Source organism: Micromonospora sp. NPDC000663 (assembly GCF_042898105.1).
In the GTDB taxonomy this organism is placed as follows: Bacteria; Actinomycetota; Actinomycetes; order Mycobacteriales; family Micromonosporaceae; genus Micromonospora.
In genome coordinates this window covers 1-111,412 of the sequence record NZ_JBIAYR010000009.1, presented here as the reverse complement: position 1 = coordinate 111,412, position 111,412 = coordinate 1, and the positions used below count along the sequence as shown (strand labels likewise).

The following is a 111,412-nucleotide window of genomic DNA, read 5'->3' as shown; positions in this document are numbered from 1 at the left end:
TGCATTGAGGGCATTTCGTGTATTTCCGACATTGCGCGCCTAGTCTGTCCCTGTCGGGGTGGCGATCCGCCTCCAACTCGCGGGAAGGGGGCCGGCCGTGACCGCCAGCGGCGCGAGGCGCGGGCGGGGGAGGCCGCCGAGACGCAACCTCGTCGCGGTCGTCTCGATCGTCGTGCTCTCCGGCGCCTTCTTCGGCTACGACCAGGGCGTCATCAGCGGGGCGCTGCGCGACATCCGCCAGACCTTCCACGCGGACACCTTCGCCGTCGAGATCGCGGCTAGTTGGGTGACCCCGGGGGCGCTGGTGGGCGCGCTGCTCGGCGGTCACCTCGCGGACCGGATCGGTCGCCGGGGGGCGCTGCGGGTCGCCGCCATGACGTTCGCGGCGGGCACGATCGTCCAGGCGTTCGCGCCGGTGATGGGAGTCATGTTCGGTGCCCGGTTGATCTTGGGCCTCGGTATCGGAGTGGCCTCGGTCGCCGGCCCGATGTACGCGGCGGAGGCCGCGCCGGAACGGATCCGGGGCAGCCTCCTGGCGATCTACCAGTTCTCCACCACGTTCGCGATCTTCATCGGCTATCTCGCCGACGAACTGTTCGAGGCGGGCGACTCGTGGCGTTACCTGCTGGCGGCAGCCGCGCTGCTGGGGGTGGCCCTCGCCCTGGTCACCACCGTGATCCCCGACTCGGCCGTCTGGTATTTCGGGCGGGGGGACAAGCGCCGGGCCGAGGCGTCGCTGCGGGCGACCGTGCCGGAGCAGAAGGTCTGCCACCGGATGGACGCCATCGACAAGAGCCTCTCGGCAGGGAAGGCGGGCTGGCGGGAGGTGCTCTCCCACGAGTGGCGACGTCCGTTGGTGCTCGGGGTGGGTCTGGCCCTGTTCCAGCAGTTGACAGGCATCAACGGGATCATCTACTACGCCGACCCGATCTTCTCGGCCGCCGGCTTTCACACCCCGGGCGAGCAGTTGGCCGCGACCACCTGGGCGATCGGCGGGGTCGACTCGCTGTTCACGCTTGTCGCGGTCGCCTTCCTGGATCGGCTCGGCCGCCGTCCGCTGCTGCTGGTCGGGCTGCTCGGCATGGCGATCTCGCTCGTGGTGGTGAGCGTCAGCTTCGCGAAGATGCCGCTGGGAGTCGGGTCGGCAGGGGCGGCGGGGCACCACCCCAGCGACGCGGGCATCTTCCTGCTGATCGGTGTGGTCATGTTCGTGGCGTTCTACGCGATGTCGATCGGCCCGACCGCGTGGACCGTGATCAACGAGATATTTCCGGGCCGCATCCGGGGCCGCTGCGTGGCGGTGGCCTCCGCGACCCACTGGGGCACCGAGTACCTCGTCACGCAGTTCTTCCTGACCATGCTCAGTGCCCTGGGGCGCTCGGGCGTGTTCGCGTTGTTCGCCGGCACCTGTGTGCTCGGGTTCCTGTTCGTCTGGCGCTACCTGCCGGAGACCAAGGGCAAGACCCTCGAGCAGATCCAGCAGATGTGGCAGTCCGACAGCCGCGCCCGGCATCCGCACCGCGCGGACGGCGAACCCCGGTGAGGGTCGGCTGTCGGTTGCTGCCGTCACTTTGCGGTTTCTGACTCCCCGCGCAGGTGGCGAGCGTACGGTTTGCGAGGTAAGGCCCCGACAACGGCTTATAGCCATATCATCCGCTTTTGCCGGCTTCTGGCCGTGGTCTCACGGAAGCCCCTGGCGGGTGGCTCCCGCTCCACAGTCGCGAAGGACCAGCACAGTGCATCTGACACCGAAGGAATTCGACAAGCTGACGATCCTCTCGATGGCCATGGTCGCCAACGCCCGCAAGGCACGGGGGATCAAGCTGAACCACCCCGAGGCTGTCGCGGTGATCTGTGCCGCCGCCCTTGAGGGCGCCCGGGAGGGCAAGACCGTCGAAGAGGTCATGAACGACTCCCGCAACGTCCTGGGCGTCGACGACGTGATGCCGGGCGTGCCGGACATGCTGCCCATGCTCCAGGTCGAGGCGGTGTTCACCGACGGCTCGCGACTGGTCACCGTGCACTCACCGATCCAGTAGCCCGCGGCTCTCCAGGAAGGCGGAGCAGAAATGACCAAGCAGCATCCCGGCCCCAACTCCAAGCACCTTCGACCCATCGGCGGCTACATCCTCAGCGACCAGCCGCTGGAGTTGAACGAGGGCCGGCCGGTGACGGAGATCGTCGTCCAGAACACCGGTGACCGGCCCATCCAGGTCGGCTCGCACTTCCATTTCTTCGAGACCAACCGGATGCTCGCGTTCGACCGCGATGCGGCCTTCGGCAAGCGGTTGAACATTCCGGCGACGACATCCATCCGCTTCGAGCCGGGCGACAAGAAGACGGTGCAGCTCGTCCCCTTCGGTGGACAGCAGCGGGTGTACGGGTTCAACGGACTGGTGCAGGGATGGACCGGCAGCCAGTCGGCGCCGAGCTACCGGCCGGACCGGACCGAGGCGATCCACAACGCCAAGACCCGCGGCTTCAAGTTCGACCCGGAGCAGCAGGACAACCCCAAGGGCAAGAAGCAGTAGATCGACTATCCCCGAAGGGCTGCCAGCCTCGGGCAGGAGAGATGATTCGATGAGCCAGATTTCGCGGCAAGAGTACGCCGGAATGTACGGCCCCACGACGGGCGACCAGATCCGCTTGGGTGACACCGACCTCTACATCGAGATCGAGAAGGACCTGCGTGTCCTCGGCGACGAGGTGATGTACGGCGGGGGCAAGACCCTGCGGGACGGCATGGGCAGCGCCAGCCAGGCCACCAGCGCGGAGGGGGTGGTGGACCTGGTCATCACCAACGTCACAGTTCTCGATGCGCTGCTGGGTGTGGTCAAGGCGGACGTCGGCATCAAGGACGGAATGATCGTCGGTGTCGGAAAGGCCGGTAACCCGAACATCATGGACGGGGTGACCCCGGGACTGGTGACTGGGCCGGGCACCGACGCGATCTCCGGCGAGCATCTGATCCTGACCGCCGGAGGCATCGACGCCCACGTCCACCTGCTCACCCCCTCGCAGGCGTATGCGGCGCTGAGCAACGGGGTGACCACCCTCTGGGGTGGCGGCACCGGCCCCACCGACAGCAGCAACGGCGTCACCATCACGCCCGGGCCGTGGAACATCCAGAACATGATGCGCGCGTTCGAGAGCGTGCCGATCAACGTGGGCATCCTGGGCAAGGGCAACAGCAGCGGACGGGCCCCTCTGGTGGAGCAGATCATGGCCGGGGTCCCGAGTTTCAAGATCCACGAGGACTGGGGGGCACCGCCCGCGGTGCTCCGGACCTGTCTGGCCATCGCCGACGAGTTCGACGTGCAGGTCAGCGTGCACACCGACACGCTCAACGAGAGCGGCTACATCGAGGACTCGATCGCCGCCTTCGAGGGGCGGACCGTGCACAGCTTCCACACCGAGGGCGCCGGCGGCGGCCACGCGCCGGACATCATCAAGCTCGCCGGCCTGATGAACGTGCTGCCCGCCTCGACCACGCCGACCGTGCCCTACGGCATCAACAGCCAGTCCGAGCTGTACGACATGATCATGGTCTGCCACAACTTCAACCCGAAGGTCCCCTCGGACGTGGCCTTCGTGGAGAGCCGGATCCGTACCGAGACGATCGCGGCCGAGGACGTCCTGCTCGACGAGGGCGTGATCTCGATGATGCAGAGCGACTCCCAGGCCATGGGCCGCATCGGCGAGACCTGGCTTCGCACGATCCAACTCGCCGGTCAGATGAAGACCGTCCGGGGCAAGCTCGCCGAGGACTCCGACAGCAACGACAACTTCCGGGTGCTGCGGTACGTGGCGAAGATGACCATCAACCCGGCCATCACCCAGGGCGTCTCGCACGTCATCGGTTCGATCGCCCCGGGCAAACTCGCCGACCTGGTGCTCTGGGAGCCCGCCTTCTTCGGCGTGAAGCCCAAGATGGTCCTCAAGGGCGGCATGATCGCCTGGTCCATCATGGGCGACCCGAACGCCTCGCTGCCCACACCGCAGCCGGTCTACTACCGGGAGGCGTTCGGCGCATCCGGATCCCAGCTCGCCAGGAACTGCGTGACGTTCGTGTCGAGGGCAGCTCACGAGTGCGGCATCGCCGAGCAGTTGGGCCTGCAACGGCGGGTCATGCCGGTCTACCGGTGCCGCAACCTGACCAAGCGGGACATGGTGCGCAACGACCGGACTCCCCAGCTCGAAGTCGATCCGGAGACCTTCGCCGTGAAGATGGACGGCGTCCACGCGACAGTTCCGGCGGCCCGCAACCTGCCGATGACCCAGCTCTACTTCTTCAGCTGACACGGCCGGGACGGTGGCGTACGTGGCCCGGTCCCGGCACACACGAACCCGAGAGGAGAGGCCCGTGCTCGTCGAGACGGTGCTGGGCAACATGAACGAGCCGGACTGGACGCTCCGACTCAAGCAAGCGCGCATCGACGACCTGGTCCTGGACCAGTGGGACGCCCAGAAGAGCCGCATCCGCAAGATGACCAGCTCCGGGGCGGAGCTGTCCGTCGCGCTCGCGCGGGGCGTACGCCTGCGCGACGGCGACGTTCTGGCGTGGGACGACCTGACGGCCACGGCGGTGGTGGCGCGGGTGCAGCTGGGCGAGGTGATGGTGGTCCACCTCGACCAGTTGCGCGGCGAGTCGGCCGAGCTGCTGATCCGCTCGGCCGTCGAACTCGGTCACGCCATCGGCAACCAACACTGGCCGGCCGTGGTGAAGGGCACCAAGATGTACGTGCCGCTGACCGTGGACCGCAAGGTCATGGACTCGGTGATGCGCACCCACGCGTTCACCGGCATCACCCACGAGTTCGTCCCGGGCACCGAGGTCATCGCGTACCTCGCGCCGCACGAGTCGCGGCGGCTGTTCGGTGGCGCCGACTCGACCCCGCACTCCCACCTCCCCGCCGACCTCAACTGAAGCGGGGCCGGAGGTGCGCACGATGGCCGAGACCCTACGGCTCCTGCAGTTCGGTGACTCGGTCTTCCCGGTCGGCGCCTTCTCCTTCTCCAACGGCCTGGAGATGGCCGTCGAGCACGGCGTCGTCGACGACCGGGCGACCCTTCAGGACTACGTCCGGACGGTCACCCGGCTGGCCGCCACCGGGGACGGTGTCGCCCTGCTCGCCGGGCACCGGGCCGCACGGCTCGGGGACCTCGACCGGATCCGCCGCGCCGACGAGGCGGTCCACCAGCGCAAGATCAACGAAGAGTTGCGGACAATGTCCGCGCGGATGGGGCGCAAGCTCGCCGAGGCGGCCACCCGCATCGTCGGTGAGACGCTGCTCAAGAAGCGACTCGGCGAATCGACGAGCGGCACGCCTGTCACCTATCCGGTGGCGCTCGGGGTGGTCTTCGCCGACCTCGGGGTGCCCGAGGAGGACGCCTTCGCGGCCCACCAGTACGGCGCGGCGTCGACGGTGCTCAGCGCCGCGGTCCGGCTGATGCGGATCGACCATCTCGACGCGCAGTCGATCCTCTTCGCGGTCAACGAGAGGGTCGCCGACGACTACCGCGACATCCGCACGGCGGACCTGGACGACATGCAGACCTTCGGACCGCACCTCGACGTCCTGGCCGCCGCGCACCAGCACATCCACGTGCGGATGTTCATGAGTTGAGCGCGCCCCCATCTCCCTGAACCTCAACCGTCTCCCAGAAGGACAGGTCACATCATGAAGTCGGCAAGTCGTATCGGAGTGGGCGGCCCGGTGGGCAGTGGCAAGACCGCGATCATCGAGGCGGTCGTGCCACGACTCGTGGAGAACGGGCTGCGAATTCTGGTGATCACGAACGACGTGGTCACCACGGAGGACGCGAAGCACGTCCGGCGGGCGCTCACCGGCGTCCTGGTCGAGGAGCGCATCATCGGGGTGGAGACCGGGGCCTGCCCGCACACGGCCGTGCGGGAGGACCCGAGCATGAACCTCGCCGCCGTGGAGGACATGGAGTCCCGGTTCCCGGACAGCGACGTGGTGCTCATCGAGAGCGGCGGCGACAACCTCACCCTGACCTTCAGCCCGGCCCTTGTCGACTTCTTCATCTACGTCATCGACGTGGCCGCCGGCGACAAGATCCCGCGTAAGAACGGGCCGGGCATCTCCAAGTCCGACATCCTCGTGATCAACAAGACGGATCTGGCGCCCTACGTGGACGCCGACCTCGACGTCATGGCCCGCGACGCGGAGCTGATGCGCAACGGCAAGCCCGTCGTCTTCACCAACTGCAAGACCGGCGAGGGCGTCGACGAGCTGGTCTCGCTGGTCCGCCGCAACGCGCTCTTCGACGCCGAAGTGGTCGCATGATCTCACTGGACACTGCCCGGGAGCTGGCGCCGTACCAGGACCAACCGGCCCAGCTACCCGCGGCGTCCAACGGCAAGGTCGGCATCCTTCGCCTCGGGTTCGAGCGGCGGGGGGACCGGACGATCCTGCGCGACCTCTACCGGCAGTCACCGCTGCTGGTGCAACGGGCGCTCTACTGGGACGAGGAGATGCCCGAGCTGCCCTGCGTCATGATCCTCACCACCTCCGGCGGTGTGCTCCAGGGCGACCGCCTGCGGATGGACGTCAGTCTGGCCCCCGGCAGCCGGGCGCACCTGGTCACCCAGTCCGCCACCAAGATCCAGGAGATGGACGCGAACTACGGCTCGCAGGTCCAGACGTTCACCCTTGCCGAGGAGACCTACCTCGAGTACCTCCCGGAGCCGGTGATCCCGTACCGGGCCAGCCGGTTCGTCACCGACACCCGGGTCCGGCTCGCCGAGAGCGCCACCATGCTCTACGCCGAGGTCCTGCAACCCGGCCGCAAGTACTACCGCGACGGCGAACTCTTCGCGTACGACCTCTTCTCCAGCGCCCTGCGGGCGGAGCGTCCCGACGGCCAGGCGCTGTTCGTGGAGAAGTTCGTGGTGTCCCCGAAGGAGTTCGGCGTGGCGCGGGTCGGTGTCATGGACCGCTTCCACATCTTCGGCAACGTCGTGCTGCTCACCAGCCCCGAGTGCGCGGCGAGGGTCTTCGATCGGACGTCGACGCCCCTCTGGGACGAGCAGACCCCCCTGGCCAGCGCCGTCAGTCGACTGCCGAACGATGCCGGGCTCATCTTCAAGATCCTGGGGCAGGAGACCGAACCGGTCCGCGCCGCGGTACGCGCCTTCTGCGTGGCCGCCCGCGAAGAGGCGACCGGCCGGACCTTCCCGCCGGCGTTCAGCTGGCGCTGATTCGGCGAGGAGACGTCCGTGACCGCAGTGGCGAACAGGTGGGACAGGCTGGCTGACGGCAACCCGTTTATCGGGTTCATCGACGCCTGCCTGCGCGGGCCGGCGCAGGTCGTCCTTCAGAACAACCCGCTCACCGGCCTGCTGGTCCTTGTCGCGGTCGCCTGGGGGGCCATCGAGAACGGGCAGCCACGGGTCTTCGGGGGAGGCGTCGTCGGCCTGCTCGTCGGCACCGCCACGGCGCTCGCCCTGCGGGTGGACGAGCCGTCCCTGCGCAAGGGACTGTTCGGCTTCAGCCCGATCCTGACCGGCCTCGCCGTGCCGACGTTCCTCGACCACCGGCCGCTGATGTGGCTCTACCTGGTGCTCGGCGCGATCGGCACGACCGTGGTCACCCTGGCCCTGAACGCCGTCTTCAAGACCTGGGGCCTGACCGCGTTCACCATGCCGTTCGTGCTGACCACCTGGGTGCTGCTGCTGGCCGCGTACCAGTTCGACCGCTTGACGGTGCTTACCAACCTCAAGCCGATGTTTCCCGGCGAGGGGCAGCTGACCGGTGGCCGCTTCGACTGGGACCTGATCCCCACCTTCCTGCGCGGCGTGTCCCAGGTCTTCCTCATCGACAGCTGGGTCACCGGGTTGATCCTCCTGGTCGCGCTACTTGTCAACTCCCGCTGGTCGGCGCTCTTCGCGGTGCTCGGCAGCGTCGTGGCGACCCTGCTGGCGCTCTGGTTCGGCGCCGACGCGGCCTCGCTGGACAAGGGCCTGTTCGGTTTCAACGCGGTGTTGACGGCGATCGCGGTGGGCGCGGTGCTGCACCGCCCCGGCGCGCTGGTGACCCTCTACACCCTCTTCGGCATCGCCCTGACGCTGTTCGTGCAGATGGCCCTCGCCACCGTGCTCACCCCGCTGGCCATCCCCGTCCTGACCGGACCGTTCAACCTCGCCACCTGGCTGCTGCTGCTGCCCAAGCGGCACTTCGCGCCGATACCCAACCACGAACGCGCCAGGGAGACCGTCGTCTCGACGGTGAAGCACTCCGTCTGACCGTACCGAGAAAGAGGTGAGTTCCCATGCTCGCTCAGCAAGCGGTCAACTCCGGCGACACCGCCTGGGTGCTCGTCTGCACAGGCCTGGTGCTGTTCATGACGCCGGGCCTGGCCGCCTTCTACGGCGGGATGGTCCGCACCCGAAACGTGCTCGCCATGCTGCAGCAGAACATGATCGCGTTGGGCGTCGTGAGCCTGACCTGGGTGCTGGTGGGCTACACCATCGCCTTCGGCGACGACGCCGGCAGTGGCCTGCTGGGCAACTTCGAACTCTTCGGACTCAGCAATCTCGGGGTGCCGCCCGCTCCGCACCTGCACGTCGTCGCCGGCCAGGTGACGGTTCCCACCCTGGCGTTCGTGGCGTACCAGATGATGTTCGCGGTGATCACGCCCGCGCTGGTCACCGGCGCCACGGCCGGCCGGCTGAAGTTCCTCGGCTGGGTGGTGTTCCTGGCCGTGTGGTCGATCGTGGTCTACGCGCCGATCGCCCACTGGCTCTGGCACCCGGACGGTTGGCTGGCCCGCTTCGGCACCCAGGACTGGGCCGGCGGCATGGTGGTGCACGCCTCGGCGGGCGCCGCCGTCCTGGCCGTCCTGCTCGTCGTCGGCCGTCGCCGGGGCTGGCCGCACACCGCCGCTCCGCCCAACTCCATCCCGCTGACCATCCTCGGGGCGGGCATCCTCTGGTTCGGGTGGTTCGGCTTCAACGGCGGCGACGGCCTCCAGGCCAACGGCATCGCCGCCCAGGCGGTGATCAACACTCACCTCGCGGCGGCCGCCGGCATGCTCGTCTGGCTGGTCGCCGAGCGGGCGAAGGACGGCCACAGCACCGTCGTGGGCGGCGTCTCCGGCGCCGTCGCGGGCCTCGCGACGGTCACCCCGGCCGCCGGGTACGTCAACACGCTCTCCGCCATCGCCATCGGCGCGATCGCCGGCCTCGTCTGCCACACCGCCCTGCGCCTGAAGTATCTGCTGCGGCTCGACGACGCGCTCGACGTCCTCGCCGTGCACTTCGTCGGCGGCATGCTGGGCTCGCTGCTGGTCGGGTTCTTCGGCAACAGCGGCACCAACCCGCTGGGCAAGGACGGGCTCTTCTTCGGTGGCGGCGGATCGCTGCTGTGGCACCAGATCGTCGGTGTGGTGGTCGTGGTGGCCTTCTCGTTCGTGCTCAGCTGGCTGATCGCCGCCGCCGTGCAGGCGGTCCTCGGGCTCCGCGCCCCCGCCGACACGCAGGACGACCTCGACCACGCCCAGCAGGGCGCCGACGCCTACCACCTGGGCGGCGTCGCGGCCCTCAACGGCACCGGCGCGCCCGAGCGCCGCCGCCGGACCGGCGGCGACCGCCCCGCCCCCCGACCCGCTGGGACCAACCCTCCCGGCCAGCCCGCCTCGCCGGCCCGGCTGGTCACCGCCACGGTGGACCCGGCGCGGCTGCCGACCACCCGGGAGCTGCGCGAGGCCCTGCTCGGCGCGGGCGCCACCTCCATCGTCGTCTTCGACGCCACCGTCTCCACCGCCGAGCCGGCGGCCCGGGCGCTGCCCCGGGGCTACTGGCAGGACCAGGACCTGCTGGACCGCGCCCGGATCGAGGTGGTCGTACGCCAGGGGGCGGTGCCCGCGGTGCTCGACGTGCTGGACGGGTACGGCGCCGACCGCTCGGACAGTTTTGTGCAGGACGTCCAGCCGGCCACGGACGTCAGGTGACCTGCCGCGCGAGGTTCGCGCCTGCCGGCGGCACCCGTGGTCGGGGGCAGGTCATAGGGTGATCCCGTGGCGACCCTTCTGCTTCTGCGACACGGCCGGACCACCGCGAACGCCGACGGCGGGCTGGCCGGCCGTCAGCCCGTCGAGCTGGACGACACGGGCCGGGCCCAGGCGACCGCCGTGGGCGAGCGCCTGCGGGCGGTGCCGCTCGCGGCGGTGGTGACCAGCCCGCTGATCCGCTGCCGGCAGACGTTGGAGCTGGCCCTCCCGCAGGCCACTCCGGTGGTGGAGGAGGGGCTGATCGAGTGCGGCTACGGCACCTGGGAGGGGCAGCCGCTCAAGAAGCTGGCCAAGGAGCCGCTCTGGCCGGTGGTCCAGCAGCACCCGAGCGCGGCGGTGTTCCCCGACGGCGAGGCGATGGCGGCGATGGCGGCACGGGCCGTGGCGGCGGTGCGCTCGTGGGACGCCCGGGTCAGCGCCGAGCACGGGCCCGAGGCGGTCTGGCTGGCGTGCAGCCACGGCGACGTGATCAAGGCGATCGTGGCGGACGCCCTCGGCGTACACCTGGATCTTTTCCAGCGGATCGTGGCCGACCCGGCGTCGGTGACCGCGATCCGGTTCACGCCGCTGCGGCCGTTCCTCGTCCGGCTCAACGACACGGGCGGCGACCTGGCCGCGCTGGTGCCGCCGCCGCGCAAGCGGCGCCGGCGGGCGGCCCGCGGCGCCGACTCGGACGCGGCCGTCGGCGGCGGGGCAGGTGCCTCCCGGTGAGCCGCGTCACGACGCCCCGCCGCAGCTCCCCGGTCGCCGCCACGCCCGGCCGCGACCCCTGGTACGCCGGGCGCGCCGCCGCCGCGGCGATTCGGGTCGGTGGGGTGCGCGGCGCCCTGGCGGGCCGGATAGGGTCGTGGGTATGACCCACCAGGTGCACGCCTTCGAACCGCCGGAGCGGTTCGTCGCCGGGACCGTCGGGCCGCCGGGGGAGCGCACGTTCTTCCTCCAGGCCCGCGGCGGCGGCAGGCTGGTCAGCGTCGCGCTGGAGAAGGTCCAGGTTTCCCTGCTCGCCGAGAAGCTGGAGGAGCTGCTCACCGAGGCGCAGCGTCGCTTCGGGGTGGACCTGCCCGAGCTGGCGCCGGTGATCGGCGACAACGAGCCGCTGGACACTCCGGTCGACGAGGAGTTCCGGGTCGGGACGCTCGGGCTGGCCTTCGACGTCGACACCGCGACAGTGGTGATCGAGGCGATCGCGGCGGGCGAGGTCGAGCCCGAGGTCGAGCTGGGCGACGAGGACGACGACGAGGACGACGAGGACGACGACGAGCCGGACGAGGACCTGGACCGGCTCCGGGTCCGACTCACCCCGCAGGCGACCCGCCAGTTCATCGAGCGGGCGCGACGCGTGGTGAACGCGGGCCGGCCGCCGTGCCCGCTGTGCGGCCAGCCGTTGGATCCCGCCGGGCACCTCTGCCCGCGGCACAACGGTTACCACCGGTGACCTCGTCCGGCCTCCAGCCTCGCCAGGACGGCGACGCCGCGCTGCGGCTGCTGCGGGACGGCGTGCTCGACCTGGAGGGTCGGCTGGTCGACGCGTCGAACACGACGCTGCGCGGCATCCTGACGCTCGACGGCGCCACGGCCCGCTGCGTCTACAAGCCGGTGCGCGGGGAGCGCCCGCTGTGGGACTTTCCCGACGGCACCCTCGCCGGCCGGGAGGTGTCGGCGTACCTGGTCTCCCGGGCCACCGGCTGGGATCTGGTGCCGCCGACCGTGTTGCGCGACGGCCCGTTCGGCCCCGGCTCCTGCCAGCTGTGGATCGACGAGCCGCAGGACGCCGAGCCGCTCGTGGGGTTCCTGCCCGCCGGCGAACTGCCGCCGCGCTGGTTCCCGATCGCCGCGGCACGGGACGACGACGGCGCCGAGTACGCCCTCGCCCACGCCGACGACCCGCGGCTGGCCCGACTCGCCGTCCTCGACGCGGTGATCAACAACGCGGACCGCAAGGGCGGCCACGTGCTCGTCGGCGACGACGACCGGATCTACGGCGTGGACCACGGGGTGTGCTTCCACGTGGAGGACAAGCTACGCACGGTGCTCTGGGGCTGGGCCGGCAGGCAGTTGCCGCCGGACGCCGTGGAGATGCTCGACGGGCTCGCCGGGCAGTTGTCCGGGGCGCTCGGCGCGGAGCTGGCCGATCACCTGACGATCAGCGAGGTCGCCGAGCTGGCCGCCCGCGTGGACAACCTGCGCGCCACCTGTCGCTTCCCGCAGCCGCCGGAGGACTGGCCGGCGATCCCCTGGCCCCCGATGTGACACCGCTGTCATCTTGATCACCCGTGCGGCGACCCGGGGTCGTCGTGGGGCTGGCTAGGCTGAGGCCATGGAGTCTTGGGCGGGACATGAGGTGCCACGGCTGCCGGGCAGGGGCGAGCCGTTGGCGTTGTACGACTCGGCGCGGCAGACGGTCGAGCCGAGTGTGCCGGCCGACGCGGGCAGCATGTACGTCTGCGGCATCACCCCGTACGACGCCACCCACCTCGGCCACGCCGCCACCATGATCACGTTCGATCTGGTGCAGCGGATGTGGCGCGACGCCGGCCGTCCGGTGCGCTACGTGCAGAACGTCACCGACATCGACGACCCGCTGCTGGAGCGCGCCGCCCGCGACGGCGAGGACTGGGTGGTCCTGGCGATGCGGGAGACGGCGTTGTTCCGGGAGGACATGGAGGCGCTGCGAATCATCCCGCCGGAGCATTACGTGGGCGCGGTGGAGTCGATCCCGGACATCGTCGACAAGGTCGAGATGCTGCTCAAGGACGGCGCCGCCTACCGCCTCGACGACGGCACCGGCGACGTCTACTTCGACATCTCCGCCACCGGCCGGTACGGCTACGAGTCCAACCTGACCCGCGAGCAGATGCTGGAGATCTTCCCGGAGCGCGGCGGCGACCCGGACCGGGCCGGCAAGCGCGACCCCCTCGATCCGCTGCTGTGGCGTGGCGCCCGCGAGGGCGAGCCGTCCTGGCCGGGCGGGGAGCTGGGCGAGGGCCGCCCCGGCTGGCACATCGAGTGCGCGGTGATCGCCCTGAACCTGCTCGGCGACCGGATCGACGTGCAGGGCGGCGGCAACGACCTGCTGTTCCCGCACCACGAGGCGTCCGCGGCGCACGCCGAGCGGTTGACCGGTCAGGCGCCGTTCGCCGAGCACTACGTGCACGCCGGGATGATCGGCCTGGACGGCGAGAAGATGTCCAAGTCCCGCGGCAACCTGGTCTTCGTCTCCCGGCTCCGCGCGGACCGGGTCGACCCGATGGCGATCCGCCTGGCGCTGATGTCGGGGCACTACCGCAGCGACCGCACGTGGACCGACGAGCTGCTCACCGCCGCGCGGGAGCGGCTGGACCGCTGGCGGCGGGCCGCCGCCGCGCCCGCCGGGCCGTCCGGGACCGCGCTACTGGCCGAGGTACGCGAACGACTGGCCGACGACCTGGACACACCCGGTGCGCTGGCGGTCGCCGACCGCTGGGCCGAGGCGACCCTGTCCGGCGCCACGGATGATCCCGAAGCACCCGCACTCTTCGCCGCCACGGTCGACGCCCTCTTGGGCATCCGCCTCTGACCCCCGCGCCCCGGCCCCGGCGGTGCTCGCTGCCCGCCGGCCCGACCCGTGGCCGCAGTTCTGCGGCCCGTGGCGCGGGAACTTCCCCGACCGGGTCGGCGTAGCTGTACTGTGCCCTGTCGAGCTGCCCCGGATATGGGGCGGTGGGGGCGGGCGCCCAGGTGCTGATGCGGTCTGCGGTCGAGCCGTCCCGGATCATCTTCGGGTGGCCGCGGACGCGATCGTCCGAGCAGCTCTGCCCCGAACGTGGGGCAGCTCGACAGGGCGCAGCCACCAACCCCGCCCTCCGCCGCCGGTCTGCTGCGCAGCCCGTTGACCGAGGGGTGGGTCAGCCCAGGACCAGGCCGGGGTCGGGTTCCGGGTCCGGGGTCGGTCCGGGGATCTTGTACTCCTCGGTGAGGGTGGTCATGGGGCCGGGCCAGGTGGCCTGGGCGACCTCGATCGGCTTGCGGTGCTCGTCGTACGCGACGTGCAGCAGGTGCAGCACCGGGGTGTCGGGCCGGATCTGGAGGGTTTCGGCCTCCTCCCGGCTGGGTTGGCGGGCGCTTATCGTGTCGGTGGCCGAGACGTACCGCCGGCCGGTGGCCTCCTCGGCCTCCTGGTAGAGGGGCCGGCCGAACGCCTCGGCGCGCTCCAGCGGGGTGCCGGCGGTGTCGCGGGGCAGGAACCAGGACGCGCCCACCTCGACGGGGGAGTCGTCGGTGCGCACGAGGTGCCGGCGGCAGAGCAGGTCGGTGCCGTCGGGCACGCCGAACGCGTCGGCGACCTCGGCGGGTGCGGGGGAGCGGCCGACCGAGACGAGTTGTTGGCGGTACCGGGCGGCCAGGTCGGTGTGGTAGCCGCGGAAGCCGCCGTACCGGCCTCGGGAGAGGCGGTTGAGTCGGCGCCGGGTGCCGCGGACGTACGTACCGGAGCCGGGTTTGGTGATCAGGATGCCCTCGACCCGCAGTTGGTCGACGGCGCGTTGCACGGTCTGCTTGGCGACGCCGAACATCTCGGCGATGGCCGGGATGGAGGGGAGCCGTTCGCCGGGCCCCCAGTCGCCGCGGCGGACCTGGGCCTTGAGCTGCGCGGCGATCTGCCGGTGGGGAAACTCGGCAGCGCCGGGGTTGATCTGCACACCCGCCTCCTTGATCACATCTAGGTTCCTAGGATGCCGTAGAGGGTGTGACGGCGCCACCCGCGACACGCGAAAAACGGGCCCCCGGACCAGAAAGGTCCAGGGGCCCGCAGGCGAATCAGTGTTACCAGGAGCCGGCGGTGGGGCCCGCCGAACCGCCCCGGCGGCGCAGGTACTTCTCGAACTCCTGGGCGATCTCGTCACCTGTCAACGGGGTGATGCCCTCGTCTCCGACCCGTTCCTCCAGCTCGCGCACGTACTCGCCCAGCTCGGCGTCCTGCTCGGCGGCGCTGCGCACGCGCTGCTCCCACTCGGCGGACTCCTCGGCCAGGTCGGCCATCGGCACCGGCAGGTCGACGACCTCCTCGACGCGGTGCAGCAGGGCGAGAGTGGCCTTCGGGCAGGGCGGGTTGTTGGCGTAGTGCGGCACGTGCACCCAGAACGAGACGGCGTCCACCTCGGCGCGGGTGCACGCGTCGTGCAGCACCCCGACGATGCCTGTCGGCCCGTCGTAGCGGGTGGGGGTGAGCTGGTAGCGCTCGGCGGCCTGCGCGTCGGAGGCGCTGCCGCTGATCGGCAACGGCCGGGTGTACGGCACGTCGGCCAGCAACGCGCCGAGCAGCACCACCCGTTCGACCTCGAGGCTGTGGCAGATCTCCAGCACCTGCTCGCAGAACGTGCGCCAGCGCATGCTCGGCTCGATGCCCCGGATCAGCACCACGTCCCGTTCGGTGCCCTCCGGGCTGGCCACCATGAACCGGGTCGTCGGCCACTCCACCCGGCGGGTCTCCCCGTCGGCCATGGTGATTGTGGGTCGGCTGACCTGGAAGTCGTAGAACTCCTCCGGGTCCAGTTCGGTGATCTGCCGGGCCTGCCACACCTGCTCCAGGTGCTCGACGGCCGCCGTGGACGCGTCGGCGGCGTCGTTCCACCCCTCGAACGCGGCGATGGCCACCGGGGACCGCAGCACCGGCAGTCCGTCGAACTCGGTCACGCCGTCACCTCACCCTGCTCGTCGCGGCCGTCCCCGGGACCACGCCCGGTCGTCGGGCCGTGGTGCACAGTGGCGTCCCTGTTGTCCTTCACGTCCGCCAGCCTACGTGCCGAGCGGGTGCCCGGCCCGTCGGCCGCGCCGGTCGGGCCCGCCGGCAACCGGTCATACACCGACGAACCGGACAGCGTGATCCCGCTGACACAATATGGGATCGGGTGCCGAGGGTCGCTGGGTACGACGGGTGCCGCACTAACCTGAACGGGTGCGGAACTCGTTGATGGATGCGCTGGCCGACCGGATCCTCATCGCCGACGGGGCGATGGGCACGATGTTGCACGCTGCGGACCTCACCCTCGACGACTTCGACGGCCTCGAGGGGTGCGTCGAGGTCCTCAACGTCACCCGTCCGGACGTGGTGCGCGGGGTGCACGACGCCTACCTGGCCGCGGGCGCGGACTGCGTGGAGACCAACACCTTCGGCGCCAACCTGGCCAATCTCGGCGAGTACGACATCCCGCACCGCATCCGGGAATTGTCCGAGGCGGGCGCCCGCATCGCCCGAGAGGCCGCCGACGCGGCGAGCACCGCGCAGCGGCCCCGGTTCGTGCTGGGCTCGATCGGGCCGGGCACGAAGCTGCCCACCCTCGGGCACGCCGACTACGCGACCCTGCGCGACGCGTACCAGGAGAACGCCGCCGGTCTGATCGTCGGCGGCGCGGACGCCCTGATCATCGAGACCTCCCAGGATCTGCTCCAGGTCAAGGCGGCCATGGTCGGGTCGAAGCGGGCGATGACCGAGCTGGGCCAGCAGGTGTCGATCATCTGCCATGTGGCGATGGAGACCACCGGCACCATGCTGGTGGGCAGCGAGATCGGCGCGGCCCTCGCGGCCATCGAGCCGCTCGGCGTGGACCTCATCGGGCTGAACTGCTCCACCGGCCCGGCGGAGATGAGCGAGCACCTGCGCTACCTCTCGCAGCACTCCCGCGTCCCGTTGTCGGTGATGCCGAACGCCGGCCTGCCGGTGCTGACGGCCGACGGGGCGTACTTCCCGTTGACTCCCGTGGAGCTGGCCGAGGCCCTGGAGCGCTTCGTCACCGAGTACGGGGTGGGGCTGGTCGGCGGCTGCTGCGGCACCACCCCGGAGCACATCAGGGTGCTGGCCGAGCGGCTGCACGGCGCCGTCGCCCCGGCGCGGGAGCCCCGGCACGAGGCGGGTGTCTCGTCGGTGTACCACCCGGTGCCCTTCGCGCAGGACGCGTCGGTGCTGATGGTGGGCGAGCGCACCAACGCCAACGGTTCCAAGGCGTTCCGGGAGGCGATGCTCGCCGCCGACTGGCGGGCCTGCGTGGAGATCGCCCGCAGCCAGGCCCGCGACGGCTCCCACCTGCTCGACCTGTGCGTGGACTACGTGGGCCGCGACGGCACGCAGGACATGCGGGAGCTGGCCGGTCGGTTCGCCACCGCGTCCACGTTGCCGATCATGCTGGACTCCACCGAGCCGGCCGTCGTCGAGGCCGGCCTGGAGATGCTCGGCGGCCGGTGCGTGGTCAACTCGGTGAACTTCGAGGACGGCGACGGCCCCGAATCCCGCTACGCCCGGGTGATGCCGATCGTCCGGGAGCACGGCGCGGCGGTGGTGGCGCTGCTCATCGACGAGGAGGGGCAGGCCCGGACGCGGGAGTGGAAGGTCCGGGTCGCGGCGCGGCTGATCGACGACCTGACCGGCCGGTGGGGTATGGACCGCTCGGACATCCTCATCGACGCGTTGACGTTCCCGATCGCCACCGGGCAGGAGGAGACCCGCCGCGACGGCATCGAGACGATCGAGGCGATCCGGGAGATCGCCAGCCGCTACCCGGGCGTCAACTTCACGCTCGGCATCTCGAACATCTCGTTCGGGCTCAACCCGGCGGCCCGGCAGGTGCTCAACTCGGTGTTCCTGCACGAGTGCGTGCAGGCCGGTCTGACGTCCGCGATCGTGCACGCCAGCAAGATCCTGCCGATGTCGAAGATCCCCGACGAGCAGCGCGAGGTCGCCCTGGACCTCGTCTACGACAGGCGCCGGGAGGGGTACGACCCGGTGCAGCGGTTCCTGGAGCTGTTCGAGGGCGTCGACGTGACAAGTGCCCGGGCCAGCCGGGCGCAGGAGTTGGCGGCGCTGCCGCTGGACGAGCGGCTCAAGCGGCGGATCATCGACGGTGAGCGTAACGGCCTGGAGGCCGACTTGGACGAGGCGATGGCCGGCGGCCGGACCCCGCTGTCGATCATCAACGACATCCTGCTGGACGGCATGAAGGTCGTCGGGGAGCTGTTCGGCTCCGGCCAGATGCAACTGCCGTTCGTGCTCCAGTCCGCCGAGGTGATGAAGACCGCCGTGGCGTACCTGGAGCCGCACATGGAAGCCACGGAGGACGGCGGTAAGGGCCGCATCGTGCTGGCCACCGTGCGCGGCGACGTGCACGACATCGGCAAGAACCTGGTCGACATCATCCTGTCCAACAACGGCTACGAGGTCGTGAACATCGGCATCAAGCAGCCGATCAGCGCCATCCTGGACGCCGCCGAGCAGCACCGCGCCGACGCGATCGGCATGTCCGGGCTGCTGGTCAAGAGCACTGTCATCATGAAGGAGAACCTCGCCGAGATGGCCACCCGCGGGGTCGCCGACCGGTGGCCGGTCCTGCTGGGCGGGGCGGCCCTGACCCGGGCGTACGTCGAGGACGACCTGCGGTCGATGTTCCCCGGGCAGGTGCACTACGCGCGGGACGCGTTCGAGGGTCTGTCCCTGATGGACAAGGTGATGATCGCCAAGCGCGGTGGCGCGCCGGTGATCGACCCCGAACGGGAGGCGGCCCTCGCGGCTCGCCGGGCCCGCCGGGAGCGGCAGCGGACGATGGTCACCGAGTCGCTGCCGGAGCTGCACGACTCCTCCGTCCGCTCCAATGTGGCCGCCGACGTGGAGGTGCCCACCCCGCCGTTCTTCGGCACCCGGGTGGTCAAGGGTGTGCCGATGGCCGACTACGCGGCGCTGCTCGACGAGCGGGCCACCTTCCGTGGACAGTGGGGGCTCAACGGCGCGCGGGGCGGCAACGGACCCTCCTACGACGAACTGGTCGAGACCGAGGGTCGCCCGCGCCTGCGGTACTGGCTGGACCGGCTGATCGCCGACCAGGTCCTTGAGGCAGCCGTGGTGTACGGCTACTTCCCCGCGTACTCCGAAGGCAACGACCTGGTGGTGCTCGACGAGAACGGGCACGCGGAGCGCGCCCGGTTCTCGTTCCCCCGCCAGCGCCAGGAGCGGCGGCTCTGCCTGGCGGACTTCTTCAAGCCCAAGGGCAGCGACCAGCTCGACGTGGTCGCATTGCAACTGGTCACCGTCGGCCAGCCGGTCAGCGAGTACGCGGCGAAGCTGTTCGCCCGCAACGAGTACCGCGACTACCTGGAGGTGCACGGCCTCTCCGTGCAGCTCACCGAGGCGCTCGCCGAGTACTGGCACCGGCGCATCCGCTCGGAGCTGACCCTGCCCGACGGTCGTCCGCTGGGCCACGACGACCCGACGGACCTGGCCGGCCTGCTGCGCAACGACTACCGGGGATGCCGGTACGCGTTCGGCTACCCGGCCTGCCCGGACCTGGAGGACCGGGCGAAGATCGTGGAGCTGCTCGGGTCGGAGCGGATCGGGGTCGAGCTGTCCGAGGAGTTCCAGCTCATGCCGGAGCAGGCCACCGACGCCATCGTGGTCCACCACCCGGAGGCCAGCTACTTCAACGCCAAGTGACGGGAGCCGAGGCCCGCTGCCGCGCGGACTGTCGGTGTCGGCCGTTACGCTGCCGGCGTGCTGACGACCGATACGGAGAAGGCCGCGCTGTGTGAGTTCCTCGCGTGTCAGCGCGCCAGCGTCCGCGCCATCCTGGCCGACCTGGATGAGAACTCGCTGCGAAAGTCGGTCCTGCCGTCCGGGTGGTCGCCGCTCGGGCTGGTGGAGCACCTCGGGTACGCCGAGCGCCACTGGTTCCAGGAGGTCTTTCGTGGCGTGGCCGAGCCGTTGCCCTGGCCGGACGACAACACCCCGCTGATCACGTCTCGATCGCCGGCGCAGGTCTTCGGTTTCTACAGTGACCAGTGCCGGATCTCGGACGCGATCATCGCCGGGGCTTCGTTGGCGGCGGCCCGGGCGGCCCGGCACCCGGAGGAGCCGCTGGCGTCGCAGACCACCGACCTGCGGCGGATCGTCCTGCACGTCATCGAGGAGACGGCCCGGCACGCCGGTCACCTGGACGTCGTGCGCGAGCTCATCGACGGGCGCACCGGGCTGGGGCCACGCTGATCAACGCCCACATGACGGGCGGATGGGCGATCACCCGTACCTCCGGTCGTCCGGAAGGCCGCTGGATCATGGTCATGCCGCCTCAGGCCGTCAATGGCTTCCGGTCCGTCCCCGACGGCCCCGGGCCCTCACGCGACTGCCCTCGCTGTTGGCGGGCCTGAGCGATGTCCTCACGCCCTCGGGCGGCGTGGCCCCAAGCGGGTCTTCAGCTCGCAGCATCCTGTCGGGGTGCGGTGATCACCGTGGCGCGACCAGGGGCTGTCGGTGGCGGGGTCGACCTCACGGCTCCCGCATCCGGGATCTGAGCACGTCGAACTCGCACCCCGGCGCGTCCGGATCGAAGCCGTGCTCGATCAGCCACCGCGACGCCACCAGGCTGCGCAGTGACCACCAGGCGCGGATCACGTCCCGGTCCGCGTCGGCGCCGTAGCCGGCGAGCAGGTCGTCCAGGCGTTCCTCGTGCCCGAGCGTCAGGGTGGCGAGGTCGAACATCGCGTCACCGGGGGCGGCCTCGGACCAGTCGATGACGCCGGTGACCTCGTCGCCGTCGACGAAGACGTGGGTGATCTGCAGGTCGCCGTGGATGAACACGGGTTTCCATGGCCGGAGCGCGGCCTCGGCGATCTCGCGGTTGCGCCGGACCACCTCGGCGGGCAGGACGGCGTTGGCGAGCAGCCACCCGCACTCGCTGTCGAGTTCCGTCGCCACGTCGTCGAGCCTGCGCCCCGGCCACGGCGGCAACGGCGCATCGTGCAGTCTCCGTATGGCGGCACCCGCCGCGGCCCAGGCCGCCGGCGACGCGGCCGACGGTTCGCCGAGGACGCCGAGTGCCGTGCCGGGTACGGCGGCGATCGCGAGTACGGGCGGCTCGCGCCACAGGACCGCCGGGGTCGGGACCGGCGCCATGGCCATCGCCCGCGCCTCGACGTCGGCGTGCGCCGGGTCGCCGTCGACCTTCAGGAACACGTCACCGACGCGCAGCGTCACGCGCTGGCTGTGGGCGACGACGACTTCCACCTCGTCCATACCGGCCATCGTGGCTGGGATGGCAGTCGATGTCGCCGGAGTTTGCGGACGGCCGGCCGGTGACCGTCGACAATCGGGCGTCGACGGCGATCCTGCGGTGGCCCACCCCCGTTTCGTCGGGGTCCAACTGCCCCCGATCAGTGGTGTCTCCGCGCAATCGTCGTCCCGCAGACTCCGGTGGGTGACCACCTATTCCGGTAAGAAGAAGATCGGGAATGCCGGTGCCGTCGGTATCGCCGCGGCTATCTGCGTCTTACTGTGCTGCGGTGTCGGCACTATTGGGGCGCTCACCGATGACAACGGCGACAAGAAGCCCGTCGCGGCGGCCACAGCGACCGCCCCGGCGGCCGGCGATCGTCTCGTCGAGAGCGCGACCGCCGCCGCCGGCGTCAGCGCCACACCGAGTGCGCTGGCGTCCCCAACTCCAGCGTCCGTGCTGAGCCCGACACCTGCTCCGCAGCGCACCAGCAGCAAGCCGCCGTCCCGGCCGGCCGCCAAGCCGACGATCAGTAAGCCGAAGCCGAAGCCGACCACCGCGAAACCGAAACCGCCGTCTGTTCCGACAGTGCGTCCAGGGGCGTTCTGCTCCAGGCAGGGCGCGCGTGGCGTGACGAAGACCGGTAAGCCGATGGTGTGCACGACCACCGCTACGGACTCCAGAAAACGGTGGCGAGCGGCGTGATCTCCCGAAACGACAAAGCCCGGCCACCTACCATGTGGCCGGGCCGCGTTGTGGGTGAACGGATGTCGAGAACGGGGTGCGGACTCCGTCCCAGGGGTGGATTCGGCCACGGTGGTCGTACCGGACAAGGAGATCCAGCATGGCGATCCAGCGGATGGACAACGTCCTCATCGTCGTCGAGGACCTCGACGCTGTCATCGCGTTCTTCGTCGCGCTCGGCATGGAGGTGGAGGGCCGAGGGCCGGTCGAGGGGCGGTGGGTGGAGCGGGTCATCGGGATCGACGACGTCCGCCAAGAGGTCGCGATGCTGCGGACCCCGGACGGCCACGGCAAGGTCGAGCTGGCCATGTTCCAGACGCCGAGGGCGATCAGCCCCGAGCCGAGGGACGCGCCGGCGAACACGCTGGGCATCCGCCGCGTCATGTTCGCCGTCGACGACATCGAGGACGTCATCGCGCGGCTGCGGGCGCACGGCGCCGAACTCGTCGGCGCCCTGGAGCGGTACGAGGACATCTTCCGGCTCTGCTACGTCCGGGGCCCCGAGGGCATCATCGTCGGACTGGCCGAACAGATTCGCTGAGGGCTGCCCACGTCGACCGTTCACGGGGCCGCGCACAGTCGGCAACCGGACTACCGTGACAGGCATGATGGTGCGGACGCGCTGGACGATGCCCCACCCGCCCGAGGTGCTGTGGCCGGCGTTGTGCGACTCGCGCCTCGAACTTCGACCCCGGTGTCCGGTGTTCTACCTGGGCACCCCTCGGCCGACGACGTGCCGCCTGCCGGACGGCCCCGGCGAGGTGGGCGCCGCCCGGCAGTGCGTCTCGGAACAGGGCGTGGTGCGGCAGCGGATCACGACGTGGGAGCCACCGACCCGGTTGGCGTTCCACATGGAGTCGACGGACCTTGGCTTCCACCGCTTCGTGGACCGGCTCGGGGATCTGTTCGAGCTGGTCCCGGCGGGGAGCGGCACACAGGTCACCAGGACCACGACGGTGACAGTCAGCGGGTTCGGCCGGGCGGCTCTCTATCCGGCCCTGTGGGTCGGGCTGAAATCGGTGCACCGATTCGTGTTCCGTAACTGGCAGAGGATGCGGTTGTAGCCGCCGTCGCGGAGTCAGGAAATCAGTGTGCCGCCGTCGACTGTCACCACGGTGCCGGTGGCGTAGGTCGCCCGCAGCAGGTAGCCGAACGCCTCGGCGACCTCGTCAGGCTCGCCGACCCGGCCGAGTGGCAGCGACTCGCTGAGCTGGGCGTACATCTGCTCCCGGGTCTCCCCGGGCAGCGAGTCCCACAGCGGTGAGCGGATCACGCCGGCGGAGACGGCGTTGACCCGGATCGGGGCGAGTTCGACGGCGAGGGCACGGACCAGCGCGTCGATCGCTCCGGTGATGCTTGCCGCCACCGACCAGCCGGTGCTCGGCCGGTGGTTGGCGGTGCCGGTGGTGAGGGTGATCGAGCCGCCGGGCCGCAGGTACGGCAGTGCCGCGTTGACCGCCGCCAGGGAGCCGAAGTAGCGCAGTTCGAAGGCGGCACGGGCCGCGGCGAGGTCGAGGGCGTCGACGGACATCAGCGCGAGGGGTTCGCCCGCGGTGTAGACGAGGTGGTCGAACGGGCCGAGGCCCTCGAACAGCCGGGCCACGTCGGCCGGGTCGGTGAGGTCGGCGGCGTACCCCTGGGTGCCTGTCGGCAGGGTCGCCAGGGCGCGGTCGACGCTGCGCTGGTTGCGGGAGGCGACGACGACCTGGGCGCCCTCGCGAGCCGCCAGCGAGGCGGTGGCGAGCCCGATTCCCGAGGTCCCGCCGAGCAGGACGACGCGCTTGTCGGTGAGGGTCATGATCGTGTCCTTCCGAGGTGTGGTGGAGACGGCTACCACCGTGCTCCGTCCGCAACCCCCGCGTCCAAGACCTCTTTCACCTCCTGTGATGCCCGTTGAGCATCACCGAGGCCGCCTCCCGCGAGTATCGTGGGACCGACCGGACGGGGGCCGGATGGACGTGGATCTGCGCAAGCTCCGCTACTTCGTGGCGGTGGCCGAGGAGTTGCACTTCGGGCGGGCGGCCACGAGGCTGGGCATCGCCCAGCCGGTTCTGTCGCGCCAGATCCGGGCCCTGGAGCACGAACTGCGCGCCGAACTCTTCCTGCGGGACCGCCGCTCCACCGTGCTGACCGAGGCGGGCCGCCAGCTGCTTGTCGACGCCCGACCCTTGCTCGCCTCGGCCGAGGCGCTGCGTCGGCGGGTGCACCGGGCCGCGCACGGCCGGCCGACGTTCACCATCGCGTTCATGCCCGGCCTCATCGTCACCGCCGAGGCCCGGGCCATCGCCCGGCTGCACCCCGACCTGTCCGTCGCAGTGGTCCGCACGTCCTGGAACGACCAGGTCGAGGTGGTCCGCGAAGGGCGGGCCGACGTCAGCTACGTACGGCTCCCCGTCGACCACCGCGGCCTTCGGCTCCGTCCCCTGTTCACCGAACCCCGCGTCGTGGTCCTGCCCAGGGATCACCGCCTGGCCGGCAAGGAGTCGGTCGACCTCGCCGACCTGGGCGAGGAACGGCTCCTTCAGGACCCGGACGCGGTGCCGGAATGGCGGGACCTGCCGAACCGTCCGACGGACCCGGATCCCCGTCCCCGGCCGGAGCTGAACTCCGTCGAGGAGAAGTTGGAGCACGTCGCGGCGTACGCCGGGATGGCGATCCTGCCCCTGTCGACTGCGGCGTTCTACACCAGGCCCGACGTCGTGCACGTGCCCGTCGCCGACCTCGGGCACAACCAGGTCTGCCTGGCGTGGTCAGAGGACAACCAGTCGCCCCTGGTGGACGAGTTCGTGGCCATCGCCGTCCGGCAGGCCCGGGCCGCGGGGCTCTCGCCGGGCGAGTCCGGGGGTTAGGCTCCGGGCATGTTCCGCGAGGCCGGGTCGGACGACTTCGAGCAGATCATCCGCCTCTACCGCCAACTCAACCCGGACGACCCGGTGCTCGACGACGGATCCGACGCGGCGGCCTTCCAGCAGATCCTGAGCACGCCGGGGCTGCGTCTCTTCGTCCTCGAACTGGACGGGGTCGTGGTCGCCACGACGTATCTCAACGTGATCCCGAACCTCAGCCGGTCGGCCTCGCCGTACGCGGTCATCGAGAACGTCGTCGTGGAGCAGTCGCGCCGGGGCACCGGCCTGGGCAGGCAGATCATGGCCGGCACGCTCCAGGCCGCGTGGGATGCCGGCTGCTACAAGGCGATGCTGATGACGGGTTCGCGCACGCCGTCGACGCACGCCTTCTACCGGGCCTGCGGGTTCTCGCCCGACGCGAAGACCGCGTACCTGGCGCGTCCGTCGTGACGGCACCGCGCGGCTAGGCGGCGGGAAAGGTCTCGCGCAGCGCCGCGTCCAGGGACCGACCGGTCGTCGGCTCGACGAACAGGTCGGCCAGCAGGAGGTCGGCGAGGTGGCTGGGGTTGATGCCGGACTCCTTGCCCCCGAGGCCCTGGAGCGTGCCGCCGAACCGCAGGGCGGCCTTCGCCGCGCCGGACGGCAGGCGAGACACCCGGCGGCGTCGACCGACCGCCTCGGCGATACGGCCGATCATGTCGGCCCAGGCGAGGTTCTCGTCGGCCACCGGAATATCGTCGCCACGGCCCTGTTCCAGGGCGTCCACCGCGATCTCGGCCACGCTGCGCGCCGAGGCGGCGGCGGTCCCGCCGCTGGGGGCGACCAAGGGGGTACGCGAGCGCGCCCACCGGTCCAGCGGGCCCGCCCAGTTCGGGAGCCGGTCACCGGCCCGACCGAAGACGAAGGGCAGTTCGAGGACGGCGACAGGCAGGTCGTCGCCGGCCGCCGCCCGACCCTCGCGCGCCTGCTCGACCCGGCACCTGATGTACGTGTGACGTTCGGTGAGCCGCCACTGCGGACGCAGCCTGTCGAAGTAGGTGTAGTACGAGCCCATCAGCACGCCCCGGGTGAGACCCTCCTCGCGGGCGGCGGTGAGAAGGCGCACCACCGGGTCGACGTTGTCGCGGCGGAACCGCGGATAGATCGGCTTGGGCAGCGGGCGCTGCTCGTCGGTGCGGGTGGCGTACACGACGCCGTCGTGGCCGGCGAGCAACTGTCGCAGGTCCTCGACCGCCGCGGAGTCGACATCCATCAGGTGATCGACACCCGGCCGGGCGGTGCGCGCCACTGTGGTCGCGGCGTGGCCGTGCTCGCGCAGTACGTTCACGACGTGCACGCCGATCAGACCGCTGCCGCCCACCACGAGAACTCGCACGCTGAATCGTCCACTGCTGAGCCGGTTGCTTGCAAGTCACATCGTCGCCGCCTGACGGAGCCGCTGCGGATGCGGCGGCGGCCCGACGCGGCCAGAATGGCGTCCGGAGGTGATCGAGGATGGTCGACCAGGAGAGCGTGCCCAAGCTCTGTTCGGTGGTGCTCGACTGCACCGACGCGAGGGAGTCGGCCGAGTTCTACCGACAGCTGATGGGCTTCGTCTACCGGCCCGGCGACGAGCCGCCGGCGGACGGGCAACCCGACGAGCGCGGTCGGGACTGGCTGGTGCTGAGGTCTCCCGGCGGCGGCCCGCAGATGGCGTTCCAGCAGGTCGACCACCTGCCGGAGGCGACGTGGCCGAAGAACGACGTGCCGCAGCAGCTGCACCTGGACATGACAGTGGGATCCGTCGAGGAGCTGCTGGTCCAGCACGAGCGCGTGCTACGCCTCGGCGGCCGGCTGCGGTACGACCGCATCGAGGACCCCGACGAGCCGCTGCGCGTGTACGCCGACCCGGCCGGTCACCCGTTCTGCATTTTCGTGGGGTAGTCGTCGGCGCCTCCGCAGATGGCATAGGTTCGACTGTGGTGCACACCATCGCCGTGAAACGGGGTCGAGGATGCCTGAGCCGCGCGCCTTCTGGCTGGACGAGCAGTTCGACCGCGAGCACGGCGACGGCGGGCGGGGCCGGTACGAGGCCGAGGTGCTTCGGCGGATCGACGAGTTCGCCGACACGTGGGACGACATCGCGCCCGTCGCGTTCGCGGCGACGGCCTGGCGGGTGGCCAGCGAGCTGTCGCCCGGGTTCGTCCGCTGGCACCGGCGGATCATCTCGGCGTCCTGCGCGCGCAGCCCGTGGGACGGCAGCATGGTCTGCGCGGTGACCGTGGCGTCCCGCTGGCCTGCCGAGTTGACTTGGACCAGGCAGTGGCAGCGCGACCGGGGCTGGCACGACTGGCCCCAGCTGTTCGGGCAGTTCACCACACCCACCGAGCAGGACCACACGCGCCGCCCCCATCTGCGCGCCCTGCTCCAGGTGGAGGCGCCGGTCCCGCTCCACGACCTGCCGCCGGCACCCGCCGGTCCGGACGACGACGTCACCTCCGCGGCACGACGGGCGGTCGTGGTGCTGGCCCGGGAACTCAACGACCTTCTCGCGCCGATGATCGGCCAGCTCGACGCCGGGGTGCCTGCCGACTCCTGAAATCCCGGGCACCCACCGGCCATGCCGGCGCCGGTAGGGTCGGCGACGTGGATCTGCATGACACCGCCGCCCGGCTCGGCGTACCCGTCGAGGACGTCGAGCGGGTGCACCAGATCGCCGGCGACCGGCCGTCGGCGCCGCTTCCCGCCCGGGCCGACGCGCCCGCGATTCTCGACCGGCTCGCCGTGCCACCTGACGACGCCGCCGAGATCATGGCGGGCTGGCCCGACGCCGACTCTCCACTGTGGACGCCTGAGCTGCGCTGGCTGCTCGACCGCTCGATCGCCCTGGTCCGCGCCGATCTCGGGGGTGCGGACTGGCTGCCGCCCGGTCCGGAGCTGCCCCGTGACCGGGGCCCCGCCTGGCGGCACCTCTACGTGTACGCGTACCTGGCCCTGGTCGACGTCGCCCGGGCGTACCACCGCGACCACGACGTCCCCGACGCGGTGTCGTGGCTCAGCCTCGCGGATCTGGGCCGCAACCTCGCCGTCGACAGGCGGATGCGCGGCGAGGGCTGGCCGGTCATGCAGAGCTGGCTGACGCTGCACGTCCGCGGCAGCGTCTACGAGCTGGGCCGGTTGCAGCACCACCGTGGCGGCGCCACCCTCGCCCTGCACGTCCCTGATGCGGGGCCGTTGACCCCCGCCGCGATCGACGCGTCGCTCGACGAGGCCCGCGCGTTCTTCCCCCGCCACTTTCCCGACGAGCGCTACGAGGAGTTCTCCTGCGGCTCGTGGCTGCTCGACCCGCAGTTGCTGGAATATCTGCCGGCGGACTCCAACATCGCCCGGTTCCAGCGGCGGTTCGAGCTGACGCCCTACGACGAGAAGGAGGGGCCGGACGCCGACGTCGAGGTGCTGCGTTTCGTGTTCCGTACCCTGAGCACTCCGCTCGACGAGCTGCCCCGCCGTACCGTGCTGGAACGCGCGGTCGTCGACCACCTGAAGGCCGGCCGCCACTGGCAGTGGCGGCACGGCCGCTTCCCAATCTAGCCGCCCGGCACAGCGACAGCCGACGGTTCGGTGGGTCCGGTCCGGCCGCCGACCAGGGCGGGCCGGACCCACCACCCGCGTCAACCGGTGAGCGTGAACCTCTCCCAGGCTCCGACAGTGGTGCGGTTGGCGATCAGGGATCCCGCACCGGCGTTCTCGGCGGCCACGATCTGGCTGTTGACAGTGGCGCGCAGGCTGACCGTCCCGTCGGAGTTCGTGATGAGCTGGAAGGTCTCCCACGCTCCGACGGTCGTGCGGTTCGCGACGAGCGGTTCCGCGCCGGCGTTCTCGGCGCAGACGTACAGCCCGTTGGCACGCGACCGCAGGGCGATGGTGCCGTTGCCGGCGTCCACCCGGTCGAACTGCTCGGTGGAGGTGACTGTGGCCTTGTTGGCGATCAGCGGGTTCGTGCCGACGGCCGAGACGTACTGGCTGTTCACCTGCGCCCGCAGGGTGATCCCACCGGTCGGCGGGGTGCTGGTGCCCGTGGTGAAGGTGAACGCGTCGACGTCGAACAGGTACCCGGACCCGCCCTTGAACACCAGGTACAGCGTGGTGGCCGCGGCGGGCGGGTTGCTGATGGCGCCGGACACCTCGGTGAAGGTCTCCCAGTTCCCGGTCACCGGCACCGTGACGGTGCCCAGCAGCGTGCCGGTCGGCGAACCGGCCCGCACCTCGACGGTGCCGCCGGCACCTGCCGACGACGCCCGCACGGTGACGCGGTTGGCGTTGGCCAGGTTGTACGGCTGGTACGAGATCCAGTCGTTGTTCTCGATGAAACCGGCGGTGCGGCCACCCTCGGCGCTCGTGTGGTCGGTGGCCTGGACACCCGACTGGGCGCCGAAGTGCTCACCCTGGCGGTGCTTCGGCTGCAACGTCCGGATGCTGTGCGTGGTGAGCCCACCGTTGTCGGTGTACGCGGCGTCGAAGACCCCGTAGATGTTGGCCGCCGAGTCGTGTTCCCCGTCGGTCGGGACGGTAATCGAGCCGCTGCACCCGTTCTTCGAGGTGATCTGGTGGGCGTGACTGTCGTGGCCCAGCGCGTACGTCAGGCTGACCTTGGAACAGTCGATCGTGCCGTCCTGCGGGTCGCTGACGCTGATCTGGTACGGCACGGTGTCACCGAAGCTGAACAGCTGCCCGTCGGCGGGCGCGGTGAGCGTCACCGTCGGGGCCGTGTTGCCCACGGTGATGACCAGGCTCGCCGTGCCGGACAGGCCGGTCGGGTCGGTGACCTTCAACGTGGGGGAGTAGGTGCCGTTCGTGGTGTACGTCTTCGTGGGGTTCGCGGCTGTCGACGTGGTGCCGTCGCCGAAGGTCCACAGGTAGCTCAGCGCCCCACCCTCGGGGTCGGAGCTGCCGGCCGACGAGAAGTTGACGGTCAGCGGGTTGGCGCCCGACATGGGGTTCGCCGAGGCGACAGCGATGGGGCTGCGGTTACCGCCGCCGATGTACTCGATCCGGAACAGCGCCTGGTTGTTCGAGCCGGTGCCGTAGTCGAGCACGTACAGGGCGCCGTCGGGGCCGAAGGCCATGTCCATGACCTGGGTGCCGCTCCACGGGAAGCTGGAGATCTCCCCGCGGGAGCCGTCGGCGTTGATGGCGATGGGCTTGATCCAGCGGCGGCCGTACTCGCCGGCGAAGAACTGGCCGTTCAGCGACGCCGGGAACTTGATGCTGGAGTTGAGCGACGCGTCGTACCGGTAGACCGGCCCGGCCATCGGCGACTCGGAGCCGCTGCCGAACTCCGACGGTGAGCCGGAGTCGCCCGCGTACTTGATCCAGGCCGGCTTCGCCGCGGGCAGCGTGCCGAGCCCGGTGTTGCGGAACGAGTTGTTCGTCGGCCCGCCCGTGCAGTTGTACTTCGACTGCGACGGCCCGGACGGGAACGTGTATTCATTGTATGTTTCCGTGCTCGTGTTGCTTCCTGTGCAGTACGGCCAGCCGAAGTTGCCGGGTGCCGTGATGCGGTTGAACTCCACCTGACCCGACGGACCCCGGCTGGAGTTGGTGCTCCCCGCGTCCGGGCCGTAGTCGCCGACGTAGACGACGCCTGTCGCCTTGTCCACGCTCATCCGGAACGGGTTGCGCATACCCATCGCGTAGATCTCCGGGCGGGTGTTGGCGGTGCCGGGCGCGAACAGGTTGCCCGACGGGATCGTGTACGTGCCCTCCGCCTGCGGCTTGATCCGCAGCACCTTGCCGCGCAGGTCGTTGGTGTTGCCCGCCGAGCGCTGGGCGTCGAACTGTGGATTGCGGTTGGTCCGCTCGTCAAGCGGCGCGTACCCGGAGGACTCGAACGGGTTGGTGTCGTCGCCGGTGGTCAGGTACAGGTTGCCGGCGGCGTCGAAGTCCAGGTCACCGCCCACGTGGCAGCACTGCCCCCGGTCGTTTGCGACCTGGAGCACGATCTTCTCACTGCCCAGGTTGAGCGTGTCGTCGCTGTTGAGGGTGAACCGGGACAGCCGCAGGTGCCCCTTCCACCGGTCCCAGTCGGACTGCGATCCGGTGGTCGGGGCGTCCCCGGACGGGGTGCTCAACGTGGGGGAGTAGTACAGGTAGATCCACCTGTTGGTGGCGAAGTTGGGGTCGACGGCGACGCCCTGCAACCCCTCCTCGTCGTGGGTGTAGACGGACAGGGTGCCGGAGACCCTGGTGTTGCCTGCCACGTCGGTGACCCGCAGGACACCGTTGCGGGCGGTGTGCAGCACCGAGCGGTTGGGCAGGACGGCCAGGGACATGGCCTCGCCCAGCTCCGCCGAGCCGGTGGCGAGCTTGACCTGCTGGTAGTCGGAGGCGGGAATGACCACCGCCTGGGCGGGGGACGGTGCGGCAACGGCCAGGGTCACGCTCGCGGCGGCGGTGAGCGCCGCGACGAGGGCCCGGGACCAGCGCCGGGGGTACGAGAGCATGATCGTCCTTCCTCGACGATCGGGGGCCGGGCGTGCGGGCACGCACCACGGCCGCGAAGGGGTGGCGTGCGGTGGAGCGGTGCCCGGTCAGTTGGTGACGAGGTCGAACTTCTCCCACTGCCCGATGGAGGTCCGGTTGGCGATCAGCGCGGACGCGCCCGCGTTCTCGGCTGCCACGTAGCGGCTGTTCACGGTGGCCCGCAGGCTGACCGTGCCGTCGGAGTTACGGACCAGCTGGAAGGTCTCCCACGCGCCGGCTGTGGCCCGGTTGGCGATCAGCGCGGCGGCGCCGGCGTTCTCGGCGGCGACGTACTGGCCGTTGCCCTTGGCGCGCAGCGCCACGTTGCCGTTGCCGAGGTCGACCAGGTCGAACCGCTCGGTGGTGCCGGCGGTGGCCCGGTTGGCGATCAGCGGGGTGGTGGAGTTGGGCGCGCTGACGAACTGGTTGTTGGCCCGGGCCCGCAGGGTGGAGCCGCTGGTGGTGGGCGGCGGGGTGGTGGTGCGGGGCGAGCAGTCGGCAGTGACGGCGCCCGCCGCGACGCGCAGGCCGCCGAGCAGCATCTGGGTGAACTTCGGATCGGTGTACGACGCCTCGGTGTGCCCGAGGCCCGTGTACCACGCCCGCCCGCCGCCGTACGCCTTGCACCAGGTGATGGGGTGGTCGCCGTTCATGGTGCCGCCGCTGTACGACGACTCGTCGAGGCTGGCCAGGACCCGCGCGCTGGAGCGGGGGTTGGTGCGGTAGTTGTACCACTCGTCGGAGCGGACCCAGGTGGTGCCGAGGTGAGCGGTCGACGGGTTTGTCGTGTCCTCGATCTTCACGGTCGCGGTCTGGATCGCCGGGTGCGAGTCGAACCAGGCGCCGACCAGCGAGCCGTACCACGGCCAGCTGTACTCGGTGTCGGCGGCGGCGTGCACGCCCACGTACCCGCCACCTGCGGCGATGTACGACTCGAAGGCCGTCTGCTGGTTGGCGTCGAGCACGTCGCCAGTCGTCGACAGGAAGACCACCGCCTGGTACTGGGCCAGGTTGGAGGTGGTGAACTGGGCGGCGTCCTCGGTGGCGGTGACGGTGAAGCCGTTGGCCGAGCCGAGTTGCTGGATCGCGGCGATGCCGTTCGGGATGGACGAGTGCCGGAAACCGGCGGTCTTGCTGAACACCAGGACCTTGGTCAGCGGCGCGGCCGAGGCCGGCGCGGGGAGGGCTACCAGGCTGGCCAGCATCACGGCGAGGCCGGTGACGAGTGCCAGCAGTCGGGGACGGGAACGCATGGGGGTGCTCCTTAGCTGAGCGTCGACCCCGGCGGTGCGTACGGGCACGCCGGAGGTCACGGTGGCGGTGGTGCGGAAGCCGGGCCGCCGATGCTCGGCTGAGGTGCTGCGGGAAGGCGACGAGCGCGACCCGCCAGTGTGGACGGACCTGACGCATCGACTTGTATCGCTGACGCAGTAAACCTCCGATGTCTGCGGTGCGTCAAGGCCGCGCCCGTCGGCTTACCACCCACTGGACGGCGTTCCGCGACTCCTCAGCCTGGGAGGCCGGCGCGCCGGGTGCCGCTGCCTGTCCGGTGGCCCCCGGTGGTCGCCGCGGGGGCGGCCGCGAGGAGTGCGGTCCGGACCGTCTCCGCCATCGGGTCGCCCGGGTGATCGATCCAGTACTGCAGGGCGACCCGCAGGATGGCCAGGAAGGTCGCGGCCAGGACCCGGGATCGCAGTGCCACGTCGCCGCCGGTGAGCCGGTGGGCGAGTTCCGCGGCCAGCTCGCGCTCGATCGCGGCGTACGCCGCCACCTGGTGTGGGGCCAGGCCGGGGTGCCCGCGCAGCTTGCGGCGCTGGGTCAGCCAGGAAGCGTCAGAACCGCCGAAAACCTCCTCGGTGAGGCCCTCGGCCGCCCGGCTCAGGACGGTCCATGGCTCCTCGTCGACGGGCTGTTCCCGGATCAGCTGCAACAGCCGGTGCAGGCGCATGGTGTCGCCGTGGAAGAGGGCCTGCTCCTTGCTGGAGAAGTAGTTGGAGAAGGTCCGCCGGGAGACGTTCGCGGCGTCCGCTATCGCCTCGACCGTCACCGCGTCGATTCCCTCGTCGGCGGCGAGGCGCAGGGCCGCCTCGTGCAGGGCGAGGCGGGTGGCCGCCTTCTTGCGCTCCCGCAGGCCGGTCGTCACGTCCATCGCACCGAGGGTACGTGCGGGTGAGCGAGTTCTCAATGAGCAAACTTGCCTAACGGGCAAGATCGGTGAATGCTTGCTTGAGGCAACCAAACTCCTGTGGGAGCAGACGTGGAAAGCGACGCTCGGGAACTCAGCCTCCGCCTGTACGACCTGGTCAGAACGGTTCGACTGTTGAAGCAGCGCCGGGCCGACGAACGCCCGGTCATCCCGCCGGGCATGCTCGGCATGCTCGTGCAGATCGACCAGCTCTCCAGCGACTGCCACGCCCGCGACCTGGCCGAGCGGACCCGGCTGGACGCGTCGACAGTCAGCCGCTCGGTCGCGGCGCTCGTCGCGCAGGGCCTGGTCGAGCGGAGGCCGGACCCGACCGACAAGCGGGCGACCTTCCTGGCGGTCACCCCGACCGGCCGTGCCGCCCTGGCCGACAGCCACCGCTGGTACGGCGACGTGCTCGAACGCGCGCTCGCCGACTGGACTCCCGGCGAGGTGGCGGCGCTGAGCTCCGCCCTCGGCCGGTTCACCGGCGACATCGAGGTCGCCCTCGGAAACAACGACAACGACAACCTGGAGGCCGCGCGATGAGCGCACCCACCATCACGGCCGGCGCTGAGCCGATGACCCATCGGCGGACACTGGAAGCGCTCAGTGGCCTGCTGCTGGTGCTGTTCGTCGCGATGCTGAGCAGCACTGTCGTCTCCACCGCGCTGCCGAAGATCATCGGTTCGCTGAACGGCTCGCAGACCCAGTACACCTGGGTGGTCACCGCGACCCTGCTCACCGCGACGGCGACCACCCCGATCTGGGGCAAGCTGGCCGACCTGTTCAACAAGAAGGCCCTCATCCAGATCGCCATCGTGGTCTTCCTGCTGGGCTCGGTCGTCGCCGGCTTCTCGCAGAGCGCGGGCCAGCTCATCGCCGCCCGCGCGTTCCAGGGCATCGGGGTCGGTGGTCTGCAGGCGCTCGTCCAGGTGGCGATCGCGGCCATGATCCCGCCGCGCGAGCGGGGCCGCTACAACGGCTACCTCGGTGGCGTCATGGCGGTCGCGACGGTCGGCGGCCCGCTGCTCGGCGGCCTCATCGTCGACACGTCCTGGCTCGGTTGGCGCTGGTGCTTCTTCGTCGGCGTGCCGGTGGCCGCCGTCGCCCTGCTCCTGCTCCAGGCCACCCTGCACCTGCCGACAGTACGGCGCGAGAACGTCAAGATCGACTACTTGGGTGCCGGCCTGATCGCCGCCGGCGTCAGCCTGCTGCTGATCTGGATCTCGTTCGTCGGCAGCTCCTTCGCCTGGGTCTCCTGGCAGACCGCGGCGATGGTGGGCGGCACGCTCGTCCTGCTCGCGCTGGCGGTCTGGGTCGAGTCGCGCGCCGCCGAGCCGGTCGTCCCGCTCGGCATCGTGCGCCAGCACACCACCGCGCTTGCCATCCTCGGCAGCCTCGCGGTCGGCATGGCCATGTTCGGCGGCGCCGTCTTCCTCGGCCAGTACTTCCAGATCGGCCGCGGTTACAGCCCGACGGAGGCAGGCCTGCTCACCATCCCGATGATGGCGGGTGTCCTGGGCTCCTCGATCGTCGCCGGCCGGCTGATCACCAAGAGCGGAAAGATCAAACCGTACATCGTGGTCGGCTCGATCCTGCTTGTCGCCGGGTTCGCCCTGCTCGGCACCATCGACCACCAGACGTCGCTCGTCCTGGTCGGCGCCGCCATGTTCACAGTCGGCGTCGGCGTCGGCATGACCATGCAGAACCTCGTCCTCGCCGTGCAGAACACGGTCTCGCTCAAGGACATCGGCGCGGCCAGTTCCAGCGTGGCGTTCTTCCGGTCGCTCGGCGGCACCATCGGCGTCTCCGTGCTGGGCGCCGTCCTCGCCCGCCGGGTCAGCGACCAGATCACCCACGACCTCGCCGCCGCCGGGATCCCCACCTCCGGCAGCTCGCAGGGCAGCAGCAACCTCAACATCACCGCGCTGCCCGGTCCGATCCAGGAGATCGTCCGGGCCGCGTACGGCGACGCCACCGGGCACATCTTCCTCATCTCCGCCGCGATCGGGGTCGTCGGCGTCATCGCCGCGCTCCTGCTCAGGCCGATCACCCTGCGGACCAGCCTCGACCTGCCGGACGCCGCCACGTCGGCGGCAGTCGGCGCCGACGCGATCGACGGCGCCCCCGCCTTCGACCAGGTGCGCGCCGACAGCACGCCTGACGGGACCCCCCGACGCTGACGTCGGGCCGTCCGACCCGGGGCCGCCGCCGTCCGAGGACGGCGGCGGCCCCGGCCTGTCCAGCCAGCGCCGACACGAGCGAACGTCACCGAATCGAGGGGCCTGTGGATACCGCGGAGCTGCCAGCGGCGCGTCCGGCGGCACCCGCCCGGCGAGCCGCCGCACTGCACCGGGCCATGCGTGAGCTGGGGCTCGTCGTCGCACTGTTCCTCATCTACAAGGCGGCGCGGGTGGCGGGCGCCGACCGAGGGCCGACCGCTGTGGGAAACGGGGAGTGGATCTGGCGGACCGAGCGCCTGTTCCACCTGCCCGACGAGGCTGCCTTCCAGCGTCCTCTGCTCTCCCACGAGCTGCTGGTGCACCTGGCCAACGGCTACTACGCGTACGTGCACTTCCCCGCCACGGCCATCTGTCTGATCTGGCTGTACGTCCGACACCCCGTGCGTTATCTCTGGACGCGCCGCATGCTCGCCGGGCTCACCGCTGCGGCACTGGCGCTGCACTTCCTGGTCCCGCTGGCACCGCCGCGACTGACCGCCCTGACCGGCATGGTGGACACCGGCAGCCGTTACGGGCCCGCCGTCTACGGCCCGCCCGACACGGACGCGTTGAGCAACCAGTACGCCGCCATGCCCTCCCTGCACGTCGGCTGGGCTCTCGCCGTAGCCGTCGCGCTCATCGCGGTGACCGGCGGGCGCCTGCGGTGGCTGTGGCTGGCGCACCCGCTCGTCACCCTGCTTGTCGTCGTGACCACTGGCAACCACTACTGGCTCGACGGCATCGTCGCGGCCGTGTTGCTCGCCGTCGTCTGCCTCGTCCTGCCCAGGCCCGCACCGCCGACCGGCCCACCCCACCCGCCGACCCGGTGCCCGGCCGGATGGCCCCGCCAGCGCGTACGGGCTCCGCAGGCGCCGTCCGGTCACCCACCCGGGCGAGCCGACGCCTGTGACCTCGTGAGAACGCCGTCACCTGCCGTTCGGTCCCGACGTGTCAGGGGCCGTCAGCGACCGAGGACGAGGTAGGCGAGACCGACGACCCCGCGGTACCCGCCGACGTACTGGCGCAGCCGGTCGTCGAGTTCCGCGCGGACCTGCGCCGCCCGGGGATCCTCCGGGTACGTCAGCAGCCACTCCTGCCGTCCCGCGAGCCAGGTGGACTCGAAGTCGTCCCACTCGCGCTGGTCGGCGGTGCTCAGGTGCAGCACCCGCCAGCCGCGTTCCCGGGCGGCCTCGACGAGGCCGGGCAGCTCCGTGATCCCGGTTCCGAAGATCTGCTCGACCTGCGGGGTCGGCGGGTGTTCCCAGTAGGCGTCGCCGAACAGCAGCCGGCCTCCCGGTCGGACCACGTCGGCGAGCGCTTCCAGTGCGGCGCCGGTGCCACCGAAGGCGTGCGCCGACCCGACGCACAGGACCCGGTCGGCGGGCTCCTGCCAGGCCGCCGCCTCACCCATCACGAAGGCGACGTGCCGGTTCAGGGACCGGCCGGTGGCCAGCCGCCGTCCCCTGGCGAGCGCGGCGTCGTCGGTGTCGACACCGACGCCCCGGGTGGCGAGCGGACCCGACACGCCACCGGCGGCGACCGCCCGCAGCAGCAGCTCACCCCACCCGCAGCCCAGATCGAGCACCCGCGCGCCGGGTCGTACGTCGAGTCGGCGCAGCAGGAGCGCGGCGTGCTCCTCGGACAGGGGCGTGTTCCAGCGCATCCGCGCGTAGCGGCTGGCGGCGAGGTGGTCGGTTGCCTGCATCCGTTGAGGGTGTCAAGTCATGATCCGCGGCGCACGTCGGGTCCGGCGTCCCGCCGTACGGCAGGACCGGTGGGGCCGGCGCTGCACGGAGGCGGTTTCACCGACCGTGAGCTGCGCTCGTGGGAGGGCGACGAGTTGCTGCGGCAGGGCCTGGGCATCACCAGCCTCGTCAACCGGGCCACCGAGCGGCAGGCGACCGCCGCCTAGACCACTGGCGACAACTGCTCCAGCGGGCCACCGAGGGAACCACCGAAAGATCGGGGTCGTCCTCGACGGCCGCCAGGCTTTCGCCAGTGACGTTGCCGTGGCGGCCGTCGAGTCGGAGGGGCTGTCACCAGTAGTAGATGAATCCGTAACTCGTGCCGTGCTGGCCGCCAGTCACCCTGCAGGGATAGGTGCCGTAGCCCATGACCCAAGCCAGGTCCAACCTGGCCGCCGTGCAGGCATCCAGGGTTGGGTACCCGCCCTTGTAGCCCGCGCCCGCCGACGCGGACGTTGCCGTCCCGCCGACAAGGACGCCGGTAAGCATCGTCGTTGCCAGAACCGCGCTCGCGATTTTCCGCCGCACCGTGCCGTCCCTTTTGTGGTTGTATGGAACAGAGAAGTCCGTGGCATCCTAACCTGAGGTCGGCTCCTCTCGCGTCCGGCGGGTTCCACTGTGGCCGGTGCCCTGGCCGCCTGCTGGTGGCGCTTGCGAAACCAGCCGTGGCCCGGCAGCTGATCGCCGCCGCGACGAACATCCCAGGCAGTACTAGCCGGCGGCGGCGGCCAGCTCCTGGTAGTAGGGCTGCATCGCCGGGTGGTACTCGTCGAACTCGGGCCGGGACGAGCCGTCCCGCGAGGCGACAAGCATGTCCAGGTAGTACTCCCAGCCGGCGCCCACCTCGCCGATGCCCTCCACGGTGTCGAGGTGCTGCACGAAGCGCAGCTCGGTGGTGCCGTCGGCCTCGGTCAGTGACAGCTCCAGCAGCCAGGTGCCGAAGTCGTCGGTCGTCGACACGGCCAGGCGGCGACCCGGCTCGCACGCGTCGATGCGTATGTCGCACCAGGGCTGCTGCTCCTCGTACGCCATCTGGACCCGGATGGTCCGACCGGGTGCGGCGTCGCCCTCCCACGGGCCGAACCAGCGGGCCGTGCGCTCCGGCTCGGTGAGGCTGGCCCACACGTCGGCGGCCGGCGCGCGGAACGTACGGGTCAGGACGAGATCGTGGCCGGTGGCGGTGCGGAACAGGCGTCCGGCGGGTGTGCGGGTCATGCCGTGTGCTCCCTTCGGTGCTCCGCCGGGCCGCTACTGCGACGTTCTCGGCGGGTTCGATAGACCTCGGTCTCCAACGCGTCGAGGTGCCGCTCCCACCTGTCGGTGGCGACGAGCCCGGTGAGCCAGTCGACAAGCGGCGCGAGTGGGCCCGGGTCGAGCCGGTAGATCCTCTGCCTACCGACCAGCTCGTCGTGCACCAGGCCGCTCTCGCGCAGCACCCGCAGGTGCCTGCTGATGGCGGGCCGGCTGATCGTGAACCGCTGGGCGATGTCGCCGGCCGCCAGTGGTTCGTCGCGCAACAGGGTGAGGATGCGCCGTCGTACCGGGTCCGCGATCGCGGTGGCCACCTCGTCCACCCCGAAAGCGTAACCTATGGGTTACGGGTTGGCCTGTCGTCGCTCTTCGTGCTGCGTCGTTGTGGGCACATGATCACGAGACCTGGCACTCTTGACTGCATGCCAGCCCTGCTTCGATCCCGCCTGACCGACTGGACCGTCGCCGTACCCGTGCTCGCGGTACTGATGCTGCTCGTCACCTGGGGACGAGAACTTCCCGGTCCTGTCGTCGTGGTGGTCGCCGCACTGCTGGGTGGGGCGGTGCTCGCCGCCGTGCACCACGCCGAGGTCGTCGCCCACCGGGTGGGGGAGCCCTACGGCTCCCTGGTGCTCGCCGTCGCGGTCACCGTGATCGAGGTCGCCCTCATCGTCACGCTGATGATCAGCGGACCGGAGAAGACCCAGTCACTCGCCCGGGACACCGTCTTCGCCGCCGTCATGATCACTTGTAACGGGATACTCGGTCTGTCCCTGCTGCTCGGGGCGTTGCGCCGGCGGGTCGCGGTGTTCAACCCCGAGGGCACCGGCGGCGCCCTCGCGACAGTGATCACCCTGGCCACGCTGAGTCTGGTCATCCCGACCTTCACCACCGCCCGGCCCGGCCCGGAGTTCAGCCCGGCCCAGCTCACCTTCGCCGCCGTCGCCTCGCTGGCCCTGTACGGACTGTTCGTGCTCGTGCAGACCGGGCGGCACCGTGACTACTTCCTGCCTGTCGACAGTCGGGGCGAGGTCATCGAGACCGAGGAGCACGCCAAGCCGCCCACCACCCGCGCCGCGCTGGCCAGCCTGGGCCTGCTGCTGGTGGCGCTTGTCGCGGTGGTGGGCGACGCCAAGACCATCTCGCCGACCATCGAGGCCGGCGTGGCGGCGGCGAACCTGCCGCACGCGTTCGTCGGTGTGATCATCGCCCTGCTCGTGCTGCTGCCCGAGACCCTCGCCGCCGCGCGCGCCGCCCGCCGCGACCGGGTGCAGATAAGCCTGAACCTCGCGCTCGGCTCGGCGATGGCAAGCATCGGCCTGACCATCCCGGTGATAGCGATCGCCTCGATCTGGTTGGAGGGCCCGCTCCTGCTCGGCCTCGGCGGCACCCAGCTCGCGCTGCTCGCGCTCACCGCGGTGACGGCCGTGCTGACCGTCGTGCCCGGCCGGGCCAACGTGTTGCAGGGCGGCGTGCACCTGGTGCTGCTGGCCGCGTTCGTCTTCCTGGCCGCCAGCCCCTGACCGCCGGCTCAGCGGTCGGCCGGCGGGCCGTCGGCCAGCCGGTCCGCGCGGGCGTTCAGGTAGCGCTGCTGCGCCAGGTTCGTCGACCGCGACGCCGCCATCCGGTACGCCTCGCGCGCCGCGACCCGCTCACCCACCAGCTCCCACAGGTGGGCGCGGGCGGCCGGCAGTCGCGGGTCCTCGGCGAGTCGGGGATCGTCGGCCAGGTCGGCCAGCAACGCCAACCCGGCGGCCGCGCCCCGGCTCATCGCCACCGCCACCGCGTGGTTCAGCGCCACCACCGGGTTGCCGGACATGCCCAGCAGCACCTCGTACAGGGCGGTGATCTGCGGCCAGTCGGTTGCCGCCGCGCTCGGCGCCTCGTCGTGCACGGCCGCGATGGCCGCCTGGAGCTGGTACGGCCCGACGACCCCACGCGGCAGCGCGCCGCTGATCAGCTCGACCCCCTCGGCGATCTGGTCGGCCCGCCACCGGCCACGGTCCTGCTCGGCCATCGGCACCAACTCGCCGTTGGGCCCGATCCGGGCCGGCGCGCGGGCGTCGGTGAGCAGCATCAACGCGAGCAGCCCGGTGACCTCCGGATCGTCGGGCAGCAGCCGGTGCACCAGGCGGGTCAACCGGATCGCCTCCGCGGTCAGGTCGGCACGCAGCAGGCCGGGACCGGCCGTGCGCGCGTACCCCTCGGTGAAGACCAGGTACAACACGTGCAGCACGGCGGCCAGCCGGTCGGCGCGCTCCGCGTCGGTGGGCGGCGCGAACCGTAGCCCGGTGTCGCGGATCCGCTGCTTGCCCCGACTGATCCGCCGGGTCATCGTCGCCTCCGGCACCAGGAACGCCCGCGCCACCTCGGCGGTGCTCAGCCCGCCCACCGCGCGCAGGGTGAGCGCGATCTGCGAGGCCGGCGACAGCGCCGGATGGCAGCACAGGAACAGCAGGATGAGCGTGTCGTCGGCGTCCGGAGGTGGCCCGTCGGCGGCCGGAGCGCGCCGCTGCTCGGGCAGCACCCACCGCGCCACGGCGTCCTCCCGACGCCGGCGGGCCTGCTCACGCCGCAGCAGGTCGGTCAACCGGCGGGACGCCACGGTGATCAACCAGCCCCGGGGACTGTCCGGTACGCCGTCGCGCGGCCAGCCCTCGGCGGCGGCGATCAGCGCCTCCTGCACCGCGTCCTCGGCGGTGTCGAAGTGCCCGTAGCGGCGGACCAGCGCGCCGAGGACCTGCGGCGCCAGCGTGCGCAGCAGGTCCTCGACGGGCGTCGGCGGCACCTGTCAGCCGCCCAGGTCCTCGACACTGTCCAGCACCGGCCGCACGTCCACGTACGCGCCGGGGGAGTCCGGGTCGACCAGCCCGGCGGCGATCTCGGTGGCCCGGTCGAAGCTGGCGCACTCCACGATCGTGTAGCCGGCGAGGACCTCCTGCGTCTCCGGGTACGGGCCGTCGGTGACCACCGGCGCGCCCTCGCGCACCCGTACCCGACGGGCGTGCACCGGCTCGCTGAGCCCCTGGGCGTCGACAAGCTCTCCTGACTCGGCGAGGGCCTGGTGGAACGTCTCCATGTGCTGGTGCATGGCCGCGATCTGCTCGGCCGACATCGCCGGCCGGTCGGTCGCCCGGCCCGAGAGCACGTCGTAGTCCCGCTGCGATCCATAGAGCAGAATCATGTACTTCATGTGGTCATCCTCCTGTCCGCGAGCCGCCGTCCGGCGCCCGCCACACAGGAGACGTCGAAGCCGCAGTCCCCGTCCCGGACACACCTCGCCCACCGATCGTCGCGGGTCGGGATTGCGGGCGGGGGATAGGTTGCCGGCATGGTGACCGTCTGGGTGGTGGTCGGGGTCGTCGTCGCGGCGGCGGGTGTGGCGTTCGGGACCGTCCTGCGGCGCGGGCGCTCAGGGCTCGGCGACGACCGCGCGGCGGGGCGGGACGCCCGCGCGCGGCAGCAGCGGTACGAGGCGGAGCGGCACGGCGAGCAGGGGAGCACGTGGCAGCGCGGCCGGGAGTCCAGCGGCTGACCCGATGTCACTGGCCGTAGGAGCGGCGCAGACGGTGGTTGATCAGGTAGTTGAGGCGGTGGCGTAGTGCGCCGGCGCTGGCTGACGTCGCAGCCGGCTGCCCAACTCGTGCATCGAACCTCCCCGGCGCACGCCCCACCCGACCGGGCCATTGTGCCCCCCGGCGCCAGTCAGCCGGCCGCGCGTGAACCGGGCGGCAGCCGCCGTGCGTAACTCCGGTGACGGGCGTGACGACCGTACCGTCGGGGTACTGCGCAGCACGAGGACAGATGTCTGGGGAGGCACAGTGACCGCACGGTCAGGACGCGACGCCCGGGGTCCGCTGGCGGGCCTGCTGATCGCCGCGCTGGTCTCGCTCGCCTGCGCGGGCGGAGGGCTGGCCGAGCCGGAGGCTGAACGCCCGGGGGCGAACCCGCCTGCCGCCTCACCCGGCGCCACGCGGGCCGACAGCACCACGAGCGTCGCCGAGTTCAAGCAGGACGTCGCCGACGCGCAGGCCATCGCCGAGCGGTACTGGGCGGCCCAGTTCAAGCAGTCCGGGCAGCGCTTCGAACCCATCCGCCGGATCATCCCGTACCAGCGCTCCGGCGAGGTGTCCTGCGGCGGGCAGGCGCTGCCGCGCAACAACGCCGTCTACTGCTCGCGGGGCGACTTCATCGCGTACGACGTGGCCTGGTCGGTGGCGGCGTTCCGGCAGGTGGGTGACGCCTTCGTGTTCTACCTGCTCGGGCACGAGTACGCCCACGGCATCCAGGTGCGCCTCGGCATCAACTACAGCTTCACCATCCAGCAGGAGTTGCAGGCCGACTGCATGGCAGGGGCGTACCTCGGCGACTCGGTACGCTCGGGCGCCCTGACCCTCGCCGAGGGCGACCTGGACGAGTTCCGGGAGGGGTTGGCGGCGGTCGGCGACGACCCGGACCAGCCGTGGTTCGCCGAGGGCGCGCACGGCACCGCCGAGCAGCGCACCGACATGTTCTTCCGTGGCTACGAGCGCTCGCTGGCGGAGTGCGACCTGGGCTGAACGGGCGTTGCCCGGATCACCCCGGCCGCCGTTGCCGACGCCTACCGCCGGTGCTGCTGGAAGGATCGCCGGTGTCGGCCACGACCCTGGAGGATCCGCTGAGCAGCCATCACCCCGCCGCCGTGCTCTTCGACATGGACGGCACGCTCGTCGACAGCGAGAAGCTGTGGGACGTCGCGTTGCAGGAACTCGCCGAGGAGTACGGCGGCGAGCTCTCCGAGGACGCCCGCCGGTCGATCGTCGGCACCGCCATGGCCGATTCGATGCGCATCCTGCACGACGACCTGGGGCAGCCCGAACGAGACCCGGAGATCAGCGCCGCGTGGATCAACAAGCGGATCCTGGAGCTGTTCCGCACCGGGCTGCCCTGGCGTCCCGGCGCGTTCGCGCTGCTGGAGGCGGTCCGCGCGGCGGGGATCCCCACCGCGCTGGTGACCTCCAGCCCCCGGGCGCTTGTCGAGATCGCCCTGGACACCCTCGGCCGGGACAACTTCGACGCGGTGGTCGCCGGCGACGAGGTGGTCGCGGCCAAACCGCACCCGGAGCCGTACCTGACGGCCGCCCGCCTGCTGGGTGTGCCGATCGAGCGGTGCGTGGCGATCGAGGACTCGGCGACAGGCGTGGCCAGCGCGCTCGCCTCCGGTGCGGCGGTGCTGGCCGTACCGGCGGAGGTGGCACTCGCGAGCACCGTCGGCGTACCCCAGGTGGAGAGCCTGACCGGCGTGGACGTGGCGTTTCTCGCGGCCCTGCTGACCGACCGGGCCGTGGCCTGACGCGACAGGGGCCCCCGCGACGCGGGGGCCCCTGTCGACTGCGGTGTCAGTCGTGGGCGATGGCGCCCAGGACGTTGATCCGGGCCGCCCGCACGGCGGGGAGCACCGCGGCCACCACGCCGATGATCGCCGCGAGGCCGAGGAAGACACCCATCTGCCCCCAGGGCAGGACCAGGTCGGTGATGCCCTCGTCCTTGAGCGCCTCGACCACTGCGGCACCGAGACCGGTGCCGACCGCCACGCCGAGCAGCGCGCCGAACACCGAGATCACCACCGCCTCCACGGTGATCATGCCCATGGTCTGGCCACGGCGCAGGCCGATCGCCCGCAGCAGACCCAACTCGCGGGTCCGCTCCAGCACCGACAGCGCCAGGGTGTTGATGATGCCGAGCACGGCGATCACGATGGCCAGCGCGAGCAGGATCTGGATCATCGTGAGCAGCCCGTCGAGCGAACTCGTCTGCTGCTTGATGAACGCGTCCCGGTCAGCCACCGACACCTCGGGGCTGTCCGCGAGCAGCGACTCCACCTGCGGTTGCACGTCGGCCACCCGGGTGCCCGGGGCCAGCTGGATGAAGCCCTGGATGGGCTGCGGGATGGCGAAGTCCTTCGCCGCAGTCGCCGGCAACGTCACCGGGTTGGTCAGCTGCGACGACTCGTAGATGCCGCTGATCGTGTACGTGCGCTCCTCGCCCCGGGTCAGCTGCACCTTCACCGTCGAGCCCACCGACCAGCCACGGGACGTGGCGGTGTCCGAACTGGCAAGCATCTGGGTCGGACCGAGCCGGTCGATGTCACCGGCGGTGGCCTTCGCGCCGAAGATCTGCCGCAGCGACGCCACGTCGCTGGTCGCCGCCACCCAGGTGCTCTCGCCGTCGATCCTCGCCATGTCGCCGTACTCGCCGTCGACCAGCCGCACACCGGGCAGGGCCTTGGCCCGGTCCAGGACACCCGGGTCGAAGCTCGGCGGGCGCGGGCCACCCTGCTGGCCGGCGATCACCAGCTCGGCCTTGATGGTGTCCTGGGCGAGGGCGCTGATGCTGCCCTTGGCCGAGTCGAGGATCACCGTGACGCCGGTGACCAGCGCGATGCCGACCATCAGCGCGGCGGCAGTGATCGCGGTACGGCGCGGGTTGCGCCCGGAGTTGAGCCGGCCCAGCTTGCCCGGCACCGACCAGGAGAAGATCGCGCCGAGCAGGCTCACCACGGGCCGGCTGATCAGCGGGGTCAGCAGCGCCACCCCGATGAAGGCGAACAGCACCCCGCCCAGGATGGTGGACAGCGTCTGACCGCCCGCGTTGCCGCTGAGCCCGAGGAACAGCAGCACCGCGCCGACACCTGTGACAAGCGAACCGGCGACCGTGACCTTCGTCAGCGGGCGGTCCGGGGTCGCCACGTCCTGCATCGCCGCGATCGGCGGGATCCGGGACGCGCGCAGTGCCGGCAGCAGCGCCGCCACCACCGTGATCACCAGACCGACGGCGAACGAGCCGATGACGGCCGCCGCCGGCACCCCGATCCCGGCGAGGGTGAGCCCACCGGCCAGCTTGCCGAACAGGAACGCCAGCAGCGCGCCCACCCCGATGCCGGCGGCCAGGCCGAGCACCGACGCGATCAGGCCGACCGCGATGGCCTCCAGCACCACCGACCCGATGATCTGCCGGCCGCTGGCCCCGATGGCGCGCATCAGCGCCAGTTCCCGGGTGCGCTGCGCCACGATGATCGAGAAGGTGTTGAGGATCAGGAACGTGCCCACCAGCAGCGCCACCGCGGCGAAGCCGAGCAGGATCTTGTTGAAGAAGGACAGGCCTTCCTTCAGGCTGGCCGCGGCGTCCGCGGCCACCTGCTCGCCCGTCTTCACCTCGAAGTCCGCGCCCAGCGTGCGGGACACGTCGTCGCGCAACGCCTCGTCGGAGACACCGCCGGCGGCCCGCACCGTGATGCTGCTGAACGTGTCCGGCTCGCCAAGCATCAGCCGCTGCGCCACCGGCGTGGTGAAGAAGACCTCGTTGACGCCCCCGATCGAGTCCCGGTCACCGCTGTAGCCGGCGATGCCGACAAGTGTGAAGTCCCGCTTCTTCGACTCGAACGCCGTGAGCACGCCGACCTTCTGGCCCACCTGCACCTTCGCCGTGGTGGCCAACGCCTTGTTGATGACGATCTCGTCCTCGGCCTGCGGCGCGCGCCCCTCGCGCAGTTGCAGCAGGTCACTCTCGCCTGTCCAGTTCTCGCCCAACTGCGGCGGGCCGAACGACGTGACGACCTTGCCGTTGCTGCCGATGACCCGCGCGCCGTCCGCGTTCACGACGCCCGTCGCCGACGCCACTCCCGGCACCTGCTTGACCCGGTCCACCACGGCCGCCGGCAACGGGGCGGCGGTCTGCTCGCCCTCCATCTCGTTGACCTGGACCTTCGGCTTCGCCGCGACGTTCACGTCGATCTCGGAGAACCCGTCGGCGAAGACCGAGTCGAAGGAACGGCCGAGCGTGTCGGTGAGCACGAACGCGCCGGAGACGAACATGACCCCGAGCACCACCGCCAGCCCGGACAGGATCAGCCGGACCTTGCGCGCCAGCAGACTCTTCAGTGTCGCGCGGAACATCAGTTGCCCACCTCGGCGGGAGCGTCCAGCTTCTTCATGGTGTCCAGCACCGTCTCGGCGGTCGGCTCGATCAGCTCCGAGACGATCTCCCCGTCGGCGAGGAAGACCACCCGGTCGGCGTACGCGGCGGCGGTCGGGTCGTGGGTGACCATGACGATGGTCTGGCCGTGCTCGCGGACCGAGTCGCGCAGGAAGTTGAGCACCTCGGCGCCCGAGCGCGAGTCCAGGTTGCCGGTCGGCTCGTCCGCGAAGATCACCTCGGGGCGGGAGACCAGCGCCCGCGCACACGCCACCCGCTGCTGCTGCCCACCCGAGAGCTGGGCCGGCCGGTGGTCGAGCCGGTCCCGCAGACCCACCGTGGTGATCACCGTGTCGTACCAGGCCGGGTCCGGCTTACGCCCGGCGATCGACAGCGGCAGGAGGATGTTCTCCTTCGCGGTGAGCGTCGGCAGCAGGTTGAACTGCTGGAAGATGAACCCGACCTTGTCGCGGCGCAGCTTGGTCAACCCGGAGTCGCCAAGCCCGGTGACAGTCGTCTCGCCGATCTGCACAGTGCCCCTGGTGACCGAATCCAGGCCGGCCAGGCAGTGCATCAGCGTCGACTTGCCAGAACCCGACGGGCCCATGATCGCGGTGAAACGGCCACGTTCGAACTCGGCGCTGACCCCCCGCAGCGCGACGACCTGAGCCTCGCCGCTGCCGTACACCTTCCACACGTCGTTCGCCCGAGCCGCGGCCTGCGCCTGCTGGCCTACCGTCGCGGTCACGTCATCTACCTCTTCCGTCTGTCCGAAAATGCACGCCGCCCCCCGATGGTCCGGCGTGACTGTTCAATCATCGGTGCCGCCCACGCCCGTCCCGTCCGTCCCTGGGGGGACGCGGCGCGGATTTCCCGCTGCGGGTGCACCCCCATGCCGGGTCAGGGTTGCCCCTGACCCGACTGCCGAACGGGCTCGCCGCCGACCCTTCCGCCTCACGTCACAGGAGGGTCAACCGCGCCGGACCGTCTCCGGTCACGGTAGGTGACGGCGGCAACGGTGGCCGTCACCCCAGGGAGGGATCTTCGGGTACGCCGGGTGGGGTATCCCGTCCCGTCGCGGCTACGCCCGAGGGCGGACCAGCCCCGACTCGTACGCCAGCACCACGGCCTGCACCCGGTCGCGCAGCCGCAGCTTGGTCAACAGATGCCCCACGTGGGTCTTGATGGTGGTCTCACTCACCGACAACACCGCGGCGATCTCGGCGTTGGACAACCCCCGCGCCACCTGCACCAGCACCTCGCGTTCCCGGTCGGTGAGCGCGTCGAGCGCCGCCGACGGCGTCTGCGCCGGATCGGGCAGCAGCTCGGCGAAGCGGTCCAGCAGACGCCGCAGGATCCGCGGCGTCACCACCGCGTCCCCGCCCGCCACCGTGCGGATCGCCGCGATCAGCTCCTCGGCCGGCACGTCCTTGGCCAGGAACCCGCTGGCCCCGGCCCGCAACGCGCCCACCACGTACTCGTCCAGGTCGAACGTGGTCAGTACCAGCACCCGCACCGGCAGCCGGGCGTCGACGATTGCCCTGGTCGCGGCCACCCCGTCCATCCGGGGCATCCGGATGTCCATCAGCACGACGTCGGGCAGCAGCCGGCGGGACAGCTCGACCGCCTCCACGCCGTCGCCGGCCTCCGCCACCACGTCCAGGTCACCCTCGGCGCCCAGCACCATCCGGAACCCGGTGCGCAGCAACGGCTGGTCGTCGGCGATCAGGATCCGCACCGGCCGCGCCGGAGCCACCCGCTCGGTCATCCCGTCTCGCCGAGGTCACGGGTGAGCTGGCCCAGTGTGTCGAAGCGCGTGGGCCGGGTTCCCACCAGCGCGGTCAGGTGCCGCTCGAATACCGCAAGCTCGGCGGTGCCGATTTGCTGCTCCCACTGATCGCGTAGCTCGTCGAAGATCGCTTCTCCTTGCCGCAGCACCGTGAAGCCCAGTGCGGTGACCTGAAGCCGCTTGCGGCGGGCGTCGAGAGGGTCCTTGTCGCGGGTCACATATCCGCGTTCCTGCAGCACCGCGATGGTCTTTGCGGCGGACTGCTTGGAGATCGACAAGTGGCGGCCCAGTTCCGAGGCGCTGTCGGCACCGGCGGTGATGGCCCGCATGGCGAACTCGTGAACGGGGCGGACGTCCTCGTAGCCGCGTCGGGCCAACTCGACGATGACGGCGTCCGTGAGCGTGCGGAAGCCCCCGAGAAGCAGTCGCGCGAGTTCCGCACCAGAGCCAGGCATGCAAGAAGGCTACGACAGTGGCAGAAAGACAGCTTGGCTGTCTACTATTGGTCACCTAGGCTGTCTAATTGAGGAGTGGCATGACCGTCACACCAGCTGGCCCCACGGTGCCGGGGATCACCCACCACACCGTCGAGGTCAACGGAACCACCCTGCACTACGTGGCCGCGGGAACCAGCGGATCCCCGATCCTGCTGGTCCACGGCTTCCCCGAGACCTGGTGGACCTTCCGGAAGCTCATCCCGCTGCTCGCGGTCAACCACCGCGTCTTCGCCGTGGATCTGCGTGGCTTCGGTGACTCGGACAACCGACCGGGCGAGTACGACAGCACGACCTCGGCAGAGGACCTGCACCAGCTGATCGCGCACCTCCACGTCGGCCCCGTCCACCTCACCGGGCAGGACATCAGCGGGGCGACGGTCTTCCGCCTGGCGACCACTTACCCGGAGGACGTGCTCAGCTTCACCGCCATCGAGATGGGCCTGCCCGGATTCGGCCTCGAGATGCTGGCCGACATCACCCACGGCGGCGCCTGGCACATCGGCGTCCTCGCCGCGCCCGGCATCCCCGAGCTGCTGCTCGCCGGCCGTGAACGTGAGTTCCTCGGCCAGTACGCCTTCCCGGCGATGACCGCGATCCCCGGAGCGATCACCGACGTCGACATCGACGAGTTCGCGCGCACCTACGCACGCCCGGAGGGCTGGCGCGGTGCGATAGGCCTCTACCAGTCGATGCTGCGGGAGGGCCCTGAGATCACGACCCTCGCACAGACCCGCGGTCTGAACGTGCCCGTGTTGGCGATCGGCGCGGGCGGCGGTGCCTTCACCGCCGCCACCATGTCTCAGGCGACGTCGACCGACGTCAGGTCGGTGACACTGGACGGCGTGGGCCACTACGCCGCAATGGAGGCCCCGGAGGAACTGGCCAAGGCCCTTCTCACCTTCACCGCGAGCGTGGACGCCGGATAACCGGCCCGCGCCCTCGAACCTCAGTCGTCGGCGCCCGGTGCCACCGGACGGGACCGGGCGTCGCGCAGGGGATCGGCACCGGGCCCCGCGACCGGGAACGGCGGCGGAGTGCCCCCGAAGCTGGGGCACAGAGCCTGGTGGCTGCACCAGTCGCAGAGCCGGCTCGGCCGGGGCCGGAAATCCTGCCGAACTGTGGCCTGCTCGATCGCCCGCCACAGCGCCACGACGGTGCGTTCGAAGCGGACCAGCTCGTCGGCGTCCGGCGCGTAGTCGAGCACCTCGGCGTCGCGCAGGTAGAGCAGCCGCAGCACCCGGGGTACCACGCCCCGGGTGCGCCACAGCACCAGCGCGTAGAACTTCAACTGGAACAGCGCCCGCGCCTCGAACGCCTCCCGCGGAGCGCCACCGGTCTTGTAGTCGACAACCCGCAGCGCGCCGTCCGGCGCCACGTCGAGCCGGTCGAGGTAACCCCGGATCAGCAGCTCCTCGTCGACCACCGCCGAGATCAGGCTCTCCCGTTCGGCCGGCTCCAGACGGGTCGGGTCCTCCACCGCGAAGTAACCCTCCAGCAGCCCGGCCGCCGAGCGCAGGAACTCCACCGGGCCAGCGGGCTCCGCGCCGTCGAAGATCGCCGCCAGCTCCGGCTGCTCGGTGACCAGCCGGTCCCACTGGGGGGCCACCAGATCACCGGCCGCCGCCGGCGTACGACCGGCGGCCGGCAGGTCGAACAGGCGCTCCAGGACGGCGTGCACAAGCGTGCCCCGGGCCTGCTCCATGGTGGTGCGCTCGGGCAGCCGGTCGATGCTGCGGAACCGGTAGAGCAGGGGACAGGTCTTGAAATCCGCCGCCCGCGACGGGGACAGCGACGCCCGCACCGTCGGCGGCGTCTGCGCCGGCAGGGGGGACTGGGTGGTGGTGACCGGTTCCGCCGTCATGTGGGCAAAGGTTAGGGCACCGGTGTGACACCCACCGCCGCCCGCCCCTGGCGCGGCCGGTCCGTAGCATCGTGGCGATGGAGCAGACATCCCGGCCGCCGCGCCGACCCGACCGGCGCCCCGGCCTCAACGTGGGCCGGGTGTTCGGAGTGCCGCTGCACCTCAACGGCTCGATGGTCCTGCTCGCGGCGCTGATCGCCGTGCTGTACGCCGAGTTCGCCCGCCGCCAGCTCGACCTGTCCCAGCTCGCCGGCTATCTGATCGGCTTCGGTTTCGTGGTGTCGCTGCTCGGCTCGGTGCTGCTGCACGAGCTGGGTCACGCGCTCACCGCCCGGCGCTACGGCATCGGTGTGCGCGGTATCACGCTGGAACTGCTCGGCGGCTACACCGAGATGGACCGCGACGCCCCGTCGCCCCGGGTCGACCTGCTGGTCTCGTTGGCCGGGCCGGCGGTCTCCGCGGTGCTCGGCGTCATCGCGGTCGCCGCCACCATCGCGCTGCCCGAGCGGACCGTGGCCCACCAGCTCGCCCTCCAGCTCGCCGTGAGCAACGTCATCGTGGCGGTGTTCAACATCCTGCCCGGGCTGCCGCTGGACGGCGGCCGGGCACTGCGCGCCCTGGTCTGGGGGCTGACCCGCGACCGGCACCGGGGCACCGAGGTGGCGGGCTGGGCGGGCCGGGCGGTCGCCGTCGGCACCGCCGCCATGGTCCTGCTGCTCACCCTCGCCGACTACCTCGCCCCGCTGGCGCTGCCGCTGATGCTGCTTGTCGCCCTCACCCTGTGGCGGGGCGCCGGGCAGGCCATCCGCGCCGCCCGGGTCAGCCGCCGATTCCCGCTGATCGACCTGTCCCGGCTGGCCCGACCGGTCTGGCCGGTGCCCACCGGCACCCCGCTGGCCGAGGCGCAACGGCGCCGCGCCGAGGCCGGGCAGCCCGCTGCCGCGCTGCTGGTCACCGACTCCACAGGCCAGCCGGTGGCGCTCGTCGACCCGGCCGCGGCCGAGGCGGTGCCCGTCGAGCGTCGCCCCTGGCTGGCGGTCGACGCCGTGGCCCGCTCGCTTGGCGTCCTGCCCACGTTGCCGGCCGGGCTCGACGGGGAGCGGGTGATGGACGCCGTACAGACCCACCCGGGCGCGCAGTACGTGGTGACGTCAGGCGAAGATGTCGTCGGCATTCTGCACATCGGGGACCTGGCACAGCTCCTCGAACCCAACCGGAAGATGACATCGTGACCGCAACGTCCCCCACCGTCCCGGCCGACGCCGCCAGCCCGGCCCTGACACCTGTGCACCGTGGGCCCTTCCGGCCCGGCGACCGGGTGCAGCTGACCGACCCGAAGGGGCGGATGCACACGGTGACGCTGGAGCCCGGCAAGGAGTTCCACACCCACCGGGGCATCCTGGCGCACGACGCCCTGATCGGGCTGCCCGACGGCAGCGTGGTGACCACCTCCGGCGGCGGTACGGCGTTCCTGGCGTTGCGGCCGCTGCTGTCGGACTACGTGCTCTCCATGCCGCGCGGCGCGCAGGTGATCTACCCGAAGGACTCGGCGCAGATCGTCGCGATGGGCGACATCTTCCCCGGCGCGAAGGTCCTCGAGGCCGGCGCCGGCTCCGGCGCGCTCAGCTGCTCGCTGCTGCGGGCCGTCGGCACCGAGGGGGAGCTGCACTCGTTCGAGCTGCGCGACGACTTCGCGCAGATCGCCAAGCGCAACGTGGAGGCGTTCTTCAACGGGCCGCACCCGTCGTGGCACCTGCACGTCGGTGACGTCGCGCAGTGCCAGGAGACCGGCTTCGACCGGATCATCCTGGACATGCTGACCCCCTGGGAGACCCTCGACATGGTCGAGCGGGCGCTGGTGCCCGGCGGGGTGTTCATCGGCTACGTGGCCACCACGCCGCAGCTCTCCGAGCTGGTCGAGGCGCTGCGGGAGCGCGGCGGCTGGACCGAGCCGCGCGCGTGGGAGTCGCTGGTGCGCGACTGGCACGCCGAGGGCCTCGCCGTCCGCCCGGACCACCGGATGATCGCGCACACCGCGTTCCTGGTCTCCGCGCGCAAGCTCGCCCCCGGCGTCACCGCGCCGCCCCGGCGGCGCAAGCCCAGCAAGGGCACCGAGGCGTACGCGCAGCGCCGGCAGGACCTGCGCGAGGCGGAGGCGGCCCGGCAGGCGGCCGCGCAGGCCGCAGGCGCGCAGCCCGACGCGACGGGGGAGATGGACAGGCCGTGACCATCGAGCTGGGCGCCGGCCTCGCCGCGCGGATCGAGCTGGGCGCCGCCCTTGCCGGGCGGGGGGAGGCGGCGGCATGAGCCGACCGGGCTACGGCGGCGGTGAGCTGCCGGCGGTCTTTCCCGACTGGTCGCCCTACCAGGACCTGGAGTCGGCGGCGCGGGCCTACCTGCGCGACCCGGACGTCGCCCTGGAGGCGCTCGGTGGGGTGCTGCGGGGCGCGTCCGTGCTGGGCTTCACCCTGGAGCGCTTCGTCAACGAGGTCAACGGCGTGTGGCAGGAGGTCGTGGTCTGCGACGGCAGCCGGCTGATCCTCTGGCACGGCGAGGACGTGCCGCCGGGCGAGGGGCCACCGGGGTCGATGACCTCGTCGCTGCGGGTGGTGCCGGCCTCCACCGTCACCGAGGTCGGCTGCCGGCGTCGGCTCAACCGCTCCGACAGCGGCGAGATCCGGGTCGACAGCATCGACGTGTACCTGCTGCTCACCTCGCTCGACGAGGCGCCCCCGAGTGAGGAGATGGCAGGCACGCCGCGGCACGACGCGCTGCGTTTCGGCAAGACCCTCGACGACGGTGGCGCCGGGCAGATCGCCCGGCTGGAGGAGTTCGCCAGGCTTGTCGCCTCGGTGGTCGGCCGCCCGATGCTCTGAGGCGTACCCCCTGGAACCCGGCCGGGCCGTGCGGCCCGGCCGGTGGGGCTCAGTCCTCCTCGGCGTCCGGGCCGGCGACCTCGACGCCGTCGCCGCGCACCACGTGGATGCAGTCGCCCGGGCACTCCTTCGCGGAGTCGATCACTTCGAGTCGCAGGTGCTCGGGCACGTCGACGCGGCTGCCCGGCGCCATCCGCAGCTCACCGTCGACACCCTTGACGTACGCCAGGCCGTCGATGTCGAACTCGAACACCTCCGGCGCGTACTGCACACAGAGCCCGTCTCCCGTGCAGAGATCCTGGTCCACCCAGACCTGCAACTGGTCGGTCGCGACCTCGGCCACCGGTGCACCCCCCATGTTCTCCCGTACCAGCCTCCGACGGTACCCGAACGCCAGTACCCGCCCGTCGGGCCACCCTTGGCGATCAAGGTTCGGTGACGAGGGTGTTGCGTGGGACCGAATCGGCCTCATAGCGGCTAGTGTTAGGGCAGAACGTTCAAGCCCCCCGGGGAGGTGGGACGTGGCAGCACGCAGCGACGACGCGGACTCGCGCGCCGCACGGTGGGAGAAGGAAGCCCACGATCTCTCCACGCAGGTCGCGTTTCTTCAAGAGGAACTCGCCCTGGTGCGGCGTAAGTTGACCGAAAGCCCCCGACACGTCCGGCAGCTCGAAGAGCGGCTGGCGGCCACCCAGGCACAGTTGGCGCGGCTGACCGAAAACAACGACCGGCTGGTGAGCACCCTCAAGGAGGCTCGCACGCAGATCGTGACGCTCAAGGAGGAGATCGACCGCCTCGCACAACCGCCGAGTGGCTACGGCGTCTTCCTGGCAAAGCACGACGACGGCAGCGTGGACGTCTTCACCGGCGGCCGCAAGCTGCGGGTCGCCGTCTCGCCCTCGCTGGACGTGGCCGAACTGCGCCGCGGCCAGGAGGTCCTGCTCAACGACGCGCTCAACATCGTCGACGCGTTCGGCTACGAGCGGGTCGGCGAGGTGGTGATGCTCAAGGAGATCCTGGAGGGGCCGGGTGGCGGTCCGGGTGACCGGGCGCTCGTGGTCTCCCACTCGGACGAGGAGCGCATCGTGCACCTCGCCGAGACGCTCATCGGCTCGACGATCCGCGCCGGCGACTCGCTCATGATCGAGCCCCGTTCGGCGTACGCGTACGAGCGGATCCCGAAGAGCGAGGTCGAGGAGCTGGTTCTGGAGGAGGTGCCCGACGTCGACTACGGCGACATCGGTGGCCTCCAGTCGCAGATCGAGCAGATCCGCGACGCGGTGGAGCTACCGTTCCTGCACGCGGACCTGTTCCGTGAGCACCAGCTCCGTCCGCCCAAGGGCATCCTGCTCTACGGCCCGCCCGGCTGCGGTAAGACGCTGATCGCCAAGGCGGTGGCCAACTCGCTGGCCAAGAAGATCGCCGAGCGACAGGGCAAGGAGAAGCACACCAGCTTCTTCCTCAACATCAAGGGCCCCGAGCTGCTCAACAAGTACGTGGGTGAGACCGAGCGGCACATCCGGTTGATCTTCCAGCGGGCTCGGGAGAAGGCCGGCGAGGGCACCCCGGTGATCGTGTTCTTCGACGAGATGGACTCGATCTTCCGGACCCGTGGCTCAGGTGTCTCCTCCGACGTGGAGAACACGATCGTCCCGCAGCTGCTCAGTGAGATCGACGGCGTGGAGGGGCTGGAGAACGTCATCGTCATCGGCGCCTCCAACCGGGAAGACATGATCGACCCGGCGATCCTGCGACCCGGCCGACTCGATGTGAAGATCAAGATCGAGCGACCGGACGCCGAGGCGGCCAAGGACATCTTCTCCAAGTACATCCTCTCCGGGCTGCCGCTACACCCGGACGACCTGGCCGAACACGGAACCGACCCCCAGGCCACCGTCGCCGCCATGATCGACGCCGTGGTGCTGCGGATGTACTCGGAGACCGAGGAGAACCGGTTCCTCGAGGTCACCTACGCCAACGGGGACAAGGAAGTCCTCTACTTCAAGGACTTCAACTCCGGCGCGATGATCCAGAACATCGTCGACCGGAGCAAGAAGATGGCCATCAAGGAGTTCCTCACCTCGGGCCGCAAGGGACTGCGCCTGCAGCACCTGCTCGACGCCTGCGTCGACGAGTTCCGCGAGAACGAGGATCTGCCCAACACCACGAACCCCGACGACTGGGCCCGGATCTCCGGCAAGAAGGGCGAACGGATCGTCTACATCCGTACGCTCGTCTCCGGCGGCAAGGGCACCGAGGCCGGCCGGTCCATCGAGACCGCCAGCAACACCGGCCAGTACCTCTGACACCAGCATCCGGGGGTGTCCACCAGCTGGTGGACACCCCCGGATGCTGTTTCGGGTGAGCGTCAGGCGAAGATCCAGCGCTTGGACACGAAGTAGTTCACCGCCGACAACGACGCCGTCACGATCAGCTTGGCCAGCAGGTACGGCGTGCCCGCCCAGGTCAGCCCGGAGACCAGCGCCACGTTGGCGGTCAGGTTCGCCAGGACCAGGGCGAAGTACCGCCCGACCTGAGGCGCCATCTGCGCGGACGAGCCGAACGACCAGGCCCGGTTCAGCCCGAAGTTGACCCAGAAGGACGTCAGGAACGACAGGCCGGCCGCGATCGGCAGCACGATCCGTAGAACGCCGTGGTAAATGAAGAGTGAACCGGTGTCAACGGCGACGCTCAGACCCCCGACGACCAGGAACCGCACCGCACTGTGTCGGGACAGGTGGCGGACGGAGTCGGCAACAGGTGACAGCAAAGAGTTCTCCAAGGGGGGACCCGGAGCGGTGAGGACGACGAGGGAGTCTATCGTCTGTCCATCCACCCAGCGGGGCCTGCCCGCGCGAGCCGCGAGGTTGACGTGCCTGATCCCGGAAGAGTGACGCCAACGGCCACCGGCGAGAGCCCGGCAGTGACCACGAGCGGCGCCCGACGACACTGGGCCCTGGCCTTTGTCGCGTTCTTCCTGCTCATCTTCGCCTGGTCGATGGCCGCCCCGTACGACGGCACGCCGGACGAGCGCGAACACATCGTCCGGGCGGCAGGCGTCGCCGCGGGACAGATCGCACCCCCGCCGGCCGCCGCGAAGAAGGGCACCGGCGCCTTCCAGACCGTTCCCGGTGGTCTCGTCCGGGAACAGTGCTGGCAGTTCAAGAAGGATGTGTCGGCCGCGTGCGCCCAGCCGCCGGGCAGTGACCGGACACCGACCCGGGCCGGCACCGGCGCGGGCCGCTACTTCCCCGCCTACTACGCCCTGGTCGGCGCGCCGACGGTGCTGTGGCCGGGCTGGTCCGGCGTCCTGCTCGCCCGCATGATCAGCGCGCTGTGCTGCGCCGCGCTGCTCGCCAGCGCGTTCGTGGTGATCCGCAACCGCTCCCGGCGGGGCCTGATGATGGGCGCCCTGGTCGTGGTCACCACTCCGATGGCCGTGCACATGGCAAGCGCGGTCAACCCCAACGGTCTGGAGATCGCGGCCGGCATCGCCTTCTTCAGCGCGGTGATCCCCCTGATGATCGGCCCACCCGGCCCCCGGCGGCACCTGATCCTGCTGGTCGGGATCAGCGGGTTGCTGCTGGCGGTGCTGCGCCAGACCGGCCCGCTGTGGCTCGCGACCGCCTTTGTGGCGCTCGCCTTCCCGCTGCGCCGCAGCAACCTCGTGGGCCTGCTGCGTGACCGGGCCGCACAGCTCTGGGCGGGCGGCATCGTCCTGTCCACCCTGGCAGTGCTCGCCTGGACGGTCCGCCAGCAGACCTCGGACCTGGGCAACTACTCCGCCAAGTCGCTCACCTACGGGCAGGCGGCGCTGATCGAGGCCGACCGGTGGCGGGGATACCTGGACCAGATCGTCGGGGTCACCTCCTGGCTGGACACCCGCATGCCGGCGCCGCCGTACGTCATCTGGCAGCTCGTCGCGGGGGCGCTGCTGCTGATCGGCGTCGTCTGGGGCAGCACCCTCGACCGGTGGCGCCTGCTCGTGCTGCTCGGCGGTGGCGTGACCGTTCCCTCCCTCATGCAGATCGCCCTGGTCAACGAGAGCGGCTTCGTCACGCAGGGCCGCTACATGCTGCCCATGCTGGTAGGCGTCCTGCTCTACGCCGCGTGGGCCGCCGAGCGGCGCGGCTTCGAGGTGGCCCGGGCCCGCTCGTTCACCCGCCTCGCCGTGCTGGTCCTGCTGCCGATCCACCTGTTCTGCCTGGCCTACACGATGGTCCGCTGGCAGAACGGCCTACCCGCCAACGTCGGGCTGAGCAGCCTCAACCCGCTCGCCGGCGACTGGCACCCGGTGGTCGGCTCGGTGCTTCCGCTGCTGAGCGCCACGGTCGGTCTGGTGCTGTTCGGATGGCTCGTCTGGACCACCCGCACCTCCGACACCGACGAACCGACCTCGCCCGACGGGCGTCCCGCCACCGAATCCATCGAACTGTTCCGGCCCGCCGGCTCTCACCTGCAGAGTGCAGGCGCCCAGGGCGGACTACGCTCGACCTGACGGGGGACCGGGTCGGGCGAGCGAAGCGGGTAGGTCGATGAGCGTAAGACGGATCATGGGCACCGAGGTCGAGTACGGCATCTCGGTGCCCGGTCAGGCCGGAGCCAACCCGATGGTCACCTCGTCGCAGGTGGTCAACGCCTACGGGGCGCGCCCCGAACTCAACAGGGGCGGGCGGGCACGCTGGGACTACGAGGAGGAGTCGCCGCTGCGCGACGCCCGCGGCTTCACCTACTCCGGGGCGGCCTACGACCCGGCGGAGGCGCTCGCCGACGAGGACCTCGGCCTGGCCAACGTGATACTGACCAACGGCGCACGCCTCTACGTGGACCACGCCCACCCCGAATACTCCACCCCCGAGGTCACCACTCCGCTCGACGTGGTGCGCTGGGACAAGGCCGGCGAGCGGGTGATGGCCGAGGCGTCCCGCCGGGCCGCCACCATCCCGGGCACCCAGCCGATCCATCTGTACAAGAACAACACCGACAACAAGGGCGCCAGCTACGGCGCCCACGAGAACTACCTGATGCGCCGGCAGACCCCGTTCGCCGACATCGTGGCGTACCTGACGCCGTTCTTCGTGACCCGGCAGATCGTCTGCGGCGCCGGCCGGGTCGGCATCGGGCAGGACGGCGGGCAGAGCGGCTTCCAGATCTCCCAGCGCGCCGACTTCTTCGAGGTCGAGGTGGGCCTGGAGACCACCCTGAAGCGGCCGATCATCAACACCCGCGACGAGCCGCACGCCGACGCCGACAAGTACCGCCGGCTGCACGTCATCATCGGCGACGCCAACCTCTCCGAGATCTCCACCTACCTCAAGGTGGGCACCACCGCGCTGATCCTCACCATGATCGAGGAAAAGGCGCTCGGCGCCGACCTCGGCATCGCCGACCCGGTCAGCGAGCTGCGGGCGGTCAGCCACGACCCCAGCCTGTCGCATCTGATGCGCATGCGTGACGGTCGCCGGCTCACCGCCCTCGACCTGCAGTGGGCGTACCTGGAGCGGGTCCGGTCCTTTGTCGACGACAGGTACGGAACCGACGCCGACGAGCAGACTGTCGACGTGCTCGACCGCTGGGAGAGCGTGCTCGACCGGCTCGGGCGCGACCCGATGCTCTGCGCCGACGAGCTGGACTGGGTGGCCAAGCTGCGGCTGCTGGAGGGCTACCGGGAGCGGGAGAAGCTCGGCTGGGGCTCGCACAAGCTCCAGCTGGTCGACCTGCAGTACTCCGACGTCCGCCCGGAGAAGGGCCTCTACCACCGGCTGGTCACCCGGGGCGCCATGAAGACGCTGCTCACCGACGACGAGACGCGCCGCGCGATGACCGAGCCGCCGGAGGACACCAGGGCCTACTTCCGGGGCCGCTGCCTGGCCCAGTACGCCTCCGAGGTGGTCGCCGCGAGCTGGGATTCGGTGATCTTCGACGTGGGCCGGGAGTCGTTGGTACGGGTGCCGATGATGGAACCGGAGCGGGGCACCCGCGCGCACGTGGGTGCTCTGTTCGACCGCTGCGCCAGCGCGAAGGACCTTCTGGAAACGCTTACCGGCGGCTGAGAACCGGTACCTCCGCAGGGGATCACGCTGTGGCATGCTAGGCCGTCCCCCGAATCTTCGACCCACACGGTGATGCGATGCTCCCCTCTGCCCGGCAGGTTGGCCGGCGTGCGCTGACGGCTGTTCCCCTGTCGAACGCGTACGCCGGGCGGGCCAACAGTTTCGGCTTCCTGCGGCTCTGCTTCGCCGTAGCTGTCGTCCTCGCGCACACCGCGGTGATCGGGTACGCCCGACCGCTGACCGAGGTGGTCGACGTGGCGGGTCTGGGGGTCGCCGGTTTCTTCGGCATCTCCGGGTTCCTCATCACCCGCAGCGCCAGGCGTGCCAGCCTGCCCCGCTACCTGTGGCACCGCGCCCTGCGGATCTGGCCGGGGCTGTGGGTGTGTCTGCTGTTCATCGGCTTCGTGGTGGCCCCGATCGTCTGGTATGCCGAGCGGGGCAACGTGGACGGCCTGTGGCGTCACCCGGCCGGTGTGGTCAACTTCCTCCAGGCCAACTGGTGGGGTGGCTACCGCCAGCAGGGGATCGTGGACGTCTTCCGGGACACGCCGTACGGCGAGCTGGTGCGTCGGAGTGTCCTGGACGGCTCACTCTGGACGCTCAGCTACGAGATCTTCTGCTATCTGATCGTGGCGTCGCTGGCCGTGGTGGCGGTGCTGCGTCGCGCCCGGTGGCTGGTGCTCGCCGCCGCCGTCCTCGTCTTCGGTTTGCTGCTGTGGAACCAGTACGAGGCTCTGCGCTTCGGCGGGGCGACGTACTTCACCAGCGGCTCGCTCGGCCCGCTGCCGCTGCTCGGCGCGCTCAGCAAGATCTGGTTCCTGCGTTTCGGCTTCATGTTCCTCGTGGGCGCCGTGGCGGACCTGTACAGCGACAAGCTGCCCATCAGCGACGTCCTCGGCGTGCTCGCCATAGTGGTGACCGGCTGGCAGACACTCGAGGGTCACCTGTTCGGCCCGGCCCTGCTCGCCTACGAGTACGCGATCCTCTACCTCGCCGTCCGGCTGCCTCGTCTGCTGCACGTGGTGGGCCAGAAGAACGACTACTCGTACGGCATCTACATCTACTCCTTCGTCGTGCAACAGATGCTGGCCTGGCTGGGTGCGGCGGCCTGGGGCTTCGTCGGGTACTTCGCGGTGGTCATGATCTGCACCGTGGTCCTGGCCTTCCTGTCCTGGCATCTGGTGGAGAAGCAGGCCCTGCGGTTCAAGGACTGGACTCCGCGCCTTCGTCGTCAGGCGCCGCCCGAGGACGCGTCGGTGCGACCGTCGCGCGAGCCGGAGCGCACGCCAGAGCCCGGCCCGGCGCCGGTCACGGCGGACGCGTCGGCTCCCCGGGGCTGAACGCAACAGACGCGAACACTCCTGACGTGAGGGCTTTCTGTCGCCCGAGCGGGGTAGATTTCATGCCAGACGATCGTGGAGGAGACAGCCATGGCCACTCATGACAGCGGCGGCCAGTCGCAGTCCGGCAAGTCCCGTCAGGGCGAGGAGATCGAGGACGTCACCACCGAGGCCAACCCCGAGGTGGCCGAGCGGCACGCCGAGATCACCGAGGACGTCGACGACCTGCTTGACGAGATCGACTCCGTCCTCGAAGAGAACGCGGAAGAGTTCGTGAGGGGTTACGTCCAGAAGGGCGGGGAATAGGGCACATGTCCGATTCTCCGGCCCGGGGTCGGAGGTGGGCTTCCGCAAGCCCTGTCGCAGTGCCGAGGCGAGGAGACCGCCCGGCGGCGGTACGCCGTGGGTGAGAGATGGAGTTCGCCGAGCTCCCTGCCGAACAGGGCGGGCTCTGCGCCATCTGTGGCGAGGCCGACCCGCAACATCTGGACCACGATCATCGCACCGGGTGGGTGCGCGGGATACTCTGCTTCAACTGCAACGGTGGTCTTGGCCAGTTCCGTGACAGTCCCATGAGGCTGGCCAGGGCGATCACGTACCTGAGAGGAACCACGTGGCAGCGGGCTTTGATCCATCCGGGCGTCTACCAGATGTGTTCACCAACGCGGGGACGTCGTCCTTCACCACGTTTCTGAGCCGGGTGGCCCCCGAGATGCTGCCCGGCCGGCGACCCCTGCCCCCGGGCATGGCCGCCGACCTGGCGCCGCACGCGACCACCATCGTGGCCATCTCGGCCGCCGGCGGCGTGGTGATGGCAGGCGACCGACGGGCCACCATGGGCAACCTGATCGCCCAGCGGGACATCGAGAAGGTGCACCCGGCCGACGCGTACTCGCTGGTCGGCATCGCGGGCACGGCGGGCATCGGCATCGAGCTGATGCGACTGTTCCAGGTGGAGTTGGAGCACTACGAGAAGATCGAGGGCGCGATGCTCTCGCTCGACGGCAAGGCCAACCGGTTGGCCTCGATGATCCGCGGCAATCTGGGCGCCGCCATGCAGGGGCTGGCCGTGGTGCCGCTGTTCGCCGGCTTCGACCTGGCTGCGGGTGACGCGGCGACGGCGGGCCGGATCTTCAGCTTCGACGTGACAGGCGGCCCCTACGAGGAGACCGGGTACGACGCCATCGGCTCCGGCTCACTCTTCGCCAAGTCGGCGCTGAAGAAGCGTTTCCGGGCTGGTCTGTCCGTCGAGGACGCGACCCGGCTCGCGGTCGAGGCGCTCTACGACGCCGCCGACGACGACACCGCTACCGGCGGACCGGATCTGACCCGCCGGATCTATCCGGTGGTGATGACCGCGACCGCCGAGGGCACCCGCCGGCTGACCGACACCGAGACGGCCGCGATCGCCGAGGGCGTGGTCGCCGGCCGGATGGAGAATCCGGGCGGTTGAGACCCGCGCCCCACCAGTCAGCAGTCGTCAGCACAGCGCCGTAAGGAGAATCGCCGCCGTGGCAATGCAGTTCTACGCCTCTCCCGAACAGATCATGCGGGACCGTTCCGAGTTGGCCCGCAAGGGCATCGCCCGGGGTCGCAGCGCGGTGGTCCTCAGCTACGCCGGCGGGGTCCTCTTCGTCGCGGAGAACCTCTCCAGCGCCCTGCACAAGGTCAGCGAGATCTACGACCGGATCGGGTTCGCCGCGGTCGGCAGGTACAACGAGTTCGAGAACCTGCGCCGCGCCGGCGTACGGATGGCCGACCTGAACGGCCTCAGTTACGACAGGCGTGACGTCACCGGCCGCGCCCTGGCCAACGCGTTCGCGCAGACGCTCGGCGCGATCTTCACCGAGCAGTCGAAGCCCTTCGAGGTGGAGATCTGCGTGGCGGAGGTCGGCCCGACCGCGGACGCCGACGAGCTGTACCGGCTGACCTACGACGGCTCGGTCAACGACGAGCCGGGCCGCATGGCGATGGGCGGCCAGGCCGAGGCGATCACCGGTGTGCTGAAGTCACAGCACCGCGCGGACATGTCCCTGGCCGAGGCGGTCAAGGTGGCGGTGCAGGCCCTGAGCAGCGTCGGTGGGGAGGGTGGCGCCGCCCGGACGATCGCCGCCAACCAGCTCGAGGTGGCCGTCCTGGACCGCCAGCGGGTGGGGCGTACCTTCCGTCGTATCACCGGCGCCGCGCTGACGGCGCTGCTGGACGGCGAGGTCGAGGCCGGCGGGCAGGCCGCCGGGGCGGGCGGCGGCGCGGAGCCCACCGTGCCGACCACTGAGGCGCACAAGCCGACCACGTCGGCGGGTTCGGCGGACCTGGAGGACCGGCCGGCCGAGGGTGGCGAACGCTAGGAATCGGCTGTCACGCGGCGCCGGGCTCGACGACGAGCCCGGCACCGCGTGCTTCACCGCCGGCGCAGCAGCGGCCTGGTCAGCGCCCAGTAGCCGCCGGCGACCGCGTTGAAGACGCCCAGCCCGGCGGTGGTGGGCACACCTGAGGGCGTGACACGGCCGGTCATCAGCTCCGCGATGACCCCGTCCGGCACCCGACGTTCGGTCTGCAGCTGCCGCCGGCGGGCGCGTACCCAGCCGCGGTTGCGCCACAGCCAGCCCCAACCCCGCGCCTTCTGCCGGGACCATCCGCCGACGATCGCGGCGGTGAGCATCGCGACCTCGGTGAGCAGCAGCGCGGGTGACAGCACGACGAGGGTCCGTGCCTCGTACGCGGTGAGCAGGGTGACCAGCCGGTTCCGCTCGACGAGGTACAGCTTCAGGGCGTTGCGCGAGAACTCGTAGTGGTGCAGCACGACGGCGTCCGGCACGTACTCGAGGCGCAGGCCCCGCTGCCAGAGGCGCAGGCTGAGTTCGGTGTCCTCGTGGTACGCGAAGTACTCGGCGGCGAAGCCGTCGAGGTCCCGCCAGAGCTGACGGCTGATCACGAAGCAGCACCCGCTGAGCGAGGGAACGACCTTGCGCTGGGCGTGGGCGCTCGCCGGCTCGCCGTTCCCGCCGGCCCAGGAGAGGCCGGTGAAGTGCAGCGGGTTGCCACTGGTATTGATCAACTCGGGCTGGTCGGCCAGCCGGATCGACGCCATCGCCGCGCCGACGCCCGGCTCGGCGGCCACGGCCGTCGTCTTCGCCACGGCGTCCGGCGCCACCACGGCGTCGGAGTTGACGAACACGAGCCAGTCCCCGGTCGCCTCGGCCGCGCCCACCCGGCAGCCGCCGGAGTAGCCGGTGTTCTCCTCCGGTCGCACCACCCGTACCCCGGGCAGGCCCTTGACGATGTCGATGCCGTCCCCCGTGCAGCCGTTGTCGACAACGATGAGGTCGACCTCGACGTCGGTGCTGGCCAGCACCGCCCGAGCGGCGTCGACGAGGTACGGCTCCGGGCCGTAGGCGAGCATGACCGCGCTCACCCGTGGTCGGATCATCGGGTGCCTCCGGTGGGGCCGACAGCGACGGTGTCGCGCGAGGGGGCGAGGGGGGTGGTGGGGCCGGGACGGACGGCGTTGCGCAGCAGGAAGGCCATCACGGCCGCCACCATCACCGAGCCACTGGCGTACCCGATCTCGACGCGCAGGGCGACCGGGAGCGGGATGAGCGTGACGGCGACGAGGACCGCGACGCCGACGCACCAGGCGACGGCCTGCGCCCGGTGCCTGTTGAGCGCCAGCAGCACCTGGCCGAACACCATCGCCCACAGGTAGGCGAGCGTCGCGACGGCGAGCCAGGCGAAGTCGCCGTGGCCGAGGACGTCCGGGGCGTCGAACAGGGTGCGGACCAGCCAGGGACCGAGCAGGACGGCGAGGACCGCCCCGGCGACGCCGAGCGCGGTGACGACGCCCAGGGCCCGCCGGAGCAGACTCCGGAAGGCGGCGTGGTCACCTGTGGTGGCTGCGGTGGCCAGGCCGGGCAGCAGCGACGCCTGGAGCGAGGCGAAGACGAACAGCGGGATCCGGACCAGGACGAGCGCGGACAGCAGGGCTCCGGCGGTGGCGGTGTCGCTCGGGTCGAGCAACTTCACGTTGATCACACCGATGTTGACAACGACCTGCGCGAGGAGACTGGAGACCACGAGCAGACCCAGACCACGTACCAGCGTCGTCCAGGCCACGGCGGTGCCGCCGCCGGCCGCCCGCAGGACCGGCGGGGTGGTCAGCGCCACCCCGAGCAGGGGCGCGATGACCAGGACGGCGCCGAACCACACGGGCGAGGTGACGCCGGCGAGGCCGAGCAGGACGACCAGGGCGATGCGCAGCCCGCCGTCGAGGGCGAGTTGCGTGCCGTACCAGGGGAAGAGCTGAAGCCCGGCGAGCACGCCCCGGGTGGTGTGCGCGACCGCCAGCGCGGCCAGCGCTCCGATGAGCACGGTGACCATCGTGCCGTCGCCGCCGAACAGCCGATCGGCGATCGGCTGGCGGGCGACGAGGATCAGCGTGACCAGCCCGAGCAGGATGGCTGCCGCGAGCAGACCACCCCGCGCCAGGACCGGACCGGCCGGCAGCCCCTGGCTGCGCCGGGCGGCGATGATCCGGGCGACCTCCTGCTCGACGGGCATGAACATGCCGATGCCCAGGGTGAACACGATCGTCCAGAGCACCGAGAGCGAGTTGTAGTCCGCCTCGGTGAGGCTGTGCCCGGCCACTGCCAGATGCACGTAGGAGGCGAGCCCGAGAAGGGCCAGCCCGGCACCGACAGCGACGGTGCCGGGCGGGACCAGGCTCAGTAGCCGTCGAATCACCGGCGGATGAGCGCCAGCGTGAGCACCGCGAACGCGCGACCGAGGTAGATCATCGCCTTGGCGGGGGAGTGGCTGGGCGTGCCGGCCATCCGCTTGCGCATGGCCACCGGCACCTGCCGGATGCGGTAGCCACGCCGGGCGGTGTGCACGAGGGTCTCCACGGTGTCGCCGAGGTACTCGGCCGGGTACCACCCGGCGAACATCTCGATGACCCGCCGGTTGGCGGCCCGGAAGCCGGACGTGGTGTCGGTGAGCTTCGTGCGGGCCACCCGGGACAGCACGCCGGAGAGCATGACCATGGCCCAGCGGCGGGGGCCGCGGACGTTGTAGTCACCTTCGCCGGCGAAGCGCGCGCCGATGACCAGGTCGTTGTCGTCCAGCAGATCGACGAGCTTCGGCACGTACCGGGGGTCGTGCTGGCCGTCGGCGTCGATCTGGATGGCGACGTCGTAGTCGTTGTCCCGGGCGTACCGGTAGCCGAGGCGCATGGCCCCGCCGACACCGAGGTTGTACGGCAGTTTCGCGACCCGGGCACCCGCGGCGGCGGCGACCGCGGCGGTGCGGTCGGTGGAGCCGTCGTCGACGACGAGCACGTCGACGCCGGGCAGTTCGCCGCGGACCTCGCCGACGACGTCGGCGATCGACCCCGACTCGTTGAGGGCCGGAATGATGATCAAGGTGCGCTTGCCGTTAACCATCGGTGGACACCAGTTCGTCTCGGGCCGCCCGGTCCGCGTCGATCTGCGCGCGGAGCAGGGCGAAGTCTTCGGCCAGGGTGCGGGTCTCTTCTTCCAGGGCGCTCACCTCCCAGCTGAGGTGTACGCACACCAGCAGCAGGAAGACGATGCCGAGGAAGAGCACCAGGCTGACACCGGACGCGACGCCGAGGAGTTCGGCGACGTTGTCGAGCAGCCGGGGGAACAGGGACAGCGGAATCACGATGATCAGCACGGCGAGCCAGAGCATGCCGTACTTCTCCCGCAGCTGACGGCGGCGCAGCAGCTCGACGATGGTGCCGAGCAGTAGCAGGCCGGTCAGGCCGGTGACGAGGGTGAGCTTCATGCGACCTTCCACGGGGCGGGTGGAGCGGGGGAGTGGAACGCGTCAACCAGGGTGGAGTGCCAATCCGGAAGAGGCGGCAGACCCGCGACCGCCCAACGGCTGTGCCCTAGCACACTGTACGCCGGACGGGGGGCGGGACGAGGATACCGGTCGCTGGTGGTGGGTCGGATCCGGTCCGGGTCGAGACCGGCCAGCGTGAACGCGGCGCGGGCGAGCCCGTACCACGTGGTCTGGCCGGCACAGGTGCCGTGGTAGACGCCGGGCGCCGCCCGACCGTCCAGGGCGGCGTCGGCGAGCGCGACCAGCCGCTCGGCCAGGCGGTACGACCAGGTGGGCTGCCCGTGCTGGTCGTCGACCACGTCGAGGTGCTCGCGCTGCTCGGCGAGCCGCAGCATGGTGGCCACGAAGTTCGGCCCGTGCGCGCCGTACAGCCAGGCGGTGCGGACCACGTACCCGGTGTCCGGCAGCAGGCGGGCGACGGCCTGCTCGCCGACCAGCTTGCCGCGCCCGTACGCGTTGACAGGCGCGGTGGGCGCGTCCTCCGGGTAAGGGGAGTCCGCGTCGCCGGCGAGGACGTAGTCGGTGGAGACCTGGATCAGCCTGGTGCCGCCGGCGGCGCACGCCGCCGCGAGGTTCGCCACGCCTTGGCCGTTGACGGCGGTGGCCGCCGCCTCGTCGGCTTCGGCGCCGTCGACGTTGGTCCATGCGGCGGCGTTGATCACCACGTCGTGCCCGGCGACCGCGGCGCGGACCGCGGCGGGGTCGGTGACGTCCAGGTCGGCACGGGCGGCGGCGGTGACCTTCAGGTCGGGCCGGGTCTCCAGGACGGTGACCAGGTCCCGGCCGAGCATCCCCCCGGCGCCGGTGACGAGGAGACGGGTCATGCGGTGGGCGCCGACTTCAGCGGCTCCCACCAGGCACGGTTCTCCTGGTACCAGCGCACGGTGTCGGCGAGGCCGTCCTCGAGGGTGATGCTGGGCCGGTAGCCCAGCTCCTCGCTGATCTTGGTGATGTCGAGGGAGTACCTGCGGTCGTGGCCCTTGCGGTCGGCGACGGGCACGACGCGGTCCCAGTCGGCGCCGCAGGCCTCCAGCAGCCGGCCGGTGAGCTCCTTGTTCGTCAGCTCGGTGCCGCCGCCGATGTTGTAGACCTCGCCGGCGCGGCCCTTCTGCTGGACCAGGGCGATGCCCCGGCAGTGGTCGTGCACGTGCAGCCAGTCGCGGATGTTGCCGCCGTCGCCGTAGAGCGGAACCGTCCCGCCGTCGAGCAGGTTGGTCACGAACAGCGGGATGACCTTCTCCGGGAACTGGTACGGACCGTAGTTGTTGGAGCAGCGGGTGACGACCACGTCCATGCCGTGGGTGCGGTGGTAGGCCAGGGCCAGCAGGTCGGAGCCGGCCTTGGACGCCGAGTACGGCGAGTTCGGGGCCAGCGGCCAGGTCTCGGTCCAGGAGCCCTCGTCGATGGAGCCGTAGACCTCGTCGGTGGAGACGTGCACGAACCGGCCGGTGCCGTGCCGCAGCGCGGCGTCGAGCAGGGTCTGGGTGCCCAGCACGTTGGTGGTGACGAACGGCGCGGCGCCGGCAATCGAGCGGTCGACGTGGGACTCGGCGGCGAAGTGCACGATCACGTCGTGGTCGGCGACGACCTCGTCGACCACCACCGGGTCGCAGATGTCACCCTGCACGAACCGCAGACGGCTGTCGTCGCGGACGGGATCGAGGTTGGCCCGGTTGCCCGAGTAGGTCAACTTGTCGAGCACGGTCACGACCGCCGGTTCGAGCGGTGGCACGCCGTCAGCGCTGCCCAGGGGCTTGCCCAGCAGCAGTCGAACGTACTCCGACCCGATGAATCCGGCTCCGCCGGTGACGAGGATCCTCACGGGTCCGAAAGTGTACGCGACGTTCGGCGCGGGTCGTGGGACGCGACCCCCGCGCACGTTCCGTATACATGCCGGTAGGCTTCGCCGGTGCGTGGAATCCTACTTGCCGGCGGCACCGGATCGCGGCTGTGGCCGATCACCCGGGCGGTGTCGAAGCAGCTGATGCCGGTCTTCGACAAGCCGATGATCTACTATCCGCTCTCCACCCTGGTGATGTCCGGGGTTTCGGAGATCCTGGTGATCACGACCCCGGAGGACCAGGACCAGTTCCGGCGGCTGCTCGGCGACGGCAGCCAGTTCGGGCTGCGGCTGGAGTACGTCAGCCAGGAGCGCCCGGAGGGCATCGCGCAGGCGTTCATCCTCGGCGCGGACTTCATCGGCGACGAGTCGGTGGCGCTGATCCTCGGCGACAACATCTTCCACGGCGTGGGTCTGGGTCGGCAGCTCGCCGACCACGGTGACCCCGTCGGCGGCCGGGTCTTCGCCTACCAGGTCGCCAACCCGCAGGAGTACGGCGTGGTCGACTTCGACGCCGACGGTCGGGTGCTCTCGATCGAGGAGAAGCCGGCCCGGCCGAAGTCCCGTTACGCGGTGCCGGGGCTGTACTTCTACGACAACCGGGTGGTCGACATCGCCGGCAAGCTCACCCCGAGCGCGCGTGGCGAGCTGGAGATCACGGCGGTCAACGAGGCGTACCGGGAGACCGGGGAGCTGTCGGTGACAGTGCTGGACCGGGGCACCGCCTGGCTGGACACCGGCACGTTCACCTCGATGATGCAGGCCGCCGAGTTCGTCCGGGTGGTCGAGGAACGGCAGGGTCTCAAGATCGGCTGTGTCGAGGAGGTGGCCTGGCGGGCCGGCCTGATCGACGACGATCAGCTGCGCGCGCTGGCCGCCCCGCTGACCAAGAGCGGCTACGGCGACTACCTGCTCGGTCTGCTGGCCGGGCGCGACGACAACCCCGGGGCCTCCTGGTGAAGATCCGGCAGTTGAGCATCGAGGGCGCCTGGGAGATCAGCCCCCAGCAGCACGGCGACCCGCGCGGCATGTTCATGGAGTGGTATCGCTTCGACAAGCTCGCCGAGGCGGTGGGGCATCCGCTGCGCCTCGCCCAGGCCAACATGTCGGTCTCCGCGCGCGGCGTGGTGCGGGGCGTCCACTTCGCCGACGTCCCTCCCGGGCAGGCGAAGTACGTCACCTGCGTGCGTGGTGCCGTGCTCGACGTGATCGTTGACCTGCGGGTGGGCTCGCCGACGTTCGGCCGCTGGGAGGGCGTCCGGCTCGACGACACCGACCGCCGGGCGGTCTACCTCAGCGAGGGTCTGGGGCACGGTTTCTGCGCCCTGACCGACGACGCGACGCTGAGCTACCTCTGCTCGGCCACGTACAACCCGACGGGTGAGCACGCCGTGCACCCGCTGGACGAGGAGTTGGGCATCGAGTGGCCCGCCGAGGTCCCGCTGCTGTCCGCGCGCGACGAGGCGGCACCGACCCTCGCCCAGGCCCGCGAGCGGGGGCTGCTGCCCGAGTACGACAACTGCCGGCGGTTCGTGGCGAGCATCGGCCCGGACGGAATGTCGCACTCAGCCGGTATGTGACCGCCCCCGCGGCACGACCTGTGGTCTGACAGTGACGAACCGGGCCTCCGGGCGGCTAATGTCACACCATGGAGCGGCGAATCTTCGGCCTCGAGACCGAGTACGGCGTCACCTGCACCTATCGCGGGCAGCGGCGGCTGTCCCCGGACGAGGTCGCGCGGTATCTGTTCCGTCGCGTGGTCTCCTGGGGTCGGTCGAGCAACGTCTTCCTGCGCAATGGGGCCCGGCTCTACCTGGACGTCGGGTCGCATCCGGAGTACGCCACCCCGGAGTGCGACTCGGTGACCGACCTGGTCGCCCACGACCGGGCCGGCGAACGGATCCTGGAGGGTCTGCTCGTCGACGCGGAGAAGCGGCTGCACGACGAGGGCATCGCGGGTGAGATCTACCTGTTCAAGAACAACACCGACTCGGCAGGCAACTCGTACGGCTGCCACGAAAACTATCTGGTCTCCCGGCACGGCGAGTTCGGCAGGCTCGCCGACGTGCTCATCCCGTTCCTGGTCACCCGACAGCTGATCTGCGGAGCCGGCAAGGTCCTGCAGACCCCGCGCGGCGCGGTCTACTGCCTGTCGCAGCGGGCCGAGCACATCTGGGAGGGCGTCTCCTCGGCGACCACCCGCAGCCGCCCGATCATCAACACCCGCGACGAGCCGCACGCCGACGCCGAGCGCTACCGGCGCCTGCACGTGATCGTCGGCGACTCCAACATGAACGAGGTCACCACGCTGCTCAAGGTCGGCACCGCCGACATCGTGCTGCGGATGATCGAGGCTGGGGTCGTCATGCGCGACCTGTCGCTGGAGAACCCGATCCGGGCCATCCGGGAGGTGTCGCACGACATCACCGGCCGGCGCAAGGTGCGGTTGGCCTCCGGCAAGGAGGTCAGCGCGCTGGACATCCAGCAGGAGTACCTGGCCAAGGCCACCGAGTTCGTCGAGCGCCGCGGCGGCGACCAGGCCGCCAAGCGGGTCGTCGAACTGTGGGGCCGGGTGCTGCACGCGGTGGAGACCGGTGACCTGGAGCCCGTCTCGCGGGAGATCGACTGGGTCAGCAAGCTGCGGCTGATCGAGCGGTACCAGCGCAAGCACGACCTGCCGCTGTCACACCCCCGGGTCGCGCAGATGGACCTGGCGTACCACGACGTGCGCCGCGGCCGTGGCCTCTACGGGCTGCTGGAGCGCCGCGGCGAGGTGGACCGGGTGGCCACCGACCCGGAGATCTTCGAGGCCAAGGAGACCCCGCCGCAGACCACGCGGGCGCGGCTGCGGGGCGAGTTCATCAGGCACGCGCAGGAGAAGCGGCGCGACTTCACAGTCGACTGGGTGCACCTGAAGCTCAACGACCAGGCGCAGCGCACCGTGCTCTGCAAGGACCCGTTCCGGGCGTACGACGAGCGCGTGGAGCGGCTGATCGCCAGCATGTGACGGGTCGGGCCGGCCCTGGCGGTGGTGTCGGGGCCGGCCCGGTAGTCTGGGCCGCGCCATGACGACTTCTGGACCTTCCGACCGCCCCGGGGGCGGCACCGAGCGGCAGAACTGGGTCGAACGTCGGCGGGAGAAAATCCGCGCCGAGATCGAACGGAACCGCCGCGGCGAGTACACCGTGCCGACCTGGGTGCTCGCCCTCGCGCTGGTCCTCATCGTCGGCGGCTGGCTGGCCCTGATCTTCCTCGCCTGAGCACTGGTGGCCGGCGGGCCGGTCAGGGGAGCCGGGTGACGGCGTGCCGGCCGGCCGCGGCGGCGGCCACGAAGTAGGAGTGGTCGGCGTCGAGGCCACGGCCCATCGTGGACAGCGGCACGACGCTCGCCCGCAGCGCCGCGTCGAGACCCGCCGTGGGCACCCGGACGATCCGGTGCCGATCAGCCAGCGGCGCCAGCGCGGCGTCCACCTCGGCGGCGAGAGCCGGCTCCAGGTCGTCGGGGACCACCAGTTCCGCCGGGGCGAGCGCGACCCGGCCGTACGCGGTGAGGCTGTGGTGTGACACGCCCCGGTGCCGGGGGCGGGGGTCGGCGGCGGAGATCCGCAGCGAGCCGACCGGTCGGCCGCCCAGCGTGGCGACCGCGTTGACCGCCTCGCCGACGGCCACCCCGGAGAAGCCCCACCGGGTGCCCGTGCCCAGGTTTCCGGGCCCCTGCGCGACCACTGCCAGGTCGGCGTCGAGCACGTGCCGGGCGGCGAGCAGGCCGCCGTGCAGTGTGGTGGCCTCCAGGTCGCCGCCGAACGCCTGCCCCACGGTGATCGTGCCGGCCAGGTCGGCGCGCAGCCCGGCGAGAGTGCGGGAGAACCAGGCCGGTAGCGCCCCACCGTCGGTGAGCAGGTACGCCACCCGGGCGTGCGGGGCGTCGGCGCGGATGCCGGCCAGGATCGCGGGCAGTGCCGAGTGCAGGTCTGCGGTCACCACAGGCATGCCGTGCAGGTCGTCGGCGTCGGCGAGGACGGCGCGGTGCGGGGAGGCCTCCTCGTCGACGCCGAGCAGGATCGGTTGCAGCGGCGTGTAGCGGGCCTTGACGAGGTGCCCGGCGTCGCGGGTGTCCCCGGCATCCGGCGGGTCCGGCGGCAACCGGTCCGGCAGGGCCACGACCAGGGCGTACCCGCCGGTGCCGAGCCCCATCAGCAGCGCGCCGGCGTTGAGCAGCACCCGGTCGCCCGGCTCGGGGGTGCCGACCAGTTCCGGGTACGCAAGCGCCCGCATCCGCGTGCCGTCGGGCAGGTCGACGTCCAGCTCCACCGCCCCGGTCCACTGCCGTCGCAGCGTCGCCACAGTCCCCGTACGCCATCGCACCATGACGGGCACGCTAGCCGCGCGTGCCCGGCGGGCCGCGCCCGGGTGCGGCGCTCGGCCGGTTCAGCTCGGCGCGGGATCTCCGCCGGCGTCCGGGCTCGGCCGGGCCTGGGTGTCCCGGGCGCCCCCGGTCGCGCCGGGCAGCGAACGGGTCGGATCGAGGAAGACGAAGCGGATCTCCGGGTACCGGTCGGTGAGCCGCCGTTCGGCCTCGTCGGCGGCCGCCTCGATCTGCGCGCCGGTGGCCTCGTCCCGGAAGTCGACCTTGGCGGCGACCAGGATGTCGTCCGGGCCGAGCTGCATGGTCAGCAGCGTGTCGATCCGCTCCACCTCGGGCAGCCCGGCCAGCTCCCGCTCGATCTCCCGGCGCAGCCGGTCCGGCACCGCCCGGCCGACCAGCAGCGACAGGTTGTTGCTGGCGAGGATGCCGGCCACCGTAAGCAGCAGCAGACCGATGAGGATCGACGCGACGCCGTCCCACAGCTCGTCGCCGGTGGCGTGCGACAGGCCGACTCCGAGGCCGGCCAGCAGCAGGCCGATCAGGGCCGCGCTGTCCTCCAGGAAGACCGCCTTGACAGTGGTGTCGGCGGTCAGCCGCAGGAACCGCCGCGGGGTCGTCTCCCAGCGCCGGGACTCGCGGCGGACCTGGCGTACGGCGCGGGCCAGCGAGATCGACTCGATGACGAACGACACCGCCAGCACGACGTACGAGATGAGGAAGTCGCCGCTGTGCTCGTGCACCAGGATCGTCGTGACGCCGTGGGTGACGGCGAAACCGGCGCCGGCGACGAACGTGAACATGGCGGCGAAGAACGCCCAGACGTAGCTCTCCTTGCCGTACCCGAACGGGTGCCGCTGGTCGGCCGGTCGGGCGCCGCGGCGCAGCGCCTGGAACAGCAGCACCTCGGTGGTGGTGTCGGCGACCGAGTGCGCGGCCTCGGAGAGCATCGCGGCCGACCCGGAGATCAGCCCGGCGATCAGCTTGGCCACCGCGATGGCGAGGTTGGCGGCGCCCGCGACGACGACGGTGCCGACGCTCTCGCTCTCCGGTCTGGCCCCCGCCTGCGACATGAGGATCACCCTATGACCGGTGGCGGCGGGGCGCTCGGCTAGTGGTCCGGGACACCAACGATCCGAACAAGTGTGCGGCACGCCCGCGTGGGTGCACGTCACGGGCGCGTCGGCTGCTAGCGTCTACCCGTGTCGCGGACCCGCACCGAACGCCTGGTCAACCTGGTGATCTGCCTGCTGTCCACGCGACGGTTCCTGACCGCCGCGCAGATCGCCGCGACCGTGCCCGGTTACGAGCACGATCCGGACGACGCGCGGGACCACGAGGCGTTCCAGCGCAAGTTCGAACGGGACAAGGCCGAGCTGCGTGAGCTGGGCGTGCCGTTGGAGACGGGGACGGCAAGCGTCTTCGACGCCGAGCCCGGCTACCGGATCGCCCACCGGGAGTACGCGCTGCCCGACATCCCCCTGGAACCGGACGAGGCCGCGGCCGTGGGCATCGCCGCCCGGCTGTGGCAGCACGCCGGGCTGGCCGCCGCCGCGTCGTCCGGGCTGGCCAAGCTGCGCGCCGCCGGGGTGGACGTCGACCCGCAGGCCACTCTCGGCCTGGAGCCGATGGTCACCGTCGACCCGGCGTTCGCGCCGCTGACCGCCGCCGCCCGGGACCGCCGGGAGGTGGGTTTCGACTACCGGGTGCCGGACCGCGACGCGCCAAGCCGTCGCCGGCTCCAGCCGTGGGGCGTGGTCTGCTGGCGTGGCAGGTGGTACGTGGTGGGTCACGACCTGGACCGGGCGGCGACCCGTTGCTTCCGGCTGTCCCGGGTGGTCGGCGCGGTGCGGGTGACCGGTGCGCCAGGCGCCTACCAGCCGCCGGCCAACGAAGACCTGATCAGCCACGTGGCCCGCTGGTCGGGGCCTGTGGAGCGCACCGGCCGGGCCACCGTGCTGGCCGCGTCGGGCCGGGCCGCCGGGCTGCGCCGCTGGGCGGTCGAGGTGACCGCCGGGCCGGACGGCGACCGGCTGGTCCTGCCGTACGCCGACCCGGACTCTCTGGCCGGCCATCTGGTCGGGTACGGCCCGGACGTGCGGGTGCTCGACCCGCCGGAGGTCCGCGAGGCGGTCATCCAGCGACTCAAGGAGATCGCCGTGCGCCACGACGAGCTGGCCGGCGCCGGGGGTGCCCGGTGACCCGCCCCGCCGCCCGGGGCGGCTCCCGCGCGTCCGCCGACCGGCTGGCCCGACTGCTCAACCTGGTGCCCTACCTGCTGGCCCGCCCGGGCATCGAGATCGCCGAGGCGGCAGGTGACCTGGGTGTCACCGAACGGCAGCTCCGGGAGGATCTGGAGCTGCTCTGGGTCTGCGGTCTGCCCGGGTACGGCCCCGGTGACCTCATCGACATGGCGTTCGACGGTGACCGGGTGACGATCACCTACGACGCCGGCATCGACCGGCCGCTGCGGCTCACCCCCGACGAGGCCCTCGCGCTCGTGGTGGCGCTGCGGATGCTCGCCGAGACACCCGGGGTGGCCAACCGGGACGCCGTCGAACGCGCCCTGGCGAAGATCGAGGACGCGGGCGACCTGGTGGGCGCACCGGTCGCGGTACGGCTGCCGGGGGACACCCGGCGGGTGGAGGCGTTGCGCGCCGCCGTCGAGGGCGGCAGGGCCCTGCGGATCACCTACTACACGGCGGCCCGGGACGAGACCACCGAACGCGTCATCGACCCGCTGCGGGTGCTGATGGTCGGTGGTCGGGCGTACGTCGAGGCGTGGTGCCGGCGCGCGGAGGCGGTCCGGCTGTTCCGGGCCGACCGCATCGACGCCATCACCGAACTGGACGAGCCGGCCACCGTTCCCCCGCAGGCCGTGCCGCACGACCTCACCGAGGGCGTCTTCCGTCCCTCTCCGGATCTGCCGCTGATCACCCTGCGGATCGGCCGGGGCGAGCGGTGGATCACCGAGTACTACCCGTGCGAGCGGGTGGAGGCCGGCGACGGCGACCAGTGGCTCGTCTCCCTGCGGGTGACCGACCTGGGGTGGGCGCGTCGGTTCGTGCTCGGCCTCGGCCCGGAGGTCACAGTGGTCTCCCCGCCCGAGCTGGCCGAGCAGGTCCGGGCCACGGCGGCAGCCGCGCTCGACGCGTACGCCGTGCCGGTGCCCCCGGCCGTGCCCCGGCCGCCCGAGGCCGACGCGGACAGCGCGCCGTCGGGTGACCGGGCGGTGGCCGGCCACACCCAGTAGGCTGACCGCCGTGCTGATCTGGATCGTGCTCGCGGTGGTGCTGCTCCCGCTCGTGGTGTTGGCGCTTGCCGTGCGCCCGGTGCTGGCCCGACTGCCCCGGCTGCGTCGCGCGGCGGTGGCGTTGCAGCGGCGGGCAGCCGAGGCCGAGACGTTGCGGGATTCCGCCGAGGCGTTGCAGGCGCGCGCCGAGGGGGTCCAGCGGCAGCTCGACACCGCGCAGCAACGACTCGCGGTGATCAAGGCCAAGCGCGGCTGACGACGCGGGCGGCCGGCGCGGTTGACGGATCATCGCGCGTTGGTCAAGACTTCACCGGCCGGGCCGGACCACCGCCGCCCGGCGGGTGGCATCCGACCGATCCGCACGTACGATGGGCTGCGTACCACCCCCGGACACAGAGCGACTGGAGCTTCTCATGGGTGCCCTCAAGCCGTGGCACATCGCAGTTCTCGTGGTTGTGCTGATCCTGCTCTTCGGTGCGAAGCGGCTTCCCGACGCGGCCCGCTCGCTCGGCCGTTCGCTGCGGATCATCAAGGCCGAGACCAAGAGCCTGCAGGACGACGACCGCGACCTCGCCGAGAAGGCCGACGCGCAGGCCGGCTACCAGCCGCTGCCGCCGCACGCCGGGCAGCAGGCGCCGTACGCCGGGCAGCCGCAGCAGGCGCCGTACCAGGCCCCGCCGCAGCAGCCGGTCGTCGACCCGGTGCACCGCGTCCGCGACAACTGATTGAAGGGCCCGAGTCCCGTGGCCTTCGCCCTGCGTAAACGCGGCCCGAGCAGTTTCGAGCGGGCCGCCGACGGTTCGATGACGCTCATCGAGCATGTCCGCGAGCTGCGCAATCGTCTCTTCCGCGCGTCCGTGGCGATCCTGATCGGCTTCGGCCTCGGCGTCTGGCTGGCCAAGCCGGTGCTGCACCTGCTCCAGCAGCCCTACTGTGACCTGCCGCAGGCCAGGATCGTCAACGGCAAGTGCGAGTTCGTGCAGCTCGGCCCGGCCGACCTGTTCCTGCTCAATCTGAAGGTTGCGCTCTGGGTCGGGTTGATCGTGGCCGCGCCGGTCTGGCTCTACCAGTTGTGGGCGTTCATCGCGCCGGGCCTGCACCGGCACGAGCGGCGGTACGCGTACTTCTTCACCGCCCTGGCCGCGCCGCTGTTCGCGGCCGGCGCGGTGCTGGCGTACTTCGTGACGGCCAAGGGCCTGGAGTTCCTGCTCAGCATCTCGGACAGCGAGATCAGCACGACACTGGAGATCACCAAGTACATCTCCTTCGTCACCAACCTGATCCTGCTGTTCGGTGTGGCGTTCGAGTTCCCGTTGATCGTGTTGATGCTCAACTTCGTGGGCATCGCCAGCGCGAAGCGGTTGCTCAGCTGGTGGCGCGTGGCGATCTTCGTGTTCTTCGCGTTCTCCGCCGTGGTCACCCCCACCCCGGACCCGTTCGGGATGACCGCACTGGCGATCTGCCTGTCGGCGCTCTACTTCGGCGCGGTGGGCATCGCGTTCCTCAACGACCGGCGGCGGGGGCGCGGCAAGGAGATCTACGCCGGCATCGACGACGACGAGGTGTCGCCGCTGGAGTACGACGCGGATCCGGTGGTGGCCGGGCAGCGGGTCGACGCGTCCGCGCCGATCGGTGTTCCCGAGCCGATCGCCCCGCCCGCACCGATCGAGCGTCGGTACGACGACATGACCTGACGGTCCCGCGCCGCCAGGTTCACCGACGCCGTCCCCGCCTGCCGGGGGCGGCGTCGTCGCGTCACGCCGAGCGCCGGCGGCGGGACTGGTCGTGACGGCGCCCGCCCCCGGTGAACTGCTGGTGTCGGAGCGGTACGGTGCTGCCCGTGACCGCAGACGATCACCTGCCCGGCCCGGTCGCCGTGCTCGTCAATCCGTCCGCGGGGCGGGGTCGGCACCGCGCCCTGCTGCCCCGGTTGCTGGACGGGTTGGCTGCCGCCGGCCGTCCGGTCCGGCTGCTGTCCGCGTCCAGTCCTGGCGAGGCGGAGGCGGTGTGCCGTGTCGCGGTCGCCGGGGGCGCCGGTGCGCTCGTCGCGGTCGGCGGGGACGGCACCGTGCACCGGGCGGTGCAGGCGGTCGCCGGCACCGACGTGCCGTTCGGTCCGGTGCCGGCGGGCACCGGCAACGACTTCGCGCTGGACACCGGTTTCCCGGCGGATCCGCTAGCGGCGGTCGCGGTGATCGCCGAGGCGCTGCGTTCCGGCCGCAGCCGCGCTGTCGACCTGGCCCGGATGACCGACACCGACGGCGTCGAACGCTGGTACGGGGCGGTCCTGGCGGCCGGGTTCGACGCGATAGTCAACGAGCGGGCGAACCGGATGCGCTGGCCGCGCGGCCCCCGCCGGTACGACCTGGCGATCGTGGTCGAGCTGGCCCGGCTGCGGCCCCGCCGGTACACGCTGCGCCTCGACGGGGTGTCGCACGAGGTCGACGCGGTGCTGGTGGCGGTGGGCAACTGCCCCACGTACGGCGGTGGGATGCGGATCTGTCCCGACGCCGACCCGACCGACGGGCTGCTCGACGTGGTGGTGGCCGGGCGGGTCAACCGGCGGACCCTGATCCGGGTGAAGCCGCGCATCTACCAGGGCACCCACGTCAGCCATCCGCTGGTGACCAGCTACCGGGCCCGGACCGTGGAGTTGACCGCCGACGGCATCACCTCGTACGCCGACGGGGAGCGTTCCCTGGCCCTGCCGGTGACGATCAGCGCCGTGCCGGGCGCCCTGCGGCTGCTGCGCTGACCCGTACCGCCCCGATGCTGGCCGCGATGACCAGCACGACGGCGGCGCACTCCAGCACCGTCAACGCCTGGCGCAGCACCAGCCATCCGGCGAGGGTGGCGATGGCCGGGCCGAGGCTCATCAGCACCGCGAAGGTGGCAGTCGGCATCCGCCGCAGCGCCAGCAGCTCCAGCGTGTACGGCAGGCCCGAGGCGAGCACCGCGAGGGCCGTGCCGAGCGCCAGGACCGTCGGGTCGAGCAGCGCCGCTCCGCCGTCGGCGATGCCCAGGGGCAGGGTGACAAACGCGGCGACGCTCAGTGCCAGGGCCAGCCCGTCCGCGCCGGGGAACCGGCCGCCGACCCGGGCGCTGAGCACGATGTACGCGGCCCACATCGCGCCCGCACCGAACGCGAACGCCACCCCGGCCGGGTTGAGCCGGTCGAAGCCGCCCTGCCCGAGCAGCGCCACCCCGGCCAGCGCCAGCCCCGCCCAGCACCAGCTGGCCAGCCGGCGGGCGGTGAACACCGACAGCGCCAGCGGGCCGAGCACCTCCAGGGTCACCGCCGGCCCCAGCGGGATCCGCTCGATGGCCTGGTAGAACAGCGAGTTCATGCCGGCCAGCGCCAGCCCGAACGCCCCTGCCGCGACCCAGGCCGACCTGTCGTACCCGCGCAGGCGTGGCCGGCACACGACGAGCAGCAGCACCGCCGAGATCGTCAGTCGCAGGGTCACCGCCCCGGCCACCCCGGTACGCGGGAAGATCAACGCGGCCACCGCGGAGCCGAACTGCACCGACAGCGCCCCGCCGAGCACCAGCCCCACGGCGGCGACGCCACCACGGCGCTCCGGTGGCGCGGCGGCCGGCTTCGGCGCGGGCAGCAGGGTGTCGGTCACGGCGATGACGCTAGGCGGTCGGCTCCGGCCCTCGTGCGGCGGTGTCCACCTGCCGAAAGGCGGTCCCTGTCGCTTATGTGTTCGCCAACGCGGTGCTACCGGCGTACGGTCCCTGGTATGACCAGCGCGATGCGGAAACTGTCGATCTCCGTTCCGCCTGACGTGGCCGAGCGCCTGGAGCGCGAGTCCAACGCGAGCGCCTACGTCACCCAGGCCGTCCGTGACCGGATGCGCCTGGACGCCCTGGACGCGGAGCTGGCCCACCAGGGCATCCCGATCACCGAGCAGGGTGTGGCCGAGGCCCGAGCCCGCCGGGCCGCCGTCGAGGCCGACTGGTCGCCGGAGCGCCGCAGCGCGCTTCGCGACCGGGCACGCCAACACGCGGTGGACGCCGCCGCCGGCGCCGTCGACCAGCCGGCCGCGTGACCCACGACGACGACCGGCCCGTCCGGCTCGTGCTGGACCGCTCGGCGCTGCTGGCCTACCTGGCGGGGTCGGTGCATGTCGGGGAGCCGCTGCACGAGGTCATCCAGGACCGCAACAGGTTCGGCGTCACCGCCGTGACCGCCGCGGAGGCCCTGGCGCTCGTCAACGATCCCAAGGAACGGGCGACCCTGCACCGGCTGCTGAGCCTCGACGCCTGTGCGGTGCTCGCCACCGACGGAGGCTCCTGGCACGAGCTCAGCTACTGGCGCACGGTGACCGGCCGCGCCGATCTCGCCACGACCGTGCTCGCCTGCCTCGACCACGACGCCTCGATCCTCAGCGGCGAGGACCGCTACGGCGACGGTGACCTGCCGGTGATCCACTTTCCCGGCTGACGGCACCGAAACAGCAGGTCAGCCCGGCAGGGCCAGGTCCAGGACGGCGCCCAGCCCGTTCTCCCGGCCGGGCTCGGCGGCCGGCAGGACCAGCACCGCGCAGCCGGCGGCCACCGCGCCCGCGTCCGCCGGGGTGTCGCCCACCATCAGGGTCTGCTCGGGCTCGACACCGAGCATCCCGCAGGCCCGCCAGAAGATCGCGGGGTCGGGTTTGCAGCGTCCGACCTCGTACGACAGGACGAACGCGTCGACGAGATCGGTCAGCCCCCAGGTGTCGAAGTGGGGCCGCAGGTCGAAGCCGATGTTGCTGACCACGCCCACCCGCACCCCGGCGTCGCGCAGCGCGGTCAGCGTGGGGGCGGTGTCCGGGTACGGCAGCCAGCCGTCGGCGGTCAGCAGCCGCTCGTAGAGCGCGTCGGCGAAGCCCTCGATGCCCGCGTCGACGGTCTCGGCGAGCCCTGTGTACGCGCCCCGGTGGGCGTGCTGGTAGAGGTCCCGGTCGGCCCACAACTCGGCGAGCCGGGGCGGCACCCGCGCCGGCAGGGGGCCGCCTGCGCGCCCGGCGGTCAGCAGCCGGTCGGCAAGCGAGGTGGCGCGGACGCGGTCCAGGGTGACCCCGCACGCGGCGGCGGCCTCCAGCACCCACCGCCGCGGCTCCTCGACCTGGGCGAGGGTGCCGTGGAAGTCGAAGAGCACCGCCTTGACGGGCCGTCGGGACGCTCGCGGGGCGGCGGCGGCCTCGGCGCTGCCCGGCGGACGGGTCTGGGGCGGTTCGGCATGGTCCGGCACGCCGTGCACCCTACCGACCCCCGCCGACGACCCCGCCGCACGGCCTTGTGGGGTGTGGTGTCCGGGCACGCACTAATCTTGGTGGCATGTCGAGCCCCGCCGAGCGGTACGCAGCGGCGCGCCGCCGGGCCGCGCAGTCCGCACAGTTCCCTGCTCTGGAAGAGTTCGCCCTCGACCTGGGGTTCGATCTCGACGATTTCCAGCGCGAGGCGTGTCAGTCCCTGGAGCGGGGCAGCGGCGTGCTGGTGTGCGCCCCGACCGGGGCCGGCAAGACAGTGGTGGGCGAGTTCGCCGTACACCTGGCCCTGCGCGGGCGGCCCGACGACCCGGCGGCGGCCGACGCGGCGGCGACGCCCCCGACCCGGCGCAAGTGCTTCTACACCACGCCGATCAAGGCGCTGTCCAACCAGAAGTACCACGACCTGGTCGCCCGGTACGGCGCCGAGCAGGTCGGCCTGCTCACCGGCGACAACGCCATCAACGGCGACGCGCCGGTGGTGGTGATGACCACCGAGGTGCTGCGCAACATGCTCTACGCGGGGTCCAGCACCCTGCAGGGTCTCGCGTACGTGGTGATGGACGAGGTGCACTACCTCGCCGACCGGTTCCGTGGCGGGGTGTGGGAAGAGGTGATCATCCACCTGCCCGCCTCGGTCACCCTGGTCTCGCTGTCGGCGACCGTCTCCAACGCCGAGGAGTTCGCCGACTGGCTGGTCACCGTGCGCGGCGAGACGGCGGTGGTGGTCAGCGAGCACCGGCCGGTGCCGCTGTGGCAGCACATGCTCGTCGGCAAGCGGATGTTCGACCTGTTCCACGACGCCGACGCGGCCCGCAAGCACGACGTGCACCCGGAGCTGCTGCGCTACACCCGCGACCAGATGCGCCGTCTGGAGCTGGGGGAGGGGCGCAGCGCGGGGCCGGGATCCGGTCGGCGTGGCCCCCGCTGGCGTGGCCCGATGCGCCCGGACATCGTCGACCGACTGGACCGCGAGGGTCTGCTGCCGGCGATCCTGTTCATCTTCAGCCGGGCCGGCTGCGCCGCCGCGGTGCAGCAGTGCCTCGCCGCCGGACTGCGGCTCACCTCGCCCGACGAGCGGGCCGAGATCCGCCGGGTCGTCGAGTCCCGGGTCACCGCCATCCCCGGCGAGGACCTGTCGGTGCTGGGCTACTGGGAGTGGCTGGACGGCCTGGAACGCGGCCTGGCCGCCCACCACGCCGGCATGCTGCCGGTGTTCAAGGAGATCGTCGAGGAGCTGTTCGTCCGCGGTCTGGTCAAGGCGGTCTTCGCCACCGAGACCCTCGCCCTGGGCATCAACATGCCGGCCCGCTGCGTGGTGCTGGAACGCCTCGTCAAGTACAACGGCGAGGCGCACGTCGACCTGACGCCGGGGGAGTACACGCAGCTCACCGGGCGTGCCGGCCGGAGGGGCATCGACGTGGAGGGCCACGCCGTGGTGGTGTGGTCCCCGGAGACCGACCCCCGGCACGTGGCGGGGCTCGCCTCCACCCGCACCTACCCGCTGCGCTCCAGCTTCCGGCCCTCGTACAACATGGCGGTGAACCTCGTCGGCACGGTCGGCGCGGAGCCGGCCCGGGCGCTGCTGGAGTCCTCGTTCGCGCAGTTCCAGGCGGACCGGTCGGTGGTCGGCCTGGCCCGGCAGGTGCAGCGCAACACCGAGACCATCGAGGCGTACGGCGCGGAGGCCGCCTGCCACCACGGCGACTTCGACGAGTACTTCGCGCTGCGGGTGGCCATCGCCGACCGGGAGAAGGCCATCGCCCGGCAGGGGCAGACCCAGCGCAAGGCCGCCGCGGTGGCGTCGCTGGAGCGGCTGCGGGTCGGTGACGTGATCCGGGTGCCCTCGGGTCGCCGCGCCGGGCTGGCCGTCGTCCTGGACCCGGCGACCGGCGGGTTCGGCGAACCCCGACCGCTGGTGCTCACCCAGGACCGCTGGGCCGGGCGGGTGAGCCCCGGCGACTTCACCACACCGGCCGAGGTGCTGGCCCGCATCCGGGTGCCCAAGCACTTCAACCACCGGTCGCCGGGCGCTCGACGGGATCTCGCCGCCGAGGTCAGCGGCACCGGACTGGACCGGCACGGCGGCCGTCGCGGTGGCCGGTCCCGGCAGGCGCCCGGCGACGACCACCTGCTCGCCCAGCTGCGCACCGAACTGCGTAACCACCCCTGTCACGCCTGCCCCGAGCGGGAGGAGCACGCCCGCTGGGCGGAGCGGCGTCGGCGCCTGGAGCGCGACACCGAGGAGCTGCGCGAGCGGGTCTCCGGGCGCACCGGGTCCCTCGCCCGTACGTTCGACCGGATCGTCGCGTTGCTGACCGACCGTGGCTACCTCGCCCGCGACGGTGCGGTGACCGACGCCGGCCGGATGCTCGGCCGGATCTGGACCGAGGCGGACCTGCTGGTCGCCGAGTGCCTGCGCCGGGGCGTGTGGGACGGACTGTCCCCGGCGGAACTGGCCGCCGCCGTGTCCGTGGTGGTCTTCGAGGCGCGCCGCGACGTCGACGAGCGGGCGTCGCTGCCGCGGGGGCCGGTGGCCGACGCGGTGGACGAGACGCTGAAGCTGTGGAGCGAGATCGAGGCCGACGAGGCGGCGCGTGGCCTCAGCGCCACCCGCGAGCCGGATCTCGGCTTCGCCTGGCCGGTCTTCCGGTGGGCGCGGGGCGAGGCGCTGGCCAAGGTGCTCGGCAGCGGGCACGAGATCGACGGCGAGATGCCGGCCGGTGACTTCGTGAGGTGGGCACGCCAGGTGGTCGACCTGCTCGGTCAACTTGCCGACTCAGGCGGTGCGTCGCCGGAGCTGCGTTCCACAGCCCGGCAGGCGATAGCGGCCATCAACCGGGGTGTACTGGCGTACCACACCTCCGCCTGATAATCACTTCGGTCAAGGTCGCAGGCGGAATCGACGCCCCGCTAGACGATCTGCTCTGCCGCCGGTGGGTGGTGTCGGTGTTGAATGTGAGAGCCGTTCGACAGCGACTCGGCACCGGCGACCACAGAGGAGACAGAATTGAACTTCCTGCGTCTCGGCCCGGCCGGTCGGGAGATCCCCATCGTCCAGCACGACGGTACGAGCTTCGACCTGCGGAGCCTCACCGCCGACCTGGACGGGGCGTTCTGGTCGGCGGACGGGATCGCGCGTACCCGCGCCGCTCTCGAGCGCGGGGAACTGGCCGAGCTGCCCGACGCGGGAGCCCTGCGGGTGGGCGCGCCCGTCGCGCGGCCCAACAAGATCGTCTGCATCGGCCTCAACTACCGTGACCACGCGGCGGAGACGGGCGCCCCGCTCCCCGCCGAGCCGGTGGTCTTCATGAAGGACCCGATGACGCTTGTCGGGCCGTTCGACGACGTCCACATCCCGCGCGGGTCCACCCAGACCGACTGGGAGGTCGAGCTGGCGGTCGTCGTCGGTACGACCATCCGCTACGCCGACTCCCCGGAGCAGGCCATGCGGCACATCGCCGGGTACGCGGTGTCGCACGACGTGTCCGAGCGCGGTTTCCAGCTCGAACGCGGAGGCCAGTGGGACAAGGGCAAGAGCTGCGAGACGTTCAACCCGCTGGGGCCGTGGCTCGTGCCGGCGGACGAGGTAGGCGATCCGCAGGCGCTGTCGCTGCGGTTGTGGGTCAACGGGGTTCTCCGCCAGGACGGCACGACCAAGGACATGATCTTTCCGGTCGCGCACGTCGTCTGGTACCTCAGCCAGTTCATGGTCCTGTACCCCGGTGACGTGATCAACACGGGGACGCCGGCCGGTGTGGCGCTCGGGCTGCCGGACCATCCCTACCTGCGCGCCGGCGACGTGGTGGAGCTGGAGATCAGCGGTCTGGGGCGGGCGCGTCAGGCACTGGTGGCCGCATGAGCGGGGAGTTCGCCGGACTGACCGCTGTCGTCACGGGCGGCTCGTCGGGCATCGGTCGCGCCACCGCCGAGGAGTTGCGGGCCCGGGGCGCCCGGGTGGCCGTGCTCGACCTCGACCCGAGCGGGCTTCCCGAGGACATCTCCGGCTTCGCCGCCGACGTGTCGGACCGCGCGTCGGTGGCGTCGGCGGTAGCCGCGGTCGCCGACAGGCTCGGCGGCATCGACGTGGTGGTCAACAACGCCGGGATCGGGGCGACCGGAACCGTCGCCGACAACACCGACGACGAGTGGCATCGCGTGCTCGACGTCAACGTGGTCGGCATGGCGAGAGTGGTGGGCGAGACCCTGCCGTGGCTGCGCCGCTCGGAGCACGCGTCGGTAGTCAACGTCTCGTCCATCGCCGCGCTCAACGGCCTGCCGGGGCGGACGCTCTACTCGGCCAGCAAGGGCGCCGTGCTGTCGCTGACCCTCGCCATGGCCACCGACCACGTGCGCGAGGGGGTCCGGGTCAACTGCGTGTGCCCCGGCACGGCGGACACCCCGTGGGTCGGGCGTCTGCTGGCACAGGCCGACGACCCGGACGGCGAGCGGGCCGCCCTGCGGGCCCGCCAGCCCATCGGGCGCCTGGTGACACCGCAGGAGGTGGCGAACGCGATCGTCTACCTCGCGTCGCCCCGGGCGGGCTCCACCACGGGTACGGTGCTGGACGTCGACGGCGGAGTCACCCACCTGCGGGTCCGGCCGTGACGAGCGGACCGGCGGGGGTGTGAGATGCGGATCGCGCTGTTCGTGACCTGCCTGGCCGACACCATGTTTCCGCAGGCCGCGACGGCGACGGTACGACTGCTGGAGCGGCTGGGCCACGAGGTGGTCTTCCCGCCGGACCAGACCTGTTGCGGGCAGATGCACATCAACACCGGCTACCCGTCCGACGCGGTCCCGCTGGTGCGCCGGCACGTGCGGGTCTTCGACAGGTACGACGTGATCGTCGCGCCGTCGGGCTCCTGCGTGGGGGCGGTACGGCACCAGCACGCGATGGTGGCCCGACGGGCCGGCGACGCGTCGTTGACGAGCCGCGCGGAGTCGGTGGCGGCGCGCACGTACGAGCTGTCCGAGCTGCTCGTCGACGTGCTCGGGATGACGGACGTGGGCGCGTACTTCCCGCACCGGGTCACCTACCATCCGACCTGCCACTCGCTGCGGATGCTGCGGGTGGGCGACCGGCCGCGGACGCTCCTGCGCGCGGTGCGCGGCCTCGACCTGGTGGAGCTGCCCGCGCAGGAGCAGTGCTGCGGGTTCGGCGGCACCTTCGCCGTGAAGAACGCGGAGACCTCCACGGCGATGCTCGCCGACAAGATGCGCCACGTGCTCGCCACCGGCGCCGACGTGTGCACCGCCAGCGACGCCTCCTGCCTGCTGCACATCGGAGGCGGGCTGTCGCGGCTGCGCACCGGCGTACGCACCGTGCACCTCGCCGAGATCCTGGCGTCCACCGAGCACGACCCGGCGGTGCGAGGGTGACCGGCCCGACGTTCCTCGGCATGCCAGCGACCGCGCCGCCCGGTGTGGGACACCTGCGCGGCGACGAGTCGTTCCCGGCGGCCGCGCGGCGCAGCCTGGCCGACCCGCAGCTGCGGCGCAACCTGCGGCACGCGACGACAACGATCCGGGCCAAGTCCGCCGCAGTCATCGCCGAGTCGTCGGACTGGGAGCAGTTGCGCGCGGCCGGCGCGGCGATCAAGGCCGACACCCTCAACCGGTTGCCGGAGCTGCTGGAACAGCTCGAGGCGAAGGTCACCGAGGCCGGCGGCGTGGTGCACTGGGCGGCGGACGCGGTCGAGGCCAACCGCATCGTCACCGACCTCGTCCGGGCGACCGGCGCGGATCGGGTCATCAAGGTCAAGTCGATGGCCACCCAGGAGATCGGCCTCAACGAGGCACTGCACGCTGCCGGCGTCACCGCCGTCGAGACGGACCTCGCGGAACTCATCGTGCAGCTCGGCGGCGACCGGCCGAGCCACATCCTGGTTCCCGCGATCCACCGCAACCGGGCGGAGATCCGGGAGATCTTCCTGCGTGAGATGCCGGGCGTCGACCCCGCGCTCACCGCCGACCCGGCGGCCCTGGCCGCCGCCGCGCGCCGCTACCTGCGCGAGACGTTCCTGAGTACGCCGGTGGCGGTGTCCGGGGCGAACTTCGCAGTCGCCGAGACGGGCACCCTGGCCGTTGTCGAGTCCGAGGGCAACGGCCGGATGTGTCTGACCCTGCCGCGCACCCTGATCACCGTCATGGGCGTGGAGAAGGTCGTACCGACCTGGCGGGACCTGGAGGTGTTCCTCCAACTGCTGCCCAGGGCGTCGACCGGGGAGCGGATGAACCCGTACACGTCGATGTGGACGGGTGTGACTCCGGGCGACGGACCGCAGGCGTTCCACCTGGTCCTGCTGGACAACGGCCGCAGCGCGGTCCTCGCCGACGAGGTCGGTCGGCAGGCGTTGCGGTGCATCCGCTGCTCGGCCTGCCTCAACGTGTGCCCGGTGTACGAACGGGCCGGCGGGCACGCCTACGGCTCGGTGTATCCGGGGCCGATCGGCGCCGTGCTGTCGCCCCAGCTCACCGGCGTCGACGACAACGCCTCCCTGCCGTACGCGTCGACGCTGTGCGGCGCGTGCTACGACGCCTGTCCGGTGCAGATCAACATCCCGGAGGTGCTGGTGCACCTGCGCGCCGAGGCCGTCGACGCGCGACGCCTGCCCACCGCCGAGTCGATCGCGATGGCCGCCGCCGCGTACACGATGGACCATCCCCGGCTGTACGAGGCCGCGCAGCGCGCCTCCCGACTGAGCCGGTTCGCCGGCCGGCGGGGCCGGGGCCTGCCGCCGCCGTTGAACGGCTGGACCGGCAGCCGTGATCTCCCGGAGCCGCCGGCCAAGACATTCCGCGAATGGTGGGCCGAGCGGTGAGCGCCAGGGATCTCGTCCTCGGCCGGCTACGGGCCGCACTTGCCGCCGACGCCCCCGCTCCGGTGGAGGTGCCGCGCGACTACCGGCACACCGGCACGCTCGACCTCGACCAGCTGGTGGAACGGCTGACCGACTACCTGGCGCACGTGCACCGGGTCGCCGAGGAGGCCGTGGCCGACACGATCGCCGACATCCTGCCGGCCGGTGGCACCGTCGTCGTACCCCCGGGTCTGCCGCCCGCCTGGCTGCCACCGACGGTGACCGCGCTGCGCGACGACGGCCTCGACACCGCGCGGATCGGCGCGGCCGACGCCGTCGTCACCGGTGCCGCCGTCGCCGTCGCCGAGACCGGCACCGTCGTGCTCGACGGCTCACCCGACCAGGGGCGCCGGGTGCTCAGCCTGCTGCCGGACCGGCACGTGTGCGTGCTGCGGGCCGACCAGGTGGTGGCGACGGTGCCGGAGGCCCTCGCCCGGCTGACGCCGCAGCGCCCGCTTACCTGGATCAGCGGGCCGTCGGCGACCAGCGACATCGAACTCATCCGGGTCGAGGGTGTGCACGGCCCGCGCCAGCTGCACGTCATCCTGCTGCCCTGACCGCCCGCCGCCCGGCTCGGCGGTCAGCGGGAGGCACGCCTGCCGTCGATCGTGAGGGTGACCAGCAGGCCGGGGTGGTCCGTCGCGTCGCCCATGCCCACCGACCTGGTGCAGCAGAGCGCGACGCCGCTGCTGGCCAGGACGTGCTGCACCGCGCCGTCGTCGACGCGGAGGTCGCCCGACGATCCGCACGACCGTACGTCGGTATCGCCGCCGCGCCGCAGGTTGAGATCGCCGCTGAGCACTGTGGGCGCGTACCCGGTGCTCCCGCGGACGACAGGCAGGATCTCGTCGAGCAGGTGCTCGCACTGGGCGAGCGCGACAGTGGAACTGGTGGCCGCCAGGTGGGTGGTGCACACCGAGAGCGCGCCGTCGACGTGGACGCAGAGCCAGCTGCGTTCCTCGGGGTCGGTGAGGTCCTGGGTCGGGTGGATCCCGCGGTGCACCATGTGGCGGGCGCCCGGCGCGGTCAGGCGGGCGAGGACCCCGATGCCGTACGACCGGCCGTTGCGGCACCGGGTGTCGGCGCCGCTGGGGCGGTCGCCGGCGGCCTGGAAGGCGGACACGACACCCGCGCCTCTGTGCACGGCCGCGAACGTGCGCTCCAGTGCCGTCACGTCGTCCTGGCAGATCTCGTTGAGCGTGACCAGGTCGGGCCGCTCGGTGCTGATCACCTCGGCGGCCCTGGTCACCGACCGGCCGGTGTAGCAGTTGGCCCGGCCGCTGTTGCACAGGTTCATCTGCAGCAGCCGCAGGGTCGTGGGTGCGGGGGAGTCGGCCGCCGACGATCCGGACGGCATCCCGGCGGCGGCGACCAGGCAGCCGACGGTGAGGGCGCGGCGGAGCCTGCCGGGAGCGCGGGTGAGGCCGGCGGGCGCCTGCGCGGACATGCGGGCTCCGGGTGCCGGGGGCGACAGTCTTCGCCGAGGTGCCAGTGATCGTACTGCGGTCGGTCGACGGCAGGAGCCCCGCGCGAGACCTATCGTGAAGCAATGATCACGTGCGTCGTGCACTACACAATCGACCCGGCACAGATCGGGGAGTTCGAGCGCTTCGCCCGCGCGTGGATGGGGCTCGTGGCCCGGCACGGAGGCGTGCACCACGGTTACTTCCTGCCCGCCGAGGGTGCCAGCGACCGGGCCGAGGCGCTGTTCAGCTTCGAGAGCCTCGCGGCCTACGAGCGGTACCGGGCACGCTTCGGCAGCGACCCTGACTTCGTGGCGGCGGACCGGATCCGCGACGAGTCCGGCTGTGTGCTGCGCTACGAGAGAACCTTCATGCGTCCACTTCTGCCGACCGACGGCACGGCCACGGCGAGCTGAGGCGGGCCGTGCGGGGAAGGGTGGACCCCGCACGACCCGTGTCAGCTCAGCGGCGCGGCCGGGGCGTGCTGCGCGGCAGGACGTACGGCGGACCGGCGAAGATCAGGTCGGACTTCAGCTCCTGGTACGCCCGCTTGGGCTGGTAGTTCTCGTCGTAGATGGTGGCCAGACCCTCGGGCGGGTCGTTGAACCAGTCCGGCACCCACGAGTACTTGTCGGTGAAACCCCAGACGGTGTACGACAGGCAGCTGCGCACGGCCAGGCACGCCTTCATCAGCACGCTGAAGTTGGCTGCCGACGCCTGCAACCGGGGGTTGATCTCGGCCGAGTCGCCGGCCTGGACGCCTGCGGTCATCTGACTGCGCACGTCGACCTCGGTGAACGCGGTGGCGAGACCCAGCCCGGCGAACTTCTTCAGCGCGGCGGTCACCTGGAGGGTGTCGAAGTTGCCGTACTGGGTGCCGAGGTGGCCCTGTGAGCCGATGCCGTCGATCGGGACGCCCTGCCTGAGCAGACCCTTGGCCATGTCGTACACGAACTGCGTCTTGTCGTCGGCGGGGTTGCCGGAGCCGAACGCCTCGATGTTGTAGTCGTTGTAGAACAGCAGCGCCTTCGGGTCGGCGGCACGCGCCCAGCGGAACGCGTCGGCGATGTAGCCCGGGCCGAGGTTCTGCGCCCAGAAGCCCTTGTAGTGCAGGGTGTTCGGGGTGTCCCAGGGGTCGCTCACCGCCTCGTTCACCACGTCCCACTGCCAGATCTTGCCCTTGTAGCGGTTCACGACTGTGGTGATGTGCTTGCGAAGCAGCTCGCGCAGCTCCTGCTTGCTGATGGAGCCGTCGGCGACGCCACTGGTCAGCCAGGCGGGCAGCTGGTTGTGCCAGACCAGCACGTGGCCGCGGACGCTCTGCCTGTTGCGCTTGGCGAACTCGACGAGCTGGTCGGCGGCGGTCCAGTCGTAGGTGCCGCGGGTGGGCTCCAGACTCTCCCACTTCATCGCGTTCTCCGCGGTGACCGAGGTGAACTCGGTGGAAGCCAGCCGGCGGTACTCCGGGTCGGTGGCGTCGTTGAGGCCCGTCGGGTTCACCGCGGTGCCGACGTGCAGGCCGTGGCGCAGGCCGAGGGTGCCCAGGCTCTGTGCCGTCGGGTCGTACGGCCGGCTCGCGGTGGCCGGCACCGTGTTCAGTGCCGCGACGGTCGCGACGGCGACCACCCCGACAGTGATCAGCTGTCTTGGCTTCATTGCCTTCCCTTCATTGATCGACAAGTTTCGATCACGAGCGCGAGAGTGCGGTCCGGTGCGGGTGTGCGGGGGAGTGGGACCGAGTGCCGGTGGTGCCGAAAGGGGACCGGAAACGTGCCCGAAACGTTAAGCCGATCGATGTCCGCCGTCAACAGTGAAAACTTTCGGAAATTCGTCAGGTGAGCTGGGGTACCTTCGGTTCGGCGGATACCGAAACTTCCGGTGGCGCGCTGTGCGGTGTGGGGCGTTCGACAGAATCGGCGGGCCGTGCGGCGGGCCGCCTGTGGGGCCGGCGATGATGGTCCGGTGAAGATCCTGTCCATCCAGTCGTCGGTCGCCTACGGCCACGTCGGCAACTCGGCGGCCGCGTTCCCCCTGCAACGGCTCGGGCACGAGGTCTGGCCGGTCCTGACCGTCCACTTCTCCAACCACACCGGCTACGGCGCGTGGCGCGGCCCGCTGCTGGACCCGGCCCAGGTGGCCGAGGTCATCGCGGGCATCGGGGACCGGGGCGTCCTGGGCAGCGCCGACGCGGTGCTGTCGGGCTACCAGGGCGACCCGGCGATGGGCGCGGTGATCCTCGACGCGGTCGACACCGTCAAGGCGGCCAACCCGAACGCCGTGTACTGCTGCGACCCGGTGCTGGGCGACGTCGGCCGGGGCATGTTCGTGCGACCCGGGATCCCCGAGTACATGCGCGACGTCGTGGTTCCGCGCGCGGACATCATCACCCCCAACCACTTCGAACTGGACTTCCTCGCCGGCCGGTCCACCACCACCCTGACCGAGGTGCTGGACGCCGTCGACGTTGTCCGCGCGACCGGGCCACGGCACGTGCTCGTGACAAGCGTGCTGCACGCCGACGTGCCGGCGGGGTCCCTGGAGGTGGTGGCCGTCTCGGACGAGGGCGCCTGGTCGGTGACCACGCCCCTGCTGCCGATCAACCCGAACGGCGGCGGCGACGTCACCGCAGCCCTCTACCTCGCGCACCTGTGCACGACTGGTTCGCCCGCCACGGCACTGGAACGCACCATCGCCTCGGTCTTCACGATCCTGGAGGCCACCCTCGCGGCGGGCACCCGGGAGATCCAGCTCGTCGCGGCCCAGGACGCGATCGCGGCGCCGCCGGCCCGGTTCGCCGCCCGTCGACTGCGCTGACCGGTCCGGCTCCCCCGGCAGGCGTGCCGCCGATACAGGCATATCGATGTGATCGTTAACATACGCGGTGCCAGCTCCCCTCGCAACCCCCGCGACGGGCGCCGCCGTGTCGGACGCCCGGATGTCGAACCGGTGGGCATCGCGGTCCTCGCCGGACCTGGAATCCGCCGGATCGCGTGTCGTGGCTCGTGACGGAGGGTCAGCCCGGCGAGAGCCTGCCCTCCGTTGACGACCGACGCGCCGCTCAGTACGGTGCATCGTAAATCTTAGATGTCAACGCTGATACGGCAACGCGGCAACGCGATGACGAAGTTGACCTCATGCACCCGTGAAAACCCAGGTCAGGCACGCGACAAAGCGGGCTAGGGAAGTCCCTTGGCCGCGTGTTAGCGCTAACAGATCATGGCTGATCACGTCGATCACCACCCCTTGTGGATCCGGTCGATCGGCACCCGGCGACGCGGCACGCCGCCGCGACCCTCTCAGGGAGTAACCGTGAAGGTGGCAATCCGAACCACAGCCCGCAGCAGGTCCGGCGCCAGGCGCGGCATCGCCTGGCTGATGAGTCTGGTGTGCGTCCTCGCACTGGTCCCGGGCACGGCCCGGGCGGACAACCCGATCGTCCAACACATCTACACAGCCGATCCGGCCCCGTTGGTGCACAACGGGCGGGTGTACCTCTACACAGGCCACGACGAGGACGGCTCCACGTACTTCACCATGAAGGAGTGGCGGGTCTGGTCGTCCGCCGACATGGTCAACTGGACCGACCACGGCTCGCCGCTGAACATCAGCACCTTCAGTTGGGCGAGCGCCAACGCCTGGGCCGGCCAGGTCATCGCCCGCAACGGCAAGTTCTACTGGTACGTGCCGGTGACCAACCGGGCGACCAACTCGATGGCCATCGGCGTGGCGGTCGGGGACAGCCCCACCGGCCCGTTCCGCGACGCGATCGGCCGGCCACTGGTGGGCAACGGCGAGATCGACCCGACCGTCTTCATCGACGACGACGGCCAGGCGTACCTGTACTGGGGCAACCCGAACCTGTGGTACGTGAAGCTGAACGCGGACATGATCTCCTACTCCGGTTCGGCCACGAAGATCCCGCTCACCACCGCCGGGTTCGGCACCCGCAACGGCAACGCCAGCAGGCCCACCCTCTACGAGGAGGGGCCGTGGGTCTACAAGCGCAACGGCACCTACTACAACGTGTTCGCGGCGGAGTGCTGCTCGGAGTTCATCGCGTACTCCACGGCCCCCGGCCCCACCGGACCGTGGACCTACCGGGGGACGATCATGCCCAGGCAGGGCGGTAGTTTCACCAACCACGCCGGCGTCGTCGACTTCAACGGAGGCTCGTACTTCTTCTACCACAACGGTGCCCTGCCGGGTGGTGGCGGCTACACCCGCTCGGTCGCGGTGGAGAAGTTCAGCTACAACTCCAACGGCACCTTCCCGACGATCACCATGACCAGCACGGGCGCCCCGCAGGTGGGCACGCTGAATCCGTACGTCCGGCAGGAGGCCGAGACGATCGCCTGGGGCTCCGGCATCGAGACCGAACCCTCCAGCGAGGGCGGCATGAACGTCGGCTGGATCGAGAACGGCGACTACATCAAGGTCAAGGGCGTCGCGTTCGGCGCGGGCGCGACGTCGTTCAACGCCCGGGTCGCCTCGGCGGGCAGCGGTGGGCGGATCGAGGTGCGGCTCGACAACAGCAACGGCCCGCTGGTGGGCACCTGCACCGTCCCGGTCACCGGGGGCTGGCAGACCTGGACCAACGCCACCTGCGCGGTCAGCGGGGCGACAGGTACGCGGGACGTGTTCCTGCGCTTCGCCGGCGGCAGCGGCAACCTGTTCAACGTGAACTGGTGGCAGTTCACCGGCACCGGTGGTGGCGTCGACGGCAACCTGCTCACCAACGGCAACCTGGAGAACGGCACGACCGGTTGGGGCGCGCACGGTGCGGCGACGCTGTCGGCCAACACGGCTGTCGTGCACGGTGGCGCCGGTTCCCTGTCGGTCACCGGCCGTACGGCGGCGTGGAACGGCCCCAACCAGGACGTGACCTCGAAGCTCACCAACGGCAAGACCTACACCACGAGCGTCTGGGTACGCTCGCAGAGCGGCACGCCGGCGGCGAAGGCGACCCTCTCGCTGACCGCCAACGGTACGACGAACTACCTGCAACTGACGCCGGCGACGACGGTCAACGCCAACGGGTGGACCCAGCTGACCGGCACGGCGACCGTGTCGTGGAGCGGCACGCTCTCCAGCGCCGGCTTCTACGTCGAGACGGCCGAGGGGACCGACAGTCTCCTGGTCGACGACGTCTCGTTCCAGTGACGCGTCGGTGCCGGGGCCGCGTTCACGCCGCCCCGGCACCGACGACCACCTGTCCTCCGCACCGGCCCCGGCTCATCAATCAGCCGGCAGGTCGACGGCCGTGGCGCCGACGACGGCCCGGTTGCCCTCGGCCGGCTCTGCGATTCCCGTTACGGTCGCGAGAATGCCCGCGCACGCTGTGATTGGATGATCCGGTGCAGTTCACCGTGACAGACGCGCCGGAGCGGGAACGCTTCGAGGCGCGCGACGAGGCGGGCGCCCTCGCCGGCATCGTGACCTACCAGCTGACCGGCGGCATCATCGCCTACACCCACACGGAGGTCGACCCCGCGTTCGAGGGCAGGGGTGTCGGCTCGACCCTCGCCCGCGCGGTGATGGACGACGCGCGGTCCCGGGGCCGGACGGTCGTGCCCATCTGCCCGTTCCTCGCCGAGTGGCTGACCAAGCACCCGGAGTACGAGGACATCGTGGCCCGGTCCACGCGGAAGATGAAAAAGTAGGGGTACGGGTGACCACGACAGCGTCCACCTTCCGGGCCCTGCACCACGGTCGCGCCACAGGCGACCCGCTCGTCCTGCCGGGGCCGTGGGACGCGGCCAGCGCCCGGGTTTTCGCCGACGCCGGCTTTCCCGCGCTCGCCACGCCCAGCGCGGGGATCGCCGGCTCCCTCGGGTACGAGGACGGCTCCACGCCACCTGAGGAGATGTTCGCCGCGGTGACCCGGATCGTCCGGGCCGTGGCGGTTCCCGTGTCCGCCGACGTCGAGGGCGGCTACGGTCTCGCCCCCGCCGAACTCGTCGGGCGGATCCTCGACACGGGCGCCGTCGGCTGCAACCTGGAGGACTCCGACGGGCACGGCACCCTCAAGGACCCGCGGCGGCACGCCGACTGGCTGGCCGAGGTGCGGGCGGCGGCGGGCGACAACCTGTTCATCAACGCGCGCGTCGACACGTTCCTGTTCGGGTCGGGTGACCCGGCCGACGCGGTGGAGCGGGCCCGGCTGTACGTGGCCGCCGGCGCCGACTGCGTCTACCCGCTGCGCGCGCCGACCGAGGTGCTGCCGCTGCTCCGCGACGCCGTCGAGGGCCCGTTGAACATGGCCGCCGGCCCGGCCCCGGAGTCCGTGGCCAAGTTGGGGCGGCTCGGCGCCACCCGGATCACCTTCGGGCCGGGGATGCAGCGGTACGCGATGGGCGCGATCGGCGACCTCGCGGCGGCGCTGCGCGCCTGAGCCGTAGCCCCGGACGCCGCGACGCCGCGCCCGGGGAGGTTCCGCCCCCGGGAGCCGCCCTCAGGCGTCGACGCGGGCGGCGAGGGCGTCCACCAGTCGGCGGGTCGAGCCGGCCAGGTTCCACCTGCCGGCCAGGTCCAGCAGCCGGTCCGGGTCGGCGGGCGCGGTGGGCAGCGCGGTGGGCAGCTCCGGCAGTGGCACGTCCAGGGCGACCCGGACCACCGTCGGCGCCACAGCCAGGTAGTCGCGGGCGGCGACCAGCTTGCCGCGCAGGCCCGGCGCGAAGGACGAGTCGGAGTCGTCGAGCGCGGCCAGGATGCCGGCGATGCTGCCGTACCGTTCGATGAGCCGCGCGGCGGTCTTCTCACCGACGCCCGCCACGCCGGGCAGGCCGTCGCTGGGGTCGCCGCGCAGGGCGGCGAAGTCGGCGTACCGGTCGGCAGGCACGCCGTAGCGCGACCGCACTGCGGCGTCGTCGCAGTCGTCGAGCTTGGCCACGCCGCGCCCGACGTAGAGCAGCCGGACCTCCCGGGCGTCGTCGACGAGCTGGAACAGGTCCCGGTCGCCGGAGACCACCTCGACCGGGCCGGGCTGGGTCACCGACAGCGTGCCGAGCACGTCGTCGGCCTCGTAGCCGGTCGCGCCGACGGACGTGATGCCGACGGCCTCCAGCACCTCCAGGATCATCGGCACCTGCGGGGAGAGCGTGTCCGGTACGACTTCACCGCCCTGCGGCGCCACCCGGTGCGCCTTGTACGACGGCAGCAGGTCGACCCGCCACGCCGGACGCCAGTCGTAGTCGAGGGCGCAGACCATCCGGTCGGCGCCCCGCCCGCGAATCAGGGTGGCGAGCATGTCGAGGAAGCCGCGTACCGCGTTGACGGGGGTGCCGTCCTCGGTGCGGGCGACGGACTCCGGAATGCCGAAGTACGCCCGGAAGTAGAGGCTGGGTGCGTCGATCAGCAGGATCGGGGATCGGTGTGCCACGCCGAACAGCCTGGCACAGCCCTCCGACGATCAGGGGTACGCCCGGCCGCCGACGGGTCAGCGCCGGTAGACGGTCTCCCGGCGGGCCATGTGCTGTACGACGTAGCTCGCCACCAGCAGCAGGATCGCGACCACCACCTCGACCCAGGCCGCGACCCCGTCGGCCACGGTGAGGCCGATGATCAGCAGGACCAGGCCGACGAGCGCCAGCACCCCGGCCCACAGTTGCCGGCGGCGGCGTGTCGTCGCCCGGTCCGCCTCGTTCGCTGCCACCTGGTCCTCCCGGTCGGGACGCCCGCGCGGGCGTCCCGGATCCAGGCTATGACCCCGCGGTGCCGTCCGAGCGGGAAAACGCCCGCGCGGGGCAGGTCACCGACCGGCGGCGACGTTGGGGCGCCGGTCGGGCCGCGGATCGTGGTCGGTGAGGTCGCGCATCTGCCGTACGGGGGAGAGCAGCAGCACCAGCGGCGCGCACACCAGGGTCGCCGCGAAGACGAGCAGGGTGGTGCGGGCGCCGAGCGGGCCGGCGAGGATGCCGGCGACCAGCCCGCCGACCGGGATCGCGCCCCAGGAGACGAACCGCACGGTCGCCATCACCCGGGACAGCAGGTCGGGTGGGCTGGCGATCTGCCGGTACGTCCGGGTGGTCACGCTGAGCACCACGGTGCCGAGGGAGAAGACGATGCTGCCGGCGGCGAACGCGGCGTACGCCGACGAGCCCGTACCCGACGGGATCAGGAACGCTCCGGCGACAGTGGTGAACCCGGCGGCGACCAGCGCGCGGGCGGTGCCGATCCGGTTGGTGATCCGTGTGGTGAGGGCCGCCCCGACCAGCGCGCCGACGCCCTCGACGGCGAGCAGGACGCCGACCAGGCCGGCGGGCGCGTGCAGGTCGCGGACCAGGTACAGCGGGTGCAGCGCGAACTGTGCGCCGCAGACGAGGTTCATCGCCGTGGCGGCCCACATGCTCGGCCCCATCACCCGGTGGTGGGTGACGTAGCGCCAGCCCTGGTGGATCAGTTCGCCGACCGGGGGCCAGCGGTCCGGCGCCGGGACGCGGCTGGTGGGAAGGGTGCGCAGCAGGGCCGCCGAGACGAGGTAGCTGGCGGAGTCGACGAGCAGGGTGGGCACCGCGCCGAGAGCCTGCACGGCGAGGCCGCCGAGGGAGGGCCCGCTGAGCAGGGTGGCCGCGTGGGTGGCGGAGGTGAGGCTGTTGCGGGACTGCAACCGTTCCCGCTCGACGATGCTGGGCAGGAACGTCGCGTTTGCCACGTCGAACAGCACGTTGGCGAAGCTGACGACGAGCGCGGTGACCACCAGGTGGGTCACCGTGAGGTGGCCCCACCACCAGGTGAGCGGGATCGACGCCACGGCGACGGCACGGGCGAGGTCGGCGCCGACCTGGGCGCCGCGCAGCGGCAGGCGTTGCACGATGACGCCGGCGGGCAGGCCGATCACGATCCAGGCGACGTAGCTGGCCGCGGCGATCAGGCCCATCTGGAACGCGGAGGCGTCCAGGACGGTGAGCGCGGTCAGTGGCAGGGCCACGGCGCCGACCGCCGACCCGACCATGCTTGTCGTGCCGGCGGTCCACCAACGCCAGAACACCGCGGCGCGGTCGTCGACGTGCATGTCGCCGGCCCCCGTTCGTCGCGCCGATTCGTTCCGCCAGACCAGTGCGTTCCAATCTGGAACGGACTATAGTCGGGTCGGACGATCGGAGGAAAGCCGGTGCGACGGGAGGATCTCGCCGACGCTGACTGCGGCATCGCGCAGGCGCTCGGCGTACTGGGGGACTGGTGGACGTTCCTCATCGTGCGCGACGTCGCCGGCGGCACGACCCGCTTCGACGCGCTCCAGCGCGAGCTGGGTGTCAGTCGGCGTGCGTTGACCGAACGCCTCGCCGCCCTGGTCGAGCACGGCGTGCTGCGACGCCGCCCCTACTCCACACATCCGCCGCGGTACGACTACCTGCTCACCGCGAAGGGCGAGGGACTGTTGCCGGTGCTGATCGCCCTCCAGGACTGGGGAACGAGGCACCTCATGGGCGACGGAGACCTGACCGCGACCGCCGACGCCGAGTCGGCCGAGGCGCGCCGGGTGCACGACCTGATCGGCCGGCGGCTGCCGCAGGTCACCCTGCCCAGCCTCGACGGAGAGCCGGTGGCGGTCACCGCACCGGACGCCTGGAGCGTGCTGTACCTCTTTCCCGGGGCGTACGCGCCGGGGGCGGTGCAGAACTACCCGCCCGGTTGGGCGGAGATCCCCGGCGCCCGGGGCTGCACCCTGGAGTCGACCACCTACGCGCGGCGGCACCCGGAGTTCCGGGCGGCGGGGGTACGCGTCCTCGGCATCAGCACCCAACGACCGGACCAGCTCGCCGACTTCGCCGCGTACGCCGAGCTGCCGTTCCCGTTGCTGTCCGACCAGGACGGTCGGCTCGCCGCCGGGCTGCTGCTGCCCGTCTTCCGGGCCGGTGGGCAGACCCGGTTCAAGCGGCTGACGCTGCTTGTCGACCCGGCGTCGGTGGTCCGGGCGGTGCAGTTCCCGGTCACCGATCCGGCCGGCTCGGTCGACGAGATGCTCGCCCTGGCCCGTGTGCACGCGGTGGTCCCCGGCTGACGCTGGGCGTCGACCGGGGACCGTGCGGGTCACGCCGTCAGGCCGGAAGGGTCCAGCGCTGGTTGGTGCCGGCGAAGCAGTCCCAGATCTGCAGCCGCGTGCCGTCGGCGGAGCTGTTGTCCGTGGCGTCGAGGCACTTGTTCGACTGCGGGTTGCGCAGGGTGCCGTTGGACTGCGCCTGCCACACCTGGGCGCCGCTGCCGTTGCAGTCCCAGAGCTGGACCTTGGCGCCGTTGGCGGTCGAGCCGCTGGCGATGTCGGCGCACTTGCCGAGGGCGCGCAGCGTGCCGTCGCCGGCGACCGTCCAGGTCTGCGCGGTGGTGCCGTTGCAGGTCCAGAGCTGGATGGCGGTGCCGTTGGCGGTGCTGGCCGATGCCACGTCGACGCACTTGCCGCCGATGCCGGTGATCCGGCCGGTACGACCGCTCGGCGGCGGGGTGGTGCCGCCCATGATGGTGTCGTACATGGCGCTGACCAGCGAGGTCGAGCCTGTGGTGTCCTGCGACAGCTCCCAGTTCATGACGCCGCCGGCGTTGGCCAGGGCCCATTGCGTCTTGCGCTTGACAGTCGGGATGCCGTTGTAGCACTGCTGCGCGCCGCCGGCGGTGGTGCAGTCGCGGTTGGCGTTCGCCGGGTCCAGCGCGACAAGGGCGGAGTACGTGAAGTAGCCGGGACGGCTGTAGAACGGGATGCCGAGTACGGCCTTGCTGGCCGGCAGGCCCCGGGCCTTCCACAGGTTGACGCTGTTGATCGACCAGTCGTAGTTCGAGTGTGGGCTGCCGCCGTCGTACGCCATGATGTTGAGCCAGTCGACCTGGTTGAACACGGCTGGCTGCACGCCGTCGAGGTAGTAGCCCTCGCTGACCACGGCGGCGGTGAGCAGCTTGCCGCGACTGTGCATGGCGCTGCCGAGCTGCGTCATGAGCGCCGTGTAGTTGTTGGCCGAGGCGCCCGGGTCGGGGTACTCCCAGTCCATGTCGACGCCGTCGAGGTTGTACTGGTTGACGAAGGTGACCAGGTTGTTGACGAAGGTCGTCCGGCTGCCGGAGTTGGCGGCGAGGGCTTCGAACGCCGAGTCGTTGCCGTCGTTCCAGCCACCGACGGCGATCGACACCTTGACGTTGTTGGCGTGCGCCCGCGACACCAGCCTGGAGAGTTTGCTCGGGTTCTCCACCGCCCGCAGGCTGCCGTCGTTGTTGGGCAGCACGAAGGCGTAGTTGATGTGGGTGAGCTTGTTGTACTGGACGGTGTTCACGTCGCCGGCCCACGAGGGCATGTAGCCGACGCTCTTGAAGTTGTTCGGCAGCACCACGGCCTGCGCGGCAGTGGGGGCGAGGGTGAGGGTGGCGCCGGCGGTGGCCAGCGCGAGCAGGCCGGCGGCGAGGGCGCGGCGCAGTGGTGAGGACATCGGGGGCCTTCCCGTGGGCGGGGGACGACGCCCGCCCGCGCAGGGTTGTCGCGGACGGGAGGTGCGGCAGCAGGGACGGGTGGGCCTCGAGGCAGCCAAATCTTAAAGAGTGTTAACTGTCGGCGTCAATCAAAGTTTGTGGATTTCCTTCGTGCCTGTTGTCCGGATTCGAGCAACGCCCAAACGACCGTTAAGCTGAGGGGGTGGGAATCGACGAGCTGTACCCGCCCGATCGGCTGATCGCCGCGCAGCGCGCCACGGCCGCCGCCGGTCTGGACGCCCTGCTGCTCACCCCCGGCTCCGACCTGCGTTACCTGACCGGGTACGACGCCCACGTGGGGGAGCGCCTGACCTGCCTCGTGCTGCCCGCCGAGGGCGAGGCGACCCTGATCGTGCCCAGGCTGGAACGCCCGGCCGCCGAGGCGTCCCCCGCGCCGGCCACCGGCGTGCGCATCGTCGACCACGTCGACGGCGTCAACCCGTACCCCCTGGTGGTGGCCGCCCTCGACGGCCCGCCGGCGGCGGTCGGGCTCGCCGACCGGATGTGGGCCGAGCAGGTCCTCGCGCTGCGCGCTGTGCTTCCCGGCGCCACCCAGCGACTCGCCGGGGAGGTGCTGCGCGAGCTGCGGATCCGCAAGTCCCCGGCGGAGGTCGCGGCCCTGGCCGAGGCCGGCGCGGCCATCGACGAGGTGCACCGTCGGATGGGGGAGTGGCTGCGCCCCGGGCGCACCGAGGCCGAGGTGGCGACCGACATCGCCGCGGCGATCCGCGCGACCGGACACGTAAGCGTCGACTTCGTCATCGTGGCCGCCGGGCCGAACGGCGCCAGCCCCCACCACGGGACCTCCGACCGGCCGATCGGCGCCGGCGAGCCCGTGGTGGTCGACATCGGCGGCACCATGGCGTCGGGCTACCGCTCCGACTGCACCCGCACCTACGTGGCGGGAGCACCGGCCCCGGCCGACTTCGTCGACTACTACACGGCGCTGCGCGACGCCCAGCGGGCCGCCGTGGCGGCGGTGCGGCCCGGCATCACCGGCGCGCAGGCCGACGCCGCCGCCCGCGAGCCGATCGCCGCCGCCGGCTACGGCCCCGCGTTCCTGCACCGCACCGGGCACGGCATCGGCCTCGACGGCCACGAGGAGCCCTACCTGGTGGCCGGCAACGACAGGCAGTTGGAGGCCGGGATGGCGTTCTCCATCGAACCGGGCATCTACCTGGCGGGCCGGCACGGCGCCCGCATCGAGGACATCGTCGTCTGCACAACGGACGGCGTGCAACGGCTCAACACCACCCCCACGGAGCTCATCGCGCTATGACTGTCGACCGGATCCTCCCCACCGACGAGGCCCACGACCTGCTGGACCTCGCCACCGAGCTCGCCGACCGCGAACTCGCCCCGAAGGCCGCCGGCTTCGAGGAGCGCGCCGAGTTCCCCCGCGAGGTGCTGCGTACCCTCGGCCGGGCCGGCCTGCTCGGCCTGCCCTACCCCGAGGAGTACGGCGGGGCGGCCCAGCCGTACGAGGTGTACCTCCAGGTGCTGGAGGTCCTGGCCAGCCGCTGGCTCGCCGTCGCCGAGGCGGTCAGCGTGCACACCCTGTCCTGCTACCCGGTGGCCGCGTTCGGCAGCGACGAGCAGCGCAAACTGCTGCCGGACATGCTCGGCGGCGAGCTGCTCGGCGCGTACTGCCTCTCCGAGCCGCAGGGTGGCTCGGACGCGGCGGCGTTGAGCACCCGGGCCGTCCGCGACGGCGACACGTACGTCGTCTCCGGCACCAAGGCGTGGATCACCCACGCCCAGGTGGCCGACTTCTACAACATCTTCTGCCGCACCGGCGAGCCCGGTCCCAAGGGGATCTCCTGCCTGCTCGCCGACTCCGGCACCGCAGGCATCACCCCGCAGACGGCGGAGCGGACCATGGGGTTGCGGTCCTCGCCGGTGGCGCAGATCACGTTCGACTCGGCGCGGGTGCCGGCCGAGCGGCTGATCGGCGGTGAGGGCACCGGTTTCACCATCGCGATGTCCGCTCTGGACTCGGGTCGGCTGGGCATCGCGGCGTGCGCTGTCGGGCTGGCGCAGGCGGCGCTGGACTACGCGGTGTCCTACGGCCGGGAGCGGCAGCAGTTCGGCAGGTCCATCATCGACTTCCAGGGGCTCGGCTTCCTGCTGGCCGACGCGGCCACCCAGATCGCCGCGGCCCGCGCGCTGACCCTCGCGGCGGCCCGGCTGCGCGACGCCGGCCGGCCGTACTCGATCGAGGCGGCCAAGGCGAAGCTCTTCGCCACCGACATGGCGATGCGGGTGACCACCGACGCGGTGCAGGTGCTCGGCGGCGCCGGTTACGTGAGCGACCACCCGGTGGAGCGGTACATGCGCGAGGCCAAGGTGCTCCAGATCGTCGAGGGCACCAACCAGATCCAGCGGCTGGTGATCTCGCGGGCGCTCGCCAGGGGCTGAGACGGCGGGTCCACCGTCGTTCGTCGTCGCCGTCGCGGCGATTTCCCGGTAGGTTGCTCGCCGTGGAGGAGATCGACCGCGCCATCGTCGCAGCGTTGACCGCCGACGGCCGCCTGTCGTACACGGATCTGGCCGAGAAGGTGGGCCTGTCGGTGTCCGCCGTGCACCAGCGGGTGCGCCGGCTGGAGCAGCGCGGGGTGATCAAGGGATACGCCGCGCGGGTGTCGTTCGAGGCGTTGGACCTGCCGCTGACCGCGTTCGTGGCGATCCGGCCGTTCGACCCGTCGCAGCCGGACGACGCCCCGGAACGGCTGGCGCACCTGCCCGAGATCGACTCGTGCTACTCGGTGGCGGGGGAGGACTTCTACCTGCTGCTGGTGCGGGTGGCGAGCCCCGCCGACCTGGAGCGGGTGCTCCAGGAGATCCGTACGTGGGCGAACGTGACGACCCGCACGACTGTGGTGCTGTCCACGCCGTACGAGAACCGGCCGCCGAAGATCAGTGCCGGGGCGCCGAGTCGGTCGCGGTCCCGGGTGCCGGAGGAGCCGGCTGGTTCCACCGCAGGATGACCTGCCGGTCATGCTCGTGACCGAGCACACTTACCGTGGCGGTGTCCAGCCGCAGCCGTGCTCCGGCGGACGGGGGCAGGCCGATCCAGCGGGCCCCGAGCACCCGCAGGCTGTGCGCGTGGCCGACGAGCGCCACGGTGCCCCGGTCCAGCAGCGGGGTGACCCGGGCCAGCACCCGGTCGAGTCGCTCGCCGACCTGCGCGGGTGACTCGCCGCCGGGGCAGCCGTCGGTCCAGATGTTCCAGTGCGGCTGGTTCTCGTGGATGTCGACGGTGGTGCGGCCCTCGTACTCGCCGTAGTTCCACTCGCTGAGGTCCTCGTCGACGGCGTCGACGGTGAGCCCGGCGAGCTGCGCGGTACGCAGCGCCCGGGAGCGGGGGCTGGCCAGCACGCTCACGAACCGCCGGCCGGCCAGGAACGCCGCGAGGGTGCGGGCCTGCCGCTCGCCGTCGGGGGTCAGCTCCAGATCGGTGTACGAGGTGTGCCGCAGGCTGGCACTCCAGGTGGTCTCGCCGTGCCGGATCAGCAGGAGCTCTCCCATCCGATCAGTTAACCACCGCCACCCGGCCGGCACCCGGCGGTTGTGGTGTGGGCGGCGCCGCCCGCTCGACGGGCGGGCGCGGATCAGTCGGCGGGGGCGCCGAACCAGCGGGAGAGATGGCCGTCCAGGTCCTGCTGATCGTCGCCGATCCAGGCGACGTGACCGTCGGGTCGGAGCAGGACGCACGGGACGTCCACTGCCGCGGTCGGACCCGCGAGGTGGTCGACGCGGTCTGACCAGCCGCCGACGCTCAGGCGTCCGGTGCGGTCCAGCAGCAGGCCACGGCCGCGTTGCAGCAGCCCGTAGAGGTGGCCCTGTCGCACGTCGATGTCGGGCAGGCGGCGGCCGATCAGGTCGGGGCCCGGGCCGAAGTCGTACCTGATGTCGAGGGCGGTGATCTTCTCGATCAGATGGCGGTTCACCTCGTCGAAGTCCATCAACGTGGTGAGCAGCCTGCGCACGGCCCGCGCGCCTGGTGCGGTGGACAGCAGTTCCGTCTGGGCGCGGGTGTTGTCCAGCACCTCCTCGGCGACCGGACGGCGTTCTGCCTGGTACGTGTCCAGCAGGGTGTCGGGCGCCCAGCCGCGGATCTGGGCGGCCAGTTTCCAGCCCAGGTTGAAGGCGTCCTGAATGCCCAGGTTGAGGCCCTGTCCGCCGATGGGTGGATGGATGTGCGCCGCGTCGCCGGCCAGCAGCACCCGCCCGACCCGGTACCGTTCGGCGAGCCGGGTGGCGTCGCCGAAGCGGGACATCCAGCGGGGGGAGTGCACACCGAAATCGGTGCCGGCGATGGCACGCAACTGTTGTTTGAAGTCGTCGAGCGTGGCCGGCTTCGCGCGGTCGCTGACTCCCGCGGCGGGCACGAGGACGCTGTACATCCCCCCGCCCGCGGGCCGGAGCCAGAATCGATGATGGTTCTCGCGGATTCCGGCCACCGTGGCGGCGATCTCCTCCGGTGGCATACCGACCGACATCTCGCCCATCAGGGTCTCGTTCTGGGCTGGCTCGCCGGGAAATCCGACACCGAGCAGTTTGCGCACCGTGCTGCGCCCGCCGTCACAGCCGACGAGGTAGCGCGAGCGCAGTTGCGCCCCGTCGGCCAGCTCGACCGTCACACAGTCGTCGTCCTGCTGGAGGCCGGTGACCGCGCACCCGCGCCGGATCTGCGCACCGAGTTCGATCGCGTGCTCGGCGAGCAGCCGTTCGATGACCGGTTGCGGGATGCCCAGCAGATAGGCGTACGCCGAATCCAGGTTCGTCGGCGCGGGCTTGGCTATGGCGGCGAAGAAACCGCCGGCCGGACGCCGCCTGCCGTGCGGGAGGATGCGATCCAGCAGTCCGCGCATCGCCATCAGTTCGAGGCTGCGGATGTGCAGACCGACTATGCGTACGAACGACGTGGGGTCGTTCTCCTTCTCCAGAACAAGGACCCGCACATCGTGCAGTCGTAGTTCGGCGGCCAGCATCGCGCCGGTCGGCCCGCAACCGGCGATGATCACGTCGAAGTGCGCCGACGGCTCGGCGGTGAATGACAGAGGTTGCACAGGTATTGCCCTTCGGGGAGTGCCATCTGGCGTGGCGCTCCCGGCGACACCTACGTCAATCGCCCGACCGTGACGGGAGGGAGAGCACCCACATCGATACAGCGTTCATGGGTCTCACCTCCTCGGGCCGTGTCGCGGTCGTCCGCAAGCTACAAGCCCCGTCCGACGTGGCGTCCAATCCTTTTCCGACGACGCGCACAACCTATCTTCCTAGGATGCTCTAGCGGGTGTGCCAGCCGGCACCGCCGGTTTCGGCACCCGGAGAACGGGCAAGCGAGCCGGGACAACCGCCAGACCGAGGAGGCGCGATGAGCTTCACCGAGAAGGCAAAGAACAAGGTTGAGCAGATGGCCGGCGCCGCGAGAGAGCGCGTCGGCGACATGACCGACAACGAGCCGATGCGCGGCGACGGCGCGAGCCAGCAGTCGAACGCGCGAGCCAAGCAGGCCGGGCAGGGCATGAAGGACGCCGGCAGCAAGATCAAGGATGCCTTCAACAAGTGACCCGAGTGACCGTCGGAGCCCCGGGCAGGTGCTGCCCGGGGCTCCGACGCGTATGCCGCTAGGGTCGCGGGGTGACCGTGCTGCGTTCCCTTGTGTTGTTCGCGCTCGCCGCGCTGGCCGAGATCGGCGGCGCCTGGCTGGTGTGGCAGGGCTGGCGTGAACAGCGGGGTCTGTGGTGGATCGCGGCAGGCGTGGTCGCGCTTGGCTGTTACGGCTTCGTCGCCACCTTCCAGCCGGACGCGAACTTCGGGCGGATCCTGGCCGCGTACGGCGGGGTGTTCGTGGCGGGTTCGCTGGGCTGGGCGATGGTGGTGGACGGGTTCCGCCCGGACCGCTGGGACGTCGCCGGCGCGGCGCTCTGTCTGCTGGGCGTCGGGGTCATCATGTACGCCCCGCGCGGCGCCGCCGCATAACCCCTGGAGTCCTGATCACCGGTCGGTTCGGGGACGGTGAGCATCGTTCGCCTCTGCGATGATCTACGGCGTGATCCGACGTCGGCTCCGCCCGTTGTGTGGCGTACTGGTTGTGGTGGCCGTTGTCGGCAGTGCCGCCTGCTCGGCGTCACGGGTCCCACCGCCGGATCGGCCGGTCTTCGTCGGCTCGTCCGCCACGTCGTCCGCGCCGTCGGCCAGCGTCAGTCCCGCCACGGCGGCGTCCGCGGTGGCGGGAGCGACACCGACGCCGGCGACCTCCGTGCCGGGGGCGACGCCTGTGGGGACGCGGGCACCTGTGGTCGATCACGGGCCGCGGACCGGTGACAAGGTCGCGCTGACGTTCGACGCGGACATGACCGACGGAATGCTGGGCCACCTCCGTGCCGGCCGGGTGACGTCGTACGCGAACCTGCGGATCCTCGACCTGCTGGAGCGCGAGCGGGTGCCGGCGACGTTCTTCCTGACCGGCATGTGGGTGCGGCGGTATCCGGATGTGACCCGGCGGATCGCCGACAACCCGCGCTTCGAGTTGGCCAACCACACCTACGGGCACGCGGCGTTCACCGCTGACTGCTACGACCTGCCGCGGTTGCCGGTCGACGAGTTGGCCGGGGATGTGGCGAAGACCTTCGAGGTGATCAAGCCGTATGGGGGTCGGCAGACCCGGTACTTCCGCTTTCCGGGACTCTGCCATGACGCGGCGACGCTGGACGCTCTGGCGCCGCTGGGCGTGACGGTCGTCGACGGGGACGTGGTCAGCGGTGATCCCTTCGCGGCCGCGTGGAAGCCGCTGGTGCGGGCCGTGCTCGACCACGTCCGCCCGGGATCGGTGGTGATCATGCATGTGACCGAGGCGAACGCCGCGATGACCGACGAGGCGTTGCCGCACATTCTGGACGGGTTGCGCGAGCGAGGGTTGGTGCCGGCGCCGTTGTCCGAGGTGCTGGCCGCCGCCTGAGCGCGCCGGGGTGTCAGGCTTGTTCCGCGTCGACCAGTGGGTTGTCGTCGTTGCCGGGGCGGGTGGGCCGCCGGGCGTCGGTCACCAGCATCAGCACCAGGATGCCGATGATGGTGACGACTTGGACGGTCGCCGGGAGGACGACACCTATGGCGACGGTGGCCGCTGCCGCCACCGTGGCGGTGGGTCGGGACAGCGGGATGGGCAGGCGTAGGGCACGGCGGACGGAGGCCATGCCGACCAGGTAGAGCGCGACGCCGCCGCCGAGGGCGAGGGCGGCACCGGTGGTGGCCGGTTCGTCGGGTCGGACCACGGCGGCGTGGAGACCGGCGACCGTCGAGATGACGCCGAGCAGCAGCAGGAAGTGGGGAAACACGTAGGTGCGGGCGGCCATCCGGGTGCGAGCGGCGGGCGCGGATGCGGCCAGGGCCGCGGTGGCGGGTCGGGTGTCGCTGAAGTAGGTCCACCACAGGGCGACGGGTATGGCGAGGGCGAGGACGATCGCGGCGGCCGTTCCGGTTGTGAGCCGTTCGGCGGGTACGCCCAAGCCGATGGCGACGACGGATTCGCCGAGGGCGACGATGACGAGCAGGCCGTGACGTTCGACGAAGTGGGCGGGGCGCAGGTGGAAGGCGTCGGGAACGCCGGTCCAGGAGAGGCGGGGGAGCAGATAGGGCAGGACGGACTGGGTGAAGATGGCGGCGGCCCAGAGGGCGGGTACGGCGGGGCCGGTGAACGCGGCGGCGGCCAGGACGAGGAGTGCGCCGCCGAGGTTGTAGGGGGCGAGTCGGAGTGCGCCTGTGCGGGCGTCGGAGTGCAGGAACAGGGTGAGGTGTACGCCTACGACGATGAGGTAGCCGACGGCGAAGAGCACGCCGCTGTTGGTGAGGGCGTCGGGTAGGGCGACGGCGGTGAGCAGGAAACCGGCCATGCCGGCGAAGAGCAGCAGCTTGGTGGTGGTCTGTCGGGGTGGCAGGTGGTTGTTGAGCCAGGCGTAGCCGGTGTAGAGGTACCAGAGCAGGCCGAGGATCAGGGCGCTGCTGCCGAATCCGGCCCAGTTGAGGTGGGTTTCGAGGACGTCGGCGAGTTGGGTGACGGTAAGGACGAACACGACGTCGAAGAAGACCTCGTGGAGTGTGACCCGGTCGCCGGTGCCCGTGGCCGGGGCGGGCGGCGGGTGTCTCATGGTGGTGGACGCTAGTCGTCGGCGGTGAGTGGTGTTCCCGGGTTGAGGATTCCCCTGAAGGAGCGCCGTGGGTGGTGGTCGACGGTGCTTGGCCGCTGCTGGCGTTGCGAGTGGTTTTCGAGGGCTGTCACGGTTGGGGTCCCACCGGACATGGGGTGGATGTGAGCTCCGGCATTGAGTACTACGAGGACCGCTTCCGGCGCGTCTACCTTGAGCACTTCGAGCCGTTGTTGGCGTACGCGCTGCGGCGTGTCGCGCATCCCGAGGACGCGGCCGACGTCGTCGCGGAGACCTTCCTGGTCGCCTGGCGGCGTAGGCACGACGTTCCGGCCGACGGTGAGGCTCGGCTCTGGCTGTACGGGGTGGCCCGGCGGGTGTTGGCCAATCATCACCGGGGTGGGGTTCGCCGCCAGCGGCTGGGTGAACGGTTACGTGAGCAGATCACGGTCGCGGTTGCCGGCGATCCGGGCAGCGAGGTGCCCGAGCGGCTCGCTGTCCGGGTGGCGTTGGCGGGTCTGGGTGAGCTGGACCGAGAGGTGTTGATGCTCACCGTGTGGGAGGGCTTGCAGCCGCGCGAGGTGGCCGCGGTCCTCGGGGTCGGTCCCGCTGTGGTTCGGACGCGGTTGTCGCGGGCGCGAGCCAGGCTGCGCGGGCTAGTCGGTGACGACCTCGGACCGCCTGGACATGTACTCGACGTGCTGACTGCAGCCACCCGCAAGGAGGAGAGATGACCGAGGAACACCTTGACCGGCTGGTTCGTGACGCCGACCCCGCTCGGCTCGATGTCATCGAGGGCCTCGGCGGGGTGAGGCAGACCCTCCTGGAGGAAATAATGTCCGAGTCGACGCTGCAGCGCTTCGTGGAACCGCCGCAGCGGAAACGGCGTCCGGTACGTCGCTTCGCCGGTCTGGCGACGGCGGCCGCGGTGCTGGCCGGCGTTCTGTCCGCGTCCGTTCTGCTGCGCGATCCGGAGGGGGGCGGTGAGGCGGCTCCCGCGGCCACGACCGGCGCTCCGGTCGTCTACTCGCCGGTGGCGATGCGGGCCGCGGAGAACAATCCGCGGTTGCTGATCAACGAGCCTGGTTGGAAGGCGACCACGGTGTACGGGTTTGCCCAGGATTCTGGCACCATCGCGTTTCGTCGAGGCGATCGCGAGTTGGAGATGAACTGGTATCCGGCTGACGGTTACGCGGACCGTTACGCCGACCGGCTGGGCATCAGTCGGCCGGAGACGGTGCAGGTCGACGGCTGGCCGGGTGATCTGTTCCGGTATTCCGCTAGAGACTTCGCGGTGATCCTGCGTCCCCGCGACGGTGTGTTCGTGGAGATGCGTAGCGGGGACAACTGGTCCCGCAAGGAGTTCGACCGGGTCCTCGCGAACGTGGTCCGAGTGGATGCGCGTACGTGGTTGGGTGCGCTTCCGCCGGAGATCGTCGTTCCTGACCGGGTGCAGGCGCGGGCGGCCGAGGTGCTGGCCGACGTGCCGGTTCCACCGGGGTTCGACGTGGCGGAGCTGGCGGACGTCGGCGTCAACGATTCCTACCAGTTCGGCGCGGCGGTGACGTCGCGGGTCGGGTGCGGGTGGATCGCGGAGTGGGAGCGCGCGAGGGGGAGCGGGGACGAGGCCGCGGTGCGGCGGGCCGCTGACGCGTTGCGCAGCAGCCACGGGTGGCGGGTGCTGCACGAGATGAATGAGAGTGGTGACTGGCCGGAGGTGTTCTGGGAGTACGCCGACGAGGTCGCCGCCGGGAGTGTGCCGGACGGGTACCGGCAGGGGCTGGGCTGCGTCTGACCGCGTCGGGTGGATGAGGCGCCACCCCCCCCCGGAAGCGGGCCTTGCGGGGGGGGGGGGGCCCCCTGGTGGTTATGGGGTCGGGGGTCTCGCCGTCCGGTATATTGTTCGGGGGGCCGCGTCCGGTATCGTCGGTGCTGCTGTGCCCCTAAGGGGGGGCTGCGCGCCAGGGCGCAGCCACCAACCCCGCCCTCCGCCGCCGGTCTGCTGCGCAGCCCG

Annotated in this window: 114 protein-coding genes and 1 pseudogene; 76 read left to right on the top strand and 39 right to left on the bottom strand. The window is 71.3% G+C overall.

What is annotated here, in order from left to right; genetic code table 11:
- The first annotated feature begins 97 nt into the window (after positions 1-97).
- The 14 genes and pseudogenes from ACFY1S_RS24740 (at position 98) to mshC (ending at position 13,591) form a co-directional block, all read left to right on the top strand.
- A complete protein-coding gene (locus tag ACFY1S_RS24740) occupies positions 98-1,543 on the top strand; it encodes a sugar porter family MFS transporter (protein ID WP_387122402.1) in 1,446 nt (481 codons plus the stop codon).
- A 193-nt stretch (positions 1,544-1,736) separates the two neighbouring features.
- Positions 1,737-2,039 carry an urease subunit gamma gene (locus tag ACFY1S_RS24735; protein WP_387122399.1) on the top strand — a complete coding sequence of 101 codons (303 nt, stop codon included), beginning with the start codon at positions 1,737-1,739 and terminating at the stop codon, positions 2,037-2,039.
- A gap of 30 nt (positions 2,040-2,069) precedes the next feature.
- A pseudogene (locus tag ACFY1S_RS24730) lies at positions 2,070-2,405 on the top strand (urease subunit beta); the annotation flags it as partial.
- A gap of 175 nt (positions 2,406-2,580) precedes the next feature.
- The gene (locus ACFY1S_RS24725) at positions 2,581-4,299 is read left to right on the top strand and encodes an urease subunit alpha (RefSeq protein WP_387122396.1); all 1,719 of its coding nucleotides are present in this window, start codon (positions 2,581-2,583) and stop codon (positions 4,297-4,299) included.
- A 64-nt stretch (positions 4,300-4,363) separates the two neighbouring features.
- Positions 4,364-4,927 (top strand): urease accessory protein UreE, encoded by a 564-nt coding sequence (gene ureE / locus ACFY1S_RS24720; RefSeq protein WP_387122393.1) that lies wholly within the window; start codon positions 4,364-4,366, stop codon positions 4,925-4,927.
- Between the two features lie 22 nt (positions 4,928-4,949).
- Positions 4,950-5,627: an urease accessory protein UreF gene (locus tag ACFY1S_RS24715; protein ID WP_387122390.1), complete on the top strand. Its 678-nt coding sequence runs from the start codon at positions 4,950-4,952 to the stop codon at positions 5,625-5,627.
- Positions 5,628-5,681: 54 nt separating this feature from the next.
- Complete coding sequence (ureG, locus tag ACFY1S_RS24710) at positions 5,682-6,311, top strand: urease accessory protein UreG (protein ID WP_387122386.1); 630 nt, start codon at positions 5,682-5,684, stop codon at positions 6,309-6,311.
- On the top strand, positions 6,308-7,225 hold the full coding sequence (locus ACFY1S_RS24705) for an urease accessory protein UreD (protein ID WP_387122384.1): 918 nt from the start codon (positions 6,308-6,310) through the stop codon (positions 7,223-7,225). The genes ureG and ACFY1S_RS24705 overlap by 4 nt, the downstream gene beginning before the upstream one ends.
- Before the next feature lie 18 nt (positions 7,226-7,243).
- A complete protein-coding gene (gene yut / locus ACFY1S_RS24700) occupies positions 7,244-8,269 on the top strand; it encodes an urea transporter (RefSeq protein ID WP_387122381.1) in 1,026 nt (341 codons plus the stop codon).
- Between the two features lie 26 nt (positions 8,270-8,295).
- The gene (locus ACFY1S_RS24695) at positions 8,296-9,975 is read left to right on the top strand and encodes an ammonium transporter (RefSeq protein ID WP_387122378.1); all 1,680 of its coding nucleotides are present in this window, start codon (positions 8,296-8,298) and stop codon (positions 9,973-9,975) included.
- A gap of 66 nt (positions 9,976-10,041) precedes the next feature.
- Entirely contained in the window at positions 10,042-10,746 is a 705-nt protein-coding gene (locus tag ACFY1S_RS24690) for an MSMEG_4193 family putative phosphomutase (protein ID WP_364365493.1), read from the top strand.
- 142 nt (positions 10,747-10,888) lie between these two features.
- Positions 10,889-11,470: a DUF3090 domain-containing protein gene (locus ACFY1S_RS24685; RefSeq protein ID WP_030332806.1), complete on the top strand. Its 582-nt coding sequence runs from the start codon at positions 10,889-10,891 to the stop codon at positions 11,468-11,470.
- Positions 11,467-12,285 carry an SCO1664 family protein gene (locus tag ACFY1S_RS24680; protein WP_387122374.1) on the top strand — a complete coding sequence of 273 codons (819 nt, stop codon included), beginning with the start codon at positions 11,467-11,469 and terminating at the stop codon, positions 12,283-12,285. Before ACFY1S_RS24685 ends, ACFY1S_RS24680 begins: the two co-directional genes overlap by 4 nt.
- A 67-nt stretch (positions 12,286-12,352) precedes the next feature.
- A complete protein-coding gene (gene mshC / locus ACFY1S_RS24675) occupies positions 12,353-13,591 on the top strand; it encodes a cysteine--1-D-myo-inosityl 2-amino-2-deoxy-alpha-D-glucopyranoside ligase (protein ID WP_387122372.1) in 1,239 nt (412 codons plus the stop codon).
- 328 nt (positions 13,592-13,919) lie between these two features.
- Here the strand turns inward: mshC and ACFY1S_RS24670 are convergent, their stop codons facing one another.
- Positions 13,920-14,711 carry a GntR family transcriptional regulator gene (locus tag ACFY1S_RS24670; RefSeq protein WP_387122369.1) on the bottom strand — a complete coding sequence of 264 codons (792 nt, stop codon included), beginning with the start codon at positions 14,709-14,711 and terminating at the stop codon, positions 13,920-13,922.
- A gap of 124 nt (positions 14,712-14,835) precedes the next feature.
- On the bottom strand, positions 14,836-15,705 hold the full coding sequence (locus ACFY1S_RS24665; protein ID WP_139586737.1) for a PAC2 family protein: 870 nt from the start codon (positions 15,703-15,705) through the stop codon (positions 14,836-14,838).
- A gap of 277 nt (positions 15,706-15,982) precedes the next feature.
- Here ACFY1S_RS24665 and metH point away from each other — a divergent pair, with 277 nt between their 5' ends.
- Positions 15,983-19,486 carry a methionine synthase gene (gene metH / locus ACFY1S_RS24660; protein WP_387122634.1) on the top strand — a complete coding sequence of 1,168 codons (3,504 nt, stop codon included), beginning with the start codon at positions 15,983-15,985 and terminating at the stop codon, positions 19,484-19,486.
- Positions 19,487-19,543: 57 nt separating this feature from the next.
- Entirely contained in the window at positions 19,544-20,035 is a 492-nt protein-coding gene (locus ACFY1S_RS24655; protein WP_387122365.1) for a DinB family protein, read from the top strand.
- Positions 20,036-20,314: 279 nt separating this feature from the next.
- On the opposite strand, the gene ACFY1S_RS24650 is transcribed toward ACFY1S_RS24655, so the two are convergent.
- Positions 20,315-21,061, bottom strand: coding sequence for a phosphotransferase family protein (locus ACFY1S_RS24650; RefSeq protein ID WP_387122362.1), 747 nt, complete (start codon positions 21,059-21,061; stop codon positions 20,315-20,317).
- Positions 21,062-21,242: 181 nt separating this feature from the next.
- Between ACFY1S_RS24650 and ACFY1S_RS24645 the strand changes: the two genes are divergently transcribed.
- The 3 genes from ACFY1S_RS24645 (at position 21,243) to ACFY1S_RS24635 (ending at position 22,846) form a co-directional block, all read left to right on the top strand.
- On the top strand, positions 21,243-21,743 hold the full coding sequence (locus tag ACFY1S_RS24645) for a hypothetical protein (RefSeq protein WP_387122360.1): 501 nt from the start codon (positions 21,243-21,245) through the stop codon (positions 21,741-21,743).
- Between the two features lie 139 nt (positions 21,744-21,882).
- Complete coding sequence (locus ACFY1S_RS24640) at positions 21,883-22,323, top strand: VOC family protein (protein ID WP_387122357.1); 441 nt, start codon at positions 21,883-21,885, stop codon at positions 22,321-22,323.
- A 64-nt stretch (positions 22,324-22,387) separates the two neighbouring features.
- Positions 22,388-22,846, top strand: coding sequence for an SRPBCC family protein (locus ACFY1S_RS24635; RefSeq protein WP_387122354.1), 459 nt, complete (start codon positions 22,388-22,390; stop codon positions 22,844-22,846).
- Positions 22,847-22,860: 14 nt separating this feature from the next.
- Here the strand turns inward: ACFY1S_RS24635 and ACFY1S_RS24630 are convergent, their stop codons facing one another.
- Positions 22,861-23,580: an SDR family oxidoreductase gene (locus tag ACFY1S_RS24630; protein ID WP_387122351.1), complete on the bottom strand. Its 720-nt coding sequence runs from the start codon at positions 23,578-23,580 to the stop codon at positions 22,861-22,863.
- Positions 23,581-23,734: 154 nt separating this feature from the next.
- On the opposite strand from ACFY1S_RS24630, the gene ACFY1S_RS24625 reads away from it, so the two are divergent.
- On the top strand, positions 23,735-24,631 hold the full coding sequence (locus tag ACFY1S_RS24625) for a LysR family transcriptional regulator (protein WP_387122348.1): 897 nt from the start codon (positions 23,735-23,737) through the stop codon (positions 24,629-24,631).
- A gap of 9 nt (positions 24,632-24,640) precedes the next feature.
- Complete coding sequence (locus ACFY1S_RS24620; protein WP_387122345.1) at positions 24,641-25,078, top strand: GNAT family N-acetyltransferase; 438 nt, start codon at positions 24,641-24,643, stop codon at positions 25,076-25,078.
- Between the two features lie 13 nt (positions 25,079-25,091).
- Here ACFY1S_RS24620 and ACFY1S_RS24615 read toward each other — a convergent pair whose 3' ends face one another.
- Positions 25,092-26,003: an NAD-dependent epimerase/dehydratase family protein gene (locus tag ACFY1S_RS24615; protein WP_387122342.1), complete on the bottom strand. Its 912-nt coding sequence runs from the start codon at positions 26,001-26,003 to the stop codon at positions 25,092-25,094.
- Positions 26,004-26,122: 119 nt separating this feature from the next.
- On the opposite strand from ACFY1S_RS24615, the gene ACFY1S_RS24610 reads away from it, so the two are divergent.
- The 3 genes from ACFY1S_RS24610 (at position 26,123) to ACFY1S_RS24600 (ending at position 28,198) form a co-directional block, all read left to right on the top strand.
- Positions 26,123-26,551 (top strand): VOC family protein, encoded by a 429-nt coding sequence (locus tag ACFY1S_RS24610; protein WP_364365439.1) that lies wholly within the window; start codon positions 26,123-26,125, stop codon positions 26,549-26,551.
- Between the two features lie 70 nt (positions 26,552-26,621).
- The gene (locus ACFY1S_RS24605) at positions 26,622-27,206 is read left to right on the top strand and encodes a hypothetical protein (protein WP_387122339.1); all 585 of its coding nucleotides are present in this window, start codon (positions 26,622-26,624) and stop codon (positions 27,204-27,206) included.
- A gap of 47 nt (positions 27,207-27,253) precedes the next feature.
- Positions 27,254-28,198: an acyltransferase domain-containing protein gene (locus ACFY1S_RS24600; protein WP_387122337.1), complete on the top strand. Its 945-nt coding sequence runs from the start codon at positions 27,254-27,256 to the stop codon at positions 28,196-28,198.
- 80 nt (positions 28,199-28,278) lie between these two features.
- On the opposite strand, the gene ACFY1S_RS24595 is transcribed toward ACFY1S_RS24600, so the two are convergent.
- The 3 genes from ACFY1S_RS24595 to ACFY1S_RS24585 form a co-directional block, all read right to left on the bottom strand.
- Entirely contained in the window at positions 28,279-31,110 is a 2,832-nt protein-coding gene (locus tag ACFY1S_RS24595; RefSeq protein WP_387122335.1) for a PQQ-dependent sugar dehydrogenase, read from the bottom strand.
- An 87-nt stretch (positions 31,111-31,197) separates the two neighbouring features.
- Positions 31,198-32,382: a ThuA domain-containing protein gene (locus ACFY1S_RS24590; RefSeq protein WP_387122332.1), complete on the bottom strand. Its 1,185-nt coding sequence runs from the start codon at positions 32,380-32,382 to the stop codon at positions 31,198-31,200.
- Positions 32,383-32,636: 254 nt separating this feature from the next.
- Positions 32,637-33,278, bottom strand: a complete 642-nt coding sequence (locus ACFY1S_RS24585; RefSeq protein ID WP_387122329.1) for a TetR/AcrR family transcriptional regulator — start codon at positions 33,276-33,278, stop codon at positions 32,637-32,639.
- 108 nt (positions 33,279-33,386) lie between these two features.
- Here ACFY1S_RS24585 and ACFY1S_RS24580 point away from each other — a divergent pair, with 108 nt between their 5' ends.
- From ACFY1S_RS24580 to ACFY1S_RS24570, 3 genes are all read left to right on the top strand, one after another.
- Positions 33,387-33,860, top strand: coding sequence for a MarR family winged helix-turn-helix transcriptional regulator (locus ACFY1S_RS24580; protein WP_387122326.1), 474 nt, complete (start codon positions 33,387-33,389; stop codon positions 33,858-33,860).
- The gene (locus ACFY1S_RS24575; protein WP_387122323.1) at positions 33,857-35,497 is read left to right on the top strand and encodes an MDR family MFS transporter; all 1,641 of its coding nucleotides are present in this window, start codon (positions 33,857-33,859) and stop codon (positions 35,495-35,497) included. Before ACFY1S_RS24580 ends, ACFY1S_RS24575 begins: the two co-directional genes overlap by 4 nt.
- Before the next feature lie 104 nt (positions 35,498-35,601).
- Complete coding sequence (locus ACFY1S_RS24570) at positions 35,602-36,519, top strand: phosphatase PAP2 family protein (RefSeq protein WP_387122320.1); 918 nt, start codon at positions 35,602-35,604, stop codon at positions 36,517-36,519.
- Here the strand turns inward: ACFY1S_RS24570 and ACFY1S_RS24565 are convergent.
- On the bottom strand, positions 36,498-37,241 hold the full coding sequence (locus ACFY1S_RS24565) for an SAM-dependent methyltransferase (RefSeq protein WP_387122317.1): 744 nt from the start codon (positions 37,239-37,241) through the stop codon (positions 36,498-36,500). The genes ACFY1S_RS24570 and ACFY1S_RS24565 overlap by 22 nt on opposite strands.
- A gap of 69 nt (positions 37,242-37,310) precedes the next feature.
- On the opposite strand from ACFY1S_RS24565, the gene ACFY1S_RS24560 reads away from it, so the two are divergent.
- Positions 37,311-37,448, top strand: a complete 138-nt coding sequence (locus tag ACFY1S_RS24560) for a hypothetical protein (RefSeq protein ID WP_387122314.1) — start codon at positions 37,311-37,313, stop codon at positions 37,446-37,448.
- Positions 37,449-37,992: 544 nt separating this feature from the next.
- Here the strand turns inward: ACFY1S_RS24560 and ACFY1S_RS24555 are convergent.
- On the bottom strand, positions 37,993-38,496 hold the full coding sequence (locus tag ACFY1S_RS24555; protein ID WP_387122312.1) for an SRPBCC family protein: 504 nt from the start codon (positions 38,494-38,496) through the stop codon (positions 37,993-37,995).
- A complete protein-coding gene (locus ACFY1S_RS24550; RefSeq protein WP_387122309.1) occupies positions 38,493-38,855 on the bottom strand; it encodes a metalloregulator ArsR/SmtB family transcription factor in 363 nt (120 codons plus the stop codon). The genes ACFY1S_RS24555 and ACFY1S_RS24550 overlap by 4 nt, the downstream gene beginning before the upstream one ends.
- Before the next feature lie 99 nt (positions 38,856-38,954).
- Between ACFY1S_RS24550 and ACFY1S_RS24545 the strand changes: the two genes are divergently transcribed.
- Entirely contained in the window at positions 38,955-40,055 is a 1,101-nt protein-coding gene (locus tag ACFY1S_RS24545; protein WP_364365405.1) for an ionic transporter y4hA, read from the top strand.
- A gap of 8 nt (positions 40,056-40,063) precedes the next feature.
- Here the strand turns inward: ACFY1S_RS24545 and ACFY1S_RS24540 are convergent, their stop codons facing one another.
- Positions 40,064-41,320 (bottom strand): RNA polymerase sigma factor, encoded by a 1,257-nt coding sequence (locus ACFY1S_RS24540; protein WP_387122306.1) that lies wholly within the window; start codon positions 41,318-41,320, stop codon positions 40,064-40,066.
- A 3-nt stretch (positions 41,321-41,323) separates the two neighbouring features.
- On the bottom strand, positions 41,324-41,725 hold the full coding sequence (locus ACFY1S_RS24535) for a YciI family protein (RefSeq protein WP_387122303.1): 402 nt from the start codon (positions 41,723-41,725) through the stop codon (positions 41,324-41,326).
- A gap of 138 nt (positions 41,726-41,863) precedes the next feature.
- Here ACFY1S_RS24535 and ACFY1S_RS24530 point away from each other — a divergent pair, with 138 nt between their 5' ends.
- The 3 genes from ACFY1S_RS24530 to ACFY1S_RS24520 all read left to right on the top strand — a co-directional run bounded on the left by ACFY1S_RS24530 (position 41,864) and on the right by ACFY1S_RS24520 (position 43,864).
- Entirely contained in the window at positions 41,864-42,067 is a 204-nt protein-coding gene (locus ACFY1S_RS24530; RefSeq protein ID WP_387122300.1) for a hypothetical protein, read from the top strand.
- A gap of 286 nt (positions 42,068-42,353) precedes the next feature.
- Entirely contained in the window at positions 42,354-43,091 is a 738-nt protein-coding gene (locus ACFY1S_RS24525; RefSeq protein ID WP_387122297.1) for a neutral zinc metallopeptidase, read from the top strand.
- A gap of 122 nt (positions 43,092-43,213) precedes the next feature.
- Positions 43,214-43,864, top strand: coding sequence for an HAD family hydrolase (locus ACFY1S_RS24520; RefSeq protein WP_387122631.1), 651 nt, complete (start codon positions 43,214-43,216; stop codon positions 43,862-43,864).
- 46 nt (positions 43,865-43,910) lie between these two features.
- Here the strand turns inward: ACFY1S_RS24520 and ACFY1S_RS24515 are convergent, their stop codons facing one another.
- From ACFY1S_RS24515 to ACFY1S_RS24500, 4 genes are all read right to left on the bottom strand, one after another.
- Positions 43,911-46,466: an ABC transporter permease gene (locus tag ACFY1S_RS24515; RefSeq protein ID WP_387122294.1), complete on the bottom strand. Its 2,556-nt coding sequence runs from the start codon at positions 46,464-46,466 to the stop codon at positions 43,911-43,913.
- Entirely contained in the window at positions 46,466-47,233 is a 768-nt protein-coding gene (locus ACFY1S_RS24510; RefSeq protein WP_364365389.1) for an ABC transporter ATP-binding protein, read from the bottom strand. Before ACFY1S_RS24510 ends, ACFY1S_RS24515 begins: the two co-directional genes overlap by 1 nt.
- A 333-nt stretch (positions 47,234-47,566) precedes the next feature.
- A complete protein-coding gene (locus tag ACFY1S_RS24505; protein WP_387122290.1) occupies positions 47,567-48,253 on the bottom strand; it encodes a response regulator in 687 nt (228 codons plus the stop codon).
- Positions 48,250-48,729, bottom strand: coding sequence for a MarR family winged helix-turn-helix transcriptional regulator (locus tag ACFY1S_RS24500; RefSeq protein WP_387122287.1), 480 nt, complete (start codon positions 48,727-48,729; stop codon positions 48,250-48,252). Before ACFY1S_RS24500 ends, ACFY1S_RS24505 begins: the two co-directional genes overlap by 4 nt.
- 80 nt (positions 48,730-48,809) lie before the next feature.
- Here ACFY1S_RS24500 and ACFY1S_RS24495 point away from each other — a divergent pair, with 80 nt between their 5' ends.
- A complete protein-coding gene (locus ACFY1S_RS24495; RefSeq protein WP_387122284.1) occupies positions 48,810-49,697 on the top strand; it encodes an alpha/beta fold hydrolase in 888 nt (295 codons plus the stop codon).
- Positions 49,698-49,717: 20 nt separating this feature from the next.
- On the opposite strand, the gene ACFY1S_RS24490 is transcribed toward ACFY1S_RS24495, so the two are convergent.
- Positions 49,718-50,632 (bottom strand): RecB family exonuclease, encoded by a 915-nt coding sequence (locus ACFY1S_RS24490; RefSeq protein ID WP_387122281.1) that lies wholly within the window; start codon positions 50,630-50,632, stop codon positions 49,718-49,720.
- A 140-nt stretch (positions 50,633-50,772) separates the two neighbouring features.
- Here ACFY1S_RS24490 and ACFY1S_RS24485 point away from each other — a divergent pair, with 140 nt between their 5' ends.
- The 3 genes from ACFY1S_RS24485 (at position 50,773) to ACFY1S_RS24475 (ending at position 53,508) form a co-directional block, all read left to right on the top strand.
- Positions 50,773-51,864, top strand: coding sequence for a site-2 protease family protein (locus ACFY1S_RS24485; RefSeq protein WP_387122628.1), 1,092 nt, complete (start codon positions 50,773-50,775; stop codon positions 51,862-51,864).
- Entirely contained in the window at positions 51,861-52,859 is a 999-nt protein-coding gene (locus tag ACFY1S_RS24480) for a tRNA (adenine-N1)-methyltransferase (RefSeq protein WP_387122278.1), read from the top strand. The genes ACFY1S_RS24485 and ACFY1S_RS24480 overlap by 4 nt, the downstream gene beginning before the upstream one ends.
- A 76-nt stretch (positions 52,860-52,935) precedes the next feature.
- Positions 52,936-53,508 carry a hypothetical protein gene (locus ACFY1S_RS24475; protein ID WP_387122274.1) on the top strand — a complete coding sequence of 191 codons (573 nt, stop codon included), beginning with the start codon at positions 52,936-52,938 and terminating at the stop codon, positions 53,506-53,508.
- Positions 53,509-53,557: 49 nt separating this feature from the next.
- Here ACFY1S_RS24475 and ACFY1S_RS24470 read toward each other — a convergent pair whose 3' ends face one another.
- Positions 53,558-53,851 carry a ferredoxin gene (locus tag ACFY1S_RS24470; protein ID WP_139584278.1) on the bottom strand — a complete coding sequence of 98 codons (294 nt, stop codon included), beginning with the start codon at positions 53,849-53,851 and terminating at the stop codon, positions 53,558-53,560.
- 178 nt (positions 53,852-54,029) lie between these two features.
- Here ACFY1S_RS24470 and arc point away from each other — a divergent pair, with 178 nt between their 5' ends.
- On the top strand, positions 54,030-55,814 hold the full coding sequence (arc, locus tag ACFY1S_RS24465) for a proteasome ATPase (protein ID WP_354828865.1): 1,785 nt from the start codon (positions 54,030-54,032) through the stop codon (positions 55,812-55,814).
- Between the two features lie 62 nt (positions 55,815-55,876).
- Here the strand turns inward: arc and ACFY1S_RS24460 are convergent, their stop codons facing one another.
- Positions 55,877-56,278, bottom strand: coding sequence for a GtrA family protein (locus tag ACFY1S_RS24460; RefSeq protein ID WP_387122270.1), 402 nt, complete (start codon positions 56,276-56,278; stop codon positions 55,877-55,879).
- 153 nt (positions 56,279-56,431) lie between these two features.
- Here ACFY1S_RS24460 and ACFY1S_RS24455 point away from each other — a divergent pair, with 153 nt between their 5' ends.
- From ACFY1S_RS24455 to prcA, 7 genes are all read left to right on the top strand, one after another.
- Positions 56,432-58,006 carry a DUF2142 domain-containing protein gene (locus ACFY1S_RS24455; RefSeq protein ID WP_387122267.1) on the top strand — a complete coding sequence of 525 codons (1,575 nt, stop codon included), beginning with the start codon at positions 56,432-56,434 and terminating at the stop codon, positions 58,004-58,006.
- Positions 58,007-58,043: 37 nt separating this feature from the next.
- A complete protein-coding gene (dop, locus tag ACFY1S_RS24450; RefSeq protein WP_364365359.1) occupies positions 58,044-59,561 on the top strand; it encodes a depupylase/deamidase Dop in 1,518 nt (505 codons plus the stop codon).
- 77 nt (positions 59,562-59,638) lie between these two features.
- Positions 59,639-60,901: an acyltransferase family protein gene (locus ACFY1S_RS24445; RefSeq protein ID WP_387122264.1), complete on the top strand. Its 1,263-nt coding sequence runs from the start codon at positions 59,639-59,641 to the stop codon at positions 60,899-60,901.
- A gap of 90 nt (positions 60,902-60,991) precedes the next feature.
- On the top strand, positions 60,992-61,207 hold the full coding sequence (locus tag ACFY1S_RS24440; protein WP_088948111.1) for a ubiquitin-like protein Pup: 216 nt from the start codon (positions 60,992-60,994) through the stop codon (positions 61,205-61,207).
- A gap of 107 nt (positions 61,208-61,314) precedes the next feature.
- The gene (locus tag ACFY1S_RS24435; protein WP_364365352.1) at positions 61,315-61,596 is read left to right on the top strand and encodes an endonuclease VII domain-containing protein; all 282 of its coding nucleotides are present in this window, start codon (positions 61,315-61,317) and stop codon (positions 61,594-61,596) included.
- The gene (prcB, locus tag ACFY1S_RS24430; protein ID WP_357991453.1) at positions 61,515-62,354 is read left to right on the top strand and encodes a proteasome subunit beta; all 840 of its coding nucleotides are present in this window, start codon (positions 61,515-61,517) and stop codon (positions 62,352-62,354) included. Before ACFY1S_RS24435 ends, prcB begins: the two co-directional genes overlap by 82 nt.
- A 58-nt stretch (positions 62,355-62,412) precedes the next feature.
- Entirely contained in the window at positions 62,413-63,249 is an 837-nt protein-coding gene (prcA, locus tag ACFY1S_RS24425) for a proteasome subunit alpha (RefSeq protein WP_387122259.1), read from the top strand.
- Positions 63,250-63,302: 53 nt separating this feature from the next.
- Here the strand turns inward: prcA and ACFY1S_RS24420 are convergent, their stop codons facing one another.
- From ACFY1S_RS24420 to rfbB, 6 genes are read right to left on the bottom strand one after another with little or no spacing between them, the layout of a single operon-like run.
- Positions 63,303-64,331, bottom strand: a complete 1,029-nt coding sequence (locus tag ACFY1S_RS24420) for a glycosyltransferase family 2 protein (protein WP_364365346.1) — start codon at positions 64,329-64,331, stop codon at positions 63,303-63,305.
- Entirely contained in the window at positions 64,328-65,641 is a 1,314-nt protein-coding gene (locus ACFY1S_RS24415; RefSeq protein ID WP_387122255.1) for a lipopolysaccharide biosynthesis protein, read from the bottom strand. The genes ACFY1S_RS24420 and ACFY1S_RS24415 overlap by 4 nt, the downstream gene beginning before the upstream one ends.
- Positions 65,638-66,339: a glycosyltransferase family 2 protein gene (locus ACFY1S_RS24410; protein WP_354828841.1), complete on the bottom strand. Its 702-nt coding sequence runs from the start codon at positions 66,337-66,339 to the stop codon at positions 65,638-65,640. The genes ACFY1S_RS24415 and ACFY1S_RS24410 overlap by 4 nt, the downstream gene beginning before the upstream one ends.
- Positions 66,332-66,703 (bottom strand): DUF2304 domain-containing protein, encoded by a 372-nt coding sequence (locus ACFY1S_RS24405; RefSeq protein ID WP_139584287.1) that lies wholly within the window; start codon positions 66,701-66,703, stop codon positions 66,332-66,334. The genes ACFY1S_RS24410 and ACFY1S_RS24405 overlap by 8 nt, the downstream gene beginning before the upstream one ends.
- Entirely contained in the window at positions 66,700-67,587 is an 888-nt protein-coding gene (gene rfbD / locus ACFY1S_RS24400) for a dTDP-4-dehydrorhamnose reductase (RefSeq protein ID WP_387122250.1), read from the bottom strand. Before rfbD ends, ACFY1S_RS24405 begins: the two co-directional genes overlap by 4 nt.
- Complete coding sequence (gene rfbB / locus ACFY1S_RS24395) at positions 67,584-68,585, bottom strand: dTDP-glucose 4,6-dehydratase (protein ID WP_364365336.1); 1,002 nt, start codon at positions 68,583-68,585, stop codon at positions 67,584-67,586. Before rfbB ends, rfbD begins: the two co-directional genes overlap by 4 nt.
- An 87-nt stretch (positions 68,586-68,672) precedes the next feature.
- Between rfbB and rfbA the strand changes: the two genes are divergently transcribed.
- From rfbA to ACFY1S_RS24375, 4 genes are all read left to right on the top strand, one after another.
- Positions 68,673-69,563 (top strand): glucose-1-phosphate thymidylyltransferase RfbA, encoded by an 891-nt coding sequence (rfbA, locus tag ACFY1S_RS24390; RefSeq protein WP_364365334.1) that lies wholly within the window; start codon positions 68,673-68,675, stop codon positions 69,561-69,563.
- The gene (rfbC, locus tag ACFY1S_RS24385; RefSeq protein ID WP_364365331.1) at positions 69,560-70,183 is read left to right on the top strand and encodes a dTDP-4-dehydrorhamnose 3,5-epimerase; all 624 of its coding nucleotides are present in this window, start codon (positions 69,560-69,562) and stop codon (positions 70,181-70,183) included. Before rfbA ends, rfbC begins: the two co-directional genes overlap by 4 nt.
- Before the next feature lie 68 nt (positions 70,184-70,251).
- A complete protein-coding gene (pafA, locus tag ACFY1S_RS24380) occupies positions 70,252-71,610 on the top strand; it encodes a Pup--protein ligase (protein WP_089021075.1) in 1,359 nt (452 codons plus the stop codon).
- Between the two features lie 58 nt (positions 71,611-71,668).
- The gene (locus tag ACFY1S_RS24375; protein WP_139584292.1) at positions 71,669-71,863 is read left to right on the top strand and encodes a hypothetical protein; all 195 of its coding nucleotides are present in this window, start codon (positions 71,669-71,671) and stop codon (positions 71,861-71,863) included.
- 22 nt (positions 71,864-71,885) lie between these two features.
- Here ACFY1S_RS24375 and ACFY1S_RS24370 read toward each other — a convergent pair whose 3' ends face one another.
- Together ACFY1S_RS24370 and ACFY1S_RS24365 are read right to left on the bottom strand one after the other, a co-directional pair.
- On the bottom strand, positions 71,886-72,971 hold the full coding sequence (locus tag ACFY1S_RS24370; RefSeq protein WP_387122244.1) for a DUF3866 family protein: 1,086 nt from the start codon (positions 72,969-72,971) through the stop codon (positions 71,886-71,888).
- 60 nt (positions 72,972-73,031) lie between these two features.
- Complete coding sequence (locus ACFY1S_RS24365) at positions 73,032-74,039, bottom strand: cation diffusion facilitator family transporter (protein ID WP_387122241.1); 1,008 nt, start codon at positions 74,037-74,039, stop codon at positions 73,032-73,034.
- A 129-nt stretch (positions 74,040-74,168) separates the two neighbouring features.
- On the opposite strand from ACFY1S_RS24365, the gene ACFY1S_RS24360 reads away from it, so the two are divergent.
- The 6 genes from ACFY1S_RS24360 to ACFY1S_RS24335 all read left to right on the top strand — a co-directional run bounded on the left by ACFY1S_RS24360 (position 74,169) and on the right by ACFY1S_RS24335 (position 78,974).
- Positions 74,169-75,167: a helix-turn-helix transcriptional regulator gene (locus tag ACFY1S_RS24360; RefSeq protein ID WP_387122238.1), complete on the top strand. Its 999-nt coding sequence runs from the start codon at positions 74,169-74,171 to the stop codon at positions 75,165-75,167.
- Positions 75,164-76,219, top strand: a complete 1,056-nt coding sequence (locus ACFY1S_RS24355) for a helix-turn-helix transcriptional regulator (protein ID WP_387122235.1) — start codon at positions 75,164-75,166, stop codon at positions 76,217-76,219. Before ACFY1S_RS24360 ends, ACFY1S_RS24355 begins: the two co-directional genes overlap by 4 nt.
- Before the next feature lie 10 nt (positions 76,220-76,229).
- Positions 76,230-76,475 carry a hypothetical protein gene (locus ACFY1S_RS24350; protein WP_364365310.1) on the top strand — a complete coding sequence of 82 codons (246 nt, stop codon included), beginning with the start codon at positions 76,230-76,232 and terminating at the stop codon, positions 76,473-76,475.
- A 157-nt stretch (positions 76,476-76,632) separates the two neighbouring features.
- Entirely contained in the window at positions 76,633-76,944 is a 312-nt protein-coding gene (gene tatA / locus ACFY1S_RS24345; protein WP_139584298.1) for a Sec-independent protein translocase subunit TatA, read from the top strand.
- Positions 76,945-76,962: 18 nt separating this feature from the next.
- A complete protein-coding gene (gene tatC, locus ACFY1S_RS24340; RefSeq protein WP_387122231.1) occupies positions 76,963-77,913 on the top strand; it encodes a twin-arginine translocase subunit TatC in 951 nt (316 codons plus the stop codon).
- A gap of 137 nt (positions 77,914-78,050) precedes the next feature.
- On the top strand, positions 78,051-78,974 hold the full coding sequence (locus ACFY1S_RS24335; protein ID WP_387122228.1) for a diacylglycerol kinase: 924 nt from the start codon (positions 78,051-78,053) through the stop codon (positions 78,972-78,974).
- Here ACFY1S_RS24335 and ACFY1S_RS24330 read toward each other — a convergent pair.
- On the bottom strand, positions 78,937-79,854 hold the full coding sequence (locus ACFY1S_RS24330) for a DMT family transporter (protein WP_387122626.1): 918 nt from the start codon (positions 79,852-79,854) through the stop codon (positions 78,937-78,939). The genes ACFY1S_RS24335 and ACFY1S_RS24330 overlap by 38 nt on opposite strands.
- A 111-nt stretch (positions 79,855-79,965) precedes the next feature.
- Here ACFY1S_RS24330 and ACFY1S_RS24325 point away from each other — a divergent pair, with 111 nt between their 5' ends.
- Positions 79,966-80,274: a hypothetical protein gene (locus ACFY1S_RS24325; RefSeq protein WP_387122225.1), complete on the top strand. Its 309-nt coding sequence runs from the start codon at positions 79,966-79,968 to the stop codon at positions 80,272-80,274.
- Positions 80,271-80,669: a hypothetical protein gene (locus tag ACFY1S_RS24320; RefSeq protein WP_387122222.1), complete on the top strand. Its 399-nt coding sequence runs from the start codon at positions 80,271-80,273 to the stop codon at positions 80,667-80,669. Before ACFY1S_RS24325 ends, ACFY1S_RS24320 begins: the two co-directional genes overlap by 4 nt.
- 18 nt (positions 80,670-80,687) lie before the next feature.
- Here ACFY1S_RS24320 and ACFY1S_RS24315 read toward each other — a convergent pair whose 3' ends face one another.
- Entirely contained in the window at positions 80,688-81,458 is a 771-nt protein-coding gene (locus ACFY1S_RS24315; RefSeq protein WP_364365289.1) for an HAD-IA family hydrolase, read from the bottom strand.
- Between the two features lie 86 nt (positions 81,459-81,544).
- Here ACFY1S_RS24315 and ACFY1S_RS24310 point away from each other — a divergent pair, with 86 nt between their 5' ends.
- The 6 genes from ACFY1S_RS24310 to ACFY1S_RS24285 all read left to right on the top strand — a co-directional run bounded on the left by ACFY1S_RS24310 (position 81,545) and on the right by ACFY1S_RS24285 (position 88,894).
- Complete coding sequence (locus ACFY1S_RS24310) at positions 81,545-84,346, top strand: DEAD/DEAH box helicase (RefSeq protein WP_387122219.1); 2,802 nt, start codon at positions 81,545-81,547, stop codon at positions 84,344-84,346.
- Between the two features lie 138 nt (positions 84,347-84,484).
- Entirely contained in the window at positions 84,485-85,336 is an 852-nt protein-coding gene (locus ACFY1S_RS24305; RefSeq protein WP_387122216.1) for a fumarylacetoacetate hydrolase family protein, read from the top strand.
- Positions 85,333-86,082 carry an SDR family NAD(P)-dependent oxidoreductase gene (locus ACFY1S_RS24300; protein WP_387122213.1) on the top strand — a complete coding sequence of 250 codons (750 nt, stop codon included), beginning with the start codon at positions 85,333-85,335 and terminating at the stop codon, positions 86,080-86,082. The genes ACFY1S_RS24305 and ACFY1S_RS24300 overlap by 4 nt, the downstream gene beginning before the upstream one ends.
- 24 nt (positions 86,083-86,106) lie before the next feature.
- Complete coding sequence (locus ACFY1S_RS24295; protein WP_387122210.1) at positions 86,107-86,856, top strand: (Fe-S)-binding protein; 750 nt, start codon at positions 86,107-86,109, stop codon at positions 86,854-86,856.
- A 20-nt stretch (positions 86,857-86,876) separates the two neighbouring features.
- Complete coding sequence (locus ACFY1S_RS24290; RefSeq protein ID WP_387122623.1) at positions 86,877-88,298, top strand: LutB/LldF family L-lactate oxidation iron-sulfur protein; 1,422 nt, start codon at positions 86,877-86,879, stop codon at positions 88,296-88,298.
- Positions 88,280-88,894, top strand: coding sequence for a lactate utilization protein C (locus ACFY1S_RS24285; protein ID WP_387122207.1), 615 nt, complete (start codon positions 88,280-88,282; stop codon positions 88,892-88,894). The genes ACFY1S_RS24290 and ACFY1S_RS24285 overlap by 19 nt, the downstream gene beginning before the upstream one ends.
- Positions 88,895-88,917: 23 nt before the next feature.
- Here the strand turns inward: ACFY1S_RS24285 and ACFY1S_RS24280 are convergent, their stop codons facing one another.
- A complete protein-coding gene (locus ACFY1S_RS24280; protein ID WP_387122204.1) occupies positions 88,918-89,784 on the bottom strand; it encodes an endonuclease/exonuclease/phosphatase family protein in 867 nt (288 codons plus the stop codon).
- Positions 89,785-89,886: 102 nt separating this feature from the next.
- On the opposite strand from ACFY1S_RS24280, the gene ACFY1S_RS24275 reads away from it, so the two are divergent.
- The gene (locus ACFY1S_RS24275; RefSeq protein ID WP_364365268.1) at positions 89,887-90,216 is read left to right on the top strand and encodes an NIPSNAP family protein; all 330 of its coding nucleotides are present in this window, start codon (positions 89,887-89,889) and stop codon (positions 90,214-90,216) included.
- Between the two features lie 46 nt (positions 90,217-90,262).
- Here the strand turns inward: ACFY1S_RS24275 and ACFY1S_RS24270 are convergent, their stop codons facing one another.
- Positions 90,263-91,456, bottom strand: coding sequence for an endo-1,4-beta-xylanase (locus ACFY1S_RS24270; protein WP_387122199.1), 1,194 nt, complete (start codon positions 91,454-91,456; stop codon positions 90,263-90,265).
- A 306-nt stretch (positions 91,457-91,762) separates the two neighbouring features.
- Between ACFY1S_RS24270 and pdxY the strand changes: the two genes are divergently transcribed.
- The 4 genes from pdxY to ACFY1S_RS24250 all read left to right on the top strand — a co-directional run bounded on the left by pdxY (position 91,763) and on the right by ACFY1S_RS24250 (position 96,191).
- Positions 91,763-92,614, top strand: a complete 852-nt coding sequence (gene pdxY, locus ACFY1S_RS24265; protein ID WP_387122196.1) for a pyridoxal kinase PdxY — start codon at positions 91,763-91,765, stop codon at positions 92,612-92,614.
- Positions 92,615-93,175: 561 nt separating this feature from the next.
- Positions 93,176-94,960, top strand: a complete 1,785-nt coding sequence (locus ACFY1S_RS24260) for a family 43 glycosylhydrolase (protein ID WP_387122620.1) — start codon at positions 93,176-93,178, stop codon at positions 94,958-94,960.
- Positions 94,961-95,154: 194 nt separating this feature from the next.
- Entirely contained in the window at positions 95,155-95,460 is a 306-nt protein-coding gene (locus ACFY1S_RS24255; RefSeq protein ID WP_387122193.1) for a GNAT family N-acetyltransferase, read from the top strand.
- Positions 95,461-95,468: 8 nt separating this feature from the next.
- Positions 95,469-96,191 (top strand): isocitrate lyase/phosphoenolpyruvate mutase family protein, encoded by a 723-nt coding sequence (locus ACFY1S_RS24250; protein WP_387122190.1) that lies wholly within the window; start codon positions 95,469-95,471, stop codon positions 96,189-96,191.
- A gap of 60 nt (positions 96,192-96,251) precedes the next feature.
- Here ACFY1S_RS24250 and ACFY1S_RS24245 read toward each other — a convergent pair whose 3' ends face one another.
- The 3 genes from ACFY1S_RS24245 to ACFY1S_RS24235 form a co-directional block, all read right to left on the bottom strand.
- Positions 96,252-97,178, bottom strand: a complete 927-nt coding sequence (locus ACFY1S_RS24245; protein ID WP_364365253.1) for a 5'-3' exonuclease — start codon at positions 97,176-97,178, stop codon at positions 96,252-96,254.
- Positions 97,179-97,235: 57 nt separating this feature from the next.
- Positions 97,236-97,451, bottom strand: coding sequence for a hypothetical protein (locus ACFY1S_RS24240; RefSeq protein ID WP_387122187.1), 216 nt, complete (start codon positions 97,449-97,451; stop codon positions 97,236-97,238).
- Positions 97,452-97,547: 96 nt separating this feature from the next.
- Positions 97,548-98,810 (bottom strand): MFS transporter, encoded by a 1,263-nt coding sequence (locus ACFY1S_RS24235; RefSeq protein ID WP_387122184.1) that lies wholly within the window; start codon positions 98,808-98,810, stop codon positions 97,548-97,550.
- Between the two features lie 99 nt (positions 98,811-98,909).
- Here ACFY1S_RS24235 and ACFY1S_RS24230 point away from each other — a divergent pair, with 99 nt between their 5' ends.
- Positions 98,910-99,800 carry a winged helix-turn-helix transcriptional regulator gene (locus ACFY1S_RS24230; protein ID WP_387122181.1) on the top strand — a complete coding sequence of 297 codons (891 nt, stop codon included), beginning with the start codon at positions 98,910-98,912 and terminating at the stop codon, positions 99,798-99,800.
- 37 nt (positions 99,801-99,837) lie between these two features.
- Here the strand turns inward: ACFY1S_RS24230 and ACFY1S_RS24225 are convergent, their stop codons facing one another.
- On the bottom strand, positions 99,838-101,208 hold the full coding sequence (locus ACFY1S_RS24225) for a glycosyl hydrolase family 18 protein (RefSeq protein WP_387122178.1): 1,371 nt from the start codon (positions 101,206-101,208) through the stop codon (positions 99,838-99,840).
- A 203-nt stretch (positions 101,209-101,411) separates the two neighbouring features.
- Between ACFY1S_RS24225 and ACFY1S_RS24220 the strand changes: the two genes are divergently transcribed.
- From ACFY1S_RS24220 to ACFY1S_RS24210, 3 genes are all read left to right on the top strand, one after another.
- Complete coding sequence (locus tag ACFY1S_RS24220; protein WP_387122175.1) at positions 101,412-102,527, top strand: M24 family metallopeptidase; 1,116 nt, start codon at positions 101,412-101,414, stop codon at positions 102,525-102,527.
- On the top strand, positions 102,524-103,666 hold the full coding sequence (locus tag ACFY1S_RS24215) for an acyl-CoA dehydrogenase family protein (RefSeq protein ID WP_387122173.1): 1,143 nt from the start codon (positions 102,524-102,526) through the stop codon (positions 103,664-103,666). The genes ACFY1S_RS24220 and ACFY1S_RS24215 overlap by 4 nt, the downstream gene beginning before the upstream one ends.
- A 62-nt stretch (positions 103,667-103,728) precedes the next feature.
- Positions 103,729-104,235 carry an Lrp/AsnC family transcriptional regulator gene (locus tag ACFY1S_RS24210; protein ID WP_387122170.1) on the top strand — a complete coding sequence of 169 codons (507 nt, stop codon included), beginning with the start codon at positions 103,729-103,731 and terminating at the stop codon, positions 104,233-104,235.
- On the opposite strand, the gene ACFY1S_RS24205 is transcribed toward ACFY1S_RS24210, so the two are convergent.
- Both ACFY1S_RS24205 and ACFY1S_RS24200 read right to left on the bottom strand, forming a co-directional pair.
- Entirely contained in the window at positions 104,165-104,776 is a 612-nt protein-coding gene (locus ACFY1S_RS24205; RefSeq protein ID WP_387122167.1) for a histidine phosphatase family protein, read from the bottom strand. The two genes, ACFY1S_RS24210 and ACFY1S_RS24205, sit on opposite strands and share 71 nt — an antisense overlap.
- A gap of 83 nt (positions 104,777-104,859) precedes the next feature.
- A complete protein-coding gene (locus ACFY1S_RS24200; RefSeq protein ID WP_387122617.1) occupies positions 104,860-106,242 on the bottom strand; it encodes an FAD-dependent monooxygenase in 1,383 nt (460 codons plus the stop codon).
- Between the two features lie 386 nt (positions 106,243-106,628).
- Between ACFY1S_RS24200 and ACFY1S_RS24195 the strand changes: the two genes are divergently transcribed.
- The 3 genes from ACFY1S_RS24195 to ACFY1S_RS24185 all read left to right on the top strand — a co-directional run bounded on the left by ACFY1S_RS24195 (position 106,629) and on the right by ACFY1S_RS24185 (position 108,215).
- Positions 106,629-106,823 (top strand): CsbD family protein, encoded by a 195-nt coding sequence (locus ACFY1S_RS24195; RefSeq protein ID WP_387122164.1) that lies wholly within the window; start codon positions 106,629-106,631, stop codon positions 106,821-106,823.
- Between the two features lie 71 nt (positions 106,824-106,894).
- Positions 106,895-107,236 carry a YnfA family protein gene (locus ACFY1S_RS24190; protein ID WP_387122161.1) on the top strand — a complete coding sequence of 114 codons (342 nt, stop codon included), beginning with the start codon at positions 106,895-106,897 and terminating at the stop codon, positions 107,234-107,236.
- A gap of 70 nt (positions 107,237-107,306) precedes the next feature.
- Positions 107,307-108,215 (top strand): polysaccharide deacetylase family protein, encoded by a 909-nt coding sequence (locus ACFY1S_RS24185; RefSeq protein ID WP_387122158.1) that lies wholly within the window; start codon positions 107,307-107,309, stop codon positions 108,213-108,215.
- Between the two features lie 13 nt (positions 108,216-108,228).
- Here the strand turns inward: ACFY1S_RS24185 and ACFY1S_RS24180 are convergent, their stop codons facing one another.
- Positions 108,229-109,401 (bottom strand): low temperature requirement protein A, encoded by a 1,173-nt coding sequence (locus tag ACFY1S_RS24180; protein WP_387122155.1) that lies wholly within the window; start codon positions 109,399-109,401, stop codon positions 108,229-108,231.
- A gap of 161 nt (positions 109,402-109,562) precedes the next feature.
- Between ACFY1S_RS24180 and ACFY1S_RS24175 the strand changes: the two genes are divergently transcribed.
- Positions 109,563-110,132, top strand: a complete 570-nt coding sequence (locus tag ACFY1S_RS24175) for an RNA polymerase sigma factor (protein ID WP_387122152.1) — start codon at positions 109,563-109,565, stop codon at positions 110,130-110,132.
- On the top strand, positions 110,129-111,193 hold the full coding sequence (locus tag ACFY1S_RS24170) for a hypothetical protein (protein WP_387122149.1): 1,065 nt from the start codon (positions 110,129-110,131) through the stop codon (positions 111,191-111,193). Before ACFY1S_RS24175 ends, ACFY1S_RS24170 begins: the two co-directional genes overlap by 4 nt.
- Positions 111,194-111,412: the final 219 nt, after the last annotated feature.

Excerpts from the sequence above, each read along its gene's own strand:
- ACFY1S_RS24725 (WP_387122396.1), top strand. The coding sequence starts at position 2,581 with ATGAGCCAGATTTCGCGGCAAGAGTACGCCGGAATGTACGGCCCCACG.
- ACFY1S_RS24715 (WP_387122390.1), top strand. The coding sequence starts at position 4,950 with ATGGCCGAGACCCTACGGCTCCTGCAGTTCGGTGACTCGGTCTTCCCG.
- ureG (WP_387122386.1), top strand. The coding sequence starts at position 5,682 with ATGAAGTCGGCAAGTCGTATCGGAGTGGGCGGCCCGGTGGGCAGTGGC.
- ACFY1S_RS24705 (WP_387122384.1), top strand. The coding sequence starts at position 6,308 with ATGATCTCACTGGACACTGCCCGGGAGCTGGCGCCGTACCAGGACCAA.
- ACFY1S_RS24695 (WP_387122378.1), top strand. The coding sequence starts at position 8,296 with ATGCTCGCTCAGCAAGCGGTCAACTCCGGCGACACCGCCTGGGTGCTC.
- ACFY1S_RS24685 (WP_030332806.1), top strand. The coding sequence starts at position 10,889 with ATGACCCACCAGGTGCACGCCTTCGAACCGCCGGAGCGGTTCGTCGCC.
- mshC (WP_387122372.1), top strand. The coding sequence starts at position 12,353 with ATGGAGTCTTGGGCGGGACATGAGGTGCCACGGCTGCCGGGCAGGGGC.
- metH (WP_387122634.1), top strand. The coding sequence starts at position 15,983 with ATGGATGCGCTGGCCGACCGGATCCTCATCGCCGACGGGGCGATGGGC.
- ACFY1S_RS24650 (WP_387122362.1), bottom strand. The coding sequence starts at position 21,061 with ATGGACGAGGTGGAAGTCGTCGTCGCCCACAGCCAGCGCGTGACGCTG.
- ACFY1S_RS24640 (WP_387122357.1), top strand. The coding sequence starts at position 21,883 with ATGGCGATCCAGCGGATGGACAACGTCCTCATCGTCGTCGAGGACCTC.
- ACFY1S_RS24635 (WP_387122354.1), top strand. The coding sequence starts at position 22,388 with ATGATGGTGCGGACGCGCTGGACGATGCCCCACCCGCCCGAGGTGCTG.
- ACFY1S_RS24630 (WP_387122351.1), bottom strand. The coding sequence starts at position 23,580 with ATGACCCTCACCGACAAGCGCGTCGTCCTGCTCGGCGGGACCTCGGGA.
- ACFY1S_RS24625 (WP_387122348.1), top strand. The coding sequence starts at position 23,735 with ATGGACGTGGATCTGCGCAAGCTCCGCTACTTCGTGGCGGTGGCCGAG.
- ACFY1S_RS24620 (WP_387122345.1), top strand. The coding sequence starts at position 24,641 with ATGTTCCGCGAGGCCGGGTCGGACGACTTCGAGCAGATCATCCGCCTC.
- ACFY1S_RS24610 (WP_364365439.1), top strand. The coding sequence starts at position 26,123 with ATGGTCGACCAGGAGAGCGTGCCCAAGCTCTGTTCGGTGGTGCTCGAC.
- ACFY1S_RS24605 (WP_387122339.1), top strand. The coding sequence starts at position 26,622 with ATGCCTGAGCCGCGCGCCTTCTGGCTGGACGAGCAGTTCGACCGCGAG.
- ACFY1S_RS24595 (WP_387122335.1), bottom strand. The coding sequence starts at position 31,110 with ATGCTCTCGTACCCCCGGCGCTGGTCCCGGGCCCTCGTCGCGGCGCTC.
- ACFY1S_RS24590 (WP_387122332.1), bottom strand. The coding sequence starts at position 32,382 with ATGCGTTCCCGTCCCCGACTGCTGGCACTCGTCACCGGCCTCGCCGTG.
- ACFY1S_RS24585 (WP_387122329.1), bottom strand. The coding sequence starts at position 33,278 with ATGGACGTGACGACCGGCCTGCGGGAGCGCAAGAAGGCGGCCACCCGC.
- ACFY1S_RS24575 (WP_387122323.1), top strand. The coding sequence starts at position 33,857 with ATGAGCGCACCCACCATCACGGCCGGCGCTGAGCCGATGACCCATCGG.
- ACFY1S_RS24565 (WP_387122317.1), bottom strand. The coding sequence starts at position 37,241 with ATGCAGGCAACCGACCACCTCGCCGCCAGCCGCTACGCGCGGATGCGC.
- ACFY1S_RS24555 (WP_387122312.1), bottom strand. The coding sequence starts at position 38,496 with ATGACCCGCACACCCGCCGGACGCCTGTTCCGCACCGCCACCGGCCAC.
- ACFY1S_RS24545 (WP_364365405.1), top strand. The coding sequence starts at position 38,955 with ATGCCAGCCCTGCTTCGATCCCGCCTGACCGACTGGACCGTCGCCGTA.
- ACFY1S_RS24535 (WP_387122303.1), bottom strand. The coding sequence starts at position 41,725 with ATGAAGTACATGATTCTGCTCTATGGATCGCAGCGGGACTACGACGTG.
- ACFY1S_RS24530 (WP_387122300.1), top strand. The coding sequence starts at position 41,864 with ATGGTGACCGTCTGGGTGGTGGTCGGGGTCGTCGTCGCGGCGGCGGGT.
- ACFY1S_RS24515 (WP_387122294.1), bottom strand. The coding sequence starts at position 46,466 with ATGTTCCGCGCGACACTGAAGAGTCTGCTGGCGCGCAAGGTCCGGCTG.
- ACFY1S_RS24505 (WP_387122290.1), bottom strand. The coding sequence starts at position 48,253 with ATGACCGAGCGGGTGGCTCCGGCGCGGCCGGTGCGGATCCTGATCGCC.
- ACFY1S_RS24500 (WP_387122287.1), bottom strand. The coding sequence starts at position 48,729 with ATGCCTGGCTCTGGTGCGGAACTCGCGCGACTGCTTCTCGGGGGCTTC.
- ACFY1S_RS24495 (WP_387122284.1), top strand. The coding sequence starts at position 48,810 with ATGACCGTCACACCAGCTGGCCCCACGGTGCCGGGGATCACCCACCAC.
- ACFY1S_RS24490 (WP_387122281.1), bottom strand. The coding sequence starts at position 50,632 with ATGACGGCGGAACCGGTCACCACCACCCAGTCCCCCCTGCCGGCGCAG.
- ACFY1S_RS24475 (WP_387122274.1), top strand. The coding sequence starts at position 52,936 with ATGAGCCGACCGGGCTACGGCGGCGGTGAGCTGCCGGCGGTCTTTCCC.
- dop (WP_364365359.1), top strand. The coding sequence starts at position 58,044 with ATGAGCGTAAGACGGATCATGGGCACCGAGGTCGAGTACGGCATCTCG.
- ACFY1S_RS24445 (WP_387122264.1), top strand. The coding sequence starts at position 59,639 with ATGCTCCCCTCTGCCCGGCAGGTTGGCCGGCGTGCGCTGACGGCTGTT.
- ACFY1S_RS24440 (WP_088948111.1), top strand. The coding sequence starts at position 60,992 with ATGGCCACTCATGACAGCGGCGGCCAGTCGCAGTCCGGCAAGTCCCGT.
- ACFY1S_RS24435 (WP_364365352.1), top strand. The coding sequence starts at position 61,315 with ATGGAGTTCGCCGAGCTCCCTGCCGAACAGGGCGGGCTCTGCGCCATC.
- ACFY1S_RS24420 (WP_364365346.1), bottom strand. The coding sequence starts at position 64,331 with ATGATCCGACCACGGGTGAGCGCGGTCATGCTCGCCTACGGCCCGGAG.
- ACFY1S_RS24410 (WP_354828841.1), bottom strand. The coding sequence starts at position 66,339 with ATGGTTAACGGCAAGCGCACCTTGATCATCATTCCGGCCCTCAACGAG.
- ACFY1S_RS24405 (WP_139584287.1), bottom strand. The coding sequence starts at position 66,703 with ATGAAGCTCACCCTCGTCACCGGCCTGACCGGCCTGCTACTGCTCGGC.
- rfbD (WP_387122250.1), bottom strand. The coding sequence starts at position 67,587 with ATGACCCGTCTCCTCGTCACCGGCGCCGGGGGGATGCTCGGCCGGGAC.
- pafA (WP_089021075.1), top strand. The coding sequence starts at position 70,252 with ATGGAGCGGCGAATCTTCGGCCTCGAGACCGAGTACGGCGTCACCTGC.
- ACFY1S_RS24375 (WP_139584292.1), top strand. The coding sequence starts at position 71,669 with ATGACGACTTCTGGACCTTCCGACCGCCCCGGGGGCGGCACCGAGCGG.
- ACFY1S_RS24370 (WP_387122244.1), bottom strand. The coding sequence starts at position 72,971 with ATGGTGCGATGGCGTACGGGGACTGTGGCGACGCTGCGACGGCAGTGG.
- ACFY1S_RS24365 (WP_387122241.1), bottom strand. The coding sequence starts at position 74,039 with ATGTCGCAGGCGGGGGCCAGACCGGAGAGCGAGAGCGTCGGCACCGTC.
- tatA (WP_139584298.1), top strand. The coding sequence starts at position 76,633 with ATGGGTGCCCTCAAGCCGTGGCACATCGCAGTTCTCGTGGTTGTGCTG.
- ACFY1S_RS24325 (WP_387122225.1), top strand. The coding sequence starts at position 79,966 with ATGACCAGCGCGATGCGGAAACTGTCGATCTCCGTTCCGCCTGACGTG.
- ACFY1S_RS24310 (WP_387122219.1), top strand. The coding sequence starts at position 81,545 with ATGTCGAGCCCCGCCGAGCGGTACGCAGCGGCGCGCCGCCGGGCCGCG.
- ACFY1S_RS24300 (WP_387122213.1), top strand. The coding sequence starts at position 85,333 with ATGAGCGGGGAGTTCGCCGGACTGACCGCTGTCGTCACGGGCGGCTCG.
- ACFY1S_RS24295 (WP_387122210.1), top strand. The coding sequence starts at position 86,107 with ATGCGGATCGCGCTGTTCGTGACCTGCCTGGCCGACACCATGTTTCCG.
- ACFY1S_RS24290 (WP_387122623.1), top strand. The coding sequence starts at position 86,877 with ATGCCAGCGACCGCGCCGCCCGGTGTGGGACACCTGCGCGGCGACGAG.
- ACFY1S_RS24285 (WP_387122207.1), top strand. The coding sequence starts at position 88,280 with ATGGTGGGCCGAGCGGTGAGCGCCAGGGATCTCGTCCTCGGCCGGCTA.
- ACFY1S_RS24280 (WP_387122204.1), bottom strand. The coding sequence starts at position 89,784 with ATGTCCGCGCAGGCGCCCGCCGGCCTCACCCGCGCTCCCGGCAGGCTC.
- ACFY1S_RS24275 (WP_364365268.1), top strand. The coding sequence starts at position 89,887 with ATGATCACGTGCGTCGTGCACTACACAATCGACCCGGCACAGATCGGG.
- ACFY1S_RS24270 (WP_387122199.1), bottom strand. The coding sequence starts at position 91,456 with ATGAAGCCAAGACAGCTGATCACTGTCGGGGTGGTCGCCGTCGCGACC.
- ACFY1S_RS24260 (WP_387122620.1), top strand. The coding sequence starts at position 93,176 with ATGAGTCTGGTGTGCGTCCTCGCACTGGTCCCGGGCACGGCCCGGGCG.
- ACFY1S_RS24235 (WP_387122184.1), bottom strand. The coding sequence starts at position 98,810 with ATGCACGTCGACGACCGCGCCGCGGTGTTCTGGCGTTGGTGGACCGCC.
- ACFY1S_RS24225 (WP_387122178.1), bottom strand. The coding sequence starts at position 101,208 with ATGTCCTCACCACTGCGCCGCGCCCTCGCCGCCGGCCTGCTCGCGCTG.
- ACFY1S_RS24215 (WP_387122173.1), top strand. The coding sequence starts at position 102,524 with ATGACTGTCGACCGGATCCTCCCCACCGACGAGGCCCACGACCTGCTG.
- ACFY1S_RS24205 (WP_387122167.1), bottom strand. The coding sequence starts at position 104,776 with ATGGGAGAGCTCCTGCTGATCCGGCACGGCGAGACCACCTGGAGTGCC.
- ACFY1S_RS24200 (WP_387122617.1), bottom strand. The coding sequence starts at position 106,242 with ATGCTGGCCGCCGAACTACGACTGCACGATGTGCGGGTCCTTGTTCTG.
- ACFY1S_RS24195 (WP_387122164.1), top strand. The coding sequence starts at position 106,629 with ATGAGCTTCACCGAGAAGGCAAAGAACAAGGTTGAGCAGATGGCCGGC.
- ACFY1S_RS24180 (WP_387122155.1), bottom strand. The coding sequence starts at position 109,401 with ATGAGACACCCGCCGCCCGCCCCGGCCACGGGCACCGGCGACCGGGTC.
- ACFY1S_RS24170 (WP_387122149.1), top strand. The coding sequence starts at position 110,129 with ATGACCGAGGAACACCTTGACCGGCTGGTTCGTGACGCCGACCCCGCT.